Raw genomic sequence first — 115343 nt, 5'->3', positions numbered from 1 at the left:
AGTTTCCAAAGAGAGGGATTGTTTAGTCCCCATCTCAACCTTATTGAACAATGACAACTATCGATGCTCCCGATTGCATCAATGGAGGCCGAATCTTCACGTAGTCCTTTGGCATATAAGTGGGTAAATCCGCAGAACAGATATATAGCAAATATTACAAATACCTTTGTAGTTTTATTCAGGATGAACATAATGATAACAAACTGGTTTCGGACTTTTAGCTATTTATTGTAACCCTTTTTCAGTATATACAATACAGAGTTCTGGCTAAACATAGTCCATCCTGTATTTTTCTCTTTAGATATAAATTTTAGATCATTATTGATCTTTGAATCACTATAAGAACACAATTGACGTTGTACTGCGGAGTGAGTCCTATTGCTTATAAAGGATTATCCTTTTAATGTTTTATTGAACAAAAAAAAGTATACTTATTTTTTACAAACACAAAAATAGCAGTTAAGTTTGATTAAAAAGAATATATTAGTATAAAACATTGCTTTGTTTTTTATTTTTTAACTTAATGAATATATTGGCCATAAACCTACACCTAAGAGAAACATTAAAACATCATGATAACATCAGATACATCAGACAACAAAAGGATGGTTGTTGAATGAGAAGCCAAACCAAAATAATGATACGCAGTAATTGCTACGCTTCTGAATTATCAATGCGATACCAGAAAGAATTCTTTAGTCCTACTGGTGCTGAAGAAACCCTGTAGTGCCTTTTCAAATCTCAAGGAAACGTAACAATATTGTCTCTTTCCATCCTGACCTCAGATCCGACACTAATAAAGAACAATTGATTTAGAGTCATAAACTTCTGTCCGTTCAACATGAAAAAAAGTTATGCCTACTTCACAAAGCACGATGTTCCTGATTAATTCGAACTTTTAGTATATCCAGCTCTTCCACTTCTCACCAGTTTGAAAACCAGCTACCATTACAATTTTCTCTTCTATACCAACAAAAAAACGACAAACAACGATAAAATATCGTTATTTGCCGTTTTTATTTATGATAAAGAGTCCTACCCTTCTACGCCAATCCGTCAAGAGTAATAATTTTCCCTTCTGAGTCGTATTCGAGTTCTCTTACTTTCAGGCTGCGCAACCAGGTGCGACCACCCGATGGAACGCTGTCGTGATGGAACAAATACCATTTTCCTTTGAATTCGGCAATAGCATGATGAGTAGTCCAGCCCACTACCGGGGTGAGAATGACGCCCTGATAGGTAAACGGACCGTAAGGATTATCTCCGATAGCGTAACACAACAAATGAGTATCACCTGTAGAATAAGAGAAATAATATTTACCGTTGTAGCGGTGCATCCATGAAGCCTCAAAAAAGCGGCTTTCGGTTTGTCCTGCTTTCATCGGCGTTCCATCCTGATTAAGAATAACGACAGGGCGTGGTTCTTCTGCAAACCCAAGCATATCGTCCGTTAAACGTACTATTCTGGAAGGAAGAGCCAGCTCGTCTCCTTCTGGCAAATAAGCGCTCTCGAGTGCCTTGTTGTCTTTGTAGCGCTGTAATTGACCGCCCCACAAGCCTCCGAAATACATATAATGAGTACCGTCTGTATCTTCAAACACAGCAGGGTCGATGCTATAACTGCCGCGAATGGGATCGGGCTGTGGAACAAACGGACCTTCAGGTTTATCTGCAATAGCTACACCCAGACGGAAGATATCATTCTGGTCTTTCAGTGGGAAATACATGTAATACTTCCCGTTTTTGCAGGCTACATCACAATCCCACAACTGACGGCCGGCCCAAAGAATGTCGCTTACCTTCAGCACTACACCATGGTCAGTCACAGGTTCGTTTTCTATATCAGAGGTTGAGAAAACGTGATAATCATTCATATCGAAATGATCTCCGTTATCATTTTCCGGAATACCCGACTCACGGTCGTGTGACGGATAAATGTAGAGTTTACCATCAAAAACATGCACCGCCGGATCGGCCATAAAATCATTCTCAACTAAGTATTTAGGTTGTTTCATCTATATATAATTTTGATTTTAAAGGACAAATGGAATTGAATAAATCGGCTAAACTAACTCAATGTTACAATTACCGATAGTTATCGGACACCTTATTAGATGTATGTGCAACATGAATGTTTCACTTTTTCACTTTAGTTTTTTGCGCCATTTTAATCATTTCGTCCACTACGCTCTTACGCTGATTTTTACGGTCAAAGAGAAGCGGATAATCCATACGGCCACGAATAGGAAAGCCATTGAGCCACGTTCCGGCATCGTTCAATCCCCATACAGTAACACGATCTACCACGTCACTGTATTTTAAGAATAAGCCGAACATATCCAGTACGCGCTTGTTCCATTTTTGCTGAACATCGGCAGGAACTCCATCACGGTAAGGATCCATTTCTTTTGAATATTTGAAACTTGCAGAGATATTTGCTCCGTCATACGGACTTGGGAGAATGGAAACATCCCATTCGGTAATCAGAATATGTACGCCGGCAGCCTTGAGCTTCTTAAAGCTTGTTTCTGTAGCCTCCAGAGTAGGATTAACCATGTGCATGTGCGATTGCGAACCTACAGCATCGATACGGCAACCAGCAGCTTTCAGTTCTTTTACCAATTGAACAATGGCATCGCATTTTGCCGGAGTTTCAACATTATAATCGTTGTAATACAATTCGGCATTAGGATCGGCTTCGTGTGCAAACTGGAAAGCATATTTGATAAAGTCTTTACCCAAAATCTGGTAGAACTTGCTTTTACGGTATGTACCGTTATCTTCAAACGCCTCATTGACAACATCCCATCCTTTTACACGGCCTTTATATCTGCCAACAACCGCATAAATGTGCTGACGCATCCGTTCTTTCAACACTTCGGGAGAAACATCTTTCCCGCTATCGTTCACAAACATCCATCGTCCGATTTGCGAATGCCAGATAAGGCAGTGCCCCGTAACTGTCTGCTTGTTTTTTTCACCAAAAGCAACAAATTTATCTGCATCATCCCAAACATATTTGTTTTCCTGAGGATGAGTAGGTTGTGGCTTCATGCAATTTTCGGCAACTACTGCGCTGAATTCATTCGCTATCAAATCAGTTTCGACAGGATTAACACCATTCACTTGTTGCATATTAATTGCTACACCCATCAGAAATTTTCCTTTGGTAGCTTTGGCTAAAGTTTCTCTGGCCGACACGTTTGTTGATGCCAGAATAATCATCGCAATAATAGCGGAAATTGTTCTTGTTTTCATTGTTATCAGTTGTTTTGGTTATCGTTAGGGCGTTGTATTTCATATCAATCACGAATTCCATACCTAAAAAAAGTGCGAAATTCGTGATTAATATATTCTATAAAAAGACCAATATGAATTGTAATATGCAATTATTTTTCTACACGACGGGCTTTCAGGTCTGCTTCAATTTTAACCTCCATTTTTTTGTCAATCGCATAGAAGAAAAGCAAACCAACCCCAATCAAGAAGGGGATTGAAGGATACACACTCACAAGCATTCTGGCACCGGTAGCTACCGTTTCTGGTTGAAGTGCATGACCGGCAGCACCGCTTTCGTTAGGAACATATCCGTACAAATGCAGAATCCAGGTAACCAAAGCACCACCAATCGAAAGTCCGGCTTTAAGACCTACCATCATTGCAGAGAAGATAATTGCGGTTGCTCTGCGGTTTGTTTTCCATTCTGAAAAGTCGGCCACGTCGGCAATCATAGCCCAAAGCACCGGAACTGTGATTCCATAGAAGAAACCATGCAAAATTTGCGAACAGAACATTAAAGCCACGCTGGTTGGAGCAAAGAAGTAAAAAATCAGGATAAAGATGGTAGAGACAAACAAACCAAAACGATAAACATCACGTTTGCCATATTTATCAGCAAGTTTTTTCGACAGTCCGATACCAATCAACTGGAATACGATACCGCCACCGTTGAACAAGCCAAAACCTGTAGCTACAGGATCAGAACCCGAAATATTAATTCCCAAATGACTTAAGAGTGCCAATATAGGACTAATAAAGTTTGTCAGAGCCGTTTTATCTACATAATTATTAAAATAATAGACGTAAGATCCGCCCTTCATGGCAAGAGTAACAAAAATCAAAATGGTCAACGAGAGCATGATTAACCAGGGTTTGTTCTTAGTAAGGTCGGAAAGGTCTTCCTTTAGAGATGATTTTTGCTCTGCTGTAGGAACAATACGTTCTCTGGTTGTAAAGAAAGTTATGAGCAACATAATTGAACCCACAACCGCCAACCAGGTCATAACCGCTTCAATCCCGACTGCTTTATCTCCGTGGCCGGCATATTCTATGATAGGCAACATAAATACCTGAACAAAGAACTGTGCAAACATTACGGCAATAAAACGATAAGAAGATATACTGTTACGTTCGCTCATTTCACCGGTTAGCACACCGCTCAATGCCGAATATGGCAGGTTGCTGGATGCATACAGTAACAACAGGAACGTATAGGTAACAGCTGCGTAAATAAGTTTCCCTTTGTAGGAAAAGTGTGGAGTGGAAAATGCCAAAAATGCCACAACCCCGAGAGGAATAGCCGTGTACAGAATCCACGGTCTGAATTTACCCCATCTGGAGTTTGTTCTGTCAGCGAGGGCTCCAATAATCGGATTGAAGATAAATGCTGCAACTAAGCCTACAGCAAGCATAATGATTGACGCATCGGTATTTTTCAGACCATAAATATCAGTGTAAAAATACGCTAAATAGGTAATCAAAGTTTGGAAAACCAGATTGGCAGCCAAGTCACCAAGACTATAGCCAACCTTTTCAAATACAGACACTTTTTGAGATTTCAAATCCATGATATTAATTTAATTATTTGTATATAGTTTTTTATTCAACACTAAATTATTCTATCTAAATAAGTTCCGGGGAGACACATTCAAAAATGCTCTGTATCTTTAACAAAGACAGAACATTCGACTCCATTCATCGCATCCAAAATAAACGGAAACAGGCAAAATACTCAAAGACTACAAAAATGCCCAAAAATAATGGTTCTGGCTTTTTATTTTGAGTAATTCAGTTTCGATTTTGAATAATTTTCAACAGAAGAAAAGAATAACGTAACCTCTTTCTGTACGAACTTCCATCTCCATCAAAAACCTCTTTCAATACAGCTCACTTGTCCTGAACGGAGATGCAGGAAGACCTTCCTTGTTGTACAGGTTAGCTCCTTCCGGATTATTGCTCCAGGCATACCGCACCGCTACAGGCTGAGTTACTTTATTATTGCTGACAATAACTGTATTGTCCACAATATGTGCTTCGGCAGTCAAATAGTTGCCATCTTTTCCGCAAATTTCAAAACAATTCAATGTTTTTCCGTTCTTTGCAACGAGACCACTTCCGGCATTTGTAAAGCTCAGAATCACCTGATTACCTGCAATTTTCAGCATGCGGTAAATCGGTCCCAAATATACAATTTTATTCTCACCGTAAGCTATTTTTCGGGCGGCTAATGCCAGACGATACCCTAAATCTCTTTTATTCAACGGGTGAATATCATTCCACTCACCGAGGTCGATGCTGACAGCCATACCGGTATTGGGCACTACAGAAAGCGTTTTAAGCTGTGTTTCGCGCAAGTAGGCCCAGTCATATTTGGTGCTCTCGGTATTCACTTCGACAAAATTGGGCAATTGCGCATAAATAAAGGGGAAATCGCCCTGCTGCCACTGATTCCGCCAGTCGCTTATCAACGTTTTGAACAGAGAAAAATGCTCGAAAGCCTTGCTGGTATTCGATTCTCCCTGATACCACAGAACACCTTTGATACGATAATTCAGCATTGGAGCAAGCATACTGTTGAAAAGCGCTGTCGGAATTTTACCGGTAAACAAACGCTCTTCCAAAGGATCGACAACGAAACCGGCTTTATATTTCCAGTCGCCCTCCAGATTAATGGTTTGTCCGCCGGCGGTCAATTCGTATTTTTTGCCGGGAACAAAACCTCCGTGCCGTATGTAGTTGATTATTCTGACAACAATCGTATTGCTTCCTTCATGCAAAACGCCCTCCGGTATTTTGTAGTTTCGCTCCGAATATTGTGATCCTATGCCACCGATAAAACGCCCGTTGATAAAGACGGAATCGGCATCCACGATCCGGCCCAACCGGATATTTGCGGCTTTTCCGGCCATAGATGACGGCACTTCAATCTCTCGTCTAAACCAAAACACACCGTTTTCGGCACCAAACTTACCTTCCGGCCAATATCCCGGAACATGCATAGTTGCCCAGTCGGAGGTATTCAATTTCGGGTCCGTCCATGCCAGTTCGTTTTTATACCCTGCATCATTTTGGCGCAACGTACGATTCCAGTTTACAATCCTATCATTATCCTGACGGTTGATCTTTTTCATCCACTCCGGATCTTTAAACCGCAACGCATCTTCGTAATATTTCGGGAACGCTTTGATGGCATCTTCGCTAATCCAGGCTTCTGCAGCAGAACCTCCCAGAGAAGCATTAATCAAACCAATTGGCACTTTATAGATTCGGTACAGGTTCAAAGCAAAATAGTAACCTGCAGCGGTAAACATGCGCAGGTTTTGAGGCGAAGAGCTTTTCCATTGTCCGGACTTGTAGTCGGTATCGCGCCCGTCGAAACGGTATCCCGACGGGACATAAAACTGCCGTATGAATGGATTCCCCGACTGCGCAATATCATCGGGATAGACCGTGGTCAATGTTCCCATGGAGAATCCCATATTGGATTGCCCGGAGCATACCCACACATCTCCAACAGCAATATCCCTGACGGTTACAGAGTTATTCCCGTCTATTTGCATGGTGTAGGGACCGCCAACTTTAAGATCGGAAAGTATGATGCTCCATTCTCCCTGCTCATTTGCGACTGTGTGATAGGTGGCTCCGATAAAATTCAACGTTATTTTTTCGCCTCCGGAAGCCCAGCCCCAGATTTTCACTTTGGCATTTCGTTGCAATACCATCCCGTCGCTAATCAGTTTTGGCAACTTCACATCTCCGTAAGCAGATACATAAACTAAAAGTACGGCTAAGATTAATAATTTGAATTTCATTTTGTTTCTATTTGAGTCTATAAAATGAGACCGACAGAAGAACTGCTTTACGCTATCGCGCTCACTAAAATACATTTATTGCTGCAGCAGATGATCAACCAAAGCTGCAAGGTAAATATAACCGGCACAACCATCGACCACCACTTCATTTTCATACCAAATAAACGGCCAGTCTTCTTTATTTTCGTAAAAATCGGGTTTGATAAGGTAATTTCCTGGCACCATTCCGCCGGGAATAGAGGTGAAGTCGGCACGATTGTTACCATAAGTGACCCGTTTGGAATTGACACCCACTCCGGAAACAAACGAGATACTGGATGCCGGATGACATCCCAAAATATAGTTCAATCCGCGGATAGCATACTCCTTGCTGATAATATCGGGAAAGTACTGGTACAGTTTCGCATTATTCAGCGACCAGTCGACAATGGAGAAATTACTCCCGGGAGAATAGAACCCACCCTGCCCCAGAGGCACTCCATAAGGATTCTTTGCAATCAAAGCATCCAACTCTTTTTTTGTGTTCTGAGCAATCGCCCTCAGGTCGTTTTTGTATTCTTCGCCCATGAAAGGAATGGCCTTCAACAAAGTTCGGACAGAGCTTGCTCCGAAGGACATTCGCTGCGAACCTCCACCAAGACTCTTTTTTACTTCCGGCCATATTTTAGCAAGAAAATCGGAATATTTTTTGTCTTTGGTCGCCAACAGCAGTTCAATCGTCAGCGTAGCTTCCTGACCAACAGACATCGATCTCATAAAAGCCGGAGAAAAATCCGGGATATCGGTTTCGACCGGCGTTTCCTGCTTGTTCAAAACATTGTCGTTCCATACTTTCTGCGCCGTAGCCAAACATTCGGAAGAGAGGCTATCGTTATACGATTTCAAGGCACGGCTGGCAGCGGCCAATGCGGTGGCGGAACCGACATCGCCCATCGGACTGTGGCTCGTAAATGCCCAACGGTCATCCATCGTTCCGGAGGTGAAACCGTCTTTCTGGAAAGGTTTGAGGTTCGGATTATATACCAAGCCGTCAGTCAGGTTTCCGGCATCGCCAATCATATCATATTGCCAGAGGTGGGGTTGTACAATACCGCGGATAGAGTGGCCGAATGCACGAAACTGAGCCATCAGCGCCAGCGTTCCGTGTTCGATCTGTTGCAACACCATCGGGATGATGAATGGCGACATATTTGCGTTCTTTGTTGACCATGGTTTCATCATGATTCAGTTTCAGATCTTCCCATGCGCTCACCAAATATCCGATCACAGTGTTGTGCGATCCTGTCTGAATATCAAAATCTCCGGCATCAAACCATCCTCCGATATTCAATCCCGGAATATGTTCGTAAGGTTTGTATTTGGTTTCGGTGGAATGTCCCATCCGGTAACCATCATGAATCAGCGTATCGGTAGGTGCCTGAAGCGCATCATCCTGATGCGGATTGCCATGCCATACACGGTAAGCCTCTTTCACAAACATGTGATCCATTTGCACCGGCAACCAGGTATCGAGCGTAGGGTGCCAGATGTTGGCATACACATCTTTGCCGATGGGGAAAGGATCGGAACTGTAGTTGCCATATTTGATTTGATAAATACCCGTTCCTTTGACGGAAGAGAAATCGAAACGAAGGTAATTGTAACGCAGAAATTTACCCCAGTTGAACAGGTTCCCATCAAGAACTTTCTCCTGAGCTCCGTTTTCGTTCATCCGGTACAACGAGGCTGTAGCAAGCGCTTTGTCGTTGGGATCGATTTCAATTACAGCCACCTTCTGCTGGTCAGGATAATATCCCACCTGCGAATGAGAGATTACCGGTTCTTTCACCCAGTTGGCGATGCTGTTGGGAGTAAACATCCATTGCACTACGGTGCCGGTTTTGCCGGCTGGAATAAGTTCGCGCACCACATACCATCCGTTAGGAGCGAGGTTTCGACCGTCCAACAGGCTAATCTGACTGGTAAGCGATTCGACAGAAACCAGCGATTTAGGATCGTCGGGCGAAAGAGTCAGCTTTTTACCCGAAGCAAGTGGAGCAACCTTCGCATAAGTATCGCCGAAGCGTTCGTTGGTCAACAGGTTGTTGAACTGCGGAATCTTTTCAGAGAAGGCATCGGCTACCGTCGGACCGGCAGCTACTACGGGACAAATACCGGTTTTCTGATCCATCAGATAGGTTTTCCTGAAATAGGTGGCCGGCAAAAATTCGATATTCATGCCGGCTTTTCCCTCCAGTTTTTTAGGTAACGGTTTGTCGAGCGTAACGGTAATAAGACATCCGTTTCCTCTCCCTTCCACTTTAATTTTGCTGGTAAAATCATACTCTTTGTAGTAGAGTGTGATCGAGACCGAATTGCTTTTGGTATCGACGGTTCGGTTAGTTGCCGTTGGAACCAAATCCCACTGTTCGGGTGTAGGGCTGAGGCGGACAGCACCGCCGGTTACGGTACGCACACCATGTTGTATCATCTCTATCCCATTGACCTTCTCATCAAAAAAACCACCCGCATTGTACGAGTCGTTGTAAATCATCAGATCGACGCCCCGTTTTTTGAATACGCCCAAATCGTTCAGCTGAAAGGCACTCTGCTGGCTATAACCGAAAGCTGTTGACAGTGCCACAGCTACCACAACATGCAGAATTTTCTTGAGTTTATGGCTTGTGCTAAACATGGGATAATGGTATTAAATCGGTTGTGCACAACATTTTAGATATGATGCTATTTATATTTCTTGTTTTTTAGTATTTGACCTCTCCCCAACCCCTCTCCCGAAGAGAGGGGCTTTACATCTGGATTAGTGAGTCTTATCTCATATTTTTACTGTCGTATTCCTCCTCTCCTTGAGAGAGGAGGTTAGGAGGAGAGGTCGGAATATAACAGTATTAATCAATTTCGATCTTTCTATTTCTGATCGAGAGCTATTTTCCAATGGTCGGCCACGGCTTTCAGTTCTGCTTTTGTGAGGTAAGTGACGGCACCGTGTTTGGGACTTTTGAAATTAGTCGTTTTCATCTCGCCTTCGTTGAAATGACCGATATTTTTGAAATGAACAAAATCGGTGGTTTCGCTGAATCCCATGTTACTTGGGCGGGCACCATACACATCATACATCAACACGTATGTGTCGGTTCCGAGACGGCGGAAAAGGTTGGGAGCTTCGGTCGATACCTTTTCGGGATCGATACGGCCACCTTCGACTTTATAATCACCGTTGATCTTATTAGAAACAGCATGTAGCACTTTGGCATCGTTTACGTAAAAGAGTTGGTAGTTATTCCCCACCTTGGTGATATCGCCATCCAAACCGTCAATGCCGGTAATTTGTTTGGGTGTGGTTTCGAGTTTTGTAAAATCGGCATTAGCATAGGAGTAGTAAAGATGACAAGATTTGTTGTTATAACGAATCGTGAAATAGACCATCATTTTCTTGGCAACAGGATCGTAAACGGTTTCGGGAGCCCACGAGCAGTCGATGTCGCCAAGCTCGGGAAACGCTTTATCGACGCGAAAATCGGAATGCGACCAATGGATCAGATCGTACGATTTCATGAGTACCAACGCCCGGTTATTCCCCCATCCGTATTTTTCGGCAGGACGTTCAAATTCGGTATCGCGAAAACCAGCGCGTTTGCCAAAGATATGCAGGTCGGTCATGGCCAGATAAAAGGCTCCATCGGGGCCACGGGTGATATGCGGATCGCGTACGCCTTTTTGTTCTGCCAGTTGGGAGCCGATAAATACAGGCTTACCTCCGTTCACATCCGTAAAAGTGTATCCGTCGGGACTGATGGCCATGTAGGCCGACTGATCCTGATCTTTGAAATAAACCAGCAGGTAACCTGCCAGATCTTTCTCGTTGAACTTTTTCTGTTTTAATGGCTTTTGTGCCTTGGGGACAATAACAATTCCGGTTTGCGGAGCGGAAGCTTTTTCCTGTGCAAAACCCGGAAGTGAAAAGAGGATGCTCAGTAAAGCAATCGAAAAGAGGGAGAAGTAATGTTTTACCATTGTGTCTGTATTAGAGATGTTGATGATCGCCGTATAAGATCGGCTGTTGTTTCAAAAGGAATAAGTTGATAGAGATGATCCTTTCGGACACTCGTTCATTCAACTTATTCCTCTTTTCGGTGGGATTATTTATTTAAACAATCTGGAAGCAAATTCATTGAGAGCACGTCTCCATGTCAGCCATTCGTGAGCAGTTCCCTGCGATTCGTGGAAAACAACCTTAATCCCGTGTTCTTTGAGTGCATCTACAGCAGCTTTCGGACTGTTTTCTGCGGTTCCGGTACTGATAAAGAGCAAGTGCATTTTGTCGTTGAAAGCCTTAGCATCTTTGAAAACACCATTGAACGAAGTTTCAACCTGCGTTTTCATATCGGGAGCCGGAGCTGCATTGTTGCCACCCATTCTCATGCCCATAAAGAAACCACTAAAAGTACCCATCCATGCAAATTTATCCATGTTGGGAAATACCGTAGAAGTTGTTTGTCCTCCTCCTCTTGATAAACCAGCCATAGCGCGGTGGTCACGATCAGCCTGAGTGCGGAATGTCTTTTCAATAAACGGCATCAGGTCTTTCACATAGATTTGAGTAACATCGTTGGTTGCAGCTTTGCGCACATCCGGGTTGGTTTTAATATCGCCGCTTTCCATTACCACAATCATCGGAACAGCCTTTTTAGCAGCAATCAGCCCATCCATGATGTTGCCCATGTGACCTTGATTCGACCAGCCATTTTCGTCTTCGCCCCAACCATGAAGCAGGTACAGAACCGGATATTTCTTGGTCGGATTTTGTTCGTACTCAGCCGGCACATAAACATTCACGTGACGTTCCAGTCCGTTGAGTTCCGACCAGTAATACAAAGAACGGATCTGTCCGTGAGAAATGTTTTTATTGAAACGGTAATAGTCGCCTTCCGGTCCTTCGGGAATCTCAACACCCGACGATTTCCAGTTGCTTCCAAAATAAGCGTCGGTGTTGCGGTCCATCACCGGCACTCCATCGATGAGTACTGCATAATAGTGAAACCCTACGACCTGAGGATCGGAAGTGCATGTCCACATACCCTTTTCGTCCTTCACCATGTCGTATTTTTTGTTGCACAAATCGATCTGTACTTTTTGAGCAGTAGGTGCATTGACACGAAACATCACCTGACGTGTAGTGGCATTGACGGCCGGATACTGCGCCAGAAAGATATTGGTTGCACTCGGTTTGAATCCTTCGGGAAGCGTTTCTTCCTGCGGACCACGTTGTTGAATACCGGCAAACTGAGCCGATACTATGGCACACATAACCAATGCTACCATCAAAAATGTGATTCTTTTCATGATTATAACTCAATTAAAAGGTTAATATGATAATAAATTAAAGATATCTGTTACCTAATACAAGTTTATCGCCCGAGTCGTCGACCTCCCATATCTGAGGTTTACGCGGACCATTTCCTTCTGCATGATGAACAATGTACAATCGTTTTCCTTCAAAGGTGGTAAATAACATCCCGTGACCGGAGTTATCGCCTTTGAATGCCTCCATCGCGTGTACCCACGGACCTTTTATGCTACCAGAGGTTGAATAGGAAATGCCTTGTGCGTACCGGTGTTCGCCCCAGCTCGACCACAACATTCCCAGTTTGCCGGTTTTGGTGCGGAACATTTCGGGTCCATCTGTCACCCAGCCGGGCATTTTGAGTCCAAAAGTAGCTTCGCCGATGCTGTTCATCTCTTTCGACCATGGTGCGGCACTGGCGCGAAACATAGTAGTGGGCTCGGCTGTCCGACGCGTTAAGTCTTTCGATAGCGGAATGTAGTCCATTGTGCCGTCGATAAGTTGTGTCCATTCGTGGACAAAAACCATGTATGCGGTGCCGTTCTCTTCATAGAGTGTTCCATCGATTATATCCCAGTTTTCGGGGCCAAGGCAAAATTCGTGTTCGGCCACCAACGGTTTGTACGGACCTTCGGGCGAGTCGGCCACCAACAGTTGCGTTTGGTTGCGCGGTACGTTGTAACGGAGAGGCACATATTCGATCAGGTGGTTGTGATCGCTCCACGTGCCGGCGTAATAATATTTATCGCCAATACGATGAATTTCGGCGGCTGCAACAAAAAGACCGTCCATCCAGGTGCCCGACAGATCGATAATAGAATAGGGTCCTGTCCACATTTTCAAGTCTTTGCTTTTGTACAACCGGCCGCCGGTTCCGGTAAGATAATATGTATGGCTCTTTTCGTCGGGGAAAATATATGGATCGCTCATGGAGATTTGTTCCAGTGCCACCGTTTCTATTTTTGGTTCAGGCCGCGGCGTCATGGGTCTTCTGGCTGGTCTTGGTGTGCCTGTAGCAGGGAGCATTCCTCCAAAATTTCGTTGACCCGGATCTGCAGGAGGAGCCTGTTTGCCGGGAACAATTTCACTCCGGATTTCCGACTGATCGTGTTGTTGAGCCGTGGCGACTCCCTGAATTGTCGTAAGCGACAGCGCAATCAACAGAAAGACTGTCCTTATGTTTTTCAAGCGTATCATGGTTAAGTATATGCAATAAATTAGTTTGTATATTGATAGGGTTCAAGCGACTCGAAGCCACGCATTCCTTAGAAGATCGTTGGTGGGTTTGTTGGTTCGGATCATTCCAAATCCTTTTGAACCCGGCAGGGAGGAAATAGTTACTGTATGAATCTGCTGATTTTTAACTACAGGCTGTGAATTGTTTTCCGAAGTCTGTACCATCATAACCGACGGCAAAACGGCGGGCATGACAAGAATAAAGGACTTCTTCATGAATTTTCAAGATTAATTAAAATGCTAAATATGTGTGACATACAAGCATTTTCAACAAAATAATTATATACTAATGACCAAATGTAAGTAAAAAAACAATCCGTTATAACGCTGGGTTCTGTTTTTTTTCAGTCCCGTCACTACAGGTTGACGACGTTATTGTACAATTTAAAATTGCGGATCAAATTCCGAGGATCATTTTCTTACGGTTCTATCGACAGCACTACCGTAGAATTGAACTTTAAGGTGAAGATACCTTACGGGTAAAACCTTCCTGCTTTTGAGTTTTCAATCGAAAATATGATTTCTCTATTCAAGAAAACCGGTAAAGTATCACTGCGTTGCAGAGAATACCTTGCCCGGTTTTGTAGAATCTATTCCCCGTTATGCAGGAATCATATTTTGGCTCTTAATTCTGCTTTTTGACTGTCAGAACATCACCCTTCTTCATCAAAACATCATACTCAAATATCTTTTTCATCTCACTTTGTGACAGTGCCGTTGTGGCATGTACGATAGGAGTGAGAATATTCGGAACATCGTAAAATGGATTCGGATTGTTGCCGTTTGCTTTTTTCAGCCCGGCTCCGGTTAACGGAACGTATGATCTCAGACGGCAGTTACCATCGATCGAAGCTTTTACTGTAGCGTCAGCAAGCTCTCCCTTTGCCCATTTCATATCAACTTCAAAACCACCCTTTGCCCTGAGGCCCTTTACACTTCCGACGCTCCATCCTGTCGGTAAAGCCGGTAACAGTTGTATAGCTCCGTCGTAACTTTGCAGCAACATTTCTGTGATTCCAGACGTACAGCCAAAATTACCGTCAATCTGGAACGGTGGATGCGAATCGAATAAGTTAGGATAGGTGCCTCCTTTTTGTCTGCCACCTGGTTGAATGGCAGGAGTTAACTGATCGGTTATCAGTTTGTAGGCATGATTCCCGTCGAGCAGGCGTGCCCACCAGTTTACCTTCCAACCCATAGACCAACCCGTAGATTCGTCACCGCGGGCAATCAGAGAAGTTTTGGCAGCTTCGAACAACGCCGGCGTTCTGTAAGGAGATATTTGACCGGAAGGGAAAAGTCCATATAAATGAGAAACATGACGGTGATTATCTTTAGGATTATCCCAGTCGTACATCCATTCCTGCAACTGACCCCATTTACCGATTTGCATCGGAGCAAGGCGGCTCATTGTTGCTTTAATTTTTGCCACCATCTCATTATCAACCTTCAACGTTTCTGCCGCCTTTACGGTAATATTGAAAATATCGAATACCAATTGATTGTCCATGGTTGTTCCTGCCGAGATAGAATAATCGGGATGATCTGTCGGAGCATTTTCAGGAGAAACTGACGGAGATATCACCAACCATTTAGTTTTAGGTTCTTCTACCAGAAAATCGAGGAAGAACTGCGCAGCTCCTTTGATGACGGGATAAACCGTTTTGAGATATTCCTTGTTGCCACTGTATTCGTACTTATAAAACAAATGTTGCGACATCCATGCGCTTCCCATCGGCCACATTCCCCAGAAAGCACCGTCAACTGGACCGTTGATACGCCAAATGTCAGTATTGTGATGCAACACCCAACCATTGGCTCCATACATATCTTTAGCTGTCTGCTGACCGGTTTGCGAAAGCTCTTTCACCATCTGAATCAGAGGTTCGTTCATTTCGGTCAGATTGGTCGGTTCGGAAGGCCAGTAATTCATCTCGGTATTGATATTCACTGTATATTTGCTGTCCCATGCCGGCATCAGCTGATCGGCCCAGATACCCTGTAGGTTCGCAGGCTGACCGCCGGGACGGGAAGAAGAAATCAGTAAATAGCGACCAAACTGGAAGTACAATGCCACAAACTGAGGATCGTTGCCCTTGGCAAACTGTGCCAACCGAACATCCGTCGGATTTTTTGCTGCATCGGTAGTTCCGAGATCGAGGCTTACGCGATTGAAATATTTCTGAAAATCTGCCACATGAGCCTTAAGCATCGCTTCATAATTCTTTTTCAATGCTTTTTGCAGATAATTATCGACTCTCGCGCCGGCATCGGCAGTAATATCTTGATAATTATTGAAATTGCTGGCCATAGAAATGTAGATGGTAACCACATTGGCATTGGCAATATTCAAAGTCGAATCCGTTGCTGATACAGCACCACCATCAGTGATAATTTTTACTTTTGCCTCAAATTTCACTCCTCCTTTTACCGTTTCCTGATCGCTGGTAATACCTGTCAACACCAGTTCGTTTTTACCGTTGGTTTTTACAGAGCAGGTTGGAACGCGGTCCCTTCCGGTGGGGCGATCCATTGACGCCGTAAAACTGATAGCACCCCGTTTATCGGCTGTAATCCGTTCAACAATTACCTGATCGGGAAACGAAGAAAATGTTTCCGTTTTGAAGTTAACGCCGTTACTGGTATAACGTGATGAGGTAACTGCTCTTGCCAAATCAAGTTCGCGGTAATAACCTGTATAGTTGTTGTTGCCCGGAGCACTCAGTCGGAGATTTCCTACCGTCTGATAGGACATTCCATGAGAAGTTTTACTGATGAAATTTTGATTGACAAGATCCTGCGCTTCTTTATATTTTCCCTCAAAAATAAGTTTCCGGACTTCGCTCAATGAAGCTTTGGCATTCGGATTATCATTCCGGTTGGGACTCCCCGCCCAGACGGTATTTTCATTCAGCTGAATCGTTTCCTTCGCCGGATCTCCAAAAACCATCGCTCCCAAACGACCATTTCCGACCGGCAGAGCTTCCACCCACTGTTTGGCAGGTTTATCATACCACATAACCAGCTTATTCTGCTGAGCTTGTACCCATTGCACCGAGAGACACATGCTCAATGCAACACAAAAAAAACTTACTTTAAAGAGTCTCATTTTCAATATTTTATTGATTACACCATTTCACTCATTTAAAAACTCTTGAGGCAAAGTCGTGCAAGGATTTGCGCCAGACCTGCCACTCGTGATCGCCGGGGAACGAGGCAAACTGTACCCTCAGTCCGCTATCCTGAAATTTCTTCACCTCCTTTTTGGTAAACTCAAAACGGGGATCCTGTTCGCCCACAGAGACGTAAAACAGCTTCAATTTCTGATTAAACGATTTTGAGTTGCTCAGCAAGCCCGGAATTTCTTTATCTGCATCAAACACTTTCCCGTTCGGGTTGGCGATGCCGCCGAAGATTCCCGAACTGAAAACACCGACAGAGGAAAAGCAATCGAGACTGCCCAATCCCACGTAAAAAGCCTGACCACCGCCCATCGAAAGGCCGCATAACGCACGGTGATTGACATCGGCCAGTGTACGGTAGGTCTTGTCGATGAAAGGAACGATATTTTTCGTCATTTCTTCTTTGAACGCAGCCATCGCTGCATTACTATACCCGCCTCCACCTTTACCGGTTGTTACATTTCCGTTAGAAATCACCACAATCATTGGTTTGGCTTTGCCTTCGGCAATCAGGTTGTCGAGGATTATATCCGTTTTGCCCTGCACTGCCCAGCCGCGTTCGTCCTCTCCGCCTCCATGCTGAATGTATACCACCGGATATTTTACTTTTGCATTAACATCGTATCCGGCAGGAGTATAAACAAACAATCTGCGCCAACTGTTGGTTACCTTCGAGAAGTAGTATTGGGAACTAAGAGCACCGTGCGGAACATCTTTTACTTCGTAAAAACCGGCACCTTTTTCAGGAATATCGATTGCGCTGGCCATGCGTCCCATGCCGTAAAACGTTTCGCTGGCAGGATCAACGACCTTAACGCCGTCAATAACCAACGAATAATAGTGAAACCCGGGAACCTGAGGAGCCGTGGTAACCGTCCAGAAACCCTGATCGTCTTTGGTCATATCGTACAGTTTTCCCAAATCGATCTGCACCTTTTTCGCGTCGGGCGCTTTAATTTTGAAGACTACGCTCAGGTTGTCCAAAATACGCGGATATTCGACACCGGCAATATTGGTTACCGCCGGTTTGCCGGGGTTCACCTCTTGCGCACTGACCTTTCCGATCAGCAAAATCATCAGGATGAAGAACAACACTGCTGTTGTGATAAATTTCTGGATCATAATCGTTTTCTATTTCTTGAATAATTTAGGTACAAAATCGTGCAATGCTTTCCGCCATACATGCCATTCGTGAGCTCCGGGGAAATAGTTGTATTCCAACTTAAGTCCCTTTTCTTTAAATGTTTCAATGGTTTTCTTTGTGTATTCGTACGAATGATCCTGCTCTCCGCTGGAGATATAAAGCAATTTCAGTTGCTTGTTAAAGTTTTCGGGATTGGTGAAGATGCCGGGAATTTGTTTTTCAGCATCAAAAATATTGCCGTTCACCCCACGAAAAGCGCTCGAGCTGAAGGCTCCCACCCAGGCAAACTTATCAGGATTCAGCATCCCGATCCAAAAAGAGGTACCGCCGCCCATCGAAAGTCCAGCAATGGCACGATGTTCGCGATCGTTCTCAATCCGATAGTTTTTGTTCACAAACGGAATAATTACATCGACCAGTTCGTCTTTGAAAAGATCCATGAAGTGGTTGGTCGATTCGGTGTTGTAACCCGCACCAATGTTGCGAATAACATACTCGTTGGTAGTAACAACAATCATTGGAACGGCTTGTTTCTCTGCAATCAGGTTATCCATAATAATATCCAGATGCCCCTGTTTTACCCAGCCGGTTTCATCTTCTCCGGCGCCGTGTTGCAGGTAAAGCACCGGATATTTCTTCGTCGGATTTTGTTCGTATCCGGGAGGGAGATAGACAAAAATCCTGCGCCACGAGTTGGTTTTGGATGAAAAATAGCGTTTGCTTTGAACCGTTCCGTGAGGGACATCTTTTATAAGATGAAAGTCAACTCCCGCTTCCGGAATCTCGATACCACTTGCTTCGCGACTCATGCCGAAAAAAGTGTCGCTTGCCGGATCGGCAACTGCAACACCATCAATCACTAAAGAGTAGTAGTGAAAACCCGGAACCTGAGGATCGGTAGTAACCGTCCAGAATCCATCACTACCTTTCTCCATATCGTATTTCTTTCCCAAATCAATCTGCACCTTTTGTGCTTCGGGTGCTTTGATCCGAAACGCAACCCGCAGGTCGGGCAAAATACGCGGATATTCGGCGCCGGCAATATTGGTTACTGCCGGTGTCGAATTATCAGATTGCTGTCCGAAGCAGACAATGGAAGTCTGCAACAGAACAGCAAAAAATAATAGAAACGTTCTTTTCATCCAATCAATTATTTATCCTGAAATAACAATGGAGCAAAGCCATAGAGGCATTTACGCCAGGTTTGAAAGACATGTGCAGTGCCGGGAGCTTCGTAATACACGTGCTTTATCCCGTTCTTTTGCATCTGTTCATGAATGGCACGCCCTGCATTCGCTCCCTCTTCCGAGCCCTGACCAATATAAAAGACTTTGACTTGCTTTGAAAAAGCATCCGGTTTGGTAAGCAATCCATTGTAAGCCGTCGCTATTCCCGAGAAACCAAAAGGAGCAGCGCTGAAAACGCCGATACTTGCAAATTTATCGAGATTAGTTTCGGAAATCTGATAGGTTTGCGCACCTCCGAGAGATAGGCCGGCAATAGCCCGATGCTCCCGGTCGGAAAGCGTACGGTATCGTGCATCGACCATCGGAATGATATCTTCTATCATCACTTTGGTAAAAGCATTCCAGAAAGGATCCATTCCACCCGGACGTTGAGCAGCATTAGCAGATCCGGCAGGACTCTGAGCTCTGCGTGCTGCAAGATTAATTCCCGCAAGACCGCCATCTTCCATAACAAGAATCATCGGTTTGGCCTTGCCCTGAGCAATGAGGTTATCGAGAATAAAATTGGCTCTGCCCTGACTCTCCCATGCACGACGATCCTGATTCATGCCGTGCAACAGATAGAGAACCGGATAGCGGGTAGTGCCATTTTGCTCGTATCCAGGAGGAGTATAAATATAGGCATGACGCATTTCGCCGTTCGATTTGGCCTTGTACCACACCGAACGAACATCGCCATGTGGCACATCTTTTATATCGTAAAAATCGACGCCTTGCTCCGGAATTTCAATGCAACTATAAATATGACCCGCATCATAAAATGTTTCGCTCGAAGGATCGTTGAGTTCAACGCCGTCGATTTTAATAGAATAGCAAAGAAATCCGGGGGTCTGAGGTTCTGTTCTACCTGTCCAGTAACCATCTTCTCCCTTCGTCAGAGCAGTATTACCAAGACTCACCACAACACTTGTTGCTTTGGGAGCATTGATACGAAAGATTACGCGGTGCTGAGCATCGACACGCGGATAATCGGCACCGGCAACATTGGTTGATGCCGGTTTCGAATTATCAGCTTCCTGTCCGAAACAGACAAAAGCAGTCTGCAACAGAACAGCACAAAGTAGCAGAATCGTTTTTTTCATCGAATTAATTATTTATCCTGAAATAAAAGCTGTGCATAACCATACAGGCTCTTGCGCCATGTCTGGAATTCGTGAGCGGTGCCCGGAGCTTCGTAATAGACGTTCTTTACACCAGCTTTGTCGAGCGCTTCATGAATAGCACGACCGGAATTGGGACCTTCTTTGGAACCCATGCTTACGAAGAATACCTTCACCAGTTTGGCAAATTCAGCCGGTTTCTGCAACAACCCGTTGTAACCGGTTTCCACTCCCGGGAACCCGAACGGAGCGCTGAAAATACCGATATGCGAGAACTTGTCTAAGTTGGCCTGCGAAATTCCGTAGGTTTGAGTACCTCCAAGAGAAAGCCCTGCAATAGCACGGTGTTCGCGATCGGAAAGCGTACGATAGTTTGCATCGATAGTCGGAATCAGATCGGCAATCATTACTTTACCGAATCCATCCCAGAAAGATACCATGCCGGCTGGTGCACCCATAGGACCACGCGGAGCCTGACCTTGGGGAGCTCCCGGCTGACCTTGTGGACGAGGTCCTGCAGGACGACGTGGGCCTCCACCCATACCGGCAGCAATGCCGCCGTCTTCCATCACAATAATCATCGGTTTGGCTTTTCCTTCAGCAATCAGATTATCGAGGATAAAATTGGCACGTCCCTGAGTCGACCAGGCACGACGATCTTCGCCCATACCATGTTGCAGGTAGAGCACCGGATAGCGTTGTTTTACATTCTGATCGTATCCCGGCGGAGTATAAATGTAAGCATGACGATATTCGCCTGTAGACTTGGCAAAATACCAGAATGAATTAACATTACCGTGAGGCACGTTTTTGATGTTATAAAAGTCAACACCATCTTCGGGTATTTCCATCCCGCTCATCATTTTACCTGCACCAAAGAACGATTCGCTTGAAGGGTCAGCAACCTCAACTCCGTCGATCTTCAGGGTATAATAATGAAAACCGGGATCTTCGGGTTGTGTTACTCCTGTCCAAAAACCGTCTTCTCCTTTGGTTAAGGGTGTATTGCCCAAACCTACCGAAACAGTTTGTGCTCCCGGAGCACGAAAACGGAAATAAACGCGGCGCTGTGAATCGACACGCGGATAATCCTGTCCGACAATGTTTGTCGAAGCCGGCTTTGTATCGGCCGGATAGTTATTTTCTTGGGCAAAGCTAACGGCACTGATTGCCAGACTTAGCATTGCCATCACAATTTTCTTCATGATCTTATTTGATTAAACATTATACCGTTTAATTCATTTCTTAATTTTCGCATTTGACCTCTCCCCTAGCCCCTCTCCCGAAGAGAGGGGGAAAATCTGCAAAATGAATTGAATTCTAAATATTTCACTGTCTTGCTCCTCCTCCCCTTGGGGGAGGAGGTTGGGTCAGACGATAAATATCTGACTCCGACACGAAGTCGTCGTGAGAGGAGAGGTCTGCAATTAAAATTTCTATACACTTAATCGATATAATGTCTGTTATTTGAAAATTAAAGCTGCAAATTGATTCAAATCACGTCTCCAGGTAAGCCATTCATGAGCCGTACCCTGCGATTCATAATAGGTATATTTCACACCTTGTTTTTCCAGCATATCGCGGAAAGCTTTTACCGAACCCGGGAATGGTGCCGGTTCTACCGTACCCAAACCAAGCCAAAAGAGTTTGATTTGCTTGTTAAGCGCTGCTCCATCTTTGAACTTACCGCCCATAAATTTATCTACATCAATGGCTTCGGTACGCGGATAGTTGGATGTTCCGCTGAAACCTGCAATGTAAGAGAATTTATCCAGATTGTTCATCGTAATGGTGATAGTCTGGTTAGCACCCATCGACAGACCGGCCATGGCACGGTGCTCGCGATCGGAAAGCGTACGGAAAGAAGCATCGATCATCGGGATAATTTCGTTTATCATCACCTCTTCAAATGGGAAGGCACTCTTACTTGGTGCGCTTGCATTGGCTTTGGTTGCATAACCATTATCCATGACGATAATCATCGGCACTGCCTTTTTTGCAGCAATCAGGTTATCGAGAATCAAATTGGCTTTCCCCTGAGTAGGCCAACCGGTTTCATCCTCACCGCTACCATGTTGCAAATAGAGCACCGGATAACGTTTCGACGGATTCTTATCGTATTCGGCCGGAGTGTACACAAAGCAACGACGCCATGAGTTAGTCACCTTCGAAAAGTACATTTTCTGACTGACCAAACCATGAGGTACATCCTTCTGTGCATAAAAATCCTGATCGGGAGCCGGAATTTCGATGGCACTACCCCAACGGCTGGCACCATAAAAATAGAGACTTCCCGGATCGGGCACCGAAGCACCGTCTACATTGAGCTGATAATAGTGAAAACCTTCAACCTGTGGAGCAGATTCACCTGTCCAGACGCCTTTATCGTCTTTTTTCAGGTCGTACTTCACGCCTCCGATATCAAGCTGAACCTTCTGCGCATTCGGAGCAGGAATGCTGACCCGAACCCGTCCTTCGGAGTTCACCTGTGGAAACATTTTCCCCGGCTGGTTAACCGACGACGGTTTAAAATCTTCCACGACAGATTGCGCCTGAGCTACTTGACAAGAAACAGCCGCAATAAAGGCTATAAATACATGTTTGATATTCATAAGCTAAATGCCTTGATTTATTTGAAAAGAAGCGGAGCAAATTCGTGCAAACTACGTCTCCACGACTGCCATTCGTGAGCAGTTTCGGGAGAAACATAAGAAACGCCTTTGATGCCAACTTTTGTCCACTCTTCGGCAGCTTCGCCAATACGAGCTGAACCACCTTCGCGACCGCCAAAGCTCATAAATACCACTTTGGTATTTTTCTTAAACGAATCGATGTCTTTGATTTCGGAAGGAACAAATGTTCCGCTGCTGAACATTCCAACGTATGCAAATTTGTCAGGGTTTGCTACAACGATAGAGTGAGTTTGCATACCACCCATGGAGAGCCCTGCCATAGCACGGTGTGCCTGATCGCCAACCACGCGGAAGTTTGATTCTACGAAAGGAATCAAGTCGTTGAAAAGTATTTTTTCAAATTCAGCGGCAAAGTTTATTCCGCCGCCAGGGCCTGCCATTCGGGGACCGTTACCGGGAGCCGGTGGTGCAGCATTGGGTTGCCCTGCACCGGGACGAGGAGCTCCGGCTGGCCTCGGACCACGTGGCATTCCGCTCATATTGATACTGCTGTTTTCCATCACAATAATGAAAGGAACGGCTTTTCCTTCAGCAATCAGGTTGTCCATAATGAGACCTGCGTGTCCCTGATTTCCCCATCCGGTTTCATTTTCGCCCATACCGTGCTGGAGATACAACACCGGATATTTTTTGCTGTCTTTATCGTATCCCGCCGGGGTATAGATGTAAACACGGCGAACGCTTTTGGTTGTATTTGAATAGTACTGCATTTCGCGCAATTGACCGTGAGGAACGTTTTTAACGGCATAAAAATCCTGATCTTTAGCAGGAATTTCGATACCACTTCCCCAACGACTTGCTCCGTAATAGTACAAACTTCCCGGATCGGGCACCGAAGCTCCGTCAATATTGAGCTGATAATAGTGAAAACCCTCATCCTGCGGAGCCGATTCGCCTGTCCAGACTCCTTTTTCGTCCTTCTTCAGGTCATATTTCACGCCACCGATGTCGAGTTGCACGCGTTGAGCTTCAGGAGCCGGAATACTCACGCGAACCTTTCTTTCCGAATTCACCTGAGGATATTCTTTCTCTTGTTGGGTAGTAGGAGTTTTTTTGAAATCTTCCACCGCGGCAGTCTGAGCCAAACAAAGCCCGCTGGTTAATGCTGCTGTCAACAAAACAGCTATTGATCTGTATTTCATGAATTTATTTTTAATACTGTTATTGAATTATTCAAAATGATTATAGGATATATTACCTCGTCCAACCTTCCAGGTTGTAATTAGGTGAAGGATTATATTCACCGCAGGTCAGTGACCTGCGGTTATGAAAATAATGCCTTTCAGGCTATCAGGCAAAATATCAGATACTTGTTTTATTTGAAAAGCATTGGAGCCAGTTCTTTCAGGCTACGACGCCATGTAAGAAACTCGTGAGCTGTATTTTCGGAAACAAAAGAGACCGCATTGTAACCGGCTTCTTTCAAAGTAACGGCAGCTTTTTTAACCATATCAGGATTTTCACGGCTACCACAGCTAATGAAGATCAGTTTAGGAGTTGCTTTACCTTTCAGTTCTGCAGGATTGTAAGTACCTCCACTCAACAATGCGTAGTAAGAAAATACATCGGGACGAGCAAGTGTAATCGCGTGGGTTTCCATACCACCCATAGAAAGACCAGCCATAGCACGGTTTTCTTTATTGGCAAGTGTACGGAAATTGGCATCCACATAAGGAATCAATTCGTCAACAAGCACAGTCTGGAAAGGAACATAGCTGAAACTGCCGATAGTAACGGGTTTAGCATCATTGGTCATACCGTAAGTCATTACAATGATAAACGGTTTGATTTTACCTTCGGCAATAAGGTTATCCATAATCAGATTGGCATGTCCCTGGTTGCTCCACGCAGTTTCATCTTCGCCCCAACCATGTTGCAGGTACAAAACAGGATATTTTGTCTTTGCATTTTTGTCGTATCCGGCAGGAGTATAAACAAATGCACGTCGTGAAGTGTTGGTGCTTTTGGAAGGAAACAGAATTTGTTGTACGTTACCGTGAGGAACATCCTTCAGGGCATAAAAATCTTTGTCGTGAGCCGGAATTTCGATACCGCTTTCCCAACGGGTAGAACCGTAGTAATTCATTGCGCCCGGATCGTTAAATACGCCACCGTCGATGGTCAGGTGATAGTAGTGGAAACCTTCGTCCATCGGGCCGGCAGTTGTTCCCATCCACGAACCGTCTTCTGCTTTGGTAAGAGGAGTTCCGCCTTTAGCGCCACCCAATCCGAGGCTTACTACAATGCTTTGAGCCTGAGGAGACACTACACGAAAACGGGCATAACCCTGTGAATTTACCTGTGGGTACATTTGTCCCGGTTGATTACATGTTGAAGGTTTGAAATCTTCGATAACGGCAGATTGGTTTGCCTGAGCCAAGCAAACACTACTGGTAAGTACTGTCGCAAAAGCAACAGCTAACATTTTGATTTTCATGGTTATAATATGTTAATTATGGTTGATAAAAACGTACATTTATTTGAATAATAGTGGTAGAAATTCATGTAAAGATCTGCGCCAGGTAAGCCATTCGTGCGCCGTTCCCGGTGACTCGTAATAGACATTCTTTACCCCTGCTTTGTCAAGCGCTTCATGCAAATCCTTAATGTTTGAGTTGCCTTCGCGTTCAACAGAACCAGTACTCAGAAAGAATGTCTTCACCATACGGTTAAATGCAGGAACATCCTTATAAATAGTTTGGATCGCCTGATCGTTTAACCCGGGACTGAATCCTCCGATATATGAGAATTTATCGAGATGTGCAAGGGTTATGGTCAGTGTCTGAAAACCACCGAACGACAAACCAGCCATCGCACGGCTTTCCCGATTGGGCAGCGTGCGGAAATTTGAATCTATGAACGGAACCAGATCATCCAGGAAAATGGGATAAAAATCACTCCCGAAATTCATCAGAAACTGAGTAAATTCCTTTCTACTTTCTTCCGAAGCTCCCGGAGCCGGCATTGCCGGACGCTTTTTCATATAAGCGATATTGCCATTATCCATCACAATAATCATCGGCTTACACTTTCCTTCAGCCAACAGATTATCGACAATATTGTTCATCTTTCCCTGAATAGACCAGCCACGTTCGTCTTCTCCCATACCGTGTTGCAAATAAAGAACGGGATATTTGACATTCGGGTTTTTATCATATCCGGGGGGAATATAAACAAAGCAGCGACGATAACGTTTTTCATTTTTCGAATAGTAAATCACCGATTCCACTTTCCCGTGAGGAACATTTTTGGGAAGATAATAATCGACTCCAGCTTCGGGCACCTCTATGCCACTCTGCATGCTACTTCCGCCAAAGAATGATTCGCTCGACGGATCGGCAACGGAAACACCGTCAATCAAAATCGTGTAATAATGAAAGCCAACCACCAAGGGATCGGTGGTTACCATCCAAAATCCATCGGACGACTTTGTCATTTCATATTTTTTGCCAAGGTTCAATTCAACCTTCTGAGCATTCGGAGCACTGACCCGAAAGATTCCCCGTAATTGAGAATCAAGGCGGGGGTATTCGGCTCCCGGCACATTGGTCGATGCCGGTTGCGAATTGTAGGAATTCTGCGCCTGCAATCCTAAACAGCTCAGACAAAGAAGTAAGCTACCCACGAGTGCATATTTTCCGGCAAATAGATTTTTAAAATTCATAAGTTAATCCTTAATTGCTTCTATTCGAATCGTATCCAATCGACTTCAACCGGTTTGCTATCCTGCGAAACAACACACAAGTTGTAAACTCCTTTTTTCACGCCGGAAACAGGAACTTTAATGGTTGTCCAGTCACTACTTTTCGGAACATTGATTTTGGCAACAACGGCTCCATTAGCATCGTTAAGTTTCAATTGCAAAGAGCCTCCTGTTGCTGATGTTGCTCTAACCTGAAGCGACTTGGCACCTTTCTTGGCAAAGTTCACAGCATTATATTGCACCCAAGCTCCCGAAGCATCGAAAATCGTTTTCCAGCCTTTGAATGTATCGGCTGTATCAAGAAATGCAATCGTTGCTCCCTTTTCGCTGATTTTGCTGTAACGATCTAGTTGAATTTCTTTCGTAGCATCCGACAAACCAACACCACGGAACGTAGGAATAACTTTTTTGATAGTACCATCGGCATTGAATGTCAGGCTATCGACTCTTACCGAACGGTTTTTGTCAAACTTGGGAGAGTAGTCGCGGTCGTGATAGAAGAGATACCACTGATTTTTGTAGTTGACGATAGAATGGTGATTGGTCCAGCAGTTCGACGGAGATTCGTCCATGATGACTCCAACCGGCTGATAAGGTCCCATAGGACTGTCGCTCATGGCATATTCGAGGCGTTCGATTTGGTTGGCAACGTGCGGATAGGTGAGGTAATATTTGCCATTGCGTTCCATCGCAAACGGACCTTCAATTAGCCCTTTGGTAGGTAGATTGGTGATAGTTTGTACCGGTCCATCCACTTCAATCATGTTATCTTTGAGTTTGGCAACACTGATACGCCCCATGGCTGTAAAAATGTAGGCTTTACCGTCTTTGTCCAAAAGTACGCAAGGGTCGATACCACGAATACCTTCCACCGGTTTGTCCAGTACTGTATAAGGACCTTCAGGCTTATCAGCTGTAGCTACGCCGACTCTGCCTCCAACAGGGAAGTAGAAATAATATTTGCCATTTTTGAACACACAATCGGGTGCCCACATATCGTAATTGATCTTGGTCAACCAGGGCACTTTGGTCTGCGTAACAATCACTCCGTGATCGGTCCAATCCGTAAGATTATCGGACGAAAACACGTGATAATCGGCCATGCAAAACCAATCTTTCCGTAGGTTTTTATCTGGAGGCGTAGGTATGTCGTGCGATGGGTAGAGGTATACTTTTCCGTTGAAAACACGTGCTGTGGGGTCTGCACTAAACTGGTTGCGGATAATCGGATTTTGAGCAGTCACATAAGAAACAGCTAACAGTCCGAGCATAGCGCCAAAAATCAATTTCATCTTATTGTTTTTCATTTGTATTATGGTTATCAGAAATTTGTTACAATTTATTGTTATTCAGGTTAATTTCAATCTTATCAATATCAGGAGCCCATCCTTTTGCATTGGAAATCCGTATCGTATTGTATCCTTTGTTCAGTTTCACCGAAAGCGACTTCTTTGCCACCACACCTTTCCCGCCCGAATTCAGACCGGCAAGCGGGATTTTCTTTTCGTTGACAGAAAGCGTTGCTGTTTTGGTATTTTCGGAAGTGTAATACAAAGTGAGCGTATAATTTCCGGCAGCTGCTGCATACACATCGCGGAACTCAATATAGTTATCTTCGCGGTTGCCGATTTTGATTACTTTGGTTTTTCCGGAACAAGCCGCATCCGTCAGCGGCCTTGCCTGATCGGGAACAATTTCACTATTCTCCGTCAGGTTAAAGTTGTTGATCCAGGCATATTCGGCCTCAAAGACGTCCTGCAATTTCGTTTTTTGTGCTGTCACCTTCACCAACGATATGCCATGCGCGGGAATGGTAGCCGTATATTCCGACTCCATGGTTCCCAAATCGGTACGAGCCCAGAGATCACGTACTTTGGCAGCACCTATAATATTGAGATCTTTCCAGCTAACGGAGCCCGAGGTCGGTGTTGTCTTTAAGTTGAGCAGCGCTACCGCAAACTCTTTGCTTTGGCGACCGTTGAGATGTTTTGCCCACACCTGTACACTATCTTTTTCGAACAGCAGATGAGCCTGCAAACCGGTCGGATCCTGATTAACGGCAATTACTTCGGGGTTGGTAATAATCGATTTGGTTTCGTCGCTGATTTTGGTCATGTCGAGCCCCAGAGCCAACGGCGAAGAGAGAATACACCACATGGCAAAATGGCTTTTATCTTCTTCAAACGACAAACCACGTCCTACCTCCAGCATATCCATATCGTTGTAATGTCCCGGACTAGCATACGGAGCCAGAAATTTATTCTGGTTGATGATGCCGATAATGCTTTTCCATCGCGCCTTCGATCCGGGAACAAAATTGATATCCTGCGACATACGCCACGAATCGGCAATGGTAGTTACCCATGTTCCGGGGAATTGCCAGCGACAAACATTGAAGTTGATGTCGGTACGGCCGGTATTGTTCATTGCCTTACGGATTGCGGTGTAGCGGGTTTTCTCATCGAGTTTTTGCTTCAATCCGCCGCAATAGTCCACTTTCAGAAAATCAAATCCCCAGGTTTTGAAGAAGAGATCGATATCCTGCTGATCGTGACCGTAAAGTCCACCGCCAACGCCTCCGGGTTGTCCGCTATACTGCGACCCGCAGGTATTCTCGCCGGCTTCGCTATAAAATCCTGCTTTCAATCCTTTTGAATGGATATAATCGGCCAGATATTTCATTCCATTAGGGAACTTGATCGAATCGATACGCAGGGTTCCGTTCGGATAGCGAAGATTAAAAAAGCCGTCATCAATATTAAGGTACCGGAATCCGGCAGCGGCAAGACCCGATGAAACCATTGCGTCAGCTTGTTTTTTTATCAGCGCCTCGTCAATTTTTGCTCCGAACTGGTTCCAGCTCGCCCACCCCATCAACGGCGTACGTGGAGTTGAAGTGTTTGATTTCCCTTTGGAATTAGCCGGCATAGTTGCCAACAAGAAGGACAAAACAACCAGGCCAAGACTTAATTTTCGCATAACAGTTTTTTCAAGGAGTTATTTGGAAATCTTATCGGAAATACGGAAATAATCGAAATCGACATAACCGCCCGGGGTTTTGGTCGAATAGTTGAACAAACCAAAGCGATAACCCATAAAATGCGGCATCGAATACTCCATTTTCAGTTGAGAGCCTATCGGAAGCCACGTTTTACCATCGAGACTGTAGAAGAAATATCCGATATCGATTTTATCCCTGAAATCGCACTCCGCTTTCAAATAAACTATTTTCTGTGTCAGTGGAACAGTTTGTGCCTCAACCGGAACCCGTGCCGAACCGTTTACCATTACAATCGATTTGGTGCCATTAGCAAACTTCACCCCTACCTGCCCGAATTTTCGCTGCAAAAGGGCAAGGCCGGCAAAATCACCCTCTTTCATATTCGTTACATCAATAGCCGTAATGCCAGAAGAAACCGGACCGAAAGTACGTTGTGTCAACGTATTTTTTGCCTGCAAGAACAGAGTGTCAACGCGTCCGGTTGTCAGGCGCAGATAGCCTTTGCGTTTCGTTACCGACCAAAGAGTGTTATCGGGATTGTGGTTCCACTGCCAAACCAATGGCAAAGCAGGTTCGCCGGGTTTGCGGGTAAATTCGTCAGATGCGACAATACCCGGATTGATGCCTTTGCTTGCAGGAAGATCGAGCGATTCCGGCAATTTTCCGTTTACACCAATCATCGGCCATCCGTTTTCCCACTTCATGGGTACGATATACGGAATGCGACCGACCGCTCCGTGATCCTGAAACAAATAAGCAAACCATCTTCCATCAGGAGTATCTACTATACCACCCTGAGCCACACCCTGATCCTGAAAAGCGACTCTGCCTTCCCAGGGCCCGGTAAGCTTATCGGCTCTATGAACAAGAACGGTACGCATTCCGCCGCGCGGCCAGCATATATTGAACAAATAGAATTTGCCATCATGTTTGAACAACTGAGATCCTTCAGCAGGAAGCATGACATTTCCGGCAGGTGCGCTTGCATTTTCGATAAGTATTTGATTTAACCCTCCTTCTTTCACACCGGTCAAATCATCGTTCAGTTCGATAATACGCAACTTGCCCCCCCCAGTTATCAAGTAGGCTCGATCATTGTCAAAAACAAGTGTGCAGTCATGATATCCCGGCTTAAATTCACTCACCTTCCAATTACCTTTTTCAATGTCATTGGTTCTGAAAATATACGTTTTGTCGGTAGTTTGAGCATATGTTGCAATGTAATAAGTCCCGTTATGGTAACGGAGGCTGCTAGCCCAGGAGCCTTTCCCGTAGTTGTTCTTACCATTATTCAGATCCAGAGCATCCATATTGCCGAGAGTAGAATAAGCGTAACCTACCATCTTCCAGTTGACAAGGTCTTTCGATTTCATGATTGGCACTCCCGGATTCATGTGCATCGTAGTACTACTCATGTAATAGGTATCGCCCGCACGAATCATCGACATATCGGGCACATCAGCATATATAATGGGATTATGGGCTTTACTGTCCTGCGCAGAAAGTATTGTGACATTCAATAAACAGACACATAGCAAAATAAAATTTTTCATCTGATAATAATTTTCTTTTTAAGGTCTTATTAAACTCCGTGTTACACCATTTCATCATCTTCAAGGGCCTTGAAAAATGGATTATTGATGATGCAACATCTCATCAATCAGCAAATGCCAATTGTTTTTAGCCAAACAAACCAATGTTTTATTTCAAAAACAATGGCTTCTAGTATATTATTTTTAGAATAAACGTATTACAAGAGCTACCTGCCTCAAAGAGACAGGCATCTTCGGGTGCCATATAAAAAACTTCTGTTGCTTCAAAAGAATGAAAGCAAAGCCACCCGGGAATAATACGTCGTCAGTAGAAAGGTTTATATCTTCAAAAAATCCCGCTTAATTCGGGGATATATCACCTGTCTGTTTAAGATCTGATAAACAGATAGACCTTAAACAGACAAAGTATGTATTGTCGATTAGATAGCTTTTCTTTCACTTGGTTTAAATGCACTCTTGTTTTTTTATAACAAATCTTATCAACAACTATTCTCCAACAATTTTCCAACTCAATACCGTTCCATCCTTGCGGTTGGGTAACGTTCCCGGGCGATCGGCAGCGTACGGTTCGCCGGTTCCCGGAGTCAGCCCTACGTAACGATTGGTTTTCAACGACAGCAACATGCATTGATTGTGCAACATATCCTCCCACTGAAATAAGCCTCCGTCCGATTCCTGCTTCATCAGCCGCACATCACCCGAAATACCGATACCCACAACAGTAAGGAAGCCGGTGCCATTCAATGCTTCCAGCGCTACCCTACCCTTACCTCTGTCGTGCACCCGGAACTGGCATCCGCCACCCTGAGCTTCTTTGGAACCCGCTGTTGAAGAGTGCATCATTCCGTGGGGATTAGCCCATACCGGAGCATCTGTTCCTAAATTAATCATGGTAATTATTTTCCCAACAGGAATATTGTGCGAACGGTCAGCAAGCGGCTCCACAAGTTTGAAATCTTCAAAATCGGCATATCCGCCTTCTTTGCCCAGCGTATTATAGGCAAACAAGGCATAACGCGAACCCTGGAAAGTTTTCAATTGATACGGTAAACGGATAGAATCACCGATGTTGGTAAAGTTCGTTCCATCGGTGCTATAGCTAAACTGAGCAATGTCCTTTTCGTAATCGCCGGATGCACGCAGACTTATTTTGCCGGAGGTCAATTTTTCTTCAATAGTCCTGTTTTTGTATTGATCGTAGAAACGAAGTACAAAACCGTCAGCATTCTTCATTACACCCACACTGGCATAAGGCATATTCAAATAAGCCAAACCCGCATAGTCACCCGGTTTCAAAGCACTTGCATCCAGCACGGCTGTGGCATACGACTCTGGGCCAATGACGCGTTGGGTCAAGGTATTTTTTGCCCAAAGAAAATCGTTGGCAGGCAAAGTATGCAACCGCAATGCTCCTTTTTTCTTGTTAAGCTCCCATTTGGTAGCCACCGGATTATGGTTCCACTGCCAAACGGATTGCAGTGCTGGACCTGAAAAATCATCGTTGCGCTGATAAGGAGCTGAGGGCATCGTCTGTGCAGCCACATTGGGTTTGAGCCAGGTACGAGGCGAACGGCCCAGATTGCCCGGAAGTCCGAAATAGGGCCAGCCATCCTGCCAGGTAACCGGCGACAAGCATGTGGTGCGTCCCACCGACATAAAGTCGATCATCGAAAATCCCCACCAGTCGCCATTGGGCAAATCGACAATACCGCCCTGATGCATTGGCACAGCACCGAAATAATTGTCGGCAGCCGGAGTAAGTTTGAATTTAAAACCGGAAGCCGGAACCTTGGACCCAAGACCTACATTATCCGTTAACCATCCCCGCTGAAAACCGAAGGTCTCTTCGGCTCTTATAACAGTGGTTTCATACGGACCGTAAGGCTTGTCGGCACGGGCACACTGCATACGCCCTGTGGGAGAATAGTTGGCACTGATAATGTAATATTTGCCCTTTATTTTGTACATATGATGACCTTCGCCCATATTGTTCCCGGCAGGAATAATAATCTTGTCGCTCCCTTCGACAATGCCGCTAAAATCGGGTTTTAGCTCAACCAAGTGAACCTCGTTGTATTTGTAAACGGCATAAATTTTCCCATCTTCGTCAAAGAGAATGGATAAGTCATAAATCTCTATATTGAGCGGTTTATGTATCCACGGCCCCTTGGGATCTTTGGACACAAATACCTGCATCCCATGGTTATTCACGTTGGTAAAAATGTAGAACATACCGTTGTGATAGCGGATACACGGTGCCCAAATACCCTGTCCGTATGCCTCCTTACCATTTTCGAGATTAAAATCATCTCCTAAATTCAGATTTTTGAAACAATAACCTAAGAATTCCCAGTTAACCAAGTCTTTGGAGTGCATCACGACCACTCCCGGCATAGCGTGCATGGTGGTACCTGCAAGATAAAAATCATCTCCCACACGAATCATATCAGGATCGGAGAACTCGTCGTAAAACAGAGGATTGGTATAAGTACCATTACCGTTGTCGGCGGTCCACGTCTGAGCAAAAGAAATGCATGTAGACAAGGCAACCAAGACAACCAGCATGAGGCTCTTTCTATGGTGCATGGCAATAAAGATTATATAAATTAGATAATTAAGACATTAATGTATAGCTGTTTGCACTCTATGACCTCTCCCCTACCCCTCTCCAGAGAGAGAGGGGAAAAATCTGCAATATAAATTAAATTCTAACAATCCTACAGCCTTACTCCTCCTCCCCTCGGGGGAGGAGGTTGGGAGGAGAGGTCTGGTATTAAGATTTATTTTTTTGTTTTGATTCTAACCACAGTTAATGACATGGCCGGAGCCGAATATTGGAATGATTTTCCGATCTTGACCGTCGATGCTACCGGGAGTACATTTTGCGGATTATCAAACGTATTTTCGACATTGGCATCCCCGCTCAAAACTGTCTGCTCGGCCTGCGGAATAATCGTTCCGAACTGACCCAAATTGATTTTCATCGATTTTGGAGCGCTTCCGAAGTTGACCATTTTCAATATGACATCACCGGTTTTGCTGTCACGCACACAAGATGCCGCCAGATTCACATCCTTTTCGTCTTTCGCAATCACTTTGTCGAAATAATAATCGCCCTGATTGGCCGAGAACATCTTCTGCACATAGTAATTCGGAGTCGGATTGATCTTTACATTGTCAAAAAAGATCATGTCGGTTTTCCACTGTGTAAAATCTTTTTTTGCCAGCAAAGGAGCATACGAAGCCATGCGTACTACATCGCCATTTCGTTCGAGTGCAGTCATATACGCCGCCTCAGCGATCGCATTGCGCAGTTTGTTTCCCCACGAAGCATATTCGCCCAGATAAACCTCAGTCGCATTGCGTTTATAAGCATCATAACGATGCTGATGAGAGATAAACCATTCTGGACTAGTATAATAGTGTTCGTCTACAATAGGAATTTTCAGGTCATCAGCCAGCTTCCATCCTTTGGTAAAGTCTTCACCATCGGGAGCCGGGCCTACAGTTCCCACTACCGTAATCTCAGGATGTTTTGCTTTGACAGCTGCAAAGATCATTTTGAAACGCTCTTCAAATTCGGGAGTAATCTTATCCTCATTGCCAATGCCAACATACTGCAGATTGAACGGAGCAGGATGACCGGCAGCGGCACGTTTGGCTCCCCAGACGGATGTTGCAGGACCATTTGCCCATTCAATCAGATCCAGCACTTCCTGAATGTACTCCTGCATTTCGTTCATCGGCAACGCCTTTTGACCGATTCCTCCTACCTGCCATGTACCTCCCGAATTCTGACAACTTACAGCTGCCGGCAAAACGGGAAGAGGTTTGGCACCGATGTCTTCACAAAAACGGAAATATTCGTAATAGCCCAGCCCCGCAGTTTGATTATAGCCCCAAATATTGCGTTGTTCCTTGCGGGTTTCGAGCGGACCGATGGTGTTTTTCCAACGATACATATTGCCTAATCCATCACCATGCGCCAAACAACCACCCGGGAAACGGATAAAGCGAGGCTTCATATCGGCCAGCATTTGTGCCAAATCGGCACGCATTCCGTTCTCACGGTTTTTAAATGTTTTTTCCGGGAATAACGAAATCATATCCAATCCCACTTTTCCTGTATTGGTAGCCAACACGACCAGATTGGCGGTATCGCAATTCGCCGAGGGAGTAAGAGTTGCAGTATATTTTTTCCAATCGGAAGCAGCCACCGATACGGTCGTCTGTGCAAGAATTTTTCCTTTCAATGTTTGGAGACAGATGGTAAATGACACCGGTTCGTTTCCAAGCTGACGGGCAAACATAGAAAAATTATACTTATCGTCCGCCTTTACTACCATGCCCTCAAAACCGGAATTCTTTATTCCCACGCCCGAAATACCTGTATATTTTGCCTCATGTCCTATATGTTCGATATCCAGCAACACGTAATGCGGATTGTTGGGATGGATGGGCGCAGCTGTTTCTACATTGATTCTGCCATAAGAAAATCCGGGAGCAACATATTCCCAATACGAAAAGGGATTCCACGTTTTCTGCTCGGTAGGATTGTATTCGAACGAACGGTTCTGTACCATTTCTGCATACAACCCGCCATCGGCAGAGTAGTTGATGTCCTCAAAAAACAATCCGAAAAGATCGGAACTGATTTTTTTACCCCCTTTGGCAGCCTGCGAAGTTGTAGAAAACAGCAAGCATGCAAGGATAATTACAGCACAGGATAGTTGATATCTGAAGTTTTTCATCGAATGAAGTAAGTGTTGGTGTTGATATTAATATGAAGTGTTACTGTTGGTAAACCTTGAAAACAATAGCAATCGGATTCGGAATCCGGTTCGGTTTCCCGATTGTCAAGCCCTCGGAGTTCTGGTTCCAGTTAATTTTCTCATTGCTGCCAAGCAATTCGATTTTCCTGATCTTGTTTTGTCCGTCGGTCTTCAGGTTTTTAACAACCACATTGGCATCCGGAGCTCCCATAACCGTTACGTACAGAATCTTTCCATTTTGATTGAACCGGATATCTTTGGCCGAAAATTTAATTTTTCCTTCGTTAAAGCCCTGTGCATTGATCGGATTTTTGGCTTCGGCAGCCGGTCCTTCTCCAAAAATTTTCCACGGACGGGTATCGAAAATACTTTCCTTGTTGATGTCCATCCAAGCTGCTATTCCTTCCACCACGGCAATTTCCTTTTCGTCGATAGTACCGTCGCCGCGCACAGGGACATTCAAAAGCAGGTTACCGTTTTTACTTACCACGTCAATCAGCATCTGAATCACATCTTTGGCCGATTTATAGCGATTGTTTTCATAAACAGAAGTATTGTAATGCCAGTCGCCTATACACGAACAGGTTTGCCAGGGAAGATCCTGTATTTTATCCGGAGCACCGCGCTCCACGTCCCAAACCATGCATTTCTTCTGGTTATCTGTCAATATTTTACCAAACAAAACAGCTTCCAGCTTCCCTTTATGCAATGCCATATTGCTGTTATAAAAATGAGCAGCAATTTTCAGTCCGGCATCACTGACGGGATAAAGCGGCAAAGCTGTATCATCGAAATACAACAAATCAGGATGAAACTGATTAATCATGTCGACGGTTCGGTTGTAAAATTTCTCGCAATACTCCTGCGACGGAATAGCAACGCCATTGCCCCAATCCCATTGACTATGTATTTTAGTGATATTGTCGCTACCTTCGCTCAACGGATGGTTTTGAGCATACAATTCCTGCGGATCGAGACCTTCCCACCACGTTCCTTTTCCATCGGCTTTGGTAAGTTTGCCATCATACGGAACGCCTGCAAGTTCACCTTGTTTATCGGATCGTTGAGCCACTTCGTACCACGACCAGGCATGAGCCGCATGGACACTCAAACCAAACGGCAAATGATTATCCTTAGCCGCCTTTGCCCAGCCGGCCAGAATATCTTTGTGCGGACCTACCCTTACCGTATTCCACTCCTGATATTTGCTGTTCCACATATCCAGGTTATCGTGATGGTTAGCCATGGCAAAGAAGTATTGAGCGCCGGCACGCTTGTAAAGAGCCACTAATTTTTCAGGATCCCAGTTTTCAGCCTTCCAGCTATTAATCACCTCTTTGAACCCGGCTTTCGACGGATGCCCGTAATGCTCTACATGCCATTTATACTGATAACTTCCCTCATTATACATCGAGCGGGCATACCAGTCGCCCTGCCCCGGCTGGCATTGCGGTCCCCAATGCGCCCAGATGCCGAATTTAGCATTTCGGTACCATTCGGGCGTCTGATATTGCGACAACGATTGCCACGTTGGCTCGAATTTGCCCGGAGCTACCGGTTCATTGTTCGAACGAACAGGAGAACTGTACGACTCCTGTGCCTGAGCTGCACCGCAACAAAGGGCAAAAACAATAAATAGAACTTTGATTTTCATGGTATAATATATCTTTATTGTATCCTGTTGTAATTGAAAAAATCCACATCGACATAGCCACCAAGGGCTTTGGTTGCATAATTGAAGATCGCAAATTTACTCCCCATAAACATCCGGCGATAATCGAAAATCATTTTGTATTCCGTACCAATCGGCTGCCAGTTTTTATTGTCATAACTGTAATAGAAGGTTGCCAAATCCTTGTTCAGGTTAAAGTCGCCGTCAATACGCAAATAGATAACCTTTCTGGTCAATTCAATACGGGCTTTTTCGTCTACCTTCACACCTTTAATTGCTTTGGTAGAATTCTCCAGTGACACAGAATTTCCGGCCATTGTCAGGTATTTTTTATTACCTCCCATGACGACCGATAAAACACCGGCATCGCCGTTAAAGGCGCTGAATCCGGCAACATCTCCGTCTTTCATTTTCGACACATCCAACGACACCACACCGCTGCATTTAGGTCCTTCCATACGCTGCGTAATGCTATTGGGTGCTGCAAACAGATTGTCGACTACCCTGCTCGTTTTTAATCGGAGAAAACCTTTTCGTTCGGTCAGCGACCAGGCTGCATCTACCGGATTATGGTTCCACTGCCAGTTGATTTTTAATTTTTTATCCGAAAAATCGTCGCTTTCCACAATGCGTTTTCCACTGTCGTAGGGTTTCAATGGCGTTGCCCAATTCAGAGGCACTTTTCCATTTTCGTCGCCCAGCATCGGCCATCCATCTACCCAGCGAACCGGCATCAGGAGCGGTACACGCCCCACCCCGTTGCGATCCTGAAAAATCAGTCCGTACCAGTTGCCGTTGGTATCGTCGGTAATACATCCCTGACCGCAATAAGGAAATCCGGCAAAATTATCCTGTAAAATCACCTTCTTTTCATACGGCCCGGTAATGTTATCGCCCCGGTAACAAACCTGTCGGCGGGGCTTACCATTAGGCCACGAAATCATCAACAGATAATATTTGCCATTGTGCTTTATAACCTGACTTCCTTCCAACAAACCGGTCTCTTCCGAATCGCGTTTGAAAATGGTCATGTTCACTCCATCCGGCTTTACATCCGAGAGGTCGCTTTTCAGCTCCCGCAACGAACCGGTACCCGAAAATACATAGACGCGACCATCGTCGTCGAAGAAAAGAGACGCGTCGTGAAAATGTTGTGTACGGGTTACCAATTGCCATTTATCCTTCGACGGATCGGTGGTGGAATAAATATATGCCCGAAACGGCTTATCGTTTGGAGAGAAAAGCACGTAGTATTTCCCGTTGTGATAACGGATGGACGATGCCCACTGTCCGCGACCATAAACGGTTCCTCCATTCAGGTCGTAACTCGGAGTATCGGTCAGTTTATCGAACACGTAACTTGCAATTTCCCAGTGCACCAAATCTTTCGATTTCATTACCGGTGCTCCCGGCATCAGGTGCATGGTGGTGCTTATCAGGTAAAAATCATTACTGGTTCTTACAATCGACATATCGGGCACATCGGCCCACATCATTGGATTGGTGAACGGAGTACTTTCTTTTTGTTGAGCTCCGACACCACAAAAAATCAACAAAAACAATAAAACACAGCATTTTCTATTCATGTCGTATATTCCTATAAAATCATTTTACTTCGACTCTCTCAATAGTCGGATATAATAGATGGATGCCGTCATATTTTTTTGTTGAGGAACAAACTTCACTCTGACAAAGTCTTTCCCGGCAACGGCAGCATCAGGAATTGGATATTCCACGTTCTGAAATTTATTGCTGTTCCATTTGCCTGAGAGGTTCTCCGAAGTCAGCTTCACATCGTCGATATAAATATCGAAGTTTCGCGGTCCCCTTTCGTTACCCCAATACCGGATTGACAGGCTCAGATTCGTCTCCTTGTTGGTGCTCAGGCGATAGCTGAAATAACCACCATCGCGGGCATCACGCCAAAACTCGTCCTGATTGTTGCCTGTATTGGAATTTTCTTTCTGAATAAAATGGTCAGCCTCGGGTTGCTGTTCGCCCGGAGCGACAAAGTCCACGGTACGCTTTTGCAAAGCCAGCTTTTGCTGTTCTACCTGAGCTAGCGAATCGGCATAAGAGCGATACTGACTGTCAGACAGACGCATCCAGTAAATTTCGTAGCGTGCATCGTGAATCTTGTAGAATGGTTCAAGCAGCGCATCAATCTTATTTGCCATTTTGATGCCCGATAAACTGAATGTCATCGGTTTTCCAGCTACAGGAGTAATTTTATCGGCCAAAGTCGACTCGTTATCTTCAATAATAACGGGAGCTTCGTTCAACGGCATTTTTTTACCTCCGGCAATATGACCCCAACGGCTGTCTCCGGCCACCAATCCGGTAAGATCATTCGTGCCGGTTTTGGCAGCAAGCACAATCGGACCGTGCATAAAGGCAATATAGTTGGGTACGTTGGGCAATTGTACCACAGAGTTGTGCATCGGAAGTTCAACCGTTACCACATCCCCTTGTTGCCATGTCCGTTCAACAGCAACATATGACGACGGATGAGCGGTATAAGCAACCGCTTTCCCGTTGACCGTTATTTTGAGTGCACCATCGGCCACCCAGTAAGGATAACGGATCATCAGTTTGAAACGGGCGTTTCCGGCAGTAACCGTCAGTTTCGTTTTCTCTTCATTCGGGAAACTGGTCGTTTGTCTGATTTTCAACCCTTTTTCCTTCCAGTTCAGTTCCGAAGCAACAAATAGGTTCACAAACAGTGAATCGTGTTGATGGGTATAGATAAACTGTCCGTATTTTCCGTGATTTTCCATGCCGCTACCCACGCAGCACCACATTCCTTCGTTGGGAGCCGAATAGACGCGGTAGTGACGCGGACGCGCCGGAGTAAAATAGACATATCCGCCGTGATCGGGATGTTGGGTCGAAAGAATATGGTTGTACATGGTTCGTTCGTAATAATCGGCGTAGTTCGCCGACGGATGCAGGCGGAAAAGATCTTCGGTGAGTTTGAGCATGTTGTACGAATTGCACGACTCGGGACCTTCAACATCGTTCACAAAATCGGTGCAGGAAGCAACGCTTGGGAAAAACTCGCGACGGCTGTTTCCTCCGAACGCAAGGGTACGGTTCGTAGTTACCGTTTCCCAAAAGAATTTTCCGGCTTGCAGGTAAGTGGCATCGTTGCTCAACTCCCCTATCCGTTCAAATCCAATTGCTTTCGGCACCTGCGTATTGGCGTGTTTGTTGTCCAGATTATCTTTGCTTTGCGACATCGGATCGAGCAACATTTTATGCGAGAAACGTTCCGCCGCAGTGAGGTATTTCTTATCGAGGGTCATCTGATAAGCATCGGCAAGCACTTCATTCATGCCACCGTGTTCGGTATCGAGCATCGATTGCATCTGAGTTTCGGAAAGCGATGCGGTAACCGCAATTGCCCAGTCACAGAACTTAAGGAACATCGTTTTAGCTTGCTCGTTTCCGGTATATAACCAGGCATCCCGGAGTCCGGCATACATTTTATGCACGTTGTACCAGGGAACCCATGCCGCACGAAAAGCAGCAAAATCGCCTTTCTGAAATGTGCTCCAGATGACTTTACTGTTGGGAACAGCTCCCACGTACCCTTTGCCCCAATCGCTATTTTTAGCGGTATTTGCATCCTGACAGGCTTTCAGCTCGGCAATCATGTAGTCCATCCGTTTTTTGCATTCAGCATTGCCCGTTGCAGCATAATTGATAGCTAAAGCCGACAGGTAATGGCCACCCACATGTCCGTCCAGGCCGTCCCAGTTGACATAACTCTTCGCTTTCGCGGGTAGTCCGGCTTCTTTCCTGTAACCGGCCAGCAAGCGATCAACATCATATTTCAGCAAGACCTGAATATTTAAATCGCGGGCATGTTTGAACGGACCGTCAAGTAAGGTTACATCCCGCAAAGGGAACTCGTTGGGATATAGTTTTGTCTGTGCAAAGGCATTACCGGATGCCGCTAAGAAACAGAAAAAAAGCAATGATGCTAAAACGGGCTTTTTCATACTATGATAATTTTTTCGTTTAAGGTAGTATGGAACTCCACGTTGCTGGAATTATTTCCCGATAGCCACAGGAATCTCTTGGGAGTTGTGGCGCAACATGTTCGTTTCATTTGTAATTATTTGTCAGTATTTATTGTTGTTTGATAATCCGTACTGCCATATAAGGTTTCGCAGGCAGTTCAATCAGGCTGTGTCCCGAAAACAATTTATTGATCGGGGTGATAGTCATGTTCCATGTGTCGATCACATCGACATGAAACTGCGACGTTGTGGGCAGGTCAATCACAATGCTGCGGGGTTGGGCATCATTCAGATAGCCGAGGTAATATTTTCCTGTTATACCAACGCAGGAAAAAGGCATCCACGTAAACAACGGAAGCGGTTGCAGATCGGACGGAGCAGCGTCAAGGATAGCATGTAGAAATTTTATCCGGTCGGGACTTTCGCCACGCAAGATGCCTCCTTTCGACCACCATAAAACGTCCGACGATTCACCGGGCAATTTGACAGGATTCTCTGTAACGTAGGTTTCTCCGTGACCAACATAACCACCGTTGGTTACACCTCGCCAGAATTTTTCGGTCAAAGACTGAGCTGTAAGGTTTCCCCACGACCATGGAATGTTACCCTCGTAGCGGCATTCGTCAAAAATAACCGGTTTTTTGTATTTCATCCGGTACTCTTTGGCCCGGTAGGTATCTTCGGCCTGAATGCATGCATGTGTGATATAGGGATTGCTATGGTCATAAAACTTCACCCCGTTGTGAATGCCCAACAGGTGGTGAAACTTATCTTTCGTTCCGAATTGTTCCACATAATAATCCCAGTCGCTCAGCTTTTTGGCCTCCATAAAATCCCACTCATTGGCCATGCTCCACCACACATTTTTATAGGCGGCAAAACGGGCTATAATGTAGTTAATGTAAAGATCCTCGGTGGCCCGATCCAGCTTGCTGAAATTCCATCGATCGTAAGGATGAAAAACAATCAGATCGGCCTCGATGCCCAAAGAATCGAGTTGCTGAATACGCTTTTCGATATTCCGGAAAAAGGCTGGATTCAACCTGCTGTAGTTCCAGTCTTTCAAAGGTTTTCCTTCGAAAGGATAAAGCGGAGGTTCGTTGTTATTCCAGTCGTAACTTTTAGGGAAGATACACATCCTCATCTTATTGAAATAGCCTTTGGATAACGTTTTGAGCGTAAGGTCGGCCAGACTGTCGCCCTGATGAACCCAGGCGTAGCAGGTTGTTCCGAACGGATGGTAAGGAGTGCCGTCGGCATAAGCAAAAAAGAACGTGTCCTTGACTGCCACCGGCCCGCGATTTCCATTTCGGGCCGCTGTGCAAACAAAAGACCCTTTTACGCCATTGAGCTTTTTTGCGTTGCTGGTGGTTGTGTAGTTCCATTTCCCCTCTTTGGCAGGCATAAACCTGACCTTATAAATTCCGGCACCATCATAAAACCCCGGCACGGAAATTGTGTCGTTACCGTTGATAAAACTCCCCGTCAGTTTGGTTTCTACAAAGGGATTTCCTGCAGCAGAACCATGAAGGGTGATCTCAAAGACTTTCCATTTTTCGATCTGTGTTTGACTACCGAAAGAATAGAAACAAGACACACAAAAGCAACATAGCAACCAAAATTTGTTCATCACGGGATTAGATTTATTTTATTACTGTTATCGTAGAATAGTATTATTTTGTCGGGGTGAACTTATAAAATACCACCCCATGTACAGGTACTTTCAGAGAAAGTTGTCCGTTGGTAGCGTTGATTACGGATACATTCTTTTGTCTCCATAAATCACGCACGACCTGCTTTCCGGATATTCCGAGTTTTGCAAAATCCTTGTATGAAAGTTGGGCTATATCAAGACCGAAATTGCAAAAACCAACCGCTTTGCTACCATCTTCGAGTTCTTTCACGTAAACACGTACATCGCCCATCGTCTGGGCACAGACAGCCTCTTTCCCCAACGGATCCTGGTTTACTTCAATCACCTCATCATTCGTCAGCAAGCTATAGGTAAAATCGTCCAGTTTTTCCATATCGCAGCCAATAAGAAGTGGTGACGAGAAAAGGCTCCACAGACTAATGTGCAGGTATTGTTCATCGGGCTTCAGCTTACTTTTATGCGGATTTCCCCAACCTACAGTACCTACTACCAGCATATCAGGGTCGTTCCAGTTGCCCGGTTTTGCCCATGCGGCAGATTTATCCTGATCAAGAGCAATGCTTTTCACGCTTTCCCATGTGTCGGTAATATCGTTTGTGGTACGCCAGCAATTGCCACTCACCGAGTCGCCCCATTTCCACACATCCGACATACCGTACTGGCATAAACTGTAAACAATATCGCGGGGCTGCTGACGGAGGTATTCACCCATCACTTTATACGGCTTGATTGCGGTATTCAATTGGTTACCACCTTTGTAAGACAAAGAAGATACTTTGTTCGGATCATTTTCGGGCAGTCCGTCGATTACGTTTCCGTAGCTGCACCAGTCGTATTTCAGATAGTCGAAACCCCATTTTGCATAGCTTTCGGCATCCTGCTTTTCATAACCATAGCTCCCGGCGCAACCTCCGCAGGTCCAGGGACCGGGACTGGAATACAAGCCGATTTTCAGTCCAAGACCATGCACATAATCAGCCAGCGGTTTCATGTCGCCAAAGCGGGCGTTTGGAATAATATATCCGGCTTCGTCGCGGAATTTGCCCCGTAACGACTGATCTTTCGAGTCGCGGTGATTCTGCCAGAAGTCATCAATATTAATGTATGTCCAACCGTGATTGACAAGACCGCTTTTTACCATCGCATCGGCAGCTCGCTTCACCTTATCGGCAGAAACTTCGCCGGCAAAACAGTTCCAGCTATTCCATCCCATTGGTGGAGTGAGTGCAATACGATCGCCGCATACTACACGAAGTTTTTTACTTGCTTGTCCTTTAGCATTTTTAGCGCTAAGCACCACCTCGTATGTTCCCGCTTTAGCAAGAGAACCGGTGATAATTCCGGTTTTAGAATCAATTTTCAGACCTTCGGGGAGACCTTTTGCAGAGAACGTCATCGGACGGTCGCCGGTTGCTGCTACAAAGTATTGAAACGGAGAACCCGGACGTACACCGAAAACCGCAGCACTATTGATGCGGGGTTTGTCCGACGCTTTGGGTGTCAAGATATATGGCACGCTGCTTACCGGATTGTAGGTTTTGAAAGTAGTAACACCTTTTGCCTCGAATTTAGCATTCGCCCAATCGGCATGGTCGTAATAATTACCGTTGCCGCCATCGGTTACCATCAATTCGAGCTTGTTTATGCCGGTAAGCTGTACCGAGCAAGCCTTTGCTGCATCTCCCAGTTTCATCAGACCGCTGGTCCATATTTTTTTGCCGTCGCCAAAGAGTTGAAACTCAACCGCAGGATCGTGGCCGGCAACCTCATCGTCGATCCCCACCTGAGCAGTAAAATTAACCGCCTTGCCTTCAAGCAAAACCAACAACGAACTCACCGAATGGGTTGAAAAACCACGCTCGAATGTTTTTCCCGCAATCGTTATTGTTTTACCATCCAACGATTTATTTTTTCCGGGCACGCCGTAACCCTGTGTGGCGGCACTGAGATCCAACTGGTCGAGCCAGACGGTTTGTGCGGAAAGAGTTTCGGTACCAGACAGCATCGAGGCTATCACAAACAAAAGAAATGTCGCAAATTTCAAATTACTTATCATGTTTCAAGTATGTATTTTATATCAAACAAAGGGAATATTAGACTGAATAACAGTATCGCCTATTGAACGGGCGTAATCCGGTAAAGTCCGGCGCCGTGTTGCTTCAATTCCCGACTGAATGCTCCGCTAAAAGTTCCCAGATCCTTATGCGCCCAAAGGTCACGCACTTTCGCTTTACCCTTGATACCAATGGATTGAAAATTAACCTTCACATCAGCTTTGTCCGGAAGATCCATTTTGCCTTTATCCACAAGTGCTCCAAAAACAACCGAGCCCGTTTCCTGCGTCACATAACCTGTCGCAGAGAAGGTGTCATACCCTTCCGGTAAGTCGTAAATAATCGTTGATTCTGCATGAGTGCCAATGCCAGTGACGGCTTGACCATTCACCTGCAACGGTTTACCATCGCAAGCCTTATTTACCTGAGCAGCTCCCCAACCGGCAGTCGCACTGATCCACTTCAGGTCGGTCAGTTTCAGATCTCCTTTCGGACCGTGAAGTACAGGATCAACCCAGGCCACATGATCCCAGTCGTTACCGTTGCCACCGTCTTTCACAAAAAGCACCAGTCGTTTACCGTCTTTTACCGACACTTCCACTTTTTGAGAACGACCCTTGCCTGCGATTACAGGGCTTGCATAGTCGGCATTCGCAAAATCGATGTTGTCGCCTTTGCTTTGGGCATTGAAAAGGGCCACGTATTTATCTTTACTTCCGGGCACATCAGCAGTCCATACTATCAGATTCTTATCGCGGTATACCTGACGGTTGTTTTTGCTGTGCTGGTTCACTTTCAACATTTCGGGGTTCGTCAGCATTTCTTTGGTGAAGGCGTCGATCTTGGTCATGTCGCCACCGAAAATCAGCGGCGAACGACCGATAGCCCAAAGGCTCATCAAGGTATATTGTTCGTCTTTGGTGAAATGTGTAGGTCGGTTGAATTCGATCAGCCCTAAAGGCAACATGTCGCCATCGGGGAAATGGCCTGCGTCGCGATACGGAGTCCATACATCCATCCGTTCGAACATCGCCAGCAAGGCGCCCCAGCGATCCCAAAAATCGTCGGTGATACGCCACATGTTGGCATGATTCATAACGTGTTCTCCCATCTTCACCGGCGTTGCACCGGGCGACAAACTCAACACGATGGGACGACCGGTTTTGTCGATAGCCTTGCGCAGGGCTTCAATTTCAGCTTTCTGCACATCGTCGTAAGGGCGTGAAATATCGTCACACTTTATAAAATCCACACCCCAGTCGGCATACATTTTTACAATAGAATAGTAGTATGCCTGTCCTTCCGGTTTGGTAGCATCCACACCGTACATATCGGGATTCCAGGCGCAGGTAGAGCTTTTTACGGCAATGTCCTGAGCCTTTGCGTTTGTTCCCAATACCGGCAGATTTTTATCGACCGCTATACGGGGAATGCCCCGCATGATGTGAATACCAAATTTCAATCCTTTGGAATGCACATAATCGGCCAGAGGCTTAAAACCTTTGCCGTTGGCGGCCGAAGGAAATTTTTTCAATCCGGGAGTAAGACGGCCGTACTCATCCATCGTAAGCATTGCACCCGGTTTATACGAATGACCTTTCGATTCAGGTTCGTACCATTGTATGTCTACGGTCAGATACTTATAACCGCTTGGCAAAAGGTATTTGACCATCGCATCGGCCTGTTCCTTTACCTGTTGTTCGGTTACGGTTGTTCCAAAACAATCCCAACTGTTCCATCCGAGCGGCGGAGTGGCGGCAAATTGCCAGTACTTGGGGGTTGTTTGCGCTTGTAAGATGCAGAAACCTGCAAGCAAAAACACACAAAGAAGTTTGAATGATCTAAGGTTCATAATTCGTTAATTTATATCTGATTGTTCATTAATTCAAAACAAGGGAAAAGTTACTGAGATAGCGCAAGGTTATTCCTTGTTTTTTCAAGCATAAAAGGAACAAATGTACACTTTTTGCCTGATTCTATCAATCTATTATTGACCCAATTACAATCATTTTTCTAATGTTTCAAAATTATTCTGTCCGTCAACAGGAAGTGCTATCCACTAATAGGGAATAATCAAAACGCTGATTGTACAATGAGAATAAAGCATTTCTTTACGTCAACATTTAAGCTGTTAAAAATATGCATCATACGATCACCCAACAGAATCCACACAACTATAAAGTATCAATTTTTACTTCAATAGATTTATTTAGCATTATGCTGGATAGAGGGAGCACCGAAATAACTTGGATGATTATTATCCGGATTTACTACGATCTTTTCAACCACCACTTCAGGATCAATCATAATGATTTTCAGGGTATGGATACCCGGTTCTTTTACATCCACCTCAAAGTCAAGCCAGCGCATATTGTCAAAAATCTCATTTCTTCGAAATTGGCTGGCGCCAATTAACGCAATGTCTTTGTTAAGTGGTGGATAAGGCTTTAAGACCGTTGATCTTGCCAAGATTTCGGGAGTATATTCTTTAAACTCATCATAAAATCCTTTTCGTGCGTCCAATACCTGTGGCTCCTGACCGTCTAATGCAACAGCGATTCTCAAACCACGCTGAGGATAGACATCCTGAGTTGGTAGAATGCCCAAGCAAACAGTAGTTTTTCCGGCAGTTGGGAGGAATACTTTATACTCAAGTTTCGGCCCATCAGAGGCAGTAGTACTTGGGGTGGTTACGGGGTAAATACCCATACAAGCTCTACCTTTTCCTAGGTCAGGCAAAATGATCCATTTTGCATTTTTGCCCGGAGTACTAACATTAAATTCCTCAGCTGGGATGGTGAATTCGCCCGTAAAGTTTCCAAAATAAGGTTCTTTTACTTTGGGCAAGGCTGCTTTTACGGCACTAACCGATACAGAAACACGCTCGTTGCCTTTCCTTATTTCAACAATGCCATCCGATTTGCCTTCGGACAATGTTTTCCAGTCAACATCTACCATTAGTCGTACATCCTTTTCAACCTTACCCTTGGTCATATTTAATTTAATCCATGGCTTATTGGCTTTTGCTTCAAACAGAAAAGAACCGACGCCTCTATTGAAGATATCTATATAATATGATTGATTTTTAAGTCTGTCAAATACAGGAAGCTGAGGTTTTCCTGCATCACCTGGCCATGCCGCTTCAGACCCTTCGACAGCAACACCCAAAGTTGGTTCGGGAAGCGGCGTGACATTTTTCACTTCGGGCAGTTTGCTTTCCCGGGGCATTTGCCAACTAGTGTAACCGATATGAATATCGGACATCATGTTTTTCCACTTCCCATTGGACATTTGATTGTTATAATAATCACTTAATTCTTTATCGAGATTGAAAAGATCTTTTGCTCGTTGGGCATAATCATTGGCACTGACCCGTCCTTGTTTGGCGTAGAGGTGATTTTTACCTATTGAAAGATAAATTTCGGCAATGCCCGCAGAAGCTTTGGTTGGATAAAGCACCAACTGGTAGTAAGCATCTTTTGCTTCAGGTGCAATTTTCGTTTCCAACGCTTCGGCTTTTGCTACCACATCGCGCCAAAGTTTAAGCATCCGGTCGGCTTCATTGTAGTTGACATAGCTGAATATTTGGGGTGATTGAACCTCTGCCTTTCTTAGAAGATTGTATTTTGAATACTTAGAAACAATATCAGCAATTTCTTCGGCATGTTCTTCGCCAAAAATACCTTTAGCCCAGTTAATCGTATAATTCAATGCTTTGTCTACCGGATAAGCATCTGGATTCCAGGCAAAATGCATAATGAAATCGATAGGAAGTTCCTTCGGTTTCAAATCGCCTACGTTAATGATCCATATACGGTCGAGTCCGCTTTGGTAAGCCAGATTTAACTGCTCACGAAGTTTCGGAATAGTGGTTGTATTAACCCAACGGTCGTTATTTGGCCCTCCATTCATATCGATGTGATAATACAATCCGGCGCCACCTTTCCTGTTTTTTTCTTTTGGAGGCAAAATACGTCGTATATACCCCCAGTTGTTGTCGCAAAACAGCAGCGTAATATCCTCCGGCACATTGAATCCCGCATCGTAGTAGCGCTGAACTTCGGTAAAAATAGCCCACAACTGAGGATGATTAGCCGGATCGTCATTATAAACCTTGTGGATAATATCCCTCTGACTTTTTATTACATCCTGCAACGTTTTGATATTTTCGAGGTCATTCCCTTTTCCCATGGCCACATCACCATCACCACGCATACTCATAGTAATCAGGTTCTCATAATTTTTGTTCCGGTTGAGACCGTCAAACCAAAATTTTTCAAGATTCGCACTATTTGTAACAAAGTCCCAAGCACCGATTTCTTCCTTGCGTTTAGTATATTCCTTTTGAGCCCGCATCATAGGTTCGTGGTGCGAAGTTCCCATCACAATACCATATTCGTCGGCTAAAACCGGACTCATAGGATCATCTTCATTAAATGCATTGCTCCACATGGCTGGCCACAAGTAGTTGGTTTTTAACCGTAAAAGCAATTCAAACATATTTACATACATTTTGGAGTTCACACCGCCGAATTTAGCGTTGCACCAACCGGTGAAAGAGGGAGATTCATCGTTGATAAAAATACCGCGATATTTTACTTTGGGAGAATCCTGAACGTAACGCCCTGCCTTAACATATAATGCATTACTTCTTTTTGCAGGAACATCAGCCCAGAAATACCAGGGAGATACTCCAATTTTTTCGGAAATGTCGTAGATTCCATAAATAGTTCCGCGTTTGTCGCTTCCGGCAACGATCAGGTTTCCATCCACCGTCTGAATAAGAAATGATTCCCATTGACCTTTAATGTCTGAGACATCTATTTTCTTATCAGCTACAAGCTTGTCTATCAGGCGGCTTTTACCAATCGTACCGATAATAATGGAACCTGGCTCGGGAGTTACGGCTTGCTTCACGTTGGCTGCAACACCAGAAACTTTGCGAACATCATCACCCAAGTCGTTTGCTGCACGTATAACGCCTTTCCAGTCGGCAGGATCGACAATTATTTGTGATGCAGCTCCATTAGCCACAATTTTAAAAGATTTTGACGTCGCAATGTGTTGAATGAATTGAGATGGAGTTCTGAAATTGACCTTATCTGATGCATTGACAGAAACTGATTTAATCAAAATAATCCCTGCAAGAACGAAAAGATACTTTAGTTTACTGTTACCTTTCATTACACGATTTTTGGATGTTACTTAAACTGCCACCAGTCGAAATTGAACAGGTCTTTTTCTCCTTTGAAAACGAAATAAAGATCGTGAACGCCTTTTATGCTTTTCACTTTGGCCGTAATCGTTTTCCAAATATCGCCTTCGCCCGAAGTTGCGACATTAGCAATGCCAACTACCGGGCCATCTTGTTTATCTATGCGGATTTCAATTTTACCGCCATAAAGAGATTCAATTCTTAAATCGACAGATGAGCAACCTTTTGAAAAATTCACACCCTGAACCATAATGTAATCACCATTATGAATGGCTGTCACAAACATGATATCACCCAACTTTTTACCTCTGTTCCATATATCATCACGTTCCCAGACTGGTAATTTATCTGTCTTTACGCCTTCGCTGTATGCCATTGTTTCGGCTTCGTTTTGCCTGTAAGGATCTAATGTTCCTATTTGTTTAACACCAGTAGTTGACCACCACGGCAGTTTCTGAATAGTTCCGTCGGCATTATAAGTCATTTGCTCGACACAGATAGAACGACGCTCGTAATGTTTGGCCATGGTTTGTTTCATAATGGCATAATTAAACCCGAACACATACGAATTGCCTTTGAAATCGATTATCCCAGGATGATTACCTGACGATCGTTTATCCGGATCCATAATTGTCCCCTTGCATTTCCATGGGCCTGTCGGACTATCACTCATAGCATATCCAATTCCTTCGGGACAACAACGCGATGCCCATGCCAGATAATAATGTTTGTTTTTCTTCCACAACCACGGACCTTCGGTATAGGCAGCCTCAGGCGGAGTTCCGGTAAAATCAATTGAAGCAACCTGAATATCTCCCGCAAGAGAAATCATGTCATCATTCAATTTAGCAAAGTAGCAAGGTCCGTTTCCTCCCCAGTAAATATATGCCTGACCATCATCATCCACAAACACAGTCGGATCGTAATCACCAGGGTTAGACCGGTAGATGAGTGGTTTTCCGAGCTCGTCGACAAAAGGGCCATAAGGATTGTTGGATACTGCTACACCAATTGCCATTTTCCCCTGATAAATTGTAGGGCAGTATAAATAAAATTTGCCGTGCCGCGCAACGCATTGAGGTGCCCATGCGCTATGACCATCTGCCCACTTAAACGTTTTATATGGCTCTGAAACACCTGCAATGATTCCTCTGTCAGTCCAGTTTACCATATCGGTAGAAGTGTACAACATCCAGTTTTGCATCACAAACCGCTCGGCATTATCTTCGTCGTGACTGGTGTACAGATATACCGTATCGTTGTATGCCAACGGTGCAGGATCGGCAGTATATTTGGTTTGTATAATAGGGTTGTGAGCATTGCCGTAGAAACATGCAAACAAAGCCAGTAAGCATGCGAAACCCTTCAATGTTGTGTTCATTTGATTTTCTTATGCGGGTTATTAGAAATTATACCGTTTAATTTATTTCTTAATTTCAGCATTTGACCTCTCCTCACGACGACTTCGTGTCGGAGTCAGATATTTATCGTCAGACCCAAACCCCTCTCCCGAAGAGAGGGGCTTCACATCTGTATTAATAAGCTTTATATCAAATTGTTACCGTCGTACTCCTCCTCTCCTTGAGAGAGGAGTCTAGGAGGAGAGGTCTGAACAAAATAGTATTAATCAATTTCGTAATAATCTATCCGAAATAACCTCTATTATTTAACCGTCACTTTTTTACCATTGTAAACCACCTCTTTTTCTGTCTTATTGCCATTAGCTGCAATTTTCACAACGTGGAATTTCCGTTCTGCAAGCATGCCCGGGAACGTTCCTTTGCGGTCGGCAATAGTCAGGCTTTTCGATTTATCATCCCATTTGAAGGTAATGGTAGAGTAAATCCCTTTTTCGTAATTGTAGTTATCGTTTTCGTCTTCGTACAACGTGAATTCTCCGTTTGCTCCTTCAAAAACGCGGATTTCAAGGTCATCCCATTTCTTTTCAGTTGCAAATTGTACCTTAGGACCAAAAGGAATGATGCTTCCTGCTTTTACGAACAAAGGTATTTTATCTATCGTGGTGGTAAGCTCAATTTCTTGTCCGCCGTTATATTTTGTATTCGTCCAGAAATCAAACCATGACGTCCCGGCTGGCAAGTATGTCTTTGCCAATTTTGGCTGGGTAAAGTCCACCGCAACGGCTTTGTTGTCTTTCTTGTCGTTTTTGTTCCAGCCCGAGTTTTCGTCGGTTTTCACAATCGTTTCTGGTGTGTATTGCGCATGTACGACAGGTGCAACCAAAATAGATTTTCCAAACATGTACTCATCATTCATGTTACGAACATTGTTATCCTGAAAATCCATTGCCAGCGCGCGCATCATGGTCGACTGATCTTTGGTTACGCTCCATGCTGCAGAATAAATGTAAGGCAACATGGCATAACGCAGGTTAATCGATTTGTCTATTGCATCGAAAATAGGCTCGCCTTTCGTCCCGAAATTGTATATTTCACGGGGCACATCAGTCCCATGCGAACGCATCATCGGCGTGAATGTTCCAAACTGAAGCCATCTCACATACAACTCCTGATACAATGGATTCTTAGCTCCGCTTCCATCGCTCCAGCCCCGGTTGTAGCTACCGGCAAAAAATCCGCCTATATCAGTGTTCCAGTAAGGAATACCGCTCAATGAGAAATTAAGTCCGGCAGGAATTTGATTCCGTAACGATTGCCATGACGAGTTCACATCGCCCGACCAGGTATTAGCTCCGTAGCGTTGTTGCCCGGCAAAGGCAGAACGGGTAAGAATGAATACACGCTTGTCGGAACTTACACCACGCTGATGTTCGGAAACTCCGCCAACGGCCATCAGCGGAAATGCGTTGCGCACTTTACGGAAAGAGCCGAGATAGGTTTTCAGGTCAAAATCGGAAGGCTTGAAATCCAGATGATCTGGTTCTGTAGAATCCATCCACCAACCGTCGATACCCAGAGAAAAGAGTCCTTTATTGAGGTATTTCCAGTAAATATCACGAGCCTCTGGGTTGTACGGGTCATACGGTTGCACGCCCGACGGATAATCACGGTTGGGAGGCCATGCTTCCGTCCCCGATTGTGGCCATGTGCCGAAGTTCAACAACATTCCTTTCGGTTCCATTTCTCGGAACTGTTTTGTTTGCGGTCCGAACGACGACCAGATCGAAATAATAAGGTGTGCATTCATATTGTGGATGTCGTCTACCATCTTTTTCGGTTGAGGAAATTCTGTATTCAGAAATTCCATAGCATTCCACAGGTAGTTATTGCCCCAGTATTGCCAGTCCTGAATAATCCCGTCGAGAGGCACTCCCAGTTCTCTGTACTTTTTTACAACGCCCACCAGTTCGTTCTGGCTTTTGTAACGTTCTTTGCTCTGCCAAAAACCATACGTCCACAATGGAAACATAGGAGCCTGACCGGTCAGGTCGCGCATGCAGGCCACCGAGCCATCCAGACTGCCGCCCACCATAAAATAGTAGTCGATGCCATCGCCCACGTCCGACTTAAAAAGAGTGGTTTCCGGTTTATCTTCAAAGGTGGTAGGAGAATAGTTATCCCAGAACAGGCCATATCCTTTGGTTGAGACAAAAAACGGCACATAATCGTCCGTATTACCCTGCACCATGTGGAGCGTCACATTGCGCTGCGACATTTTGCCGCCTTGCTGCTGTCCCAGACCATAAATTGCTTCGTCTTTATCGAGTGAAAATTCCTGCCCCACGCTATATGTCTTGGTTCCGGCATCGTTGAAAGGAGTGAAGGAGGCACTTTGCTCTTTTTCGTTCAGCAATGCATTGCCGCGGACATCCTGAAACGACACTGTACCGTTTTTAAGGTTCAGCACAACGAGCATTTTGCTACTTTTCAGCAAAAGCCGGTCACCCTGTTGCGCAACCGAAATTTTTGTTTTTTCAGGGGTTTTCGTCACCGAAAGGCTTTGCTTGTTGAAATCACTTCCGGCAGGCCATTTCAGTATTCGCACGATGGAGGGAGAGTAAAAGCGGACCTCAACTCCGGTAGAATTAATGACTGACTTAGCACCCTGGTCGGTTTTTTGGAAGGTCAGAGCCTGGAGACTAATCACCGACACCATGACAAAGCATAGCAGAGAGAAAATACACTTCATGACTTTTTTAGATTTGAGTTAATAATCGAATATGGCTTTTGATTGTTTGCACTATCCAAAAACATAAACCGGACACTTTCCCCGTTTTCCTATTTATGTTTTCCGTCACAAAAGTACATTTTAGTTGCTACGCCCACTTGTACTTATGTTACAGAAAAGTGGTGAATTTGTTACACTTCTTAAATTTCAGGCCATTAACACGCTTTTTTACGCATTTTCAGTCTTAGACAACACTTAAAAACAGTAGTCCATTGCCTTGAATTATTCCAATATATCCGTACCTTTGAAAGCCTCAAATACAAGTCGGATGGCATCTTCTTTCTGGTCAATTTCATCCACGTTATCGTAGCAACAAGATTTGTATTCCATTTTTTGTTCACTATGAAACGAGCATGTTTATTGAGGAACCAAACACGAATGAACAACATCATGTGAGTTAGCTTCGATGATTTCGGAAGCTCAATTCTATCTGACCTAAAAAACACTTTTGTACGGATGAAATACAAGCTTTTGCTATCCCTGCTCTTATTCTGTGTGCTGACCAAAGTACAGGCACAGGGAGCAAGACTGTTTACTTCCGCTGATGGCCTTCCGGGCAGTCAGTTCATCTTCATGAATCAGGATAACAAAGGCAATATATGGATTTGCAACTATGGCGGGTTAGCCCGTTTTGACGGATTCGGTCTGACTTCCTTTTATGAAGCAAGAGGCCAAAACAGATTACGAAGCAACACCGTCTATCGCTTCACCACCGATCCTCTGGGACAATATTGGATCGGAACCACTCGCGGCTTACAGCTTTTTCATCCCGAAAAAGAATCCTTCGAGCATATTCGTCTGGAAAAGGACGAAGATGATAATACCTCACGCAAAGGGAAAGCAATCACTATTTCCGACATCATACTTTTACCCGGTGGCAAACAATTGCTTCTCGGAAGCGGAATAGATGGCTTCTACATTATCGACATACGAACCCATAAAGTGGCGGAGAAAGCCACCGCCGCTCTCAGACAAGCGCTGAAAAATATCGTACCAAGGCGCATCTACGTCGATTCCAAATCGCGTCTCTGGGTCGTTGGCTCCAACCTGGAGGTGATTGACCTGAAGAGTTTTCGTCCGCTGCCAATCAACTCCAAAGGATTCGGCATACAATCGTCTGACATGGAAATCACCGATTTTCTCGAAGATAAATTGACTCATACACTCCTGATATGCGATAAGTGGAATGGAGTTTTGATCTTCGACGAAGGCAAACGTCAATTGAGAAAATTAACATCGAAACCCACCAAATTCACGAGTGCTCAATGCCTGATACAACGCAGGGACGGCACACTGCTGGTTGGATGCGAAAGCAATGGCATCGGCAAAATAGAGCTTGCAAAAAATACCATTACCGACTACAAAATACAGGATACACCGCTCGATCTGGCATATTGCAAAATCCACAGCATGATTGAAGATCGCTGGGGAAATCTTTACATCGGCATCTATCAAAAGGGCATGTTGGTAGTGCCATCGGCATCGGGCAATTTCAATTTTCAGCAAATTACGGGTGCATCCGCCATTCCTATTCAATCTGCGGTCACCTCTTTTAACCATGCCAATAACGGGAACATCATGGTCAGCACCGACGGCAATGGCGTTTTCTATGGTAGAAGCTACGATAACCTGCAGCAACTGCACCTACCCTCTTTCTGCAACAACGCCGTACAACATATGACGACTGACCCTACAGGGAGAATATGGATAGCCACCTACGGAAGCGGGCTCTATTGCTACGATCGCGGAGTCGCAAAAAAGATTCCCGACACAAAAGACATTATCAACAAAAACAGCTGCTATTTGGAATGCGACCCGACTCGCAACGCATTGTACATCGCCAACATCGGCACGGGGCTTAATCGCATCGACCTTCGTTCGGGAGAAATGAGCCACATCGCAATTGCCAGCCCCTGGGTGTTTGCACTGAAACTAGATTCAAAAGGCCGCTTATGGATAGGGAGCTCCAACTGCGACTGCTACGATCCGAATACAAATCGTCTGTACAACTACCGACTGGAAGCAATCGACAACAGTTCGGTACGCACCTTTCTTGAAAGCAAAGGATTAATATATATCGGCACAAACAACGGTCTGTTTGTGTACAATGACAAAAATAATTCATGCCGGCACTATTCGTTAGATTCCGACAACAAAGCCATTTCGGTGCTAGCACTGGCTGCGGGCAACGACAATGCCATCTGGATGAGCACCAATAAGGGGATCGTACGGTTTGACCCCGCAAGTGAGAGTATGCGCCTGTTCGCTTCATACGACATCCGAAAAATAGGAGACTTCCACAGCAACGCCGTATATTGCTATGCCAACGGAACAATCGCTTTCGGAGGCGATAACGGAATTATCACCTTCAATCCGGTTTCAATCATCAACAGCAAGACTGAATGGAATCCGATACACTTTAGTTCGCTCAATGTAAACGGAAAATCGATAACCTACGACTTCAATGCCGGTCACAACTTTCTTGATGCGGCAATAGGCTATGCAACCCGCATCACCCTTCCCTATAATCAGAACTCCTTTTCCATACGCTTTACCACACCCAACTATGCAGCGTCCTCTCAACTTCGCTACGTTTATCAGTTAAAAGGTTACGAATCCGTGTGGCACTCGGCCACGGCCGACAATCCGCTGGCGGTGTACAACCAGCTGCCTCCGGGGCACTATACGCTCCGCGTGCAAAGCATCAGCGAAGGCAAAAACCTGCAAACCACCGAAACTTCTATCGATGTTATCATCACCTCTCCCTGGTATTGGTCGTGGTGGAGCAAACTGTGTTATTTCATCATCATCCTTTCGCTCGTATACAGCCAATACCGCATCTATCAAATACGTCAGCGAAGTAAAAAACGATTACGTACTGTTATCGGCGAAATGCTTCGTATCAAAGAGAACTACCTCAATGTAATACAATCGCAGCAGGTTGAACCATCCAAGTCCGTAGACTCGGGAGACGACAAATTGAAAAAGAGAGTGATGGATGCTATTTCGAGTCACATCTCCGATGCGGATTTCGGCGTAGAAGAACTAAGTCATGCAGTCGCTTTGAGCCGCGTTCACCTGTACCGGCGCACCAAGGAGTTGTTCGGAAGTTCGCCCAACGACCTGATAAAGTCGGTGCGCATGAAAAAAGCAGGACTAATGCTTATTCAGGACAAAATATCCATTTCGGAGGTAGCCTACGAGGTGGGTTTCTCGGAACCTTCCTATTTCTCAAAATCATTTAAGAGCTATTTCAACATGTCTCCCAAAGATTTTGTGGCTCGTTATCGCGACAATGCCAATGACGAAATCGTGCAACAGCTGTTTGAATTATAAGCAAAAAACTGTGACACCCGCCTAAACCAGCAAGGGTATCACAGCTTTTAACATCAACCAGGACAATACTTTTCTCGATACGATCCTGTACATTACAATGGAAGAAAATCTGCAAGACGAAGCTAAATTACTCAAATAGCTTTTCCTTTATCAGATCACTGTAACTTCAATTGCATCTGCTTTCCTGAATAATCCAAAGTCTTAATACTTTTCTGACCATTGCCATTCACCAAAACAATGTGGAAACGACGGCTTGTTAGCATACCCGGATAAGAGCCTTTGCGATTTTCGATGGCGAGCGTTCCAGCTTTATCATTCCACACAAAGCGAATGGTTGAGAACGCGCCTTTTTCGTAATTGTAGGTATCATTTTCATCTTCGTACAAAGTAAAACTGCCGTTTGCTCCCGGATAAACTCTGATTTCAAGGTCATCCCACTTTTTTTCGGTGGCATACTGAACTTTGGGGCCAATGGGCAAAATGGTTCCTGCTTTCACGTAAACCGGAATCATATCCAGACTAACCGTACTGACCGTTTCCTTGCCTCCTTCCAACTTCTCTCCTGTGCGGAAATCGTACCATGCGGCAGCCTGCGGAAGATAGGTCTTCCAATCCTTCACTCCGGCCTCGGTAACAGGCGCTACAAGCAACGATTTTCCAAACATATACTCGTATGGATACTTCAAAGCAGACGCATCGTTACTAAAATCCATTACCAGCGGGCGCATCAGCGTAGAACCGTTTTTGGTAATTTGCCAAGCTTCGGAATAAATATACGGCATCAGGCTATAGCGCAAATCCAATGCTTTGCGCATGTTGTCCTCCACCGTTTGTCCGTATTTCCACGGTTCGGTTTCGGTCATGTAGCCGTGTATGCGGAAAACCGGATTAAAGACACCCCATTGGAACCAACGAGTCAATAGTTCCTGATACTTTTCATCGGTGTATTGCGAACGCCCCGGACGGAAAAAGCCTCCGATATCGGTTGTCCAGTAAGGAAATCCGGTAACAGAATAATTTAATCCGGCTACAATCTGGCGTTTAAATGTATCCCAGGTTCCACCAATATCGCCCGACCAGTTGATGATGCCATAGCGTTGCTGTCCCAAATAAGCCGAACGAGTAAGAATACACACCCGCTTTTGGTCGGAAGTTGCACGTTGGCCTTCATACACGGATTTGCTCACAAAATAGGGATAAGTGAGGCGGTAGAAGTCGCCAATGCCAAAGGTAGTCTTTTCTCCTTTCAAGGCATCGTTTTCAGGCTCAACAGCATCCATCCACCACGAATCCACACCGTTATCGAACATATTCGTTTTCAATACACTCCAATAATCTTTTCTGGTATCGGGATTAAAATAGTCGAGCCATTTGGTATTCGGAATAAAGCGATTTTTGGCAACAAACTCTTTCCCTATATCCGAGTTTTTATCGGGATTCGACCAGATTGAAATATTGAAATGGGCATTCAAATCATGCAGTTTCCCGATAAATTCTTTGGGATTCGGATAATTCTTCTCATCGAATTTTGGCACGCCCCAACCATTATTGCCCCAATATTGCCAGTCCTGCACAATCACATCCACGGGCAAATTGCGTTTCCGAAACTCTTCTATCGTTTCTACCAATTGCTTGCCTGATGAGTAACGTTCGCGGCATTGCCAAAAGCCATAAGCCCATTGAGGTAATAATGGGGCATTGCCCGAAAGGGTGCGATAAGCAGCAATGACATCGTCAGCCGAGCCAGAGAAAACCACGTAATCCAATGATTTGGCAACCGGGGAACGGAAAGTTGTAGTATTAGATTGCGCCTTCCACGACAAATGTGGCGTGTTATCGGATTTGCACAACACCTGCACCTGATGCTCTCCGGCAGTCAACTGCACCAAAGCGCCCACGGTAGGCGGCAGCCACATATTACTCTGATCGACAACCGGTTTACCATCGATGGATACAAAATGACGGTTCCCCATATCGCCAAGGTCAAGAAAAAGCGAATATTCCCCATTCTGAGGAACATTGAATTTTCCGTTATAAAGCGATTGATTTTGAGATACTTTTTGAGTACCAGCTGTCGTAGTTACTTCTGCTTCCTGAGTTCCGGTAGCCGCCTGCTCCTGTTTATTCAGGGCAATGGCATTGTCGGCTGGATTGAAATCGGTGAGACCGTACTGATGCCACAACAGACCGTAGCCCCGGCTGGAATAGATAAACGGGATCGAAATCTGGGTGTTGACCTGAGTCAAACGACGGGCAACGCCGCGCAGGTTATAATGCCCGTCCTGAAACTGCCCCAACCCAAAAATTGCTTCATTGGCCGGAGAATCAAACGTTTGTTCAACCATAAAGCAGGGCTCGCCCTGAATGGTGCCGGGCTCTAACTTGCGGGAGCCTGCCGATTCATTCACCAATGGTTTACCGGTAGCATCAAAAAACGACAACTTACCCGATTGCTTATCGACAGCGACACTAATTTTAGCGACTTTCAGCTGCACCGAAGTAGCCGATTCCTGCACTTTAAAGGCTGGTGTAGGGACATTGGATGTAAACACTAGTTCCTGCAGGTTATCTTCAGCACCTTTGTAAAACTTTATTCTTACAGCATTATCTGACAATGGGGCTATGCTGAGTGTTCCATCCGATAAAGTAACATTCACTCTGTCTGAAAGTTGTTTCAGATTTCTCACCACTTGTCCCTGACATATAAGAGGGAAAAGACTTATCAACAAAAGGAATTTTATTTTCATATTATTGTTTCGTTGCAAAATTCGCAAGCTATTCACTTATACACCTACTATTTAACAAAATAAGATTCATTAGGCCCAAGATAAGAAGGCTTTAGTCCTCCTGTGTTTACAATGATCTTTTGGACAATTACACCAGGATCAATCATCCATACTTTTAAAACATGCCCCCCCGGCTTTGATATTCTGAGAGTTGTTTTACACTGTCTGGCTTGTTTTACGACTGTTTGCGCCCAGTCAGGGTTAGACCAATGCACCTTGAACTTATCAGGAACATTAGTAATGTACGAGGGTTTTTCGTCATCAAATGACACTGCCATTTTAATGTCCCTATCTGGCATGTAGTTTAGCAATGGAGAGGTAATCAATGTAATCTCGGCACTATCTTTTGAAAATAAATACAAAGGATACTCCAGACAGGGAGCATCTTGGCCAGGGGTAGCAGCTGTTGCATTTGCCGGGGCCGTAGCTCTCATTCCCGATAACGTAAGTCCATAATCCTCAACTTTAATCCACTTACGATTTCCATTGTCAATGTTTTTGGAATAATGTTCTGCTTCTATTGAAATGTGTCCGTCACTTTCAATAAAACCTTTCATTATTTCTTTGCCATCAGCAGGATTAAACGCACTGACCTGCACTAAAACTTCGCTTCCTGCACCCGAAATTTTTATTGTACCTTCTGTTTTGCCAGTTGGTAAATGTTGCTTGTTCAACTTAAGCCAAATACGTTGATCTTTATCGCTTATAGTTCCCTTAGCTTCTCCAATCGTTAACCACGGAACATCTGTCGTTACCTTATAATCAAAAGGTAGTTTACCCTTGTTAAAAACGTCAATGTAATGTTGTTGATTACTGAAAATATCAAATTGACGCAACGAAGCCTTTGAAGCTGAGTTAGGCCAACTCAACTCCGTACCCTCCAGACCTACACCCAATAGCGCTGAATCGGGCACTTGAATTTCTGCAAGTTTAATTGCCCCTAAACTATTTTTCCTTGGAGGCATCCAATCGGTATAGCCAAGGTGAGTCTGATCCATAAAGTGATTCCAATTTCCATTGGCATACATATGGTTGTAATAGGACATTAAGGTAGTATCAGCCTGGAACAACAATTTGGTTTGTGCAGCCATCGTATTGGTGGTTGAGCGTTTCTGACGGGCATATAATTCATTTTTTGCAGCTGACAAATACAATTCATTAACAATAGCACAAGCTTTTACGGGGAATAAAACAATCTGAAAAAATGCATCACGTTTATCCTTTGGCAATTTGTCGTAAATAACTTCTGCTCTTGCCTGAATATTTTTATAATCCGAAACAACAGTTTCGAATTCGTTGTAGTTTGTAAGGCTGTATGTCGATGCCGTTAGCGATTCTGGTTTTCGACGACCATTGTATTTCCCATACTTAGAAAGAATATCAGCTATTTCTACAGCATATTGCGGTCCAAATTCTCTGGCAGCCCAAAGTCGTGTAAACTCGTTTATATTTGAGTTATTCCACCGATTTGTATTCCAACCGAGGCTCATAAAATATTCCATTGGCAACTCATACCCTTTCAGATGCCCTACGTTTACAATCCAGATTTTGTCTGCACCATATTGCTTGGCAAGTGACATTTGATCCCATATTTTAGGAAGAGGATTTGTGTTAATCCATTCGTAGCTCCTTGGATCACCATGATAATCAAAATGATAATAAATCCCGGCCCCACCACTTCGCTTGCGCTCGGCATCATTAGGCAACCGACGGATGTTGCCCCAGTTGTCATCAGCCCAAAGCAACGTAATGTTGTCGGGGACACGCATCCCGTTATTGTAATATTCCATTATTTCTTTATATAAACACCACGCCTGAGGCACTTTTTCGAGACTGGTGTTCATTTCTTCACTGATAATTTTCTGCTGATTTCGAACTATCTCTTCAACCATTGAAATATTATCTTTCAGGCTACCGTGCATTTCAGAATCATTGGCACCCCGAAGTCCCATTGTGACGATGCTTTCAAAGTTTTTATTCCGACGAATTCCTTCTTTCCAAAAATTAAGAAGCGTATCAGGATGTTTCGTATAATCCCAATTGCCAAGAGTTCTTATATAACGACGATCCCATTCTTGCTGGGAGCGAACCATAGGTTCCTGATGGGAAGTACCCATGACAATGCCAAATTCATCGGCAAGACGCGGATTCTCTGGATCATCTTCGTTAAAAGCGTTACTCCACATGGCTGGCCAAAGATAGTTGGCTTTAAGACGAAGCAATAGCTCAAAAACCGTTGCATAAAACTCATGTCCGTAATTTACGACATTCTTGCCTACAGGTGGATTTTGGCTTGGCTTAGCCATGCCATATTTTTCTTTAAACCAGCCAGTTAGAGCCGGTGCTTCATCATTGATAAAAACACCCCGGTATTTTACACTTGGACCTTGTATATTTCGAATCGGTTTTACATAAAGTGCCTCCTGATGATCGGCTGGGACATCTGCCCAAAAATGCCAGGGCGAAACGCCAATCTGCTCTGACACATCATAAATACCAAAAATCGTACCCCGCTTATCACTTCCTGCAATAACAAGGGCTCTATCGACACCAGGCAGTGGACTATTAACTACTTGAATCAAAAAGTTCTCCCACTTCCCGATAATACTCTTCACATCTAGCTTGCCTCGTTTTACGAGTTGGTCAATAACCGGACTTTTTCCTATCGTTCCTACAATTACGAGCTCTTTTTGAGTGGGTGCTTTATCATAAACAATTGAGGGTTCTACGCTTGTAACTTTCCCAATATCGGCTTTCAAATCTTTTAAAGCTCGAATAACTCCAGGATAATCTTTTGAATTAATCAATAATGTGGTTGATTTTCCTGCTGCAGATAACGTAAAGTCGTTTTTTCCTTTAGTTGTCGAAACATAACTTTCTACACCGATAGCCCACAAATATGAAGGCAAAAGCAATGCTATCAGAAAGAAATAGAATTGTTTTTTCATGCTCGATTCAATTATTATTTATTGAATTTCCACCAGTCGAAATTGAACAACTCGCGTCCGGCTGTGATATTCTGTCCATTAAAGAAAAAATAGACGTCGTGCTTACCGGTTACCTCTTTGCTGAGGTTAGAAGTAAAGCTGACAAATTTGTCCCAGCCTCCGGTGCGTGGAAGATTCACAGATGCAATGACAGGACCGCCAACACTATCGAGACGAGCTTCCAAGATACCACCATCTACCCCAGCGGCTAAAGATGCCGTAAAGGATTTTGGCGACTGATTTCCAAAGTTCACCTCACGAACTTTAATGTAACCTTTCATACGGGTACCCGACACGTACACCCCAAGTTTATCGTTTTGAGAGATGGTACACTTTTCCGACCAGGCCATTGTTTCAGCTTCCTGACGTTTGTACGGGTCGATAAAGCCAACCGGTTTTGGGCCTTCTTTCGTTGCCGTAACAGCAGGAATGGTACCATCGGGATTGTAGGCAAACTGTTCCACGCAGGCTGCACGACCGTAACTTCCACCGTTGGGTAGCAAGCCGCTATGATAGAAGAGGTAGGAATTTCCCTTATAATCAATAATGCCACCATGGTTGGTGAAACTGTTCAGCTTTTGATTTTCCATGATCTTGCCCTGATACTTCCATGGGCCGGTTGGACCATTGCTGGTAGAATATGAAAGACATTCGCCCCCCTTGCCCATTCCGGCATACATTAAATAATAGAGATTGTTACGTTTATAGAACCATGGACCTTCCACATACATATCTTTGTTTGGATTTTCCACGCTTTTGTTGCCTCTGGCACCACCAAAAGACTCAACAGTAACCGGAACTGTAACGATATCACCCGAATAAGAGATCATATCTTTGTTCAGTTTTACGTAAAACAAACTTCCGTTTCCCCAGTAAAGATAAGCCTGACCATCGTCGTCGATCCATACGGTTGGATCGATATTCGACCAACTACCATTCATAATCAACGGCTTGCCTATTGCGTCCTTAAACGGGCCGGTTGGGCTGTCGGAAACCGCCACGCCGATTGCCATATCGTTTTTGGTGCTTTGAGCACAGATGTACCAGTAGAATTTGCCGTTTCGTTCGATACACTGAGCAGCCCAGGCACGGTCGCGTGCCCATTTGAACGACTCGAGCGAGATAGGAGAACCGTGGTCGGTCCAATTCACCATGTCGGTGCTGGAAAGGACACGCCATTTGGTCATATAGTAAAAATCGGTGCCCGGAATATCGTCACCCACATAAGCATACATCGTGCCGTTATAAACCATAGGAGCCGGATCGGGACCGAAATGTGTCTGCATAATCGGGTTCTCGGCCTTGGTGACGCCCCAGAAAAACACTAAAAAAAGTCCAATCGCAATAAGTTTTTTCATCGTATCTTATCTATACTATCAGGTTAATAATTTATTTAGCAGCAAATTGCCACCAGTCAAAATTGAATGCATTCACATTCTTTCCTTTGAATACAAAGAACAAATCATGAACACCTTTAACGGCTTTGATCTTGCAGGTAAGAGTTTTCCAGCTTTGCTCACCACCGGTATTGGCAACAGGTAAAGTGCCCACCAGTTCTCCATTCTGACCATCCAAACGGATTTCTATGCTGCCACCGGATGTTGAGGCAACACTTGCCTGAAACGATGATGCACCTTTTCCGAAATTAACGCCACGTACGTTGATAAAGTCGCCGTTATCAATCTGACAAACATTCATACCGCCAGCTTTGCAAACTTCTGTTTTAATACCACTTTGAGCATTAAAGGTTTCTGCTTCGGTACGTTCAAACGGATTGAGATAAGCTTGTTGTTTCACGCCATCCACGGTATTGACCATCACATTAATGGTTCCATCGGGATTGTGGCTGAACGAGTCCAGACAAATATTCCGTTTATAGGTCGGAGGAATGTTAGCCTGCTTCGCAACGATGCGGTTGTGATACGCCTCATACCATACACCATTAAATTTGAAAATTGCCTGATGGTTGTTATTATCATTGAGCGGCGGTTGTTTTGAGATGACTCCTCCGTAAGTAAAACCAGAAGTTGGACTGGTACTTTTCATATAGTCGATTCTCATTTCAGCTCTGGGATTTGAAGAGTATGAAAAATAGTAAATCCCATTTTCCTTGTGCATCCACGAAGCTTCAAAGAAATTTTGGGCTGTCAGTGGAATAGCCGGGCCATCTACACTGACCATGTCTTTGTTGAGCTTGATGACACGAACATTATTATCTCCATTTCCCCCGAAATACATATAAGCCTGACCGTCGTCGTCGATAAAGGTCATCGGATCGAAAAGCCACATATTTCTGGCCGGCATCACACCCGGAGTCTCAGAACTAACCAATGCTTTACCAATCGGATCCTTGAAAGGACCTAATGGATTGTTGGCCTCAGCAACTCCGATACCATTGCCGCCATTGCCGAAATAAAGGAATATTTTTCCATCGCGGGTTGCAGGTGATGGAGCCCAGCTTTTGGGAGCCCATGCTGCATCACGTGGCACCTGAAATACGATACCATGATCGGTCCAGTTTTTCAGATCGCTACTGGAAATACAGACAATGGAGTGCATCTGATAACTGCTTTTTTCACCGGCAGGATTATCATCGTCGTTGGAGCAATAAAGATATACTCTGCCATTATAAACCAACGCGCCCGGATCAGCCAGATAACGATGAGATGCTATAGGGTAATCAGCTTTAAGAGATTGACTTACCCCGAACACAGACAAAACAAGAAGAACGAAATAGCGAATTTGCGAATTCATATAATTGATTTTTGTAATTATCATTTGGTAAATTTCCACCAGTCGAAATTGAATAGATTTCCGTCACCACCTTTGAATACAAAGAAAATATCGTGGACTCCCTTCACAGCATTCACCTTGCAAGACTGGGTTTTCCAGCTTAAATCATCACCGGTGGCTTTCACCGGTAATGTGCCGAGCAATTTACCATCTTTGCTGTCGATGCGAATTTCGATTGTGCCTGCAGAGGCTTTCGCAGCAACACTTGCCTGAAAAATCTTTGCTCCTTTGCCAAAATCGACGCTGCGCACTTTGATGTAGTCGCCATTACTAATTTCGGTAACATACACTCCTGTTTGCTGATCTTGTGCCGTTTTCAGGCCTTCGGACCAGGCAATGGTTTCGGCTTCTGTTCTTTGATACGGATCAAGACTGGCAGCACTCTCAACAACACCCTTGCTTGTCGGTGTAATCAAAGGAATGGAACCGTCGGCATTGAAATTGAACGGCTCGATACATACCGAACGTTTGAATCCACCACCACCGGGCAAACCTCCATCATGATAAAAGAGATACGACTTACCTTTGAATTCGATATATCCCGGATGGTTGGTAAATGCTCCGTGATTTTTAATCACATGCATGATGGTATCGCCGTATACCCACGGACCGGTAGGCCCGTTGCTTGTGGAATAGGCCAAATGCTCGGGCACGCCACCTGCCGGATAAAGCATGTAATATTTTGCGTTACGTTTGAAAAACCAGGGGCCTTCCTCGTAAGCAGCCGTGCGGTTATCTATTTTCTTGGCACGATACCCGAAATTCTCATCTTTCAAATCTTCTTTTACAATACCTAATTTCTGATCGTAAGAGATCATATCTTCATTCAATTTTACATGCCATAAATTGGGATTTCCCCAATAAAGATAGGCCTGACCGTCATCGTCGATATAGACCGTCGGATCGATGTAACCATACCCGATCAGCAAAGGAGCACCAATGGCATCTTTGAAAGGGCCGGTAGGGCTATCGGCGACAGCTACCCCAATCGCATTTCCTCCATTTTTCATGTTGACCGGAACATAGTAATAGAACTTGCCATTGCGGGGAATGCACTGTCCAGCCCAGGCATCACCGCGTGACCAACTGAATCCTTTATACGAAAAAATAGTTCCCCTATCAGTCCAGTTGACCATATCTTTCGAAGAATAACATTTCCAGTCGTTCATCGTAAAAAAGTTACGAATAGTTTTGTCCTCATCGTGCGATGTATAAAGATAAACCGTTCCATCATACACCATTGGCGCCGGATCGGCGGTGTAATTGGTTTGAATAATGGGATTGTCGGCCTTTGCGGCTGCTATCGACGTCAAAGCTACCGAAATAGCAATGATGGTATTTTGTATTTTGCTCATATCTTTTTCAAAAACGGATTTTTAAATGATTATCCGATATGTCACCTAATTGAGTTTTATGTCGTCTGAAAGACGAGATTTTCATAACCGTATGCCATTGGCTTACGGGTTGTCAAGGCCCCGCTCTTCTATGCCTGAATTGAAAATCGACGTAGTCAAAGGCATTACTGTTAGTAAAGTCCGACCTTTCAGGTCGTGTGGGTTCAAGCTATGCTCGCACGCAGGTCACAGACCTGCGGTTATGAAAATGGGGCTTTTCAAGCCATTAGGCAAAATATCAGATACTCATATTCTTTTATTTCAATTGAAGGCTATAGCTAAAGTGTGTATTATCCGACCAGATCAAATATTTCTCCAGAGGTTTGGGTCCACAACTATTCGATCCCACACCCATTGTTTTGGTCGAGATTCTGAATACGGTCGCCGAACTTGCCGGAAGATCAATTTTGTATTCCACCGGATTCATCTGTTCGTCGGTATAGGGCAATGCAGCCACCTGCATCAGGTTTTCGTCGGCTTGCACCAATAAGCCCGGCATTCCGGCACCTTTCAGTTCGGCCCATCTTACTTCCTCGTGATTGCCCTGCTCCATCGGCTTTTCGTATTCATACTGATTGTTCACGGCCAATTCGTACAGACCAACATCGGCAGCACTTTTACGGTCGGCATAGTTCTCCTGCGGACCACGACCGAAATAAGTCATGCGATCAAGTTTTTTGTCCAACAACATACGTACGCCGATTTCTGCCAAATTGATGCGCAAGCCCGTAAACTCAATTTTATTATCAACTTTCACCTTACCGTCGCCTGTGATGAGGTAAGTAGCCGTATGATAAGCCCCGAATCCTTCTTTACCTTCAGCCTTAACCGTAGCAGTGACCTTGACAGATGCGTTATCCACTACCTCCGCTTTGAAATCGACCAAAGAGTACTGAAGTGCATTCACACCGAATTTTTCCCATTGGCGGAATGCCCAGTCATCGTCAGTGCGGTGAGCCGCGCGCCAGAAGTGCAATTTGGGTGCTCCATCGGTAACCAACAGGTCTACCCCATTTTTAGTAAGCTGGCTCATGAAGCCGGTTTTCTTATCAAACACGACAGAAAAACCATTACCCGAAATCGTTGCGAGATCTTTGTTTTGAACTAGTTTTACAGGCTGAGTGGCTTTTGCATCTACTGCCGGAAGCGTATTGACCGGAAGCTTAAATTGAGCCGAAGCTACTTCAAAGCCTTTGTCTGCCCAAAGTGTTTTTTCTTTTTGTTTGTAAGAAATGCGAAGGAAATATTCCGCTCCGGCTTTCGGATGTTCTATTTTGTATGGAATCATTGCCTGAAATACCCCTTTGCTCCATGTTGGTCTCATTTTTATCTGACCGTTGTCTATTTCCTGTCCGTTTTCGGTCAAACTCCAGGTCGCATCAAATCCATTCAACGAGATGAACTGGTATTTGTTTTTAATACGAATCTCCCCCGTGGAGGCATCGCTCAGTTCCGTATCGATCCACTGGAAGGCTTTTTTCATTTCCGGATAATGCGGTTTCACTTTGGGCCCTTCGGTCGAACGATCGTATGACACTACTCCTTTGTGAATGAAATAGTGGTCGTTAGGAGCTTCACCAAAACCACCGCCGTAAGCTAATATCGGATGCTTGGGATCCCGTTTGTTCCACAATGCCTGATCCTGAAACTCCCAGATCGCTCCACCCAGAATTTCGGGATTCTCATCAAACGCCTTAGAGTATTCGTCAAGAGAACCCATTGAGTTGAACATAGCGTGAACAAATTCGCAGATATACAAAGGTTTCGTCAAACCCCAGTTTTTCACCATATCGACATAATCGGCAGCGGTACCGTACATTCTGCCATCGAAATCGGCAGGATTATTTTTCCCTGTTCCAAAACGTTCGTAATGCACAAAACGCGAAGGATCAAGACTTTTTACAGTATTCAAGGCTGCAACAAAATTGGAACCGACCCGGCCGCATTCATTTCCAAGCGACCAGATGATTACCGACGGATGATTTTTAAAGTTCTCAACATTGGCAACGTTGCGGTCAATAATGGCATCTTTCATTGTCGGTTCTTCATCGAAACGACCGTCGTACCCGTGACATTCGCAATTTGCCTCAGCCACCAACCAGATACCCCACTCGTCGCACAACTCGTACCAACGGGGATTATCGGAATAATGGCTGGTTCGTACGTGATTGCAATTGCCCTGTTTGATTACTTCGAGGTCGCGGATCATCTGTTCCTCGGTAACGGCATGTCCCACATCAGACCAGTGTTCGTGACGGTTTACGCCTTTCAGTTTGATAGGCACACCATTCACCGTAAATACTCGCCCTTTGATTTCGAGCTTGCGGAAACCCACTCTGGACGAAAGAATTTCCCCCTCCGAACTATTCAACACCATCGTGTACAAATTAGGAGTTTCGGCGGTCCATTTTGCAGGATTGTCTACAGGGAATTTCACCGTCAGTTGTTCTTCCTGTTTGGACGCAAGAGCTTTGCCGACGGCACTTCCTTTGGCAATAACATTTCCTGCCTTATCATAGAGTGTTGCAGTAAATGTCTGTGGTTTTCCAGTTTTATCACCATAATTCTTCAGCTTTGCCAAAACCTCGACAGTAGCATTTTTATAATCCTTATCGAGATCCTGTTTTACAAAGAAGTCGCGGATGTGTACCTGTGGGGCACTCCAAAGAGTTACATCGCGGAAAATTCCGTGCAAACGGAACATATCCTGATCTTCGAGCCAGGTGCCCGAACTGTACTGATACACCTCTACTGCCAGCGTATTTTTGCCCGGTTTTACATATTTGGTCAGATCAAAATCGGCAGCATTACGGCTATTGACGCTGTAGCCCACCTTTTCGCCATTGACCCAGATAAAGAAGGCACAATCCACACCGTTGAAGGTGATAAAAATACGGCGGTCATCCCATTCGGCAGGAACCTCGAAATCGCGGCGATAGCTTCCTACCGGATTGCGTTCTTTGTAGGAGGTGTACCATTTTTCGGGTTCGCTCATTACACGTGGAAAGTCTTTTTTGATGGTATAGCCGAGGTTGCGGTAAAACGGTGTTCCGTATCCATGCACTTCCCAGTTGGACGGAACGGGAATCTCTTTCCAGCCCGAAACATCGAAATCGATTTTGTAAAAGTCTTTCGGACGTTTGTCGGGAGTTGGCACCCAATTGAATTTCCAGTTTCCGTTCAAACTGCGGCATTGCGATGAAGCAAGACGATTAGCCGCCAGCGCTTCCTGCAAATTGGCATAAGGCATCAGGGTAGCGTGGTAGGGTTCCTTGTTGATTCCCTGACATTCAGGGTTTTCAATTTCGGCAGGATAATCAATACCAGATCGCAACTGCAAGGACTCTTGTGCGAATGTTGTCGTAATTATCCCCGCAAAACAGAGCAACAACGACACTAAAATTAATTTTAAGCGTGACATAGTTATTTTGAATTGTATTTTATTTATCGAATAACAACCGTGGCTTTTTTCAGGTCTTTCGCATCCGAGCTATTGCCATAGAAAATTTCATATTCGCCCGGAGTAACCATCATCTTACGCTGGCTCCAGTCGTAGAATTCAAACGAAGAAGAAGGCAAATCGATAGTGACATTTGTTTTTTGCCCTGCATTGAGACTAACGCGCTGAAATCCTTTCAATGTTTTGAGCGGACCGTCCACATCGTTCACCTTACGGACATACACCTGTAAAATTTCCGTTCCCTGACGTTTACCTGTATTAGAAACCGGAATCGTCACTTTTACATCTTCATTCGCACTCAGCGTATTTTTGTCGAGAGTAGCATTACCGATAGTAAATTTGGTATAGCTCAAGCCATAGCCAAAAGGAAAGAGAGCATCAGTCATGTAACGGTAAGTGCGTCCTTTCATCGAATAATCCTCAAAGTCTTTCAACTGAGCGGAACTTTTGTAAAAGGTGATTGGCAGCTTGCCCGAAGGATTGTAATCCCCGAAAAGCACGTCAGCAACAGCCTGGCCTCCCAATTCGCCGGGATACCATGCCTGAAGAATGGCATCACACGATTCGGTTTCGGGAGTCAGCGCAATGGCGGAACCCGAACAATTGACAAAAATCACTTTTTTACCGGCTTCTTTCAATGCTTTCAGACAGTTACGCTGAACAGCCGGAAGATCAATATTGGTACGGTCGCCTCCTTTGAAACCCGGATACGACACCGGCATTTCTTCTCCTTCAAGGCTTCCGGACAAACCACCGACAAAGACCACCGTTTCAACACCTTTCAACTTATCAATCAGCTTGGTATAATCCACATTGAGTTCTTTGCCGAAATCAAGTTCTATGTTTGCCTGCCAGTTGTTTTTCTGTGCATATCTGATTTCGATTTTGTATGTTTTGCCGGCTTCTACCTTGAAAGGAATACGCGAAGGCAATGTCCGCCAGTTGCTATATTTCTGAAGAGACTGACCGTTTACAATCAGTTCGAAATCACCGGTTGCTCCTCCTTTAAATACCAGTTCTTCCGATACTTTTGGGGTAAATTCGGCTTCAAAAAGCCCGGAAAAACCTTCCAGTTTTACGCCCGAAGCAAACTCGTGCTGACCGGCAGTCGTCATTTTAATTGGGTTGGAGATTTGTACGGTAGCAACAGGATCGCCGCTACGGTCGATATTATTCCAGTAGGTCACCTTAAATCCTTTTTTATTACCGGACGAGAGCTGATCGAAATAGCTTTGTGTCACTTTATCTTCTACAAGGTCACAGCCTTTGTCATACATTATTTTTTTGTCCGAAATCTTTGTTTTTATTCCGTCAAGGATAGAAATGGTATGCACCGGCGTTCCGTTGTAGTTACCCCAAAGCATCGGTTTATCGTTGGCATTCGGACCGATAACGGCAATCTGCTTTCCCGTTTTCGACAACGGTAACAGATTCTTTTTATTCTGAAGCAGTGTCATTGCTTCGCGAGCCATGTCCAGTGCCAGTTGGCGGTGTTCCTGATTGTTCAACACCGATGCCGGTATCTGAGCCCAGGGAACAATAGAGTTATCATCGAAATCGCCCAGATCGAAACGGCCTGTCAGTACACGAAGCAAGCTTTTGTTAATATCGGATTCTTTAATCAAACCTTTGTCGACAGCTGCAGGCAGGTCTTTGAATGGATAGTTTTCCCATACACACTCTACGTCGGTTCCTGCCAAAACGGCCTTTGATGCGGCATGAACAGCATCCGACGATACTCTGTGGCTGGTAAAAAAGTCGGTTACGGCACCACAATCGGAAACTACCATGTACTTATAGCCCCACTCATCGCGAAGGATACGTTGCAAAAGGCGGGTGTTTCCGCAACAAGGTTCATCGTCCAGACGCTGGTAAGCACACATCACCTGACGCACATCGGCATCCTGCACCAAAGCTTTGAAAGCCGGCAGGTAAGTTTCGTACAGTTCGCGTGGGTTTACATTGTTCAAGTTGAGTTCGTGACGACTCCATTCCGGTCCGGAGTGTACGGCATAGTGTTTGGCACAAGCCAGTAACTTACGGTATTTTGCATCGGCAGGCCCTTGCAAACCCTTCACCACCTGCACGCCCATTCGTGAAGTGAGATACGGATCTTCGCCGTAGGTTTCCTGTCCGCGTCCCCAGCGCGGATCCCGGAAAATGTTGACATTCGGGGTCCACACCGAAAGGCTGAGGAAGCGCTTGTTCTCATTGCCCCGTTGCAACCACAAATTATATTTGGCACGACCTTCATCGGAAATAGCATTGTAAATACGGTACAACAGCTTGTCGTCGAACGAAGCGGCCATACCCACCGGTTCAGGAAAAACGGTGACACTATCGTTGTTGGCATACCCATGAAGCGCTTCGCTCCACCAGTTGAACTTCTTAATTCCCAAACGGGGAATCGCATCCGACTGATCGCACATCAGTGTCGCTTTTTCGGTAAGCGTCAATCGCGAAATGAGATCTTGAGCGCGCGCCTCGGAACTCAGATTCGGGTTTTGATAGGGCAACTGTTGACCCCAGGATGTTGCAGACAACAACAGAAAAGCAGATACACAAATGCCTTTCCCAAAAGTTTTAAACATTGCTGTTTCCATGAATATGTAATTAATTATCAAATTTTATTTGTCCTTTGCCTGCGGCAGGCCTTCCTTTTTGGCGCAAAAAGGAAGCAAAAACATTGACGGAAAGAACTCGTTCGCTCGGCCATGAAACTTTTTCGCATCATCAAACGTTTGCAACTGGCCTACTCACTCAAACAGCTTTCCGTCTGTTGGGTATTCTTTGTTTATCCCTTCGGGTCTGTTTTTCTCAAATATTATAAAAATAGGCCTTTCCTATTTTTATCTATCTTGCTCATGCAGATTGGAGCGGCCTTGTCCGGTGAGACAACCAACGGTCAGCGTAAGCTAAAAAACAAGTGAAGCGACGCAAAAATCGTCCTTGTTTGAAGTTTCCGACAAAAGGAGGAAACAAGTTTGGGCGATTTCCGTTGATGAACGCCGGTTTTTTGAGCGAAGCGGGCATAGCCTTGAATTTTTTGTTTACTTTTTGTTTCAAGACAAAAAGTAAAAGGAATTGGCTTGAGACCCACATATAAGCAACTATAACAGATCTTATATCCCAACCAACAGTTCAAAATCCTCTATCTACAAGTCATTAAAAGGTTGCGAAAGTCGGACTAATTATGTCACTATTTGCATCACAACAAAGGTCGCAGACTGGCAACAAATCCTCCTCTCCGGAGCATCTTGATATCTACCGATGATGATTTATCTACCACCAGATATTGCGTAGAAAATTCTTTGTCGTGTTTGCCATCGGCAATCAGCGTCAGCTTATATTTCACTCCTTCAGGGAGAAAACCGAATTCCAGTTTTGTTCTCTTTTCGCGCATATTCTCAGCACTGATACCTCCGATGTACCAGTCGTTGCCTTTCTGACGGGCAATAATGATGTATTTACCTGGATAACCATCAAGTAATTTGGTATTGTCCCACGTATTCGGCACCTCTTTCAGAAATGTGCGGGCAGCATCCGGCAACGAATAATACCCTTCGGGTCTGTCGGCAAAATGCTCTATCCCTGATTCAAATACAACGCTTAATGCCAGTTCGTGACCATAGGAAGTGGTGTGAGGGAACTGGGAATTGGTAAACGTTACCGGCGTATAATCCATTGCGCCAACCACATTACGGGTAAATGGCAACACGGTATTATGCTCGGGGGCTGTCGTGGTAAATTCGGGTCCGTTGTTGTACCATTCGGCACCGCGAACACCTTCGTATGTCATCAGGTGTGGATAGGTGCGAGCCCAGCCGCGCGGCACTAAACAACCGTGAAAATAAACCATCATTCCAAACTTGGCTGCATCGTCCAGAATATCCAGATAATACTTAATCATATCCTGCTTTTCGCTTTCAAAAAAGTCGATCTTCACCCCTGCCACGCCCAGATTTTTTAGTTTGGTAAACTCTTCAACGCGATTTTCGTGAGTCAGCATGCGGTCTTTCGGCGTAGCCGACACCCAGGTATGATCTCCGCCGGAGTTGTACCACATCAGCGGTTTAAGCCCTTTGGATTTGATGTATTTAAGCGCATCTTCCAGCTTTCCGCCATTGCCCATAGCATCCCATTCCCAATCGAGTAATGTATAAGGCCAACCCATTGCTGCGGCCAAATCAGCAAATTCGCACACTGTTTTGTAGTCCTTCGTACCGTGGTTGTCCGACCAGTAGTTCCACGAAGCAATGCCGGGTTTGATCCAATCGGTTTTAGCCACAACAGAAGGAGGACAAACATCGTCCACCAACGTTGATTCTACAATATCGGAAAGGCTTCCCACCACAATCACGCGCCAGGGTGATTTCCAGGGCAAGGTAACGGTCGGTTGCGACTCGCCTTTCCCACGGCCATTCCATTGGTCGGGAAAAGTAATTTTATATTCGGTAGCTGTTCCTGCATTTGAAAGCTTAGATCCGCAGTAATTACGGTCGAGATCGGCTTCGTGAATCAGGTACCAGCACGATTTATCAGGAGTATTGAACAGAGCCGGATAGCCCCAGTCCTGCTGCACTTTTGCATCTACCATCGACGAATAAAGCCCTTCATTGGCCGTATTGAATTTTTCCAACCATCGTTTCGTGCTATCCGGTATGGAATAAGCTGTAAATTCGTCTTTTACCACAAACGAACCCGATTTTTCGGGAAATTCGTAACGGAAAGCCACGCCGTCGTTGTAAGCTCTCATTATAAGGTTCAACTTTGCTTTGGAAGGCGTTTCAAAAGCAACCGTCAATTCGTTTGCCTGATTGGTACAATGCGCACGTTTACCATGCAAAACCGTATAATCATCATGAATCGAAACAGGTTTACCCGTCCGGATCAGTTTCAATGCTTTAGAAAAATCCTGATCGCTGCGCAAAAGACCGAGATTGATTTGCGGAATGACTTCAGTCGGTGTCACTCCGTTCTGGTACGAGACCTTCAGATACCAACTTCCGGCATCCGTATTCTGACGACTACAGAGTTCGACGCTAACCTTTTGATTGGGAGATACTACTTTTGCATTCTGTGCAAACGCTCCTGTGTAAAACATACCGGCAAAAGCCAATAAAACGGTAATTATCTTTGTGTTCTTCATGTGAATATAATTTTCTTATTTAAATGCACATGAAACGATCCTGACAGAACAAGATCGTTTCATGTAAATACACTGACTACTTAAGCATCTATGCAAAAGTCGTTTGCCAACCAAAGACACAAGTCTTCAGCTTATTCCTTTATCGTGTTATTTTCGTCCGCTATTGGTGATGTGGAAATAGTCGAACGAAACATCAAACGGAGTTGCTGGTTTGGTCGTATCGGGATCAAACCAGAATGTATTTTTCATACTTTGAATGATAACCCCGTCACATGCTATCAAACCCACTTTTATGTTTTTGAGGAAACTTTTTGCTGTGCCGAGTTTCTCGAATTTTGTTCCATCCAACGAATAATAAGCGGTATAAGCACCACCATTCTTTTCCAATTTCAAAATCAAAGAGTTGCTGCCCGTAACCTCTTGCCGGAGGTTGAACGAAGCTGCAGACTTTGCAATTCCATTCTCTTCTACCACCAGATCAACAGTTCCGGCTTGTACTCCGGGGCCACGTCCCTGACGCGAGGTCTTGGTTACTGCACGAAGCATTAATTTTACAAAGTTATTGTCATCCTGATAAGCAACAAGACCAGCGTTTTCGGGCTGAGACGGAACTCTCGAACCTACCAGCTTTGTTTCGGCCACCCAATCGTTGTTTGCACTTTGCAGGAGAACATTCTTTGCATCATTGCTGCCTTCGGATATATCGCCTTTTTCGGTAGTAATAGTGAGCGAACCCGGAACCTTGGTAAAGCTGTAATTCGCACTGTTTTCCCGGAGCCACTGCCACTGTTTTCCTGCAGAAGCCGCATTGAAATCATCGCTTTCCGAAGCAGCATCAAAGTTAAAATAATATGTGTTGGTTTCAAACGTATTATTGTCGATAAACTTCACAATTGCAGTCCCCGGAATCTCTTTAGCCTGTTCGATATCCACCGAAATGCTATTGTCAAACGCCGTTGCTTTGATAACCGGCAATTTAGCGTTTTTCTTCAGCAAATAACTATATGCCTTCTCATCTTTATTAAAGCCCTGAATTTCTTTTCCGTTGATTTTTATCGATTTGGGGGTAAGATCAGGCATTACTTTTACGGGATAGCTATTGGAAACGGTGGTTCCGTCCACTGTTACAGAAGCGATGATCGATGCGACTCCGGCACTCTTAGCCGTTACTTTGCCGGTGTTGTCAACGCTGGCAACCGCAGGGTTATTGCTTTTGTAGGTTACCTGAGCTTTGCTGAGATTACAGAAGCTATCATCCGACATGGATGCCGTCACGCTGGTTTGCAAAGTATTGCCCGGACGCAAAACAGTTTTGTCGCCTTCGGCTACGACAGTAGATAAAACTGACTTGTATGTGCCAGTCATGTTAGCCGAAACTTCGCCTTTAATATCTCTGGAAGAAGCGCCGATTTCAAAGACATATTTACCCTGATCGAACATGATCCGTTTGTTAGCAGCATCCCAGAACCAGAGGTCAGCACAATCAATATCTATCGAAACGGTTTGTGTTTGACCTCTCGGAATGGTCACTCTCTTAAAACCTTTCAGGCGTTTGATCGGTCTTTGGAGCGAAGCTGCACTTTCCGGAGTTTTCACATACACCTGAACAACTTCGTCTCCATCCACATCGCCTGTGTTTTTAACATCGGCAGTAATGGTAATTTTATCGTTTGGAGTAATGGCGTTTTTGCTGATCCCGAAATTGCTGTAAGCAAAAGTGGTATAGGAGAGTCCGTATCCGAATTCGTAGGTAACATCCTTATCGAAATACATGTACGTACGGCCATTTTTACCGGTAGCGCCGCGCAATGTATAATCGTTGAAATCGGGCAAATCGTTCAATGATTTGTACCAGGTAACGCTTGTTTTGCCGCCCGGATTTACTTCTCCGAACAAGACTTTAGCCATAGCAGCACCCTGATTCTGACCATTGTACCCGGTAAAAATCATACCGGAAATGTTAGGATTGTTTTTGAATTGTTCGGCTTCTACCATGCCCATACCCTGAATAACCACGATTGTATTCGGGTTGACAGATGAAATCGCCTTTATCAATTCATTCTGATTGCCCGGCAAATTAATAGAGAACCGATCGGATTCTTCACGTCCGGTTGTCTGATCGGTACCGACAAACACCAAAGCCACATCGGCAGAAGCTGCCATATCGAGCGTTTCTTTATCGGTAGCAGGCACTTCGGCTTCGTGATAAACCAAAACAAGAGTTTGTGAGCCGGTGATCCCCAACGTGTTGATTTTCACAGGAAAGTTTTTGGCTCTTCCACCAAAACCCATGAATCCGCCGTTTGCCTGAGGAGTTCCCTCTATTTTTTTAGAGGCCAAAATATTACCGGTAGCCGAACCGACACGAATCTCGATTGTTCCTCCTTCGGGAGATACATTCATGCTCAGCCGAATTGAATCTACATCGGTTATATCTACGTTATTATAAGCTGTCCAGTCTCCATCTTTGATACCTTTCACCGACTTGCTGCCAAATCGTTCGGTTGCTATCAAACCGGGAGCCGAAGCATCGAACTTGGTTGCATCAAACTGTTTTACGGTATTATTTTTAGTGACGGTAGAGAATCCGGAAATCATGAAAAAGTCAGTCCGTTTTTCAGTATTTCCACCTGCTTTAGAAACCACTTCAGTGGTATAGTTGTTGTCTGCAAGGTATCTTTTTATGCCCTCAAGCGGAGTGATTCTGTATTTAGCTTCAATTTCACCTGAATAATCGCCTAGCTCCACCTTATCGGCCTGCGGACCAAGCACCGCAATGCGTTTGATATTCATTGCATTGAGTGGCAGTGCCTTTTTCCCGGTCTTTGCTAAGATATTATTCTTGAGTAACACAGGCGTTTTAGTGGCGATTTCCAATGCGAGGTCGTTATGGGAAGGATCGTTGATTATATTGGGTTTAATACCTGCATACGGAACAATATTCTGAGGATCGAATTCGCCCAATTTCATTCTGATGGCAAACAAATTAATCAGCGCCTTATCCATGTCGGCTTCGGTAATCAATCCTTGCTTTAACGCCTCCAGAGCACTGGACTGGTATATACCGCCACAATCGGAATCGACACCTGTTTTTAAAGCCATGGCAGCTGCCTCAGCTTTCGATTTTGCATAATGATGACCGTTCAGAATATCGGCCACCGCATCACAGTCACCGGTTACATATCCGTCCAATCCGTAGGTTTTGCGAGCAATCGAATCGACAAGAAATTTACTGGACGACATAGGAACGCCATTCACGGCACTATACGCTGTCATAATTGCAGGAAGTTTATCCTTCTCAATTAATGATTTGTAAGGATACAAATAGAATTCCCGCATATCGCGATCATCCATATTGGCGCTTCCCGTATGCCTGTTAAACTCCGTATTGTTGGCAAAGAAGTGTTTGCCGCAAGGAACAGCTTTCAAATACTTCGGATCGTCTCCCATCAAGCCACGGATAAATCCGCTGCTTATTTGCGAAATCAAAAATGGATCTTCGCCAAAGGTTTCTCCGGTGCGTCCCCAGCGTGGATCGCGGGTAGGTTCCACCACTGGCGACCAGTATGTGAGGGTAAAAATGTAGTTGTGGTTAAATCCTCTTGCCTCATTACCAATCACGTTTGTTTCGCGCTTAATCAGCTCAGGATCCCAGGTGCATCCCACAGCGACACTGTTAGGAAAGGAAGTGGAGGTCATTCCGCTATTGTCGTTCCGGCCGGCAACACCGTGAAGAGCTTCTCCCCAAACATCATATTTTTTGACTCCTAAACGAGGAATCGGAGGCATGGTATTTCCCAACTGACTCTGCTTTTCTTCCAAAGTCATTCGGGAAACAAGATCGGTAGCCCGTTCTTTAAATGAATAAGAAGTATTGAGATAAATCGGTAACTTGGGCTTTTCAGCTTTTACCAAAAGACTTTGGGGATTGATACCGATAAGGACTAACAAGAGAATCAACAGTTTTTGTCTGCAAAAATGGTCTTTCATTTTCTCACACGACACAAAAAAAAGTTTCATTTTATAGATATTAGATGGTTATTTCAATATAATCAAAGTCATCACGACTTTGATAAAACAATGTAATTTCGCTCCTATGGAGCTCTAAAAAAATACTGATTAACTATTTCTACCATAATATCGCTTCTCCGAAGCTTAATAAATGCTCCTTTAGGAGTATTTCCCGATAGCTATCGGGCGGTAGTAATTATCATTTTCACGAACCAAAAGCTCCGTAGGAGCGACATTATAAAAAGTCAAGATGACTCCTATTCGTAGTATCGGTTTTATACCTAAACGGATATTGCCTACCTCAACAATTTTTACAAAACCTTATACACCCCGATAATAACATACGGTTCTTCGCCGGGCTTCAATGCCGGCATTCTCAATGTACCCAGAAATATGGCATGGTTCAGATAACTATACGGACTTTTCTCAGGTACTTCGAAATCCAAGACCGATTTACAGTAAAACGATTTAGTTGCAGCATCGACATGAATCAAAGCCTGGTTAAGAACCTGAAAAGTGTATCCATCGTCCGTTTTCATGAGGTAACGGGCATTCAGTTCCGTGTCGCCATCGGGACGAACCAACTGCCAGTCTTCACCTCCGGGCAACACTACGCCTTTAATTTTCGGCCCGCTGAAAGTGCCACCTGTTATTGGAATCACTCTCCGCACTCCTCTTTTGCTTTCGCCGACATTAATCATGCCGCTAATCTTCACCTTTGCCTCCCACATAAATTCGGTCTTGAAATCTTTGTACAAAGAGTCTGGCTTAACCGAATTATTGCTTTGAGCATTTGTACTTTGAAAGGCACAAAAAATAAATGCCGCGATATAAATTAGTTTTTTCATCTTTCTGAATTATTTTGCCCAGGCTGCACCTTCCGGGCTTCTTCTCCATTTGAAATAGTTGTCCAACACTTTGAGCGATTCCAGACTGGGTACTGGTCCAACATGAGGTGTTTGTTGCAAGTACATGACAGAAGGTTTCCCTTCGTTAAATGCCGGCCATTCAACACTTCCATTGCCGTTTGGTGTCCCGTATTTTGCAAAGTTTGTCCAGTAAGTACCCATGGCTTCCGATATCGCGAGGTCCGATTTTGTAGTTTGGGGATTAGAAGGGTCGAGGTGCATAAATACATATGCTACATCCTGTCCGTGAGGCGATCCGAAGCCATATTGTGGCGACTCTTTCGGATAATCGGGATGTTGATCGAAATAGTACAAAAAGGCTTTTGACTTACCAGTTTGTGTCTGAAGACGAGCCCAGCTCCAGGTATGCCAGCCAAAGGCAGCATCACGTGCTAAGTCGCGGGCTGTTTTAGGCACCGAATTTTCTGCTGCCGGATAGGCTTTTATAAGGTCATCCGCAAATTTGCCATAACGGCCTTTTACTCCTGCAAAATAGTCTTCAGGCTTTTTTTCGTGCGAAAAACTGGCTCCTTCATCAGAGTTGTAACCAATAAGCACCGGAACATCGTTGTATTTGCCGGCTTCGTACAATTTATACTGGTCATCGGGAATAACAACACCATCTACAATCGGCCAGCCACCGGGCATTCCAAATCCCATAGGGAGTTTGTCTGCTGAGATTTTCCGCAGCTCGGCAAGAGATGTCACGCCGGCTTTCTTCATATAATTTTCGCCTTCGGCTTCTGCCTGCTTAAGCGTTTGCATGTTTTCGCCAGGGAAAGAGACCAAACGGGTAGGTCCGAAAGAGCCTCCGCTTTGAGAAATGGCTCCCTGAAAAAGACCTTTTGCCTTGGGCGATGCACAAAGCATACTAACAGAAATAGCACCGGCAGACTCTCCAAAAATAGTAACCTTGTTCGGGTCACCACCAAAAGCTGCTATGTTTTTCTTAACCCATTGCAATGCAGCTATCTGGTCGAGTAAACCATAGTTACCCGAAACGTGGTCAGGGCTTTCGGCACTCAATTCGGGATGAGCTATAAAACCCAGCTGACCAACACGGTAGGCTATGCTAACCAAAACAACTCCTTTTTGTGCCAGCTTTTCTCCGGAATAACCCGGTTCTGAAGTAGAGCCGAAGCTAAATCCTCCTCCATAAATCCAGACAAGTACCGGAATTTTGTCACCTGCCGATTTTGCAGGAGTCCAGACATTCAGATACAAACAATCTTCGCTCTTCCCAGATGGAGTGTTGCCTCCCTGAAAAGGAGCAGGTGCAAATTTATCTGCCTGCTTTACACCTTCCCAGCTTTTTGCAGGCAGAGGTGCTTTCCAGCGAAGATCTCCGACAGGAGGCGCTGCAAAGGGAATTCCTTTGTAAACCGTAAGGCCGTTTTCATAAATACCCTGAACCAAACCTTTGTCTGTTTTTATCGGGCTCGGTTGTTGTGCTGATATGAATTGAGCACTAAACAAAAATGCAGCTGCAATCAAAGAAACGTATTTCATACGATAATAATTTTTTGTCTGAAATAATACTTGCTATTTGGTAAACTGTATTGACTTTACAAACAGGTCACCTTTGCTTCCTTTCGGGAATTTCACAAACACATCATGGTGTCCCGAAACAGGTTTCACCGGTACAGAAAAAGTTTTCCAGTCTGCAGCACCTGTAACATTAACCGGTATTTTTGCTATCAACGTTCCGGTTGTCAGGTCATCAAGCCAAATCTCAATCATGCCTTTTGCTTGTGAAGTTGCCTCCAGTTTAACGGTTTTTACGGATCCTTTTCCCAGCTCAACACCGGATATCATAAACCATCCTCCGTCAACCGAGGTATTAGTCACACATTTATAATTTCCCTTTACCTGTTTTTCTACACCGTAATAGTTGCTATATCCGATAGCCGGCATAGAAGAATAACCATCTTTACAAATGAAGAAGTCAAAATCGGCCGGTTTTCCTTCTGCAAACAAACCAACACTCGTTCCCACCCAAGAGTTATAATTTGGCTGAACCTTATCCAGCTCAACTGCGCTGACAGGAGCACCAAGTGAAATCCAGTTACGCCCGTCACCACTGCAATATGCGGTCAGATTGTGTTCGAAACGCGCCAGTTTCAACCACACAACGTTACCGAATCGATTGTCAATGCTACGCGTTTCAGCATTGAAGTTCAGTATAATTTTCTTCCCGTTATCAAATCCGGTATAGAGTCTGACAATCTCTTTTTGATTACCACTAGTAAGGTAGATACCTGCCTTTGACGCAACATTAATTGCATTCAAATCTACCTTGGTTACCACTGTATAGTAATGATCTGTCTCTTTTTGCACCAAATGAGTACGGGTAGAATCCGGTGTTAATCTCACCCACCCTTTTCTTGCCGAAAGTGAATAGTTTGCAGCCGCTTTCTTTGTAAGGAAGTGCCAGTTATTGCTTAACACGCCAGCCTCAAAATTATCACTTTGCGCGCTTCTCCAAAGAATTCCGGATTGTGGTAATTTAGGTTTTGCAATAGGTTGAGTCGTCGGAGCCAATCCCCAGGGACGATCTCCTTCCCAGATAACCGGATAGAGAGAGGTTTGACGACCGGTTCCCGACCAGTCATCGTTATCATATTTCTCGTAACTTTGAGCAATACACCACCAGGTACCGTCTGCCAGTTGATAGGGTGCCGACATATGGTTAGGGCGGCGGAAGCCGACATTAGGATCGGTAATAGGTTTGAAAAATTCACCCAAACGTTCCCATTTCGTGGAATCGGCGGTCAGTTCTTTTGATCTCAGTACATATTGCCCGCCGGAAACATCACCCGCGGGGAAGTAAAAATAATAACCATTGCGTTTGCACATTACAGGACCTTCAGCCCAGCTATATTGAAGCTTTCGGTTCACCCAGTCAAGGTCAATAACCTTTCCTGCTAACTGGCCATCGCGTCCAAGCGCTTGTATACGGTTTGTTTTCTGTCCATTCTTAATTACCATATATGGAGTTCCGTCATCATCGACAAAGATAGAGTTGTCGTATCCTAACGGTCCGGTTTCCGGATTGGTTTTTACCTGTACAGGATCCGACCATGGCCCTGTGGGAGAATCGGCTTTACAAAACCATTGACCACCAGCTGAAAAATAAATCCAGTAAGAGCCATAGAAATATGTAATTGCTCCCTGCCAAATACCGGCAGAAGGACGATCTGTTACCCAACCAGCTTTGGACGGCGGCAATACTCTTCCGATTACTTCCCAGTGTACCAAATCTTTGGAATGATAAATGGGCATGTAAGGGGTAAAGTGAAATGTTGATCCGCAATGATAAAAATCGTCCCCCACTTTTAAGAGTGTTGGATCCGGATGATCGCCGGGCAACACCGGATTAACATACGTGTTTACTTGTTGAAAATTTGACTTATCCGAACCGGATTGTGCTTGCAAGCAAGAGAATGAAGACAAAAGCAATAGCCCTGCAAGAGAGCAAAATAAATTGCGCATTGGAATGTGAATTATGTTTGAATTGGTTGTTTTATCAAAGTTGACTGATATAGTCCAAAAGACGTTTTAATTTGTCTGGTTTACTGAAATTGATACGATTCTCTTTTATATATTTCTTAATCGCCTCTTCGTTCTGAGGAAACAGATCTGTTAGACTTTTCACATTTTTCAGCACAACAATTTTACCCTTGGCCTCTAACAAATAGAGCGGATCAACCCAGTCAAATCGTGCAGGTTTAGGCTCGATGTAGCCTCCGGCCTTCACTTCTGGTTTGAATTCCGCTTGCCTGAACTCGTAAATGCCATTCGATCCCTTTCGCCCGATTACCTTTACGGCTTTGGGTTGATTTGAACCATCTGCGCTAAAATTTCTATAAACATAAACAGAACCGTCAAGCTTTACGCTATCAATGCCAGCCGGATTTACCAAATGAATTTTACCTTTACTTACAAATTCAAAATTACCATAATAGCAATTCAAACGGGTAAGTGATTTTATTACAGTTTTATTTGAAAGGGAAAACGAGCCTTCGGCATTTGTCTCGTTAACATACGGTGTTCCTGCTATTCCGGCTTCACTTGTAAATCCTCTATCCAGAATCACCTTATCCTGCAAATCGGAGGCCTGAAGCATTAATTCATTTTGAGCACACAAGTGTATCGCTCCTATGAAAAGCATAGAAATTAGCGCAAAGATTTTCATACTGTTATCATTTTAATTGTTACGCAGACATAACATTCAGCGTCAATCCATTATAATAATTCCGGAATAATCATTTACTTTATATCAGCAACAGGATACCCTAGCAGTGAAAGCATTTGGATAGCATATCTTTTGCCCAATGTACGGTAACCTTCGGCCAGAAAATGAAGGTGATCTTTAGCTGCCGGACATCCAGTTGAAGATATGACGTATGAATTGGGGATCACCTTTGGCAATGTACCAATAATGGCATTCATACTTGCACAAGCACCACCCTGATCTGCACTCACTAATTCGCCAGCCAACAAAGGAACTTTTTTAGGTTTCAGTTTCAGATCTTTCATCAGGTTATCATAAACGAGCTTCACTTTTTTAGTCCAAAGAGTATCGTTTGTGTTCGACTCTCCCTGATGTATTAAAATTCCTTTAATAACTCCGTCTTTTTGAGCCAGCTTTGCCATCTCAACCAAACGTCCATAAGGATTTCCGTCATAATCTTTTACCATATTGAGCATCCATTGAGGTGCTGTTGCCAAATACGACTGATAATTATCTTTGTCAAATAGTTCAATTTTGCAGCCGCCTATCGCCACATTGATAATTCCAATTTTTACTTTTTCAGGGAGATTGGCGACCAAAGTCCGTCCAAAATAATCCGCCGGGGTCAATCCGGTCTTACAACGGCACAAAGGAGGAACTGCCGGATACCATTTACCTTTAGTACGTCCCAAATTAGCACAATCAGTAGCTTCCAGCACCTGGAAACGGCTATCTACAAGTGTATCCTGAGCTTCTATGCGGGCATTACCTTCCATGTTTGATTGTCCAAAACAGAGGAAAACATAGAAATTCGGGTCTTTTGCAAAACCATTTATGCTTAATAAAAACAACCCGAAGAATAGAAAGAATTTCATTTTTTTTATGATCTTATTTTCGTTTAATAACATGTAAATCTTCATTATACCAACACTTCTACAAAACAGCATACGTTCTACGGTGTAAATTTTTGTCTCTTTACTGTTCGTAGTTTTGATGACGTGTTGTATCATTACGTATCAAATATTCCAGATTATTTACCGGACGTTCGATTTCATACGGAATCGGCATTTTACTGAATTGCTGAAAATAAAGCAAGCAACCATCTTTCCACAATTGAGCATTCCTGCTTTGACTCCTCAGTTTACTCTGGACTTGAACAAATCGTTCCTCATCAACATACGGTTGCACCGTATCCCAAATCTTTTGAAAATCACGAACCTGATGCAGGCCTTTGTTATAGCGATAACACAATTCATCCCACAAAGAACGGCCATTCTTCATCTTAAAACTCCAGGGCACATGATGAAACCACAACAAATATTCGTCAGGACAGGTCTGTTCTTTGTCGAACAAAGTATGCAAAGGTTCGTGATACTGGCTGACTGCATCGCTACCGGCATGAGTTCTGTCAAATCCCACGCCGACGGAATCTGCCTGATGATAATATGGTGGCGTCCAGTCTTTTCTCATTTTTTTTGGAGCCCACCACGGACCAGGTCCATAGTGTTCATTGGCTGACATAATGTGATGCAACCCAAGCGGCATCATATAGTTTACGGCAGCTTCCCGGCTGTCGAGCATCATCTGCTTTACCGGGGTTAAAAAGTTAGTTTGCCAATCGCTGTTTTCGACAACGGTTCGTTTGAATGTCAGCTTAAGCCATTCATCGGCAATTTGCCCGCTTGTAAGTTTGTTGTCCCACGCCAATCGGCCGAAAGCATACCAATTGGACTGAGCAAACTGATGTCCGCACCAGTTTACGTCCAACCCCACATTGGCAACGCCTGCAATGGCTGTATGTTTTTGAGGGAAAAGGCTTCCATCCGTACAACGGGCAACGGTGCTCCCCTCTCCTTCCTGATAGGTATCACTTTTCAGAAATTCCTCCCACATGGTGGAAAGAAAAACTAAATGAATGGAATGTCCCAAATATTCCTGTGTAATCTGAATCTCAGGCATCAGGGAAGTCTTTTTCATTGCGCCGAACAACGGACTGAACGGTTCGCGGGGTTGAAAATCAACCGGACCGTTTTTCACCTGAATAATTACGTTATCGCGAAACTGCCCATCCAAGGGCAAAAATTCTTCATATGCCTGTTTCGCACGATCGTTATCGGACGCACTGTAGACAAATGCCCGCCACATCACAATTCCACCATAGGGTTTAAGCGCATCCGCCATCATATTTGCTCCATCGGCATGAGTTCGCTTGTAGTCCTGAGGACCTGGCTGGCCTTCGCTGTTGGCTTTCACCAAAAAGCCTCCAAAATCAGGAATTATTGCATATATTTCCTTCACTTTGGCCTGCCACCATTTTATTACGGACGGATCTAAAGGATCGCAGGTTGCCAAGCCTCCAACCTGAGACGGAGCAGAAAATTTAGCTGACAAATAGACCTTCACACCATAAGGGCGGAACTCGTCTGCAATTGCCTTAACGCGCTTCAGATATACGTCTGTCAGTACATCTGCATTGGCATTCACATTGTTGAGCACTGCCCCATTTATGCCGACTGATGCATTCGCCCGGGCATATTCTCTCCAGAGCTTTTTGTCGGCTTCGGTAACATTCAATGAATCTTTGGTGTTTCTCCAAAAAATAGACCGTCCGGCATATCCTCTTTCAATTGTTCCGTTCTGGTTATCCCAGTGGTTCAACACTCTACGCTCATAAGACGGATTAAATACACCGGGGTTGATTGTTTCTCCCGTTTGCTGGTGGCGCAAAAGATCATAAACGCCATACAAAACACCCAAATCGGTATTTGCCTGAACTCCCTCCGGAGTCAGTTTATATCCATCTCCTTTTACCTCTTTATCTTGTTTTACGATAAGTTTTACCGAAGCTCCGGGTTGCCCCTGCCAGCCATTCAGTAACTCTTGCCTTGCAATTTCTGTTACTATCGATTTTTTACTACACACCACGCTAACGGGCGCAGAACTCTGACACCGCAGCCAAAGCGCATGGCCATTTTCGGCCTGTAAATTCACGGAAAGACAAAACAATATCAAGAGACTTGATACAATCTTTATCATCTCAATTTTCATGGTTAGAACAAAAGGGTAATTACTTCACAGGATTCCCTGCAAATTCAGCTATAGTCAAATCCGCTCAATGCCCGATTATTGGGGACATCAAACAGAAACAGGATGACATCGGTACTTTACAATACAAAGTTCGATGAAGATCATGTTTGTCATTTCTAATTATCCACATTTTTGTTCTAAATTCGGATAATTATAGGGGTGATTTTATTCCAGCTCTATCACTTTATCCCCTTTTGTAATGCCATTTTCGTTGAATGCATCGACAACAAAATAGTATTTCTGTTTACTGTTCAAATTACCGATTGTAACAGAGTTCTTTCCCAGAATTTGATAGTTGCTGTACAATTTATCTTTCTGTGTTCCGTATCTGACATTGTAGCCCACAACATCCGGTTTGGATGGCCAGCTCATTTTAACCACACAGCGATCGATCTGGCTACGCACGGCATCGACTTTATCAGGTGCTGTCGGAGCTTTCCCTCCTGCATTCCCAAACACGCGTAAACCTGCCAGGGCAAACGTACCGTCAGCCATGTGATAGATGGTCAGTCGTACATAACGAGCCTTCACCGGCATTTTCAATTCTATATAATCGTGGGGAACATCCGTCGTATTCTTCGTTTTATCCGCCAGTGGCTTCCAGTTTGTACCATCGGTAGAATATTCGAGCAGGTATTGATAATAAATACCAGGTTTACGACCCATCGTTTTGGTATTGTTTTCGGCAAAATTGATCTGTACGGCATTGACAGTACTCAGCTTTTGCAAATCCATGGCAATCCATTCTCCTTTGTTACCTGTTTTTGCACTCCAGTAAGTTCTGATCTCCTCGTCGGCAGCATACCGTGCCGGATGTCCCTGCAACTCGGATGAAGCAGCAACAGGTTTGTTGTACGAAAGCAACATCCATTTCGGAAACAACTCTTCGGGACTGCTAATTTTCTTATTGGGCACTTTATACGGAAAATCTCCAAATCCGGTATAAACGTACATCACTCCATCATTATCAAAAAACGTTGGGAACAAACCCAAACGACGTTCAAACATATGTTTTTGAGAAATCGTCATGGTGGAGATGTGCCAATAGTTGCCATACACGTCCTGAAACGTACTGCTGTGTCCGGCAGCGGCGATAAACCCTTCCGGCTTTGCAGAAACAGGATTATGCGAAGCAACTGTGAACGGCCCCAGCGGTTTGTCGGAAACATACACACCATCGCAGTAGCTCTTGAACTGTGTTCCCGGAACTGCATATTGCAAATAGTACTTTCCGTTGTGTTTGGTCATCCACGAACCTTCCACCCATGGGCTCTCGTCTTTTTCATTGTAATCGCCAAAACGTTCCCATCCATGCTCTTTTTTGTTACTATTGAACAAAGCAATTGGCTGGCCGATGGGATTCAATGTTTTGTTATCGAGTTCTACAGCATAGATCGGATTTTTATCGGAACAACCATAATAGAAGTAGAGCCGTCCGTCATCATCCACAAACAGATCCGGGTCGGTCATCCCAATAGGGAATGCCGCATTGGCAATTTGCCATTTTCCTGATTTCGGATCGGCCGTTTTATAGATAGTTAAAGGAGCATCATTCTTGGAGGCCATAAAATAAAGCGTATCCCTCATCACAACTGCAGTCGGAGCATAATCTTCAATAGGAAGATCTTTGGTAGTTATCAAATCCCAATGAATCAAATCTTTCGAATGAAAATATCCACCCGATTTGGAAGCAAACAAATAATACTCATTTTTGAAGGTAACCATAGTTGGATCTGCCGCCTCACGTCTGGATGGAGCATCCAGGCAAAACCGGTAGCTAAGGTTCATCGGGTTGCAAATAGTTGTCTGAGATGGTTTGCTCACCGGCTTATTTTGTCCGAATGCCGCAAAGGTGCCCAGAAAACAGGCAAGGATAACAGATGTTTTTCTAAATGGTAGCATAGATTAGGAAAGGTTTATTTGAACAACACTTGAGCAAAATTGTAGATATTGTTTCTCCAAACAGGCCAGGTATGTCCACCGGGATATTCGCTGTAAACATATTTTATTTTCATTGCATCCAGTTTGCCACGCATAATCTGACAGTTTTGCCATGCAATATCCTCTTTTCCTCCCTGCGAAAGCCAAAGCTTTTTCAGGTTTGCATTCACTTTATCAACGTTGTTTTGCAAATATTCATACTGTCTGTTTGCCACGTCGTTGAACATACTTTGAATCCAACCGGAACTAAAAACTCCCAGATAAGCAAACATGTCGGTATTAAACAAACCCATGTAAAGCGTTTGAAGGCCGCCCATCGACAAACCGGCAAGGGCACGTGATTGAGCATCGGTTTTCACTCTGTAGTTTTTCTCAACAAAAGGAATAACGCTTTGTTTCATCTCTTTTTCAAAAAGCTTCAATCCTTCTTCTCCAAAATTACCTGCCGGAAGATTTCCATCGGGCATTACCACAATCATCGGGACGGCGTTCTTTTCGGCTATCAGATTGTCGAGAATAAGATCGGTTTTCCCCTGAGTAGCCCAACCGCGTTGATCTTCGCCACCGCCGTGCATGATGTAAAGTACCGGATATTTTTCACTGGTATTCTGATCGTATCCCGGAGGTGTATACATGTAGAAATTACGCCATGAATTGGTAACTTCCGAATAATAGCGTTTGATACGGATATCACCGTGAGGTATGTTTCGTGTTTCGTAATAGCTGTCTCCACGGAAAGGCACCTCAATTCCGCTGGCCTCACGGCCCATGCCGTAGAATGTTTCGCTGGAAGGATCGCAAACTCCAACTCCATCAACATTAATGGTATAGTAATGAAATCCTTCGCTCAACGAATCGGTTGTAGCTTCCCACACACCGTCGGCACCCTTCACCATGTCGTATTTTTTGCCCAGATCGAGCTGCACTTTTTGTGCTTCGGGCGCTTTGATGCGAACAATAGCACGTCCATCAGGTAAAATCTGAGGATATTGAGCTGAACGGATATTGCTCTCTGCCGGACGACCGACATTACTTATCTTATCGAAAGTAGATTTATCAACCGGTTTAAACAGCAGTTGTGAGAACATGTACAAGCTATTCTTCCATACTTTGAAATCGTGATAACCATGATCGACATAATAGATGTGAGGAACATTGTTGGCTACCAAATAATCATGTGTACGTTTGCTGTTGGTTATCAAACCGTCTTTATCTCCGCATGAAATCCATAACAACTGGAGCTTTTGTTTTGCCAATTCGGGATTCGGCAAAATATCTTTTGGCATTTTGGTGTTGGGAGCCGATGAGAAGCCGCCTACCCAGGCAAATTTGTCCATGTTGCCGAGGCCAAAGTTCAATGACTGACCGCCACCCATTGACAACCCGGCAATAGCACGATGTTGGCTATCTTTAACAACAGGATAGTTTTTTTCTACGTAAGGAATGAGGTCTTTCAGCAAATCCTGCTCAAAAGTAGCAAAAGCCTGAACTTTCACTCCATCATAAATATTTCCAATTGCCCTGTCGTCTTTCATAGCGCGTCCGTTGGGAAGAACTACAATCATCGGTTCTACCTTTTTGGCAGCATATAAATTATCCAGAATCACCTGTGGCTGTCCTTCGCGGAACCATTCTTTTTCGTCGCCACCAATACCGTGCAACAAATAAAGAACCGGATATTTTTTATCCTTAGAATATCCCGGAGGAGTATAAATCAGAGCCTTTCGAACAGTTCCTACGGTTTTTGATTTGTAACTAATAGTATCGATTTTTCCGTGAGGGATATTTGTCTGAACAACATCAAATCCTAACGGAGCCGGCGATACGGCATTTTGAGCAAATGCCGAACAACTAAACATCAGTGATACAACAAAAAAAGAGATAAGCTTTTTCATGAAACCAAATAAAATATATTATACTATAGAATTGTTTAGATTAAAAAAAACAGAAATGGTTTAATTTCAGATAACACATTATCGAGATCCGAATGCATAAGTGTTATTTAAACAACTGCGGCAATGTCGTCGCCAGATACTGTTTACAATTCATCCACGTATGTCCACCATCAACGATATAAGAAACTGGTTTTAATCCCTTTTCTTTGAACATCGCGATGTTCTTTTTGACACTTTCGAACAGAAAATCTTCTGTGCCCACACTGAGGGTAAAAAGCTTCAGTTGCTTGTTCATCTTTTCCGCATCGGGTGCGTAATTGGAAAAATTCTTTCTGAACTCTTCTGTTTCCGGGTAAGGTGCATATGCGCATACGTAAGCAAACTTATCGGTATTCGTCAGACCGATATTCAATGTTTGTCCTCCGCCAACCGAAAAACCGGCAATGGCTCTGTTTTGGCTATCGGTCAGCACCGGATAGTTAGCTTCCACAAAAGGAATGACATCGTTCATCACATCCGGCGTAAAATCGGGCATCGGTTTGGGACGTACATTGCCATACGGCATCACAATAATCATCGGTTTGGCTTTGCCCTGAGCAATCAGATTATCGGCAATCAGGTTGGCTTTTCCCACTTTTGTCCAGGTCTCTTCGGTATCCGAACCGCCATGAATGAGGTAGAGAACCGGATATTTTGTTTTTCCATTTACATTGAATCCCGGCGGTGTATAAATCACCAGCGGGCGGGTTGTGCCCAATGTTTTGGAATTGTAGTACCGGTAACTGATTTTACCATGAGGAACATTCTGAAGCGAATGAATCAACGGGGTATCGCCCGGAATATCGACCAAACTATACTTAAAGCGCTCGTTGGCAAATATGGCCGTATTATTCGGATCGGTAACCTGCGTATCGTCAACCCAGAAACAATAGGGATAAATATCGGGTTTCACCGGATCGACCGTAACACTCCAAATGCCGGAAGCATCCTTTTGCATCGGGAGTTTATCCTTGAGAAACTGAGCCTCCAACAAAACCTGTTTGGCATTTTTTGCGGAAAAACGAAAAGTAACGCTATGATTGGGATGCACTTCGGGTGAAACGACAACAGGATTTCGCTGCGCTTGCGCCGAAAATGCGAGAAACAGGATGGCAACTAATAATTGTATCTTATTCATCGTAGTGCTTATTTAAAAAGTAATGGAGCTGTTACAGCCAGATAATTCTTTACGTTCATCCATGTATGACCACCAGTGGTAATAAGATTTTTGAAATTAACCTTCTTCAATTTGAGGTAGTCCATATACTCCACCGTTTGTTTGTACAAAAAGTCCTCATTCCCCACGCTTACCCAAAGCAACTTATACATTTTATTCGTCCGTTCAGGATTATCAACCAAATATTTATAACTCGATTCGATTTCCTGAGGAGTCAGGTAGGAGCTGTAGGCACACACGTACGAGAATTTATCCATGTTACCAAATGCAGCCCGAAGCGTTTGACCTCCGCCACGAGAAAAGCCTCCGATAGCACGATTTTGGCTATTGGCAACTACACGGTAATTTTTTTCAACATACGGGATGATGTTCTTCATCAAATCATCTTCAAACTGTTTGGAGCGAACAACAGCCTCAGCACTCTCGCGTCCCATCGGATCACCGGGTTTCAAACCGCCTTTTTGGTCGGCTATCTGAGCGGCTACATTTCCGTTGGGCATTACCAATATCATGGGATTTGCTTTACCCTGAGCAATAAGATTATCCAAAATCAAATTCGCACGACCCACTTTGAAGAATGTCTCTTCGGTATCGGTTGTACCACTGATAAGATAAAAAACAGGATATTTCTTTGTTGTATTCTTTTCGTAACCCGGCGGAGTATACACAACCAACGAACCTGTCGTTCCTTCTGCCGAAGGATAATATTCGTAGGTTACGGTTCCGTGAGGCACATTTTGCATGGCATGGATCAAGGGCGTATCGCCGGGCACATCCAGCAAGCTTCCTTTGAAACGTTCGTTCGGGAAATAGTATTCATTTGCCGGATCCATAACCGAGATACCATCCACAATGAAATTGTATGGGTAGATATCCGGTTTCACAGGACCGATGGTTACGCTCCACATGCCGGAAGCATTTTTAGTCAAGCTCACAGGTGCTTTCTCGCATTGAGCACTCAGTTTAACGTCAGTAGCCGTAGGCGAGTAATATTGAAAAGTGACCGTTTTATCGGCATTGATCCTGTACGGGAAAGCCATCGGACCGCGTGGCGGCTGACATTTCACACCTACCGAAATAGCCAATGCCAAAAACAGAAAGATAAGTTTTGCAAATTGTTTCATACGTATTAGTTTAGTGAACTCGTCCTTATTTGAATAGCTTTGGCATAATTGTGGATAAGAACAGTTTACAGTTCATCCAGGTATGGCCGCCTTCAGAAGAAAAATATTCATATCGAATTCCTTTTTGATCGAGAACTTTCATGTACTCGTTCACAACCCTGAACGTGATATCCTCTTTTCCCACCCCAAACCACAATAGCTTGATATTTTTGTTCGTCAACTGAGGATCGGAAAAAGGAACCGCATTGTTACGGTCAAATTCTTCTTTTATCATACCCGGGGCAAAACCACACACATAACTGAAGAGGTTTTGATTATTCAATCCCAGATACAACGTTTCGCCACCACCGCCAGAAAATCCGGCAATAGCGCGGCTGTCTTTCTCTTTCTTAATCCGATAGTTACTTTCCACAAAAGGCATCAAATTACCCAAAAAGTCCTTTTTGAACTCTTGCAGGTTTTCCCAGGTGCGTAAGCTCCCTGCCGATTTACTAATAACCGGATACGCTCTCCCATAAGGCATAACAATAATCATCGGCACTGCTTTCTTTTGAGCAATCAGGTTATCGAGGATAATATTGGCGCGGCCTACCTTTGTCCAGGTTTCTTCCGTGTCGGAAGATCCATGCAACAAATACAGCACCGGATAGTTCGTTTTCGAATCATTTTCGTATCCGGGCGGTGTGTAAACCACAACCGGTCTTGTTCCCAACTCTTTTGAAGAATAGTAGCGATAGGATAGCGTGCCATGAGGAACATTTTGCACCGTGTGAATCAACGGAGTATTTCCCGTTATTTCCACAATGCTATTTTTGAATCCTTCGTTGGGAAATATCACCTGATTCACCGGATCGGCGACCGAAACGCCGTCCACTATAAAGCAATAAGGATACATATCGGGCTTCACCGGACCGCATGTCACACTCCAAATGCCCAAAGAGTCTTTGGTCATTGGCACGGCCGATCTTTCAAACTGGGCACTCAATTTCACCTCTTTTGCCTGTGGTGCAACAAATCGAAAAACAACCGTGGTGTCCGGATTTACCTGAGGAGAGACTACTTCGACAGGAACTCGTCTGGCCTGCTGCGCATAGCTAACAAAATATAATGCGAATGCTGTGGTAAGCAACAAAATTCGCGAAATGTTTATCCGTTTCGATTTCATTTTGCAGTAGATTTGGTTGTACTTTCGATCCATTGAAGGAGTGGTTCCATCCATCCTTTATGTCCGAAAACAAACCCATGACCACCTTTGGGGTAAATATGCATCTCAACCGGCACGTTGTGATGACGCAATGCTTCAAAATACACAATACTATTATCTACATCTACTGTTTTGTCGTCTGCAGCCTGTGTAATGTATGTAGGAGGAGTGGTTTCGTCTACCTGGAGTTCATTAGAAAACAGATCGACAGTTTCTTTGCTCGGATTATTCCCCAATAATTGAGTACGCGAACCACTGTGTGTCAATTTCTCCTGCATTGAGATCACAGGATAAACGACGACCTGAAAATCGGGACGCAGACTGGTGCTGTTCGGATTTTCAATCAAAGCCTTCTTAAAATGAGTAGCTTCGGTTGAGGCTAAATGCCCACCGGCAGAAAAGCCAATAATTCCGATCTTATTCGGATTGACACTCCATTTTACAGCATTTTCGCGTACCACTTTGATGGCTTGTTGCGCATCCTGCAATGGTCCGATCGATTTGTCGTTCATAATGGCATCATCCGGCAAACGGTATTTGAGTACGAAAGCCGCTACTCCGTTTTTGGCCAACTCTTTGGCTGTCATAACACCTTCGCCGCTATATACTATCACACTGTAACCGCCACCAGCACAAATAACGACTGCGGCTCCGGTTTCTTTTCCCTTTTCGGGGAGAAAAACTTCAAGCGTAGGAGTGGTTACATTACGATACATTCCATTACTGAAACTCTCTTTTACCAAAGTCGTAGCAGCTGCTTTCGAATTGGGAATAGCGCCTTGATATAAAGGAATAATTTCCTGTGCTCCGACCGACAAGGGCACAAGTATCGAAGCAAATAAGATTAATAATAATTTTTTCATATGGACATATTTTTGAGTCCCTTTGAAAAACAAAGGGAAAGTTTATGCCGAAAACAAGACCTAGTCAATTATTTCTTGCATTAAGCTTTTTGTACTATTTATTTATGATTTAATTGCGGCTTAATTATCTGATAATTGCCACTTAAGTGCATGAGTGCAAACAGATAGAGTAATCCATCGTAGTATGGATCAAAATAGCCATCCTCATAGGGTTCGAGTTTTGCATTCCACAATGCATCCACAAACTTCCAGCTTTTGGTTTGTGTCCCCATGATAGATGCTGCAGCGGCAGTAGCCACAAAACCGATAGAGTGGCGTAGTTTTTTAAATCCGCCGGCTTGCAGGATAAACTCAGGGCGGGTTCCATCCATATTATACTGATCCACAAACGAATCAATTCCTTCTTGAAATAGAAAGTTCTGTATTCTTTTGGAGTAATCTTGTTGCCATTTGTTGTCTTTGGCAAACCAGGAATAATCCATTGCAATATTCATCGGCACTCTCCAGGAATCATATCGGAAAGCCGCCGGCATCCAACGGGTAGAACGGATTTTCCCGTCAAAATCGGTGTAGTCGGCATTCAACCCTGTAACCGGATGACATGCCTTATGAAGATAAACCCTCGCTGAATCGGCACAATCGCGATAAAACTGCTCGTGCCCGTCTTTGCCATATTCAGCCCAGATTTCAAAAAAAGCAGGTAAATTGTAGGAAGGATCGGTCCAATTATACCCATAATTGTCCGGAGTAAAAGTAATTAGCTTATGCTCTACATTCATAATATTTTTCACGCCTCCTGTGCCATTTTTACTCCACATGGCATCAAGAATTTTTCTGGCTTCGGCATAGTAATTTATGCCGGTATCATTGCCCCAACGATTGGAGGCAAATAAGAGATCTGTTATAAAGTAGAGTTCTCCGTCAGATGCAGATCCCTCCGAGTTATGTTTCAAAGTCTTAGGATCGACACTCCATGCAAAATAAGCATCATGAGGGCCTCCGTGATGTTGCAAATATTTGCTTGTCCATCTCCAGATACGATCGAAAACATCTTTTTTATTCAGTTGCACAGCAACCATCATACCGTATGAAAGGCCTTCTGTGCGGGCATCATGATTCTTAACATCCGAGACATAAGCCATAGAATCGCCCACCTCAAAATAAACTTTATTAGGACCTTCAAACACATCATAATATGCCTTTGCCAATTTGGCATCAATATCTGCCTGTTTATAACCGGCATCCTTAAACACATTCCGATACTTACCTGTTTTCCAGGCACCTTTAGACCATGGAGTCATTTCTCCTCTGGAATCTTTAACTTCTTGTTTTAAATTAATAGTTACTGTGTTCTGCTGTCCATACATTATCCCGAACATCAAGGACGTAAAAAAAATAAGAGATCCAATCTTTTTCATTGTTTATTGTTGTTTTTCAAAAGTATATAAAAACGCGCCACAAAACCATCTTGGCTCGTTGTTTCATTTATTCAAAAAAATAACAAAAAGACCTCTACCTCACGTAGAGGTCTTTTTTAAAAACCTTTCTAATTAAACTACAGTCTTAGTTCCTAACTAATACCTATACCTTGGACACAAAATATAAATTTTCACACATCAATTTTTCACATCAATAACCTGTCAAGATATTGCAAAAGGTTTTATTCGTATTTCACATCTAAATGTTCTATATCTGCAATTTCATAGATTGAATCTCAATCTCCGGTTCAACTTGTTCGTTGATTACTCAAAATCAAGACAAACATACAAGCCCTTTATTTTTCAGTTACATAATATAACCTGATGGTTGTATTATAAATAAAATTGTACTTATTTTTCTCTTTATACTAAGATTCAAAAACAGATCTTTGTTAAATATCAAATTAAAAGAAAGGAAAGAGTAGCCATTCCAAACCTTTGTTACGGCTACCTTTCCCTTCTTTTTTAAGTGTCAAGTAAACATTTCTGTTTCCAAAAAAACGTTCTATAAATATTTACGATTATTTATAAGCTGCATTTTGGTCACACAATGGGTTCTTCATCAACTCGTCAGTTGGAATAGGCATATCCATTTTCTTGATATCGAAATCAAAGTCACGATATGTGTGATAGTCATCCCATACTAAAGGATCATCATTTTTATGTCCTACCCCTTTAGGATAGTTGTGAGTAATGTGATCTTCAATATATCCTGAACGAATTAAGTCTGGAGCAAGACACCACTCTGCATTAAATTCTCGGCGACGTTCTTCGCCCAAAGCGACCAACCATACCGGAGATGTAAAGCCCTTTTTAGCTATCAATTGAGTATAATATGTCTTAGCATCCGGCACAGTAACTGCAGCTGTATTGAATGGAAGAGGATAACTAGCTAATGCAGGCGCTTTAAAGAACGTAGCAAGCTGATTATAATAAGGAAGATATGTAGATGTCAGTTCATCGGCATGACCAACTTCCAAATTACCCCATGCACGATCTCGTATTTGCTTAACAATACCCCATGCTGTTGCATCATCTGGATTCACACGGAATAAACATTCAGCATAGTCTAACAATACATTAGCATAACGTTTATAATAAATCTGTTGTGCCCCCCAGGGTGCCTGATAATTTGAACGGGTAGAACGCCAGTATTTATTAGTCCAGATTGAAGGTGCAGCTTCGCCTCCCATGTTAAAATGATAATGGGTATTTAACCCATCAGGCACTGTAAGACTTTGTTGCAAATAGGGATGATAACCATAGTTGGTTGTAGATTTAAAGGCAGGATCGATGTTAGTGACTGCACCTGTAACAGCTGACGCCTCGCGACGTTTATCACCCGGTTCATAGCAACTCCACCATTCCCATGAAAGATACAATGTACCCCATCCACCAAGAGAAGGACATGCAACAAATTGAACCATCCAGTTGTGAGCCTGTGACAGATTAGACCATTGGTTCCATTGTGAACCTTCATCAAGAACTTCTTCCCAAATACATTCTTTTGTCCATACAGCTCCCGGATCCCACAATGTTGTAAACGATTTATTCAATTCGTATTTTTTACTATCAATTACCTGTTTTAATGCTGTAGCTGCTAATGCGTAGTCTGCTGTAGCTTCTGCAGGAACACGATACGCTTTCCACATATATGCTTCACCAAGGAATGAAAGAGCAAAACCTTTTGTAATACGACCATATTCTCCATCCATTGGATCCCAGTCAAGTTCATCAGCGGCCGCTTTCAAGTCGGTAATAATGAAATCCCACATTTCAGAATAGTCTTTTGCACGGGCTTTTGCCGGTGTGTTAATGTAGTCTTCACCGGTTGCCAACATAGGTACGCGACCAAACGCTTTTGCCAGCCACATATAAAAGAACGCACGAATACCCCGCGCCTGACCATCCAGTGACTTTTTTAATGTAGGCGAAATAATGTTTGGATCTGCGGTTGCAAGACCAGCAAGAAAGTCATTACAACGTGTAATTGCGTTGTAAGCATGTTTCCAACCTGACAATAGTTCAGGACTACCTGGAGTCCATTTTTGTTGATTCCAGTCTTTATCCCAACCAGTTGCCTGTGTATCCATAGTAGGGTGACCTCCGATAAATAAGTTCGGTTTGATACCCCAGTCTCCGTCAGTTGCATCCGGTAGCATCATCGTGTAGCAACCTACAAGTCCACCCTTGGCATTATCCACTGTTTTAAACATCTGATCAGCAGCCAAAATAGTAGTCTGATCTATTTTTAAAAAGTCCTTACTATTACAGGAGTTCATTCCAATCAGGAATAAAGCACCAATAAGGGTGAAATATAATATTTTGGAAATTTTTTTCATAACGCTTATTGTTTTTATGTAAAACACTTAGAATTGGACATTCAAACCTAAAGAATAAACACGTGGCATCGGATAACGACCCGTGTCTAACCCTGTAAAGAGAACGCTACCTTGTCCGGCTTCCGGATCACCATATTTGTTATAGGAAGAGATGCAAAGTACGTTTTGAACAGAAGCGTTAACACGCATACTCTGAAGATGAAGAGCCTTCAACACTCTTTTATCGAAACTATAACCCAATTGAATTGTTCCAATTTTGAAGTAATCGCCATTTTTAAGCCATGCATCAGAACCGCGCATGTTGTAGTTCTTATCAAGGAACGACAATCTTGTATAAGTACCGTTGGTATTTGTAGGAGACCATGCATTCTGAGCAACTTCATTTAAAATATTCGGGGTAGTACCGTTATCACTCGGGAACATGTTTGTTAAAGTCATTGCTGAATAAGAATAGATTTGAGCACCGGCAACTCCGTAGCCATAAATCATCATATCCCAATTCTTATATGAAGCGGTGAGGGTCAATCCATAGTTGAGCTTGGGGAACCCATTGCCAAGAACAGTCATATCCTTTTCATCAATGAAACCATCGCCATTCAAATCCTTAAATTTATAATCACCGGGAACTGTTGCAGAACCATTGTTGTATCCTGCTGTGTGTCCGGCAGCTTTAGCTTTTGCATTATCAGCATCAATTTCTGCCTGATTTTTATAGATATGATCTACCTTGTAACCATAGAAAGAACCCACGGCATATCCATCTCGCATAATGGAGTGATTGTTCCAGTGTGTTCCGGAAGGAGCACCTACTGCACCCTGGTTAGAACCATCTCCTGAAGCACTAGTGTTTTCAAAGAAGATATCATTTCCAATCCCTTTAATTTTGTTTTTGATACTTGAACCTGTTACAGTAGCACCAAAATTCCAGTCTTTATTCAACTGTTTCTTATAATTAATGCTGAATTCGATACCTTTATTGTCAATTCCACCCAAGTTCGTATATACTTGATTGTAACCTGAAGATGGACGAATATTCAAATAATTCAACAAATCTTTAGAATCACGGGTAAAATAATCCACAGTTATATTCAAATTATTATTAAATAATCCGAGGTCAATACCGATATTCTTTTGTTCATTCGTTTCCCACTTCAACTTGGGATCAACTAATGTTTTAGCTGTACCAACTACCGTGCTTTTCGAAGAAGATCCGGCTCCTAAAACTCCGTTTTGGGGATAAAAATTATACATAATATTAGCTGATGTTAACGCAGGAGTGGCCAAATCACTATTCATATTACCTGCATTTCCGGTTTGTCCCCAGCCCAAACGAAGTTTCAGGTTGCTGATAGTTGGGAAGCTTTTCATGAAATCTTCTTCCGAAATACGCCATGCAACTGCAGCCGAAGGGAAAGTACCCCAAGTGTTCTCTGCGCCAAATCTGGAAGAACCATCCCGACGCATAGTACCTGTTAAAATATAACGATCTTTCAAACTATATTGCAAACGGCCAAAGTAAGATAAATTATGAACGTCCAAATCATAAGCTCCATTACCTGTTCTTGACGTAGCAAGATTAGTCAAAGAGATAGAACGGATGTTATCTCCCGGAAAATCATAACCTGAAGCATTACTCCAGTTACCGAATTCTTTACTTACAGAATTACCGGCCATAAGAGTCAAATTGTGAATAGCATTCTTCCAATTATAAGTCAAATAACTTTCAAGCTGAGTTACGTTATAATTGCTATTGTTGATTCCCAGGTTATATTTTGTATCATAGTTGTAGAGGACAACCTGCGTCACACCATCAGGCATGTAACGTTTTTTATTACCCCAGAAATTATACCAGTTATCTGCAGAAAAGTTATACGATCCGACAGTCTTAAATGTTAATCCCTTTAATAATTTAATATTGGCATAAGCGCTGATAATGGTCTGGTTATGCTTGGACTTTCCAGTTTGTTCCATCTGTTCTGCAACAATATTATTACCCAGATTACCATCATAAGACCCTACGTTACCTTGAATTGGGGTACCATAAGTTCCATTCGCATTTTTCACATTCGGACTTACATAAGCTCCAGTTGCAGGATCAATATAATCCATCGTGGGACATAAGAAAGCCCAGTCTCTGATAGAGGAAAGGTTACCGTTATTACCTATACCTGCATTGCTACCGTAAGATTCGCTATGAATAAAATTAATATCTCCACCAATTTCAAGAAAATCTGCCACTTTAGTCACGGTACTTGCACGTCCGGTTAAACGTTTAGCATTTGAGTTAATAACAATACCGTCATGATTCAAATAACTCAAAGAGAAGTATTGTTGCGTTTTTTCTGTTCCACCCTGAGCTGATAGAGTATATTGTTGTCTGAGTGCAGGACGTGTCATTTCTTTTTGCCAGTCGATAGTCTTTCTTTTTCCATCATATTGAGCTGAAAAAATCTGATTTACAAGTGTATTTCCATCATTTGCACGAGCTTGGCGAATATTTCTTGCATACTGATCCGCATCACCAACATCTAGCTTCTTAGCCAAATTTTGAAGACCATAGTCCGCTGTAAAAGTAATGTGTGCAGAACCGACCGAGCCGTGTTTGGTTGTAATCATAACAACACCATTGGCACCAGCAGAACCGTAGATAGCAGTTGCAGAAGCATCTTTCAAAATTTCCATACTTTCCACATCACTTGGGTTAAGGAAGTTGGCATCTTTACCAACTACGACACCGTCAATTACATACAACGGTTTGGAATCCCCATTAATAGTGGCAACACCACGGATTTGAATAGAACTGTTTGCATCAGGAGAACCATCTTGTGCTGAAATTACAACACCAGCAGCCATACCCTTCATACCTTGGACGATATTTGTTGGAACTTTTTTCAACATTTCCTCTTTATTCACAGAAACAACTGATCCTGAAATGTCGCTTTTTTTGGATGTACCATAACCAACAACAACAACTTCATCCAATTGCTTTCTATCGTCCATTAAAACAATCTTCAGGTTTTGACTTTTTGAGGTAATAGCAACTTCCTGTTGCAGCATCCCAATATAAGAAACAATAAGAGTTTGATTTTGATCTGAAACAGAAAGGGTGAATTGACCATTTACGTCTGTCACAGTTCCTTGCGAGGTATTGCCTTTAACAATAACGGCGGCTCCAATCAAAGGCTCTTGTTTTGAGTCGGTAACGACACCTTTGATTACGTGTTTGTTTTGAGCATACGCGCATATGCTCACGGATAACATCATTAAAATCCAAAATTTTTTCAGGAACAATTTCGTTCTAAATTTTAGAAAGAAACTAATTGATGAAATCTCACAATTTTTCTTCATTGCATTAGAAATTAAATAGGTTAATAACTCTACCACTAAGGTGATGATGGTAGTAAAACTGGTTTTTCTTGCTTTTATAGCTTTAACTATCAAGCGAAAGCTACTTCTTTAACTGTCATTGTACATCATGGTTTTCAATTTAATTTTGGTTAACTACTACTGATAAATAATTATCTCTATGTCTATTTATCTTTTTTCAGACATGAACTTCACACTGTCATCAAAACAAAGAACTCATTCCCTGATTTATTTGGTTCAATTTAAATACAGGGAATAACAAACTTTACGCAAAAATTCATGGCACCAAAATCGCAATCCTATAAAAAAACAATAACAAAAGCGGATAAATCATCATTTAACTCGTACATATAGGATGCAAAAATGGGATTTTAAATTATATTAAACATGCAAATTTGGATATTTATATTTTAAATTTGAATAAAAACCCATGTCAAGCAGAAATCTAACCACAATGACACTCGAACAAAAAAATCAACATAAAATATTAATAAACAGCTAATTAATAAATAACAAAATCTAACAACAGACTAAACTCCATAAGATTCAAAAAAAGACTTTATGCCTCTAAAATATCTGTAGGTGATTTTCCGAAATGTTTCTTAAATACAGTGCTAAAATATCCGGGACTAGCAAAACCTGTAAGTTCACTTACTTCCGTAATTGAATATTTTCTGGATTTTAAAAGCTCTATTGCATAGTTCAGTCGGATACTTTTAATGAATTCGTTCGGCGATTGATCTGTTAACGTCTTTAATTTTTTATACAATAGAGAAGCACTCACATTCATTGCAGAAGCAAATTCTTCTTTGCCGAATTCCGTTTTTTCAAGATTCGCCCGAACAACCGACAAAGCTTTCTTTACAAACTGATCATTATTTTTGTTTTCAAGAATAGGCTCTTCACCACTATCTCCGTCTATCATTTTTAGGGCTTTTTCCCTAACGTTTACCCGATTCTGCACTATGGATTTTATACGTTGCTGCAAAACAGGAACATCAAATGGTTTTGTCAGATAATCATCTGCACCTAAGCCTAACCCGTGAAGTTGATCCGCTTGCTCCGATAGAGCTGTCAACAAAATTACCGGGACATGAGACGTCTGGAATGTTGATTTAATTAAAGAGCATAATTCAAAGCCATCCATAATCGGCATCATAATATCAGAAACGACCAGATCAGGTATCTCTTTCTGAATCATTTCCCACGCCAGGTGACCATTCTCAGCGGCATGTACTTCAAAATCATTACCGAGAGCAAAAAGTAGGAAGTTTCTAAGATCGCTATTGTCTTCCACAACAAGTAACTTCATTCTCTTGAGGTTGTCGTCCGGGACTTGATTTGAAACTGGCAAATCGGGAGATTCTACAGAAAAATCCGTATCCTGTTGATTTGATGATATCTTCATCACTTGGCATTCTGTTGCCACATCTTTATACGGAATGACGATTTTAAAACAAGAGCCAACGTTCTCTTTACTTGAACAACTTATTTCACCACCATGTAACAAAACATAGTTTTTAGCAATCATTAACCCGATGCCAGATCCAACGATTTTAGCATTAACAGCATTGTCTCCTCTGTAAAATTCATTAAACAGACCCTGCTGTGCTTTTTCACTAATACCAATTCCCTGATCAATAACTTCTAAAGTCCAGTTCTCAGGTGTGCAATTTAAATTAAGAGTTACCCGGCTTTTAGGATGCGAATATTTAATCGCGTTTGAAATAAGATTCCCAAGCACCTTCTCCATCATTGTTTCATCAATCCCTGAATTATACGCCGGCACATTCGTATTAAATATAAGCTCTATGTTTTTGGATTGTGCATACGATTCAAACATCATTTTCTGCAATTGAATCATATTCACAATATCAACATCACAAAGAGAGAGATGCTCTTTACCGACATCAAGCTTTTGGAAATCCATTATTTGAGTAACAACTCTGGATAACCGTTTGGATTGTTCCGAGGCTAATCGAAGATAGTACTTTCCAGCCTCCGAAATCGTAACATCTTTATTCAGCTCCTCTATAGGTGCTTTTATCAATGTAAGTGTCGTACGAATCTCATGTGCAGTATTAGCAAAGAATTGAACCTTTTCTTCTACATGTAATTTTTTAATATGCTCAATATAGTATTTTGACAATATATATATTACACCTGCTACTATCAAAATCAACAGGATTACAAACCACCATCTTGCCCATACAGGAGGTACAATACGTATGTTTATTGATCGTTCTGTAATTATATGATCCATGGAATTATCATACAATCGAATCTTTAAAACATAGCTTCCGCTAGGGAGATTAGTGTAAGTTATTATTTTCTGGCCATTGGGCAGACTCCAGGACTTATCAAATCCCTCTAATTGATATGAATATTTGGAATCCGAAGTATTTTGCCCCAAGGCCAACAACTCAAGAGAAAATGTATTTTGGCTATAACTTAACTTAATCTCAGTCAAACTATCCAGAGGACATTTCAATTTAAATGCCGGATTCTCCTTTATCGACACCCCCGAAATGGTAAGATCTTGTAAATATAAACTGGCTCTTGACACGACATCTCTGATCGCGGCAGGACTAAACATTACTGCTCCATTATTAGTTCCCCAAATTAAGCTTCCGTTCTTAAGCTGACATTGTGCATTAATATTATAAGCAGCCCTACTTAACGACAAATGGGATGAATAGGTAGTAGCACTATAATTTTTAGGATTAAACTTACAGAGTCCCGCTTCTGTTCCTATCCAAAAACAATCGCCAATTTTCATTATTCCATTAATGAAATTAGACGGCAAACCCGACGTTGTGGTAATTTTCTCAATTTTCTTTGTCGCCAAATTGAATCTTATCAAACCATCTCCCCGGGTTGCGACCCAAGCCTCTCCGTTTGAGATTGTCATTCCCTGTGCCAAGAAGCCCTGCTGTAAAATTGCTTCAACCCCGGTTTTCTTATCCAAAGAACATAATCCGTAGGAACATGCTAGTAACATCGTACCTCGCTTATATTCCACAAACGCAGACACCGGTTGCTCCTGATAAATGCGAAAACGATTTTCTTTTACGATATAACAGGCAATATTTCCACCTGATCCTCCAATCCAAAGATCTCCATCAGAATCCTTATAAATATCATGAATGAAATTATTGACAAATGGAGACTTTCCTGTATTTTGACCGTAATGTGCTATTTCTCGTCCCGAAGTTCCGTCCAAAACATAAACACCCGAAGCATATGTTCCGGCCCAAATATTTCCTTTATTATCCTCGCATAACGCCAGAAAAACCTGTGCTTGCTTTCGCTCGTTATGATAAAAGGTCGCCCAACGGTTAGAACGAACATCCCACTTCGAAATTCCATTATTGGTAGCGAACCAAATATTACCCCTTGAATCTTCAATTATTTTATTGATGAAATTATTACACAGAGAATTCGCGTTATTCACCAAATGTGACACTTGAGTGATAAGTGATGGCCTTTGATCAAAAAAAGAAATGCCGCCACTATATGTTGCAGTCCAGACTCGGTTATTTCGATCACAAAAAATATCGTACACTCCATCTCCATGAAGAGAGAATGCGTTATCACTATCCTCTTTGTAAATATCTATTATTCTATCTGCTTTTTTTCGGTCTATTTTCCAGATACCTTGCCCATCAACACCAACAAGCAATGTGGAATCCGAGTTGGCTGCTATCGCCAATACTGGCTGGTGCGGAAACACTGTGGCATTAAACTGAGAAAGTATCCGTTTATTGAAGTCATATTCGTACAAACCACTTGAAAAAGTTCCAATCCAAAGTTTATTTTGGTTCTTATCAAAGTATAATTTGGCCAAAACATTCGGATTACCCAGTTTTACTAACGGCTTATCAGTTCCAGTTTCTGTATCTAGTAATCTCACATTATCCAAATATCCAACAATCAAATATCGTTTATCATACCACGCAAATGCTCTTATTTCAACCCGCTGCTTCCCAATTAAAGAAATCTTTTGCTTGTAGTATCGGTAAAGCCCGCCAAATCTGGTCGCAATCCAAAATGCGCCTTTATCATCAGCCTGAATATCATTAACAACTAAAAATTTATCATTCAGCAATTTGCCAAAATTAACAAATGGAACAAACTTATCTTTGATTGCATTATAATAGAACATCTGCCCGTCATTTGCACAAACATAAAGAACATTGTTTGAATAGAGCAATCGTGACGAAATAAATGCAATATCATATGGTAATTTGTAGAGACGACAGTCATTCTCTGTTAGTCTCAATATTCCGGTTTTCGCTGATGCCCAAACAAACCCTTTCTTATCGCTGCAAATGGAAGAGGTTTCTCTTACAGAAATGCCGTAAATGGAATTCACGCTGTAAAATTTTGTATCTGCAGCAGATACAGTGCAAAAGCATATGATTACAAATAAAAAAATATATCTGAATCTCATTGACTAGAATTTCTTATATCCGTTCAGTCCTAAAAAATCAATGCAACACTAATTAAACATTTAAATTAGCGTGTATTTCTCTAGAGGAAAAGCAAAGATATATAATTCGAAAGATAATATCCTGAAAAAATGTTCATGAAATTCGCACATAAACTTCTAAAAATAGATATTCTTCTATCCAATTTTTCAAAATAAAACAGAAAGACACTCTCTACTGCATCGATTAATAAAGCATTTCATCGAATATATAAAATTAGATTCACACAATAAGAATAACATTGCAATCCTCTCCTTTAGCATGGTTAATTTTTCATAATACAATATCATCATCAACCCCCTCCACATTTTATAACAAAACTCAAAACGCAGGCCTTAAACTTAAAAATTATATCACATTTAACCTTTCAATAAGATCCGGATCTTTAAAACGAAAAAAGAAGACATCCCGAAAGACATCTTCTTACAACTAATATTCATGTAGTCCAAAGAAACTGAGATTCAATGCACAAATCAGTCCTTAATGCCAACCGCCGCCGAGTGCCCTATATAAAGTAATTTTTTGTTGAACTATCGTATTGTACGTGTTATAAAGAGCCAATTCACTCGACAACACATTGTTTTGTGCAGACAATACCTCCAGATAGGTTGCATATCCGTTGACCAATAACTCCTGCGAATATTCATAGGCCTTCTTCAATGCGTCCACCTGCTCTTTCTGAAATCCAGCCTGCTGCGTACTGTATCGAATCGAGGCTAACGCATTTGACACTTCATTCCCAGCTGTCAGCAAACTCTGTTTGAAATTCAGCAAAGCTGATTCTTCCTGCAAACGGGCAATCTCTTTCTGAGTTTTCAGGCTTCTTCCATTCAAAACAGGCTGCGTGAGACCTGCAACTGCATTCCAAAACAGCGAACCAGGTAAATTAAACCAGTTTGTAATACCTTTTGCGTCAGGTCCAACTGCCCCCGATAGAATAAATTGAGGATACATGGCAGATCTAGCCACATTAAATTGCTCATGTGCAGCTCGTAAGGCAAGCTCAGCGACCTGTACGTCCGGCCTGTTACTCAAAAGCTGAACAGGAAGTCCTGCAATCAGCAGTTCAGAATGGAAAGCAGTTAGATCGATTCGGGAAGGACGATCAATAGAAGCTGGAGCTTTACCCAAAAGCATACAGAGATAATTTTCGTAACTTGCTATCGAAGCTTCAATCTGAGGCAGATACGCTTTTGCCGTCGCCAATTGCGCTTTCGCCTGCAATACGGCAACCTCCGTGACTTGAGCTGACTTCTTCAAGCTCTTAACGGTTTCCAGATACTTCGTATAACTATCAATATTTCTTTTCGTTATTTCTCTTTGCTTATCCAACGTAATAAGCTGATAATAGGCTGATGCAACATTTGCAACAATTTGAGTTCTCACTGCATTCACGGTGGATTGCTGTTGAAGATAAAGTGCCTGTTGTGCTTTTTTTGCACTCGAAAGTTTATTCCAAACATCTATTTCCCAACTGGACGATAACGACAATTTCAAATCCGTAAAAGGAGGATTTACGGCGTGAGCCGAATTACCATATTTTGAATTATCAGACAGAGTACCACTCAACCCAGCATTGAGCGTTGGAAGAAAGGCTGCATTGCTCTGCTTAACAGACTGAGCCGCCTGGTTCAACTTTACAATTGCCATTCGGATATTCAGATTGCTGGCGAGCGCTTCGGTTATCAGCTTTTGCAAATACGGATCATCATAAAAAACCTTCCATGCAATTGTTGCGCTATTTTTAGCGGTATCTCCATTTATCGAATCACGAAATAACGTTTTATAGCCGGCCAAGCCGGGACTGTTATATTTTTGTACCGAACAAGCACTGAAAGCTATCATTCCAGAGAGAACGAATACACTATAAATGTTCTTTTTCATCATCTTCCGTCAATTGAAATTTAGTTCACCATCTCCTTTCTTCCTAATTACGCCATTTCTTCCTTCGAGTCCTCTCATCAAGATTCTCAAAAATAATGTACATGGTAGGAATCACAAAAATTCCGAAAATCGTTCCTATGAGCATACCGCCGGCAGCTGCCACACCAATAGAATTATTTCCCGATCTGCCGGCACCCGTTTCCAGAATCAGCGGCATCATACCGAAAATAAAAGCAAAAGAGGTCATCAGAATCGGGCGTAAACGGGCCGTTGCACCTTCGATTGCGGCTTCGACTATCCCCATGCCGTGTTCCCTCCGCTGTCGGGCAAATTCGACGATAAGAATACCATTTTTACCCAAAAGACCGATCAGCATAATGAGCGACACCTGCACGTAAATATTGTTGGTGATGCCAAAAATATTGATAAACAGAAATACTCCAAACACCCCGATCGTGAGCGACAACATCACAGACAAAGGCAACATATAACTTTCGTATTGCGCACACAAAACGAAATACACAAATAAGAAACACAGAATAAAGATGTAGATTGCCTGGCTACCCGATTTAATTTCTTCGCGCGACATGCCCGAGAACTCTATTTCATAACCGACAGGTAATTTAGAAGCCTCTTCCCGGACAGCAGCAATGGCATCACCCGAGCTAAATCCCTTTTTTTGTTTACCCTGCACGGTGGCTGCTGTAAACAAATCATAGCGGGTAATGGTTTCCGGCCGATACACTTTTGAAAAATTGATAAGGGTAGTAATCGGCACCATCTTTCCAGACTTATTACGGACCATAACCTTAGTAAGAGAATTCAGGTCTGTCCTGTCTTCAGGTGCGGCCTGCATTACAACACGGCAATATTTAGTATAACGATTGAAATCAGAAACCATCATACCTCCGTAATAGGCCTGTAAAGCCTGAAAGACATCGTTGATAGCCACTCCTTCCATTTTACATTTATCAACTTGTATATCGAACTGGAATTGAGGAAAATTCACATTGAAGGATGAATTAACAAAATCGATTTCCGGACGAGCTGAAAGGTTACTCATAAAGTCTTTTACCACCTGATAAAACTTGGTAATATCACCACCGGTTTTATCCTCCACCTGCACCTCGAATCCATCCGAAGAACCAAAGCCGCGAATTGGAGGCGGAGCATAGAATATGATTTTCCCTTCCTTAATTTTTCCTGTTTTCTTATTGAGCATTTCAATGACATCCGTTGTCGAGGTATCTCCGCGCTGTTCCCAGGGCACCAACGAGCAAGTCATCATTCCGTGCGAACTGCCGTTGGTTCCGCTCAACATACTTTGACCGGCAATACTCATACGAGCAGCAAACAAATCACTCGCATTCATCGTACTGTCAATTTGTTTCATTACATTTTTTGTGCGCTCAAGAGAAGCTCCCGGCGGCAGAGTCACATCGGCACTAATCATTCCCTGATCTTCATTTGGCACAAATGCTGTCGGTGTTATTTTTATCAACAAATAGGCTCCCAAAGCAAACGTTACTATTACAGCGACAGGAATCCATCGATGCTTTGTGAAAAGACTCAACGATTTCTTGTATTTATAAATAGTTGCATCAAAAGCCACATTGAAGTTGGCATGTAAACGGGAAATAAAGCTCTTTTTTTCTTCTTCAGACGAAGACCTTTTAATAAAAAAGGTACAAAGCACCGGACTTAACGTCAACGCATTGATAGCTGACAATGTAATTGCGACAGCCAACGTAAGTCCGAACTGACGATAGAAAGTTCCTGCGGGTCCCGACATAAAACTCACCGGTATAAATACGGAAGCCATCACCAGTGTGATCGAAATAATTGCTCTCCATATTTCGTCCATAGCCTTGGAGGTAGCCTGCACGGTAGACAACGACTCGTCATGATCCATCTTGGCATGAACCGCTTCGACTACCACAATAGCATCATCCACCACAATACCGATGGCAAGCACAAGGGCGAAGAGCGTCAGCAGGTTGAGCGAAAAGCCCAACAAATTGAGCATAAAGAATGTACCTATGATCGCGACTAATGCCGAAATCCCGGGAATAAGCGTCGATCTCCAGTTTTGAAGGAACAAAAACACTACAAAAAAGACCAAAATAAACGCCTCTATAAATGTTCGTTTTACCTTATGAATAGATGCCTCTAAAAATTTATTAGCATCATTAGGAATGGCATATTTCACTCCGGGAGGGAAGCGCTTTGACAAGGTCTCCAATTTTGCCTTAAGCGCATCTACCACATCACGGGCATTGGAACCGGCCATCTGATAAACCGACATACCAACGCCTTCTTTTCCGTTCACCTTCGTATCAACGGTATAATCATATCCACCCAATTCTACGCGGGCAACGTCTTTCAGCTTCAATATCCGCCCATCATCATTTGCCTTTATAACTATGTTTTCGTAATCAGGAACTTCCGTAAATTTCCCTTTGTAAGTCAGCGTATATTGAAACTGTTGATTACCGTTCAACCCCAATTGTCCGGGAGCTGCTTCCACATTTTGTTCCTGAACCGCACTGATTACATCACTCGGCATTAGCTTATAAGAAGCCATTTTTACAGGATCAAGCCAGATACGCATCGAATAGTTACGCGAACCGAAAATATTAACCTGCCCCACCCCATTAACACGCTCCAATTCGGGAGCAATATTAATACGAGCATAATTCTGAAGGAAAGTCTGATCAAACTTTGGGTTATCGCTATAGAGAGAAGCAACCAGAAGTTGGTTATTCATCATTTTGCGGGTAGTAACACCGTTTTGTGTCACAGTTGTAGGTAGCTGACTCAATGCTGCAGAGACACGATTCTGAACGTTTACCTGTGCCATATTGGGATCAGTACTTAAATCGAAATAGACGCTAATGCTAGCGCTACCGTTGTTTGTAGCATTCGACACCATGTAGGTCATGCCTTCCACACCATTAATTTGCTCTTCCAATGGCGTAACGACACTCCTTAAGACAGTTTGAGCATTGGCTCCCGGAAAATTCGCGCTTACACGAACCATAGGCGGGGCAATATTAGGGAATTGCTCTACCGGGAGGCTTATATAACCCAGTATTCCTAAAATACAAATCAGAATAGAGATGACTGTAGATAGAACCGGACGACTCAGAAATTTTTGTACCATTGTGTCTATTTTTTAGGAGCTGCAGTTCTCTTTGCACCTTTGTTTCTATCGTGTGCAGATACCGGAATAATCTTATCTCCATCCTTCAAACGGTTAAGACCATCCACTACAATTTTATCACCCACATTGACTCCATCTTCCACAACATACTGGTCTGATGTTGCATTTGCCACCGTAATGTTAGTTGCATGAATAATTCCATGAGGATCGACCACAAACACCATTTTTTTATCCTGAATTTCGTAAGTTGCTTTTTGCGGCACCAACAACACATTGGTGTAGAACGTAGGTACGATTACTGTCCCGCTGGTACCGGTATGCAACAATGCATGAGGATTCGGGAAAACGGCTTTCATCTGCAATGATCCGGTAGTTTGGTCTACAATACTACTTCCCAATTCCAGTTTACCTTTATATTCGTATTTCTGCCCATCTGCCAAAATCAGTTCTACAGGAGGAAGCTTAGCCACCTTCTGTTTCAAAGTACCTGATGCATTATTGCATAGCTGAATTAATTTCTTTTCATCAAAAGAAAAATAGGCAAAAACGTCTCCGCTACTGGCAACTGTTGTTATCGGATCTGCTAATCCTGCAGTTACAAGACTTCCGGGCTTTAGCGTTATTCGCCCCACCACCCCTGAAACCGGACTTTTTATAACGGTATAACCCAAATTAATTCGGGCATTTTCATACGCGGCTCTTGCCGCCTGAAGATTACTCTGTGCAGTCTGCAACTGATACGGACTAATAATTCCTTTATCAACCAACGGTTGCAGCTTCCTCACTTCCAGTTGAGCATTGTCATACGCAGCTTTTGTCGAATTCACCGTTTGACGATAATCAGCATCGCTGATCTTCAAGATAGGGCTCCCTTTTCTTACGTTGTCTCCTTCCTTCACATAGATACGTTCGATATAACCATTCGCACGAGAATAAATATCAACAGTATTTTCACTCTCAATTTGAGTCGCAAAGCTTGTGAACACAGTTGCATCACCTCTTGTAATGGAAGCAACCTGATATTTAGACGGACCTTTTTTCTCTTTATCAGTTTTCTTACTCTGACAAGAGACAAATATTCCTACAAATACCAATAAAAAAGAAAGAGAAATGAATGACAACCTATTATCATACTGTTTCATAGCGATAGTGTGTTTATATTATACCGAATAGATGAGACAAATGTAAAACTTTTCAACGACAGTGTCCTCCATTTATTTAATTTATTCCATTACGAATTTATTAAAGATCAGGATCGTGAGTCTATGAAAAATATGATTATAAAACAACGAGAAGGTTTAAAATAGAATCTGTATTTTAAAGAGTAAGAAGTGGGTCTATAAATGCAAAAACGCTTCACATCGTAAGATGCAAAGCGTTTCGTAAAAGTGGCGGCTACC

General features: G+C 43.6%; 62 protein-coding genes and 1 pseudogene (1 of these 63 running past the window's edge). 1 reads left to right on the top strand and 62 read right to left on the bottom strand.

The window, feature by feature from the left end:
* The 34 genes from F8N35_RS13025 to F8N35_RS12860 form a co-directional block, all read right to left on the bottom strand.
* Nucleotides 1-191, bottom strand: the 5' portion of a protein-coding gene (locus F8N35_RS13025; protein ID WP_293053805.1) for a hypothetical protein. Its footprint begins 1918 nt before the window's first position; the window shows 191 of its 2109 coding nt (coding positions 1-191); its start codon is at nucleotides 189-191; its stop codon lies beyond the left edge, outside the window.
* A gap of 852 nt (nucleotides 192-1043) precedes the next feature.
* Nucleotides 1044-2015 (bottom strand): glycoside hydrolase family 43 protein, encoded by a 972-nt coding sequence (locus F8N35_RS13020; protein WP_293053802.1) that lies wholly within the window; start codon nucleotides 2013-2015, stop codon nucleotides 1044-1046.
* Between the two features lie 121 nt (nucleotides 2016-2136).
* Entirely contained in the window at nucleotides 2137-3258 is a 1122-nt protein-coding gene (locus F8N35_RS13015; RefSeq protein ID WP_293053799.1) for an endo-1,4-beta-xylanase, read from the bottom strand.
* Between the two features lie 131 nt (nucleotides 3259-3389).
* Nucleotides 3390-4847, bottom strand: coding sequence for an MFS transporter (locus F8N35_RS13010; protein WP_293053796.1), 1458 nt, complete (start codon nucleotides 4845-4847; stop codon nucleotides 3390-3392).
* Between the two features lie 309 nt (nucleotides 4848-5156).
* A complete protein-coding gene (locus F8N35_RS13005; RefSeq protein ID WP_293053793.1) occupies nucleotides 5157-7091 on the bottom strand; it encodes a sialate O-acetylesterase in 1935 nt (644 codons plus the stop codon).
* Nucleotides 7092-7166: 75 nt separating this feature from the next.
* Entirely contained in the window at nucleotides 7167-8024 is an 858-nt protein-coding gene (locus tag F8N35_RS13000; protein ID WP_293054576.1) for a glycoside hydrolase family 9 protein, read from the bottom strand.
* Nucleotides 8025-8151: 127 nt separating this feature from the next.
* Nucleotides 8152-9765: a cellulase N-terminal Ig-like domain-containing protein gene (locus F8N35_RS12995; RefSeq protein ID WP_293053790.1), complete on the bottom strand. Its 1614-nt coding sequence runs from the start codon at nucleotides 9763-9765 to the stop codon at nucleotides 8152-8154.
* 230 nt (nucleotides 9766-9995) lie between these two features.
* Nucleotides 9996-11102 (bottom strand): glycoside hydrolase family 43 protein, encoded by a 1107-nt coding sequence (locus tag F8N35_RS12990; RefSeq protein ID WP_293053787.1) that lies wholly within the window; start codon nucleotides 11100-11102, stop codon nucleotides 9996-9998.
* Between the two features lie 129 nt (nucleotides 11103-11231).
* Nucleotides 11232-12431: an alpha/beta hydrolase-fold protein gene (locus F8N35_RS12985; protein WP_293053785.1), complete on the bottom strand. Its 1200-nt coding sequence runs from the start codon at nucleotides 12429-12431 to the stop codon at nucleotides 11232-11234.
* A 37-nt stretch (nucleotides 12432-12468) separates the two neighbouring features.
* Entirely contained in the window at nucleotides 12469-13629 is a 1161-nt protein-coding gene (locus F8N35_RS12980; protein ID WP_293053782.1) for a glycoside hydrolase family 43 protein, read from the bottom strand.
* Nucleotides 13630-13671: 42 nt separating this feature from the next.
* Nucleotides 13672-13884, bottom strand: coding sequence for a hypothetical protein (locus tag F8N35_RS12975; RefSeq protein ID WP_293053780.1), 213 nt, complete (start codon nucleotides 13882-13884; stop codon nucleotides 13672-13674).
* A 409-nt stretch (nucleotides 13885-14293) separates the two neighbouring features.
* On the bottom strand, nucleotides 14294-16777 hold the full coding sequence (locus tag F8N35_RS12970) for a glycoside hydrolase family 95 protein (protein ID WP_293053778.1): 2484 nt from the start codon (nucleotides 16775-16777) through the stop codon (nucleotides 14294-14296).
* 31 nt (nucleotides 16778-16808) lie between these two features.
* Nucleotides 16809-17972: an alpha/beta hydrolase-fold protein gene (locus F8N35_RS12965; protein ID WP_293053776.1), complete on the bottom strand. Its 1164-nt coding sequence runs from the start codon at nucleotides 17970-17972 to the stop codon at nucleotides 16809-16811.
* A gap of 9 nt (nucleotides 17973-17981) precedes the next feature.
* Nucleotides 17982-19136, bottom strand: coding sequence for an alpha/beta hydrolase-fold protein (locus F8N35_RS12960; protein ID WP_293053773.1), 1155 nt, complete (start codon nucleotides 19134-19136; stop codon nucleotides 17982-17984).
* A gap of 8 nt (nucleotides 19137-19144) precedes the next feature.
* Nucleotides 19145-20323 carry an alpha/beta hydrolase-fold protein gene (locus F8N35_RS12955; protein WP_293053771.1) on the bottom strand — a complete coding sequence of 393 codons (1179 nt, stop codon included), beginning with the start codon at nucleotides 20321-20323 and terminating at the stop codon, nucleotides 19145-19147.
* Nucleotides 20324-20331: 8 nt separating this feature from the next.
* Entirely contained in the window at nucleotides 20332-21546 is a 1215-nt protein-coding gene (locus tag F8N35_RS12950) for an alpha/beta hydrolase-fold protein (protein WP_293053768.1), read from the bottom strand.
* 258 nt (nucleotides 21547-21804) lie between these two features.
* Entirely contained in the window at nucleotides 21805-22953 is a 1149-nt protein-coding gene (locus F8N35_RS12945; protein WP_293053765.1) for an alpha/beta hydrolase-fold protein, read from the bottom strand.
* A 17-nt stretch (nucleotides 22954-22970) separates the two neighbouring features.
* Nucleotides 22971-24176 (bottom strand): alpha/beta hydrolase-fold protein, encoded by a 1206-nt coding sequence (locus F8N35_RS12940; RefSeq protein WP_293053762.1) that lies wholly within the window; start codon nucleotides 24174-24176, stop codon nucleotides 22971-22973.
* A 173-nt stretch (nucleotides 24177-24349) separates the two neighbouring features.
* A complete protein-coding gene (locus tag F8N35_RS12935) occupies nucleotides 24350-25471 on the bottom strand; it encodes an alpha/beta hydrolase-fold protein (RefSeq protein ID WP_293053761.1) in 1122 nt (373 codons plus the stop codon).
* A gap of 39 nt (nucleotides 25472-25510) precedes the next feature.
* On the bottom strand, nucleotides 25511-26698 hold the full coding sequence (locus F8N35_RS12930; protein WP_293053759.1) for an alpha/beta hydrolase-fold protein: 1188 nt from the start codon (nucleotides 26696-26698) through the stop codon (nucleotides 25511-25513).
* A 20-nt stretch (nucleotides 26699-26718) separates the two neighbouring features.
* Nucleotides 26719-28044, bottom strand: coding sequence for a family 43 glycosylhydrolase (locus F8N35_RS12925; protein ID WP_293053756.1), 1326 nt, complete (start codon nucleotides 28042-28044; stop codon nucleotides 26719-26721).
* Between the two features lie 25 nt (nucleotides 28045-28069).
* Complete coding sequence (locus F8N35_RS12920) at nucleotides 28070-29716, bottom strand: alpha-galactosidase (protein WP_293053753.1); 1647 nt, start codon at nucleotides 29714-29716, stop codon at nucleotides 28070-28072.
* Between the two features lie 18 nt (nucleotides 29717-29734).
* On the bottom strand, nucleotides 29735-31291 hold the full coding sequence (locus F8N35_RS12915; protein ID WP_293053750.1) for a glycoside hydrolase 43 family protein: 1557 nt from the start codon (nucleotides 31289-31291) through the stop codon (nucleotides 29735-29737).
* Between the two features lie 486 nt (nucleotides 31292-31777).
* On the bottom strand, nucleotides 31778-33877 hold the full coding sequence (locus F8N35_RS12910; RefSeq protein WP_363928388.1) for a glycoside hydrolase 43 family protein: 2100 nt from the start codon (nucleotides 33875-33877) through the stop codon (nucleotides 31778-31780).
* A gap of 194 nt (nucleotides 33878-34071) precedes the next feature.
* Nucleotides 34072-36042, bottom strand: a complete 1971-nt coding sequence (locus tag F8N35_RS12905; protein WP_293053747.1) for an alpha-L-arabinofuranosidase C-terminal domain-containing protein — start codon at nucleotides 36040-36042, stop codon at nucleotides 34072-34074.
* A gap of 40 nt (nucleotides 36043-36082) precedes the next feature.
* Nucleotides 36083-37717, bottom strand: a complete 1635-nt coding sequence (locus F8N35_RS12900; RefSeq protein WP_293053744.1) for an alpha-L-fucosidase — start codon at nucleotides 37715-37717, stop codon at nucleotides 36083-36085.
* Nucleotides 37718-37731: 14 nt separating this feature from the next.
* Nucleotides 37732-39321 (bottom strand): glycoside hydrolase 43 family protein, encoded by a 1590-nt coding sequence (locus F8N35_RS12895; protein WP_293053741.1) that lies wholly within the window; start codon nucleotides 39319-39321, stop codon nucleotides 37732-37734.
* 24 nt (nucleotides 39322-39345) lie between these two features.
* Nucleotides 39346-41739 carry a glycoside hydrolase family 127 protein gene (locus F8N35_RS12890; RefSeq protein ID WP_293053738.1) on the bottom strand — a complete coding sequence of 798 codons (2394 nt, stop codon included), beginning with the start codon at nucleotides 41737-41739 and terminating at the stop codon, nucleotides 39346-39348.
* Between the two features lie 130 nt (nucleotides 41740-41869).
* Nucleotides 41870-43390, bottom strand: coding sequence for a DUF5060 domain-containing protein (locus F8N35_RS12885; protein ID WP_293053735.1), 1521 nt, complete (start codon nucleotides 43388-43390; stop codon nucleotides 41870-41872).
* A gap of 43 nt (nucleotides 43391-43433) precedes the next feature.
* Nucleotides 43434-45470: an NPCBM/NEW2 domain-containing protein gene (locus tag F8N35_RS12880; protein ID WP_293053733.1), complete on the bottom strand. Its 2037-nt coding sequence runs from the start codon at nucleotides 45468-45470 to the stop codon at nucleotides 43434-43436.
* Between the two features lie 59 nt (nucleotides 45471-45529).
* Entirely contained in the window at nucleotides 45530-47320 is a 1791-nt protein-coding gene (locus F8N35_RS12875; protein WP_293053730.1) for an NPCBM/NEW2 domain-containing protein, read from the bottom strand.
* Nucleotides 47321-47673: 353 nt separating this feature from the next.
* Nucleotides 47674-50652 (bottom strand): glycosyl hydrolase 115 family protein, encoded by a 2979-nt coding sequence (locus F8N35_RS12870; RefSeq protein ID WP_293053727.1) that lies wholly within the window; start codon nucleotides 50650-50652, stop codon nucleotides 47674-47676.
* A gap of 17 nt (nucleotides 50653-50669) precedes the next feature.
* On the bottom strand, nucleotides 50670-52064 hold the full coding sequence (locus F8N35_RS12865) for a family 43 glycosylhydrolase (RefSeq protein ID WP_293053725.1): 1395 nt from the start codon (nucleotides 52062-52064) through the stop codon (nucleotides 50670-50672).
* Between the two features lie 281 nt (nucleotides 52065-52345).
* Nucleotides 52346-54760 carry a TIM-barrel domain-containing protein gene (locus F8N35_RS12860; RefSeq protein ID WP_293054572.1) on the bottom strand — a complete coding sequence of 805 codons (2415 nt, stop codon included), beginning with the start codon at nucleotides 54758-54760 and terminating at the stop codon, nucleotides 52346-52348.
* A gap of 528 nt (nucleotides 54761-55288) precedes the next feature.
* On the opposite strand from F8N35_RS12860, the gene F8N35_RS12855 reads away from it, so the two are divergent.
* Complete coding sequence (locus F8N35_RS12855) at nucleotides 55289-58168, top strand: two-component regulator propeller domain-containing protein (protein WP_293053723.1); 2880 nt, start codon at nucleotides 55289-55291, stop codon at nucleotides 58166-58168.
* A 155-nt stretch (nucleotides 58169-58323) separates the two neighbouring features.
* Here the strand turns inward: F8N35_RS12855 and F8N35_RS12850 are convergent, their stop codons facing one another.
* From F8N35_RS12850 to F8N35_RS12715, 28 genes and pseudogenes are all read right to left on the bottom strand, one after another.
* Nucleotides 58324-60915 carry a TIM-barrel domain-containing protein gene (locus tag F8N35_RS12850; RefSeq protein ID WP_293053721.1) on the bottom strand — a complete coding sequence of 864 codons (2592 nt, stop codon included), beginning with the start codon at nucleotides 60913-60915 and terminating at the stop codon, nucleotides 58324-58326.
* A 47-nt stretch (nucleotides 60916-60962) separates the two neighbouring features.
* Nucleotides 60963-63902, bottom strand: coding sequence for a glycosyl hydrolase 115 family protein (locus F8N35_RS12845; RefSeq protein ID WP_293053719.1), 2940 nt, complete (start codon nucleotides 63900-63902; stop codon nucleotides 60963-60965).
* Nucleotides 63903-63916: 14 nt separating this feature from the next.
* Nucleotides 63917-65299 (bottom strand): glycoside hydrolase family 43 protein, encoded by a 1383-nt coding sequence (locus F8N35_RS12840; protein WP_293053717.1) that lies wholly within the window; start codon nucleotides 65297-65299, stop codon nucleotides 63917-63919.
* A 31-nt stretch (nucleotides 65300-65330) separates the two neighbouring features.
* Entirely contained in the window at nucleotides 65331-66695 is a 1365-nt protein-coding gene (locus tag F8N35_RS12835) for a glycoside hydrolase family 43 protein (RefSeq protein ID WP_293053715.1), read from the bottom strand.
* Between the two features lie 20 nt (nucleotides 66696-66715).
* The gene (locus F8N35_RS12830) at nucleotides 66716-68089 is read right to left on the bottom strand and encodes a glycoside hydrolase family 43 protein (RefSeq protein ID WP_293053713.1); all 1374 of its coding nucleotides are present in this window, start codon (nucleotides 68087-68089) and stop codon (nucleotides 66716-66718) included.
* Between the two features lie 295 nt (nucleotides 68090-68384).
* Complete coding sequence (locus tag F8N35_RS12825; protein WP_293053712.1) at nucleotides 68385-71549, bottom strand: glycoside hydrolase family 2 TIM barrel-domain containing protein; 3165 nt, start codon at nucleotides 71547-71549, stop codon at nucleotides 68385-68387.
* Nucleotides 71550-71572: 23 nt separating this feature from the next.
* Nucleotides 71573-74191: a xylan 1,4-beta-xylosidase gene (xyl3A, locus tag F8N35_RS12820; RefSeq protein ID WP_293053710.1), complete on the bottom strand. Its 2619-nt coding sequence runs from the start codon at nucleotides 74189-74191 to the stop codon at nucleotides 71573-71575.
* Nucleotides 74192-74796: 605 nt separating this feature from the next.
* Nucleotides 74797-76737 carry a glycoside hydrolase family 97 protein gene (locus F8N35_RS12815; protein ID WP_293053708.1) on the bottom strand — a complete coding sequence of 647 codons (1941 nt, stop codon included), beginning with the start codon at nucleotides 76735-76737 and terminating at the stop codon, nucleotides 74797-74799.
* A 147-nt stretch (nucleotides 76738-76884) separates the two neighbouring features.
* Nucleotides 76885-80757: a glycoside hydrolase family 3 C-terminal domain-containing protein gene (locus F8N35_RS12810; RefSeq protein ID WP_293053706.1), complete on the bottom strand. Its 3873-nt coding sequence runs from the start codon at nucleotides 80755-80757 to the stop codon at nucleotides 76885-76887.
* A 302-nt stretch (nucleotides 80758-81059) separates the two neighbouring features.
* Entirely contained in the window at nucleotides 81060-81596 is a 537-nt protein-coding gene (locus tag F8N35_RS12805) for a DUF3237 domain-containing protein (RefSeq protein WP_293053704.1), read from the bottom strand.
* 9 nt (nucleotides 81597-81605) lie between these two features.
* Entirely contained in the window at nucleotides 81606-83165 is a 1560-nt protein-coding gene (locus F8N35_RS12800; RefSeq protein ID WP_293053702.1) for a carboxylesterase family protein, read from the bottom strand.
* Nucleotides 83166-83198: 33 nt separating this feature from the next.
* A complete protein-coding gene (locus tag F8N35_RS12795) occupies nucleotides 83199-85148 on the bottom strand; it encodes a family 43 glycosylhydrolase (protein WP_293053700.1) in 1950 nt (649 codons plus the stop codon).
* A gap of 34 nt (nucleotides 85149-85182) precedes the next feature.
* The gene (locus F8N35_RS12790) at nucleotides 85183-85851 is read right to left on the bottom strand and encodes a hypothetical protein (RefSeq protein WP_293053698.1); all 669 of its coding nucleotides are present in this window, start codon (nucleotides 85849-85851) and stop codon (nucleotides 85183-85185) included.
* 101 nt (nucleotides 85852-85952) lie between these two features.
* Nucleotides 85953-86765, bottom strand: a pseudogene (locus F8N35_RS12785) (sialate O-acetylesterase); the annotation flags it as partial.
* 100 nt (nucleotides 86766-86865) lie between these two features.
* On the bottom strand, nucleotides 86866-88926 hold the full coding sequence (locus F8N35_RS12780) for an alpha-glucuronidase (RefSeq protein WP_293053696.1): 2061 nt from the start codon (nucleotides 88924-88926) through the stop codon (nucleotides 86866-86868).
* Between the two features lie 216 nt (nucleotides 88927-89142).
* On the bottom strand, nucleotides 89143-90879 hold the full coding sequence (locus F8N35_RS12775; protein WP_293053694.1) for a family 43 glycosylhydrolase: 1737 nt from the start codon (nucleotides 90877-90879) through the stop codon (nucleotides 89143-89145).
* Between the two features lie 14 nt (nucleotides 90880-90893).
* Nucleotides 90894-92813, bottom strand: coding sequence for an alpha/beta hydrolase-fold protein (locus tag F8N35_RS12770; protein WP_293053692.1), 1920 nt, complete (start codon nucleotides 92811-92813; stop codon nucleotides 90894-90896).
* Between the two features lie 103 nt (nucleotides 92814-92916).
* On the bottom strand, nucleotides 92917-93990 hold the full coding sequence (locus tag F8N35_RS12765; protein ID WP_293053690.1) for an esterase: 1074 nt from the start codon (nucleotides 93988-93990) through the stop codon (nucleotides 92917-92919).
* A gap of 8 nt (nucleotides 93991-93998) precedes the next feature.
* Nucleotides 93999-95153, bottom strand: coding sequence for an esterase (locus tag F8N35_RS12760; RefSeq protein ID WP_293053688.1), 1155 nt, complete (start codon nucleotides 95151-95153; stop codon nucleotides 93999-94001).
* Between the two features lie 25 nt (nucleotides 95154-95178).
* Nucleotides 95179-96318 (bottom strand): esterase, encoded by a 1140-nt coding sequence (locus F8N35_RS12755; RefSeq protein WP_293053686.1) that lies wholly within the window; start codon nucleotides 96316-96318, stop codon nucleotides 95179-95181.
* A complete protein-coding gene (locus F8N35_RS12750) occupies nucleotides 96315-97220 on the bottom strand; it encodes an alpha/beta hydrolase (protein WP_293053684.1) in 906 nt (301 codons plus the stop codon). The genes F8N35_RS12755 and F8N35_RS12750 overlap by 4 nt, the downstream gene beginning before the upstream one ends.
* A gap of 98 nt (nucleotides 97221-97318) precedes the next feature.
* Nucleotides 97319-98638 (bottom strand): glycosyl hydrolase family 8, encoded by a 1320-nt coding sequence (locus F8N35_RS12745; protein WP_293053682.1) that lies wholly within the window; start codon nucleotides 98636-98638, stop codon nucleotides 97319-97321.
* Nucleotides 98639-99219: 581 nt separating this feature from the next.
* Complete coding sequence (locus F8N35_RS12740) at nucleotides 99220-101040, bottom strand: RagB/SusD family nutrient uptake outer membrane protein (RefSeq protein ID WP_293053681.1); 1821 nt, start codon at nucleotides 101038-101040, stop codon at nucleotides 99220-99222.
* 27 nt (nucleotides 101041-101067) lie between these two features.
* Nucleotides 101068-104304 carry a TonB-dependent receptor gene (locus F8N35_RS12735; protein WP_293053679.1) on the bottom strand — a complete coding sequence of 1079 codons (3237 nt, stop codon included), beginning with the start codon at nucleotides 104302-104304 and terminating at the stop codon, nucleotides 101068-101070.
* Between the two features lie 661 nt (nucleotides 104305-104965).
* Nucleotides 104966-108781, bottom strand: coding sequence for a two-component regulator propeller domain-containing protein (locus tag F8N35_RS12730; RefSeq protein ID WP_293053677.1), 3816 nt, complete (start codon nucleotides 108779-108781; stop codon nucleotides 104966-104968).
* 595 nt (nucleotides 108782-109376) lie between these two features.
* Nucleotides 109377-110783, bottom strand: coding sequence for a TolC family protein (locus F8N35_RS12725; RefSeq protein WP_293053675.1), 1407 nt, complete (start codon nucleotides 110781-110783; stop codon nucleotides 109377-109379).
* Between the two features lie 40 nt (nucleotides 110784-110823).
* Nucleotides 110824-113943, bottom strand: a complete 3120-nt coding sequence (locus F8N35_RS12720; protein ID WP_293053673.1) for an efflux RND transporter permease subunit — start codon at nucleotides 113941-113943, stop codon at nucleotides 110824-110826.
* A 5-nt stretch (nucleotides 113944-113948) separates the two neighbouring features.
* Nucleotides 113949-115085, bottom strand: coding sequence for an efflux RND transporter periplasmic adaptor subunit (locus F8N35_RS12715; RefSeq protein ID WP_293053671.1), 1137 nt, complete (start codon nucleotides 115083-115085; stop codon nucleotides 113949-113951).
* Between the last annotated feature and the right edge of the window lie 258 nt (nucleotides 115086-115343).

This window comes from Paludibacter sp., from assembly GCF_009712605.1.
Taxonomy (GTDB): domain Bacteria; phylum Bacteroidota; class Bacteroidia; order Bacteroidales; family Paludibacteraceae; genus Microbacter.
Note: the sequence above shows the minus strand (reverse complement) of the source record. Positions and strands in the feature narration are given on the sequence as shown.

Excerpts from the sequence above, each read along its gene's own strand:
- F8N35_RS12760 (WP_293053688.1), bottom strand. The coding sequence starts at position 95,153 with ATGAAACAATTTGCAAAACTTATCTTTCTGTTTTTGGCATTGGCTATT.
- F8N35_RS12805 (WP_293053704.1), bottom strand. The coding sequence starts at position 81,596 with ATGAAAAAACTAATTTATATCGCGGCATTTATTTTTTGTGCCTTTCAA.
- F8N35_RS12970 (WP_293053778.1), bottom strand. The coding sequence starts at position 16,777 with ATGAGACTCTTTAAAGTAAGTTTTTTTTGTGTTGCATTGAGCATGTGT.
- F8N35_RS12720 (WP_293053673.1), bottom strand. The coding sequence starts at position 113,943 with ATGGTACAAAAATTTCTGAGTCGTCCGGTTCTATCTACAGTCATCTCT.
- F8N35_RS13005 (WP_293053793.1), bottom strand. The coding sequence starts at position 7,091 with ATGAAATTCAAATTATTAATCTTAGCCGTACTTTTAGTTTATGTATCT.
- F8N35_RS12955 (WP_293053771.1), bottom strand. The coding sequence starts at position 20,323 with ATGAAAAAAACGATTCTGCTACTTTGTGCTGTTCTGTTGCAGACTGCT.
- F8N35_RS12865 (WP_293053725.1), bottom strand. The coding sequence starts at position 52,064 with ATGAACACAACATTGAAGGGTTTCGCATGCTTACTGGCTTTGTTTGCA.
- F8N35_RS12840 (WP_293053717.1), bottom strand. The coding sequence starts at position 65,299 with ATGAAAAAACTTATTGCGATTGGACTTTTTTTAGTGTTTTTCTGGGGC.
- F8N35_RS12765 (WP_293053690.1), bottom strand. The coding sequence starts at position 93,990 with ATGAATAAGATACAATTATTAGTTGCCATCCTGTTTCTCGCATTTTCG.
- F8N35_RS12985 (WP_293053785.1), bottom strand. The coding sequence starts at position 12,431 with ATGAAAAGAATCACATTTTTGATGGTAGCATTGGTTATGTGTGCCATA.
- F8N35_RS12860 (WP_293054572.1), bottom strand. The coding sequence starts at position 54,760 with ATGGTGTCGGTGATTAGTCTCCAGGCTCTGACCTTCCAAAAAACCGAC.
- F8N35_RS12735 (WP_293053679.1), bottom strand. The coding sequence starts at position 104,304 with ATGATGTTATCCGTGAGCATATGCGCGTATGCTCAAAACAAACACGTA.
- F8N35_RS12725 (WP_293053675.1), bottom strand. The coding sequence starts at position 110,783 with ATGATGAAAAAGAACATTTATAGTGTATTCGTTCTCTCTGGAATGATA.
- F8N35_RS12915 (WP_293053750.1), bottom strand. The coding sequence starts at position 31,291 with ATGAAAAATTTTATTTTGCTATGTGTCTGTTTATTGAATGTCACAATA.
- F8N35_RS12740 (WP_293053681.1), bottom strand. The coding sequence starts at position 101,040 with ATGAAAAAAATTTCCAAAATATTATATTTCACCCTTATTGGTGCTTTA.
- F8N35_RS12945 (WP_293053765.1), bottom strand. The coding sequence starts at position 22,953 with ATGAATATCAAACATGTATTTATAGCCTTTATTGCGGCTGTTTCTTGT.
- F8N35_RS13015 (WP_293053799.1), bottom strand. The coding sequence starts at position 3,258 with ATGAAAACAAGAACAATTTCCGCTATTATTGCGATGATTATTCTGGCA.
- F8N35_RS12745 (WP_293053682.1), bottom strand. The coding sequence starts at position 98,638 with ATGAAAAAGATTGGATCTCTTATTTTTTTTACGTCCTTGATGTTCGGG.
- xyl3A (WP_293053710.1), bottom strand. The coding sequence starts at position 74,191 with ATGGAAACAGCAATGTTTAAAACTTTTGGGAAAGGCATTTGTGTATCT.
- F8N35_RS12875 (WP_293053730.1), bottom strand. The coding sequence starts at position 47,320 with ATGAACCTTAGATCATTCAAACTTCTTTGTGTGTTTTTGCTTGCAGGT.
- F8N35_RS12845 (WP_293053719.1), bottom strand. The coding sequence starts at position 63,902 with ATGAAAAAACAATTCTATTTCTTTCTGATAGCATTGCTTTTGCCTTCA.
- F8N35_RS12770 (WP_293053692.1), bottom strand. The coding sequence starts at position 92,813 with ATGAAAAAGCTTATCTCTTTTTTTGTTGTATCACTGATGTTTAGTTGT.
- F8N35_RS12790 (WP_293053698.1), bottom strand. The coding sequence starts at position 85,851 with ATGAAAATCTTTGCGCTAATTTCTATGCTTTTCATAGGAGCGATACAC.
- F8N35_RS12800 (WP_293053702.1), bottom strand. The coding sequence starts at position 83,165 with ATGAAATACGTTTCTTTGATTGCAGCTGCATTTTTGTTTAGTGCTCAA.
- F8N35_RS13000 (WP_293054576.1), bottom strand. The coding sequence starts at position 8,024 with ATGGGCGATGTCGGTTCCGCCACCGCATTGGCCGCTGCCAGCCGTGCC.
- F8N35_RS12835 (WP_293053715.1), bottom strand. The coding sequence starts at position 66,695 with ATGAATTCGCAAATTCGCTATTTCGTTCTTCTTGTTTTGTCTGTGTTC.
- F8N35_RS12795 (WP_293053700.1), bottom strand. The coding sequence starts at position 85,148 with ATGCGCAATTTATTTTGCTCTCTTGCAGGGCTATTGCTTTTGTCTTCA.
- F8N35_RS12885 (WP_293053735.1), bottom strand. The coding sequence starts at position 43,390 with ATGAACAAATTTTGGTTGCTATGTTGCTTTTGTGTGTCTTGTTTCTAT.
- F8N35_RS12755 (WP_293053686.1), bottom strand. The coding sequence starts at position 96,318 with ATGAAATCGAAACGGATAAACATTTCGCGAATTTTGTTGCTTACCACA.
- F8N35_RS12995 (WP_293053790.1), bottom strand. The coding sequence starts at position 9,765 with ATGTTTAGCACAAGCCATAAACTCAAGAAAATTCTGCATGTTGTGGTA.
- F8N35_RS12900 (WP_293053744.1), bottom strand. The coding sequence starts at position 37,717 with ATGAAAATCAAAGTTCTATTTATTGTTTTTGCCCTTTGTTGCGGTGCA.
- F8N35_RS12775 (WP_293053694.1), bottom strand. The coding sequence starts at position 90,879 with ATGCTACCATTTAGAAAAACATCTGTTATCCTTGCCTGTTTTCTGGGC.
- F8N35_RS12960 (WP_293053773.1), bottom strand. The coding sequence starts at position 19,136 with ATGAAAAGAACGTTTCTATTATTTTTTGCTGTTCTGTTGCAGACTTCC.
- F8N35_RS12975 (WP_293053780.1), bottom strand. The coding sequence starts at position 13,884 with ATGAAGAAGTCCTTTATTCTTGTCATGCCCGCCGTTTTGCCGTCGGTT.
- F8N35_RS12940 (WP_293053762.1), bottom strand. The coding sequence starts at position 24,176 with ATGAAATACAGATCAATAGCTGTTTTGTTGACAGCAGCATTAACCAGC.
- F8N35_RS12780 (WP_293053696.1), bottom strand. The coding sequence starts at position 88,926 with ATGATAAAGATTGTATCAAGTCTCTTGATATTGTTTTGTCTTTCCGTG.
- F8N35_RS12830 (WP_293053713.1), bottom strand. The coding sequence starts at position 68,089 with ATGAGCAAAATACAAAATACCATCATTGCTATTTCGGTAGCTTTGACG.
- F8N35_RS12925 (WP_293053756.1), bottom strand. The coding sequence starts at position 28,044 with ATGAAAAACAATAAGATGAAATTGATTTTTGGCGCTATGCTCGGACTG.
- F8N35_RS12880 (WP_293053733.1), bottom strand. The coding sequence starts at position 45,470 with ATGATAAGTAATTTGAAATTTGCGACATTTCTTTTGTTTGTGATAGCC.
- F8N35_RS12855 (WP_293053723.1), top strand. The coding sequence starts at position 55,289 with ATGAAATACAAGCTTTTGCTATCCCTGCTCTTATTCTGTGTGCTGACC.
- F8N35_RS12810 (WP_293053706.1), bottom strand. The coding sequence starts at position 80,757 with ATGAAACTTTTTTTTGTGTCGTGTGAGAAAATGAAAGACCATTTTTGC.
- F8N35_RS12895 (WP_293053741.1), bottom strand. The coding sequence starts at position 39,321 with ATGAATAGAAAATGCTGTGTTTTATTGTTTTTGTTGATTTTTTGTGGT.
- F8N35_RS12715 (WP_293053671.1), bottom strand. The coding sequence starts at position 115,085 with ATGAAACAGTATGATAATAGGTTGTCATTCATTTCTCTTTCTTTTTTA.
- F8N35_RS12950 (WP_293053768.1), bottom strand. The coding sequence starts at position 21,546 with ATGAAGAAAATTGTGATGGCAATGCTAAGTCTGGCAATCAGTGCCGTT.
- F8N35_RS12990 (WP_293053787.1), bottom strand. The coding sequence starts at position 11,102 with ATGGTAAAACATTACTTCTCCCTCTTTTCGATTGCTTTACTGAGCATC.
- F8N35_RS12850 (WP_293053721.1), bottom strand. The coding sequence starts at position 60,915 with ATGAAAATAAAATTCCTTTTGTTGATAAGTCTTTTCCCTCTTATATGT.
- F8N35_RS12965 (WP_293053776.1), bottom strand. The coding sequence starts at position 17,972 with ATGATCCAGAAATTTATCACAACAGCAGTGTTGTTCTTCATCCTGATG.
- F8N35_RS12980 (WP_293053782.1), bottom strand. The coding sequence starts at position 13,629 with ATGATACGCTTGAAAAACATAAGGACAGTCTTTCTGTTGATTGCGCTG.
- F8N35_RS12825 (WP_293053712.1), bottom strand. The coding sequence starts at position 71,549 with ATGTCACGCTTAAAATTAATTTTAGTGTCGTTGTTGCTCTGTTTTGCG.
- F8N35_RS12870 (WP_293053727.1), bottom strand. The coding sequence starts at position 50,652 with ATGAAAGGTAACAGTAAACTAAAGTATCTTTTCGTTCTTGCAGGGATT.
- F8N35_RS12890 (WP_293053738.1), bottom strand. The coding sequence starts at position 41,739 with ATGAAAAAGCCCGTTTTAGCATCATTGCTTTTTTTCTGTTTCTTAGCG.
- F8N35_RS12905 (WP_293053747.1), bottom strand. The coding sequence starts at position 36,042 with ATGAAAAACTTCAGATATCAACTATCCTGTGCTGTAATTATCCTTGCA.
- F8N35_RS12815 (WP_293053708.1), bottom strand. The coding sequence starts at position 76,737 with ATGAAGAACACAAAGATAATTACCGTTTTATTGGCTTTTGCCGGTATG.
- F8N35_RS12920 (WP_293053753.1), bottom strand. The coding sequence starts at position 29,716 with ATGCGAAAATTAAGTCTTGGCCTGGTTGTTTTGTCCTTCTTGTTGGCA.
- F8N35_RS12935 (WP_293053761.1), bottom strand. The coding sequence starts at position 25,471 with ATGAAAATCAAAATGTTAGCTGTTGCTTTTGCGACAGTACTTACCAGT.
- F8N35_RS12910 (WP_363928388.1), bottom strand. The coding sequence starts at position 33,877 with ATGCACCATAGAAAGAGCCTCATGCTGGTTGTCTTGGTTGCCTTGTCT.
- F8N35_RS12930 (WP_293053759.1), bottom strand. The coding sequence starts at position 26,698 with ATGAATTTTAAAAATCTATTTGCCGGAAAATATGCACTCGTGGGTAGC.
- F8N35_RS13020 (WP_293053802.1), bottom strand. The coding sequence starts at position 2,015 with ATGAAACAACCTAAATACTTAGTTGAGAATGATTTTATGGCCGATCCG.
- F8N35_RS12750 (WP_293053684.1), bottom strand. The coding sequence starts at position 97,220 with ATGAAAAAATTATTATTAATCTTATTTGCTTCGATACTTGTGCCCTTG.
- F8N35_RS13010 (WP_293053796.1), bottom strand. The coding sequence starts at position 4,847 with ATGGATTTGAAATCTCAAAAAGTGTCTGTATTTGAAAAGGTTGGCTAT.